Origin of the sequence: Nonomuraea sp. NPDC050536 (genome assembly GCF_044457685.1) — a bacterium.
Taxonomy (GTDB): Bacteria; Actinomycetota; Actinomycetes; order Streptosporangiales; family Streptosporangiaceae; genus Nonomuraea.
This window is the reverse complement of the sequence record NZ_JBITHD010000001.1, coordinates 386,122-495,657: the sequence shown is the minus strand read 5'-3', so window position 1 is coordinate 495,657 and position 109,536 is coordinate 386,122. Positions and strand designations below refer to the sequence as shown.

Here is a 109,536-nt window from a genome sequence, read left to right as displayed (position 1 = left end):
CCGAGCCCGAGCGCGAACACGATGACCAGCGCCACCCCGATCACGAACGGCGGCACGGCCAGGAACGCCGACGACAGGCCGTTCACCATGGCCTCCACGCGTCCCCTGCGCAGCCCGGCCAGCAGCCCCATGGACACGCCGCCCAGCACGATCAGCAGCGTGGCGTAGGCCACGAGCAGGACGGTGGTCGGGATGCGGGCGGCCATCAGCGCCGACACGTCCTGCCGGTAGACCAGCGAGCTGCCGAAGTCGCCGGTGACGGCGCCCCGGAGCCAGGTGGCGTACCGGACGAGGAAGGGGTCGTCGAGGTGATACTGCGCCCGGATGGCGGCGATCTGCTCGGGGGTGCCGCTGCGGTTGCCGAGCAGGAACGCCATCGGACCGCCCGGCACCAGGTACAGCAGGCCGTACACCAGGAAGGATGCGACGAGCAGGACGACTGCCAGGCCCGCCAGCCGCTTGAGCAGAAAGCTCACCTGGCCCCCAGCCCCGAGGCCCACGGGTAGTACAGGTAGGGGAACGACGGGACGGCGCCGGTCACCCGGTTGTTCATGTAGAGGATGACGGGCAGGTTGTTCAGCGGCATCCAGGGCACGTCGGCGGTGACCTTCTCCTGGATCCCGGTGACCAGCGCGGCCCTGGCGGCCGGGTCGTAGGCGGCGCGGGCCTTCTTGATGTCGGCGTCCACGGCCGGGTAGCCGTTGAAGTTGGTGCGCCCGCCGGCCAGGAAGACCGTGTAGATGTCGAGCGGGTCGGGCACGTTGCCGTACCAGGTGGAGAAGAACGCGTCGATGCCCTGGCGGGCCTTGGGGTCGCTGTAGAGGTTGCCGTACTGCTCGACCGGGATGACCTTGATGTCGATCTTGAGGCCGAGCGCCTCTCCGGTGGCCTTGATCAGGTTCGCGGTCTGCTCGTGGACGGCGGCGCTGCCCTGGATGCCGATCGTGATCGTCTGGGTGGGGTTGCCCGCCTCGGCCACCAGTTGCTTGGCCTTGGCCAGGTCTGGGGTGGCGGCGGGCAGCGCGTCGTAGGCCTTCTTGAAGGTGTCGGTGGCGTATCCCCAGTACTCGGCGCCTGCCAGGGTCTTCTGCGGGGCGGCGGTGCCCTGGAAGACGACCTTGGAGATGGCCGCCCGGTCGAGCGCGAGCGAGAGCGCCTGCCTGACCTTGGGGTCGGCGTACGGCCCTGACTGGGCCGCGCCGAGCAGGGTCCAGAACGTCAGCGACCTGCCCAGCGTCACCGAGCCGGTGGTGGACTTCTGCAGCTGGGCCAGCCCGGCGGGCGGCAGATAGAAGTACTGCCCGTCGACCTCGCCCGAGCGCAGCGCGTTGACGGCGGTGGTCTCGTCGGCGATGAAGCGGAACACCAGGCTCTCCGACTTGGCCTTCAGCGCCGGATCCCAGTAGGAGTCGTTGCGCTTGAGCGTGAGCGCGTCGCCGGACTTCCAGCCCTCCAACTGGAACGGTCCCGTACACATCAGCCCGCCGGTGGGCGAGCCCAGGTCCTTCTTCTTGGCGTAGTCGGCCGACACCACGGCCCCGGCGGCGGTGGCCATGGCCTGGTTGAACAGCACGTCGGGCTGCTTGAGCGTGACCGTGACCTGCATCGGCCCGGTCGCCTTGATCGACTCGACGGTGTGGAAGTAGTCGCCCCACCAGGTGCCGAGCGCCGGGTCCAGATGCCTGTTGAGGCTGGCGGCCACGTCGGCGGCGGTGAGCGGCTTGCCGTTCCAGAACTTCACGCCGTCGCGGATCGTGTAGACCCACGTGGTGGGGGTGGGGTTGTCCGTCTTCACGGCGAGCCCGGGCTCGATCTTGAAGTCGGGCGTGAGCCGCAGCAGGCTCTCACACATGTTGGCCAGCGCGGTGTTCTCCGCGTAGTTGAAGGACCTGATCGGGTCGAGCGTCTGCGGCTCGTACGGCAGGTTCCAGGTGATCTTGTCCAGGCCCTTGGCGGCGGGCGCGGTGGCGGTCTTCAGATCGAGCTGCTGGGGTACGGCGGGCTGCTGCTTGGCGGGGGCGTTGGCGCCGCAGGCGGCCACGGCGAGAGCCAGGCCGAGAACGGGCAGGGCGCGACGGATCATCGGGGGACCTTTCAGACGAGCCGGCCGTCGCGGGCGATCACACGGCCCGCCCGGACGACGAGATGGGGGATCGGGCGCTCCACCACGGCCTGCGCCACGGAGTCGCTCCCGACCAGGACGAAGTCGGCGGGATCGCCCGGCTTCAGTTCGACCCGCGCCAGACCGATCAGCTCGGCGCCCCCGTGCGCCACGACCGCGTAGCACGCGGCCAGCTCCTCGTCGGTGCGGGCGTCGGTGCGGTAGGCCAGCAGGTGCGCCCGGGCGATCATGTCGCCGTCGCCGAACGGGGTCCACGGATCGCGCACCCCGTCCGACCCGGCCGCCAGCAGCACGCCGGTGCCCGCGAACGACTCCGGCGCGATGACCGGATCGCCGCCCAGCGCGCAGGTGGTCAGCGCCACCCCGGCCTCGGCCAGCAGCTTCACGGTCTCCGGCGCGACGTCCCCGGCCAGGCAGAACGCGTGGCTGATGGTGACCTTCAGGCCGGAGCCGGCGGTACGGCGGGCGATCTCGTGAACCGTCTCGACCCCCGCCGCTCCCCCGTCGTGCAGGTGGATGTCCAGCGGCACGCCGTGCCGTCGCGCCAGGCCGAACAGCACGTCGAGGTGGCCGTGCAGGTCGCCGTCCACGCCGATCGGGTCCAGGCCGCCGAGTACGTCGGCGCCCTCCTCCAGCGCCCGCCCGAGCAGTTCGGCGGTGCCCGGCGCGGTCAGCAGGCCGAGCTGGGGGAACGCCACGGTCTGGACGTCGAGCAGGTGGGCGCGTGCCGCCGCGGCCTGCCGTACGCCGTGGAGGTTGTCCAGGCCGTAGACGGGGGCGACGTCGACGTGGGCGCGCCAGGCGCGGGCGCCGCGGGCGATCGCGTGGTCCATCAGAGCGCCGGCGCGCTCGGCCACCGTGGCGGTCATGCCCTGGCGGGCGGCGACGTCGCCGTCGATCAGCTCGCGCAGGTCATGCGCGGGCTCGCGGCTCAGCCACGGCTGACCCCAGGTGGTCTTGTCCGGATGGATGTGGGCGTCGACCGGCGCCGGCAGGGCCAGCAGGCCGCCGCAGTCGACGACCTCGTCCGGCGTGCCGCCTGCGACGATGCGCCCGTCCTCGACCAGGAGGTCGTGCGGGCGGAGATTTGTGAACTGAACCAAAGCCACGAGGTTGATCGCCTTTAATCTGGGGGGAACTTCGCGATAGATTTATCAGACATCAGATGTTTAGAGAAGAGGATGAATGCGAAACGTGGCGCGGACGTCCCTAGTGGACGCCGCGATCGAGGAGCTGCGCGGCGAGATCACCAGCGGCGCGTGGCCGGTCGGGACGAAGATCCCGTCCGAAAGCCAGCTCGCCGAGACACTGGGCATGAGCAGGCTGTCGGTGCGCGAGGCGGTGCGGGTGCTCGTGCACGCGGGGCTGCTGACGACGCGGCAGGGTGACGGCACCTACGTGACGGCGACCGACGAGTCGCAGGTCGCGCTGCGGCGGCGGCTGGACAGGGCGGCCGCGATGGACATCATCGACGTGCGGCGCGGCCTGGACATGGTGGCGGCGCGGCTGGCGGCCACCAGGCGCACGCCCGAGGACCTGGCGCTGATGCGCGAGGCCCTGGAACGCAGGGACGCCGCGGCCCGCACGGGCGACCTGGACGCCTTCGCCGACGCGGACGTGGCCTTCCACCTGTACGTCGCGGACGCGGCGCACAACCCGCTGCTGACCGACCTGTACCGCAGCATGAGCGAGGCGCTGCGGGACAGCGTGCGGAACATGGAGCAGGCGGTGCTCGACTACGACGACTCGCACGCCGAGCTGCTGAAAGCGGTCGAGGACGGCGACGCCGCGCGCGCGATCGGCGCCGGCGTCACCATCCTCGACCAGCAGGAGCGTGACCTCTAGCGCTAGTCGCCGTTGATCAGGTGCATGGCCAGGCCGGGGTCGAAGGTTCCGGCCGGGATCCCGGCACCGGTGTTGCATGAGCCGTCGGAGTCGCCCGGCACCTTGACCCAGAGCAGGTACTCGGCGCCGGTCTGCTGCTGCTTCGGCGGCGTGCCGAGCTTGCGTCCCGGTGGGTTGCACCACGAGTCGTCGATGGGCGGGCCGGTGTACGGGCCGTTGCCGTTGCGGCTGGTGTCGATCACGTACGGCTTGGTGTAGCCGTACGTGCTCAGCTCGGCGTTGACCGCGCCGGCGCGGGTATCGGTGTCGGCGATGGTGAAGAAGTTGGAGACGTTCAGCGAGAAGCCGCGCGCCTTCCGCAGGCCCGCCTGGTCCGACCAGCGGGCGATGTCGGTGGCCGCGCCCCAGGTGGCGTTGCCCGCGTCCAGGTAGGTCCAGGCGTTCGGCGCCTTGGCGCGGAGCGTGTCGAGCGCGTAGTTCAGCTCGCGCAGCCGCAGCGCCTGCTGGTTGGTGTCCAGGCAGCTCATGCCGGGGATCGCGTCGGGCTCGAGCACCACGATCGCCGGGCGCGCGCCGATCGCGTTCGCGAAAGCGGTGATCCAGGCCTGGTAGGTCGGCTCGTCGGGGGCGCCGCCGGTGGACTGGGTGGCGCACGAGTCACGCTTGGTGACGTCGTAGGCGACCAGCATGGGCAGCTTGTTCTGGGCCTGCGCGTTGTTCACGTAGGTCGTGACGGCGCTGGTGGGGTTGGGGAACCAGTCGCCGAACCACTCGAAGATCGGCTTGGTGGCGATGCCCGCGTCGATGGCCGCGGCCCTGGTGGGGTCGCTCTGGCGGTTGCGGACAAGCGTCTCACTGCTGCACCTTTCCTTGGGTGTCGGCGAAGCCGGTCAGCCACGCCAGGGCGGAGTTCCAGTTCACGGCGACCTCGTTGGTCGAGTAGGAGCCGATGTCGTCGATGTAGCACTTGGCGGGGGCACAGCCCTGCAGCACGCGCTGGGCCACCGGGTCCTGCAGGCCGGAGTTGGGGCCGCCCGCCAGGGATCCGGGCGCCGGGTGCGGCAGCGCCGGGTCGAGCTGGTGGGCCCAGAACCGGTGGTGCTGGTTCTGGCTGGACCGCTCGCCGTACCCGGTGACGTAGGACTGGTTGAGCGCGTTGCGGCCGAGCAGGTAGTCCAGCGACTCCAGCGCCCCGTCGCGGTACTTCGGCAGGCGCGTGAGGTCGTAGGCGTAGGCCAGGACCATCGCCTCGTTGGCGGTCGCGCTGTTGGAGCCCCACACGTACTTGCCGTCGGCGGGCAGGAACGGGTTGGCGTACCCCTGCGCGCGCAGGTCCGCCAGGTGCCGGTCCGCGACGCCGGCGACGCGCACGACCAGCCTTCCGGCCGTGACCGGGTCCAGCTTTGTGATGACCCTGGCCAGCGCCAGATCGGCCAGGCCGCCGGTGTCCCTCCAGGAGAAGTTGCCGGTGGTCAGGACCGTGGTGACCTTGCCAAGGTACAGGTCGATGAGCTGCCAGGCGGCCAGCGCGCCGTTGACGACGTACTTGCCGTGGTCGCCCGCGTCGTACCAGCCGCCGCGCACGTCCATCCGGTAGTCGCAGGCGCCCGGCTGACAGGGGACGTCGGTGTCGCCCTGGTTGGGGGCCACGCCGAGGTGGCCTGCGGGCCTGGCGTAGGCCTCGCCCGCGTACTTCGCCTCGATCGGGATGCCGCTACGGTTGTGGTAGAAGTACGCGAGCGCGTCCCTGCGCAGCTTGCCGTACAGGTCCCGACTTATCGCGAAAGGCTCGCTCTTGTCGTCGCCGACCTGGAGGCGGTAGGTGCCAGGCGTCCGAAATTTCGTGAAATCGGCGGTTTGGACGGTGTCCCCGGACATGGCGTCCGGGCCGTGCGGCTTGGTGGTTCCCGTGGCGGCAGCCGTACCGTCGTCCTTGAGCAGGCGCCAGGTCAGCGCCGCGCCGGCGTCGGTGACGATCGTGGCGCGCTTGGGGCCGCCGACTAGGTAGCCGAGCTGGTTGACACGCACGGGCGAGCCGAGGTCGCGGACGCCGCCGGGCGGGACGACGCCGCCGACGAAGGAGATCTCGTCCAGGCACAGCGTGTAGGGCTCTGTCGCGCCGCCCATCTGGAAGGCGACCTGGCTCTTGGGCTCGTCCACCGTGGATGTGCCGGTGATCTCGAAGCGCTGCGGGGTGGCGGTCAGCTTCGCCTGCCCGGCCACCGGCGTGGTGTACGGCGGGCCGCTCATCTGGGCGATCGCCGTGATCGCGACGTCCCTGGTGGCGCTGGCCGTGAACGACAGCGTGTACGGCCGGCCGTTCTCCAGCGGGATGTCGTTCTGGCCGATCATCGAGTCCCAAGGGTTCACGGTGCCCGCGGGGACGTCGGCGCACAGCCTGCCGTCCTGGACCCTGGAGGGCGTGTTCTCGCTGCTCCACCAGGGTTCCTTGGAGCCGGAGTCGAAGGTGCCGTTGAGCACGCGCTCGTAGCCGGCCGCGTGCGCCGCCTGCGCATGCGCAAGAGGAAGCGCGAGCGCCGTCAGCGCGCAGGCCACTCGCCATCGAAAAGACATGCCGGACCTCTCGTGAAGCGGTCCGGCGGCGTCGGCGTGATCATCACCTCACACCAGGCATGACGTCAAGGGGCTCATCCTTGTAAATTTCCTTTGTGTGTCGGGCCTTTCGCCGGTCCGAATCTTGGTCTACTCTCCGTGGGAGCGCTCCCAAAATAGCGGAGCCACACCGGTACCGGCGGCGTCAACGCAGGTGAAAGTGGTGCATTCCTAGAGAGGTTCCCCTATGAAGGGTCAGCTTCGCCGTGGCCTCGTGGCCGCGGTCGCCCTGGCGGGCATCGTGGCCACGGCGGCCGCGTGCGGCGGCTCCGGCACCTCGTCGGACCAGGCGAAGGCGGGAGGCAAGACCGAGCTCGTCGTCAAGACCTTCGGTGACTTCGGCTACCAGGATCTCTACAAGCAGTACGAAGCCTCGCACCCGAACGTCACCCTCAAGGAGGAGAACATCGCCCAGCTCGGCGACTACCTCCCCAAGCTGCAGCAGTGGATGGCCACCGGCAGCGGCGCGGGCGACGTGGTCGCGCTGGAGGAGGGCATCCTCGTCCAGTTCATGGCCAAGCCGGCGAACTTCGTCAACCTCCTGGACCACGGCGCGGGCTCGCTGCAGGACAAGTTCCTGGAGTGGAAGTGGAAGCAGGCCCTCACCCCCGACGGCAAGACGCTGGTCGGCCTCGGCACCGACGTCGGCGCGCAGGGCATGTGCTACCGGCGCGACCTGTTCGAGAAGGCCGGCCTGCCCACCGACCGCGAGGAGGTGAGCAAGCTCTGGCCCACCTGGGACGCCTACCTCGAGACCGGCAAGAAGTTCGTGGCCTCATCGAAGGAAGCAAAGTTCTTCGACTCCGCCGGCAACATCTTCCAGAACGTGCTGATCCAGCAGGGTGACCACACCTACTTCGACACCTCCAACAAGCTGGTCATCGACTCCAACCCGGCCGTCAAGACCGCCTGGGACATCACCACGAACATGGTGGCGGCCGGTCTGTCGGCCAAGCTGCAGATGTGGGGCCCGCAGTGGAACGCCGGGTTCAAGCAGGGCTCGTTCGCCACGATCGCCTGCCCCGCCTGGATGCTCGGCCTGATCAAGGAGCAGGCCGGCGACGGGCTGGCCGGCAAGTGGGACGTGGCCAGGGTGCCCGGCTCGGGCGCGGTCCGCGGCGGTTCGTTCCTGGCGGTGCCCGCGCAGAGCAAGCACCAGAAGGAGGCGGCCGAGCTGGTCAAGTTCCTGACCAGCCCCGAGGGCCAGCTGGGCGCCTTCAAGGCGGCCAACAACTTCCCGTCCTCGCCGCAGGCCATCGACGACCCGGCGGTGCAGGGCTTCTCCAACGCCTTCTTCAACAACGCCCCCGTCGGCAAGATCTTCAGCGAGTCGGCCAAGTCGCTCAAGCCCGTCTACCTGGGCCCGGACAACCAGGCCGTGCAGGACAAGGTGGGTGACGCGCTGCTGGCCCTGGAGCAGGGCAAGCTCGACGCCAACGCCGCCTGGGCCAAGGCCCTCGACGACGCCAAGCGCGCGGCCAAGTGATCCCGGCCTCCCCGTGCGGCGCCCTTCCGCCGCACGGGGTTTCTCATGGCGCTTTCCGTACGGCCCGCCGTACCGGATCCCCAGGAACGGCGAGGGGGCGAGAGGGTGGCTGTTGACGTGAAGGCGCGGTCCGGTGCCGCGCACGCCAGGCGGGCTCCCAAGGCGAAGTGGACGTCGCGGTTCGACCGGGCCGGCTCGCCGTACCTCTACATCGCGCCCTTCTTCGTGCTCTTCGCGATCTTCGGGCTGTTCCCGCTGGTCTACACGGCCTGGGTGTCGCTGCACGACTGGCAGCTGGCCGGGGACAGCACCTTCGTCGGGCTGGACAACTACGCGGCGCTGTTCGCCGACCCCGACTTCTGGAACTCGGTGGTCAACACCGTCGGGATGCTCGTCCTGGCCGGTGTGCCGCAGCTGCTGATCGCGCTGGTGCTGGCGAGCCTGCTCAACCGGCCGCTGCGCGGGCTGACGTTCCTGCGGATGGGCGTCCTGGCGCCGATGATCACCTCGATCGCGGCCGTGGCCATCGTGTTCTCGCAGCTGTTCTCGCGCGATGCAGGGCTGGCCAACTGGGTGGTCGGCCTGTTCGGGGTCGGCCCCATCGACTGGCAGGCCGACAAGTGGTCGTCGTGGACCGCGATCGCCACCATGGTCGACTGGCGGTGGACCGGCTACAACGCGCTGATCTACCTGGCGGCGATGCAGTCGATCCCGCGCGACGTCTACGAGGCGGCCGAGCTGGACGGGGCGTCGAAGGCCCGGCAGTTCTGGCAGATCACGATCCCGATGATCAAACCGGCCGTGATCTTCACGGTGATCATGTCGACGATCGGCGGCATGCAGCTGTTCACCGAACCGCTGCTGTTCGGGCAGGGCAAGCTGTCGGGCGGCAGCCTCGGCCAGTTCCAGACGACCGCGATGTACATGTTCAAGAAGGCCTTCGAGGACTTCGACTACGGCTACGGCTCCGCGGTCGCCTGGATGATCTTCGTTCTGATCGTGCTGATCGCGCTGGTGAACTTCCTGATCTCCCGGCGGATGAACGGGGTGGACAAGTGATCAAGCAGAACCGGCTCGTCTACCTGACGCTGCTCGCCTCGATCGTGATCTCGGTCTTCCCGCTCTACTGGATGTTCGTCATCGCCACGCGCACCAACGACGTCGTCGGGCAGTACCCGCCGCCGATGACGCCGGGAGGCGAGCTGGGCGCCAACGTCAGGCGGCTCTTCGAGGCCGAGCAGGCCAACTTCGCGCTCGGCATGGTCAACTCGGCGATCGCCTCGGTCGCGGTGACCGTGTCGGTGGTGTTCTTCTGCTCGCTGGCCGGGTTCGCCTTCGCCAAACTGCGCTTCCGCGGCAGGAACGCGCTGCTGGTGATCATCCTGGCGACGATGATGATCCCGGTCCAGATGGGCATCATCCCGCTCTACATGATCATGGTGAAGCTGGGCTGGCAGAACACCCTGCAGGCGGTGATCGTGCCGTTCATGGTCTCGGCCTTCGGCGTGTTCATGATGCGCCAGTACGCGGTCAGGGCGGTGCCCGACGAGCTGATCGAGGCCGCCACGGTCGACGGCGGCTCCAGCTTCCGCATCTACTGGAGCGTCGTGCTGCCCGCGCTGCGGCCCGGCATCGCCGTCCTGGCCCTGTTCACCTTCATGGGGACCTGGAACGAGTTCATCTGGCCGCGGGCCGTGCTTGAGGCGGACAACCCGACCGTGCAGTTCTCGCTGAGCCAGCTGGCCACCCAGTACTACACCGACTACACGCTGATGTTCGCGGGGACGCTGGTGGCCACGCTGCCGCTGCTGGCCGTCTTCGTGGTCTTCGGCCGCCAGATCATCGGCGGCATCATGGAAGGAGCCGTCAAGGCATGAGTTTCCTCTGGGGTGCAGCCACCTCGAGCTACCAGATCGAGGGCGCGTTCGCGGATGACGGCAGGGGGCCGTCCATCTGGGACACCTTCAGCCGCACGCCGGGCAAGGTCGTCAACGGCGAGACCGGGGACGTGGCCTGCGACCACTACCACCGCTATCTGGACGACGCGCAGCTGATGGCGGGGCTCGGGTTGCAGGCCTACCGCTTCTCGATCTCCTGGCCGCGCATCGTGCCGGAGCCGGGGGTCGTCAACCGGAAGGGGCTGGACTTCTACGACCGGCTCGTCGACGCCCTGCTGGCACGTGAGATCCTGCCGTGGCCGACGCTCTACCACTGGGACCTGCCGCAGCACCTGGAGGACGCGGGCGGCTGGCCCGCCAGGGACACGGCCTACCGCTTCGCCGAGTACGCCGGGATCGTGCACGAGGCGCTGCGGGATCGGGTGAGCCACTGGACGACGTTGAACGAGCCGTGGTGCTCGGCGCTGCTGGGCTACGCCAACGGCGAGCACGCCCCTGGGCGCGAGGAGCCGTCCGCGGCCGTCGCGGCCGTACACCACCTGCTGCTGGGCCACGGCCTGGCCGTCCCCCTTTTGTCCGGAAATATCGGCATCACGTTGAACATGTCGCATGTGACCGCGGCGACGGAGGCGCCGGAGGACGTGGACGCGGCCCGGCGCATCGACGGGATCCAGAACCGGCTGTTCGTCGACCCGGTGCTGCGCGGCGCCTACCCGGCGGACGTCATGGCGGATCTGGCCGGTTTGAGCGACTTCTCCCACGTCCATGACGGCGACCTGGAGATCATCTCCAGACCGGTGGACTTCCTGGGCGTCAACTACTACTCCCCCGCCCTGGTCGCCGCCGGGGAGCCGGTCCCGCAGGGCAGCACGCCGTGGATCGGCGCCGAGTCGGCCCACTGGGTGGACGGCGGGCGCGAGCGCACCTCGATGGGCTGGGAGATCGACGAGAGCGGCCTCCACGACCTGCTCGTCCGCCTCCGCAAGGACTACCCGGCGGTCGACCTCTACATCACCGAGAACGGCGCCGCCTTCGCCGACGTGGTGAGCTCCGACGGCGCGGTCCACGACCCGGACAGGATCGACTATCTGCGGCGGCACCTGAACGCCTGCGCCGACGCCATCCGCGACGGCGTGCCGCTGAAGGGGTACTTCGCCTGGTCCCTGCTGGACAACTTCGAGTGGGCCCACGGGTACGGCCGGCGGTTCGGCATCGTGCACGTCGACTTCGACACCCAGAAGCGCACCCCGAAGGACTCGGCCCTGTGGTACGCGGCCCGCATCCGCAAGGGCGACCTGTGAACCGCAGGCGGGTCACCCTGGACGAGGTCGCCGCGCACGCCGGGGTGGGCCGGGGCACGGTCTCCCGGGTGGTCAACGGGGCCGACAAGGTGTCCCCGGAGACCCGGGAGGCCGTCGAGCGGGCCATCGCGGAGCTCAACTACGTGCCCAACCACGCGGCCAGGTCGCTGGCGGCCAGCCGTACCGACAGCATCGCCCTGGTGATCGCGGAGCCGGAGGAGCGGCTGTTCTCCGACCCGTTCTTCGCCGGGATCATCAGGGGGATCACCTCAGAGCTGACGGCGACCGGCAGGCAGCTGCTGCTGACGATGGCGGGCACGCCTGAGGAGCGGGCCAACCTGGAGGGCTACCTGTCGGGCGGGCACGTCGACGGGGTGCTGCTGTTGTCGCAGCACCGCGACGACCCGCTGCCGGGGTTCCTGGTCGACATCGGCGTGCCGACTGTGCAGGGCGGGCGCTCGATCGGGCCGCAGATCGTCTCGCAGGTCGTGGACGTCGACAACCACAGCGGCGCGCACATGGCCGTGGACCACCTGGTCGAGCGCGGGCGGCGCAGGATCGCCACGATCTCGGGGCCGATGGACATGATCGCCGGGCTGCACCGGCTCGGCGGCTACCGCGAGGCGCTGATGCTCGCCGGGCTGCCCGAGTTCATCGTGCACGGCGACTTCACCGAGCTGAGCGGCGCGCGCGGGATGCGCGAGCTGCTGGCGCACGACGTGGACGCGGTGTTCGCCGCCTCCGACCTGATGGCCGTGGGCGCGCTGCGGGTGCTGGCCGAGGCGGGTCGCCGGGTGCCGCAGGACGTCGCGGTGGTCGGGTTCGACGACTCCAGCCACGCCCAGTTCACCGGGCTCAGCTCGGTCCACCAGCCCATCGAGGACATGGGCAGGGAGATGGTCAGGCTGCTGACCTCCCTCATCTCGGGCGAGCGCCAGTCGCGCGCCGCCCTGGTCCTCACTCCCCATCTCGTCATCCGCGAATCGAGTTAGACAGTGCACTTCCGACACCTGGGCCGCAGCGGCCTCATGGTCAGCGAGATCGCCTACGGCAACTGGATCACCCACGGCGCCCAGATCGACGAGGAGCGGGCCCGTGCCTGCGTCCGGTCGTGTCGAACCAGCCGCAGTACAACATGATCCGCCGGGTGATCGAGCCCGAGATCGTGCCCGTGTCGGAGCGGCACGGCATCGGCCAAGACGGCATCATCGAGCGCGACCTCGACGGCCCGCTCAGCCCGCAGTCACGCCCGTAACCCCCCGGGGCGCGGTGCGGCCTGCTCATCCGGAGGGGTGCGGAGCCGGCTCGGCGAGATGGTGACGGACCTGCTCGGCCTCGGGCCTGCCGAGCCGGTCGTAGACGGCCAGGGCCTGCTCCAGGCAGGCCCTGCCGCGCTCCGGCTGCCCGGCGAGGACGAGCGCGCGGCCCAGCACCGCCAGCATGTCGGCGCGCCGGTCGTCGGCGTCGTGCACCGGCACCATCGCCAGCGCCGCCTCCGCCTGGGCCAACGCCTCGAGCGCGTGCCCGTCCGCCAGCTCGACCTCGGCCAGCCGGGTCATGGCCATCGCCTGCATCGCATGGTCCCCGTCGGCGGCGCCGATCTCCACACTCTCGCGCAGCGCCGTGCGGGCCTCGGCGCGGTCGCCGAGCCGGTGCAGCGCGGTGCCGCGCACGATGAGCGCGTGCCCCAGGGTGGGCGGGTGCCCCAGCTCGCGGGCCAGGGCGATGCTGCCGTCGGCCTCCTGGAGCGCCTGCGTCGGCTCGCCCAGGTCGAGCAGGACCATGCCAAGGTTCACCTGGTCCCAGGCGGCGCCGAGCCCGTCTCCGAGCCCGAGCCGCTCCTGGATCAGCTCGCGCAGGTGCCCGGCCGCCTCGGCCCGCTCGCCGCGCCGCCTGAGCATGATCGCCATGCCCTGCCGGGTGCCGACCCGCACCACCACGTCGTCCTGGCCGTCGCGCATGGCCGCGGTCATCTCGGTGGCGCAGTCGTCTGCCCTGCCGAGATACCAGTAGGCGTAGCCGAGCAGGTAGCGGCGGCGCGGCGTAGGCGGCAGCGCGTTCAGCGCCGCCGCCACCTCCGGCCCGTACACCGTCATGTCCAGCACGATCGCCAGGACGAGCAGCAGGTCCACGGCCTGCGTGACGTCCTCGGCGCCTGCGGTGGCGCCGAGCAGCCCGGGCAGCTCGCCGGTGGCCCAGCTCCGCGCCTGCTCGCCGGTGGCCAGCGGCAGCCCGCTCGCCCGGGTCGGCGCCAGGTGGTCGTTGACGAGGTAGCCGGGCCACAGCAGGCGCAGCGCCGCCGCCGCGCCGGCCAGGTGGAAGTCGAGCAGCCGCCGCCGCGCCTGCCGCGCCTCCTCCTCGCCCGCCCGGCCGCGCGCGAAGGCCCGCAGCAGGTCGTGGTAGCGGTAGCGGCGCGGCGCCGGCGACTCCAGCAGGCTCAGGTCGACCAGCGCCTCGCACAGCTCCTCCGCCTCCTGCTCGCCGACGTCCAGCACGGCCCCGGCCGTCGCGGCCGACAGGTCGGGAGCATCGGGTACGGCCAGCAGCCGCAGCGCCCTGGCCTGCTCCGCCGTGAGCTGGTCGAACCCGAGCGAGAACGTCGCCTCCACGGCCAGCTCCCCCACGCGCAGCTCGGCCAGGCGGCGCCGCTCGTCGGTGAGCCGGTCGCGCAGCCGTCCGACGGTCCAGCCGGGCCGCGCGGCCAGCCTCGAGCCCGCGATCCGCACCGCCAGCGGCAGGAACCCGCAGGCGGCCACCACGTCCATGGCGGCGGCCCGCTCGGCGGCGACCCGCTCCTCCCCGGCGATCCTGGCCAGCAGGGTGAGCGCCTCGCCGGGCTCCAGCACGTCCAGGTCGAGCCGGTGCGCCGACTCCAGCGCCACCAGCCTGGCCCGGGACGTCACGATCACCGCGCAGCCGGGTGATCCGGGCAGCAGCGCCTTGACCTGCCGCACGTCGGCGGCGTTGTCGAGCAGCACGAGCACCCGGCGTTCCGCCAGCGCGGAGCGGTAGAGCACGGCCCGCTCCGCCGGCTCGTCGGGCACGTCGGCGACGCCGAGCGCGCGCAGGAACGAGCCGAGCACGTGGGCGGGATCCAGTGGCCTGGCGTGCATGCCCATCAGGTCGACGTACAGCTGCCCGTCGGGGAACTCCTGCCTGACCAGGTGCGCGGCCCGTACGCCCAGCCGGGTCTTGCCCACCCCGCCGATGCCGGCGATCGCGCTGATCACAACCGTGCGGCCGGGCCGCAGGACGCCGGTCAGCTCGGCGACCTCGGCGGCCCGGCCGGTGAAGTCGCCGATGTCGGCGGGCAACTGCGCCGGCCGCAGCAGCTTGCCGATCGGGGCGGGCGCGGGCGCGTCGTCGGTCAGCAGCCGCCGGTGCAGCGCGGCCAGCTCGGCGGACGGCTCGACGCCGAGCTCGGCGGCCAGGAGGCGGCGGGTGTCGGCGTAGACGGCCAGCGCCTCGGCCTTCCTGCCGGAGGTGGCCAGTGCCCGCATGAGCAGCCCGCGCGCCTGCTCGCGCAGCGGGTGAGCGGCGCCCAGCGCGCTCAGCTCGCCCACGGCCTCGCCGCCGCGGCCCTGCTCGATCGCCCGCTCGGCGGCGCGCTCCACGGCGCCCAGCCGCAGCTCCTCCAGCCGGTCCCGGTGGGCCTGCGCGTAGCCGCCGGTGAGCCCGGCCAGGGCCTGGCCCTGCCAGAGCCGCAGCGCCTCGGCGTGCTGTCCCGCCTCGCACAGCCGGGTGAACTCGTCCAGGTCCAGCCGGGCCGCGGTCAGCGCCCACCCGTCGCCGGCGGACACGATCACCCCGTCGCCGAGCCGCGACCGCAGCCGCGACACGTAGGTGCGCACGGCGCCGAGCGCGCTGGGCGGAGGGTCTTCGCCCCAGATCGTGTCGATCAGCCGGTCCCTGCCGACCACCCGGCCACCGGCCAGCAGCAGGATCGCCAGCGTGAGCCTGGCCTGGGGCGAGCCCAGGTCCAGTTCGTCCTCGCCGCGCCAGGCCCGCATCGGCCCGAGCACGGAGTAACGCAGGTCACTCATTGACGCGGCGGACAGCAGGTCGGTGGATCTGGTGGTGTCCTGCGCCGGACAGGGTCCAGCCGTGGTGCAGAGGTCGCAAGCGGGCTCCATCAGTGCGCGTCCTGGCGGGAGCCATTGTTTCAGGATCATTCGCCCGGGCGTCACGGAAACGGCAGGATCCTGGCGGGCAGCGTGACCAGCGGTCCTGACTTTCCTTACCGATATGCGACAAGGGTCGCTATCGAGGAGAGACTCAGGCAGTAGGCTGCTGACCATGGTCAGGGCCGACGCAGAACGCAACATCGCCTCGATCCTGGACGCGGGCCGGCGGCTGCTCAGCGTCGACCACGCGGCCAGCGTCGCGGAGATCGCCAAGGCCGCCGGGGTGGGCCGCGTGACGCTCTACGGCCACTTCCCCACGCGGGAGCAGCTGGTGGAGGCCATCCTCGACCACGCGGTGGAGCAGGCCGACCACCTGCTCGACGATCCCGAGCTCGCCCGGCTGCCCGCCGCCCAGGCGCTGACCCGGCTCGTGGGCACCTCGTGGGAGGTGCTCGAGCAGCACGGCAGCCTGTTCGTGGTGGCCGACAGGATGCTGCCGACCGAGCGCATCCGCGCCTCCCACGCCAAGCCGCTGCGCCGGGTCGAGCAGATCATCCAGCGCGGCCGCGACGACGGCGACTTCCGCACGGACCTGCCGCTGACGTGGCTGGTCAGCACGTTCTTCGCGATCCTCCACACGGCGGCAGGAGAGGTGGAGGCGGGCCGCCTGGACCGCGCCGCCGCCGGCGGGACCCTCCAGCGCACCCTCGCCTCCCTCCTCGCAGCCCCGGCTGTCTGAGAAGGCCGGGTAACCCCCTACCGCATGAGCAGCAGCGCGCCGCTGGCCATGCCGAGCGCCACCGAGCCCGCGGCGGCCACCAGCGCGGGCCAGCCCCGGGCCTTCGGCGCCGCCCCCTCTCCCGCGAAGACGGGCCTGATCCAGCGCAGGTAGTAGAAGACGCTGGCCACGGTGTTGACGGCGGCCAGTACGGCCAGCCACGCGTACCCGCCGTCCCAGGCGGCGGCGAACACGAGCAGCTTGCCCACGAAGACCGCGGTCGGCGGAGTCCCGACGAGCCCGAGCAGGCACACCACCAGCGCGGCGGCCGGCCAGGGCGAGCGCCGCGCCAGCCCCGCGTAGTCGGACAGCCGGTCCGTGCCCGCCGCCTGCACCACGGCGAACGCGCCCAGGTTGGTGATGGCGTAGGCGGCCACGTAGAACAGCAGCGCCGGCTCGGCCAGGTCGCTGCGCCCGGCCACGGCGACCGGCACCAGCAGGTACCCCGCCTGGCTGATGGAGGAGTAGGCGAGCAGCCGCCGCACGTTGTCCTGGTAGAAGGCGGCCAGGTTGCCCAGCGTCATGGTGGCCGTGGCGATCAGCGCGAGCAGCAGCGGCTCGCGGAAGACGTCCTCGGCCAGCCGGAAGAGCGCCACGAAGGCCCCGATCTTCGGCACCGTGGTGACGAACGCGGCCACCGGCCTGGAGGCGCCCTCGGCGGCGTCGGGCAGCCAGAAGTGCGCGGGCACTCCCCCGGCCTTGAACAGCAGCCCCGCCAGCAGCAGGATCACGGCCACGACCGGGGCGCCGGGACGGTAGGCGGTGGTGCCTGCCGCGCCGTACACCAGGGTGACTCCGGCGAGCATGAGGACGCCCATGAAGGCGCCCATCAGGTAGTACTTGAGCGCCGCCTCGGTGCCCTGGGCGTCCTTGGCGAAGGCGACGAGCGTGTAGGCGGGGATGCTGGCCAGCAGGTAGGCGGCCACCAGCACGAGCAGGTCGTCCGCGCCGGCGAGCACGACCGTGCCGAGCGCGGAGAGCATGATCAGGACGTAGACCTCGGCCTCGCGGGCGGCGCCCCTGGCCCAGCCGGCGGCCAGCCAGAGCGCGAGCAGGGTGGCGACGGCCACGGTGGCGCGGGCGACGGTGGTGAGCGGGTCGACGGCGTACGCCTCGTAGGCCATCAGGTCGCGTCCTGCCGCCGCGACGGTGGCGGCCAGCGAACCGGCCAGGGCGAGCGCGCAGATCCAGGCCACGATCCGCTGCCTGTCGCGGGGCAGGAACATCCCGGCGAGCAGCCCGATCACGGCGCCCGCCAGGATAAGCAGCTCGGGCAGCAGGTCGAGGGGATTGTCGTTCATCGGCCGACCAGGTTCACCAGGGCCGCCGAGGCGGGCTCGATCATGTCGAGGAGCCAGCGGGGCGCGATGCCGATGACCAGCGACAGGGCCAGCAGCGGCGCGACGGCGGCCAGCTCGCGCGGCCGCACGTCGGTGACGCGTGGCGTCAGCTCCCCCGGGCTGCCGAGGAAGGCCCGGTGCAGCAGCCTGAGCAGCAGCGCGGCGGTGATCAGGATGCCCGCGATGCCCAGCGCGCCCGCCCAGACGGCCCCGGCCCCGATCACCCCGGTGAAGATCTGGAACTCCGCGATGAACCCCGACAGGCCGGGCAACCCCAGCGAGGCGAAGGCCGCAACGGCCATCAGCCCCGTAAATATCGGCGCTCTTCCCGCTATGCCCCCAAATTTCGTGATCTGGTAGCTCTTGGCGCGGTCCCACAGCACGCCGGTCAGCAGGAACAGCGCCCCGGTGATCAGGCCGTGGCTCACCATCTGCGTGACGGCCCCGTCGACGGCCACCTGGCGCGCCTGCGTCCCGCCGGTGGCGAGCCCGGCCGCGCCCAGCGCCAGCACGATGTAGCCCATGTGGTTGACCGAGGTGTAGGCGACCAGCCGCTTCATGTCCTCCTGCGCCAGCGCCACCAGCGCGCCGTAGAGCACGCTGATCACGCCGATCACGATGATCACCCACGCGTACGACCGCCACGCCCCGGGCAGCATCGGCATCGCGATCCTGGCCATGCCGTACGTGCCCATCTTGAGCAGCACGCCTGCCAGGATCGCGGAGCCGGCGGCGGGCGCGTCGGTGTGGGCCGGGGGCAGCCAGGTGTGCACGGGCACGGTCGGGGTCTTGACCGCGAGCCCGGCCCCGATCGCCAGCAGCACCACGGCCGGGGCGGCCGGCGGGTGGCGGATCAGCTCGACCATGTCGAAGGTGCCCCCGGCCAGGTACAGGCCGATGAAGCCGAGCAGCAGCGCCAGCGAGCCGAGGAAGGTGTAGAGGAAGAACTTCAACGCCGAGCGGGCCCGGTCGCCGTGTCCCCATCCGGCGATCACGAAGTACATACCCACGATCGACAGGTCGAAGAAGACGAAGAACAGCAGCAGGTCCAGCGCCGCGAACAGTCCGATCGACACGGTCTGCAGGAACAGGAACAGCGCGGCGTAGGCGCGCGGCCGGATCGGCTCGCGCAGCGAGTAGACGGCGCAGAGCAGGAACAGCACCGCGCTCATCGCGATGAGCGGCAGCGACAGCCCGTCCACGCCGACGTGGTATCCGGCGCCCACCGAGGGGATCCAGCGCAGCCGCTCCTCGTAGCCGATGCCACCCCGGTAGCCCGCCCACAGGACCACGACCAGCGCCAGGTCCAGCGCGGAGGCGGCGATCCAGACCCGGATGGCGGCCCTGGCGCCGATCCCCGGCAGTGCCGGCACGACGGCCGCCATCAGCGGGAGGAAGATCACCAGTGAGAGCACGCGTTACCTCGTCAGCACCGCGAAGACGACCGCCAGCACGATCAACGCCACGGCGGCCTGGGCGAAGTAGGTGTGCACCTGCCCGGTCTGCGGCCTGCGCGCCACTCGTCCGAGCCGCCCCGCCGTCCGCGCCAGCCCCTGGACGACCCCGTCGACCCCCACCTCGAACGGCCTGCGCGCCACCCGGGCCGCCGCCATCCCCGCCCTCGGCACCGCCCGCACGACCCCGTCGACGACGTGGTCGTCGAGCCACGCCGCCCCACGGGCCAGCGCCAGCATCGGCCGCCACACCACGGCCACCGCGCCCCGCTCCAGATACAGCCACTCCTCAGCAGCCCGCCCCAGCCCGTTCACACGGCTCGCCCCCACCTCGCTCGTACCGCCGAGCGTCACTTCGCGCGTACGGCCGGCCGTCACGGGAGCCGCCTCCATGGGGACCCAGGACCGCCGGGCCACGAGCACGACCGTGGCGACCACGGCCAGGGCCAGGGCGCCGGACAGCACCAGCTCGCTCCCGGTGGGACCGGGCGCGCCTGGGTCCCCCACCAGGCGTGACCAGGCATCGAAGACGGGCGGCAGCCCGACCGCGCCCAGCGCTGCGGCCCCGAGCGCGAGCACGGGCAGCGGGATCCCCTCAAGCACTCCCACCCGACCGGTCACCGGCTCGGGACCGGCTTCGAGGACGGCAGGCGCGCCGGAGGCGGGGCGCCAGACGGCGACCAGGGCCTTGGCGGAGTAGGCGGCGGAGAGCAGGGAGGCGACCAGGGCCGCGCCGTAGAGGGAGGGCTGCGAGACCGAGCCCAGGATGGCGCCCTTGGTCACCCACAGCGACAGCGGCGGGACCCCGGCCAGCGCCAGCGCGCCGACCGTGAACGTGATCCCCACCAGCGGGTACCGCCGAGCCGCCGAGCCGAGCGAGCCCAGGTCCTTGGTGCCCAGCGCCGTCAGCCAGGCGCCCGCCCCGAGGAACAGCAGGCTCTTGACCGCCGCGTGCGCCACCAGCTGCGCGGTGCCCCCGGCGACGGCCCCCACTCCTGCGCCCAGCACCATGAAGCCGAGCTGGGCGCAGGTCGAGGCCGCGAGCAGCTGCTTGAGGTCCCGCTGGGCCAGCGCCACCGCCCCGAGCAGCAGCGCGGTCACCACCCCCGCCCAGGACACCACGGTCGCCGCCCAGCCTGTCGCGGCCAGCAGCGGCTCCACCCGGAGCAGCAGGTACGCGCCCGCGGCCACCATCGTGGCCGAGTGCAGCAGCGCCGAGACAGGGCTCGGACCCGCCATGGCCCGCGACAGCCAGAACGAGAACGGCACCTGCGCCGACTTCCCGAGCGCGGCGAGCACGATCCCACCGGCCACCAGGTCCCGATGGATCCCGTCCAGCCCCGGCAGCCCGCCCAGCGCCAGCATCCCGTCGAGCCGGGATTCCGAGGCGGCGAGGGCTCCCGCGAGGGCGGCGCCGGCCGCGAGGTAGAGGCCCAGGTCGCCGGCCCGCGTGGTGACGAAGGAGATCGTGCCCGCCCGGACCCGGGAGCCGTCGCGCCACCAGTAGCCGATGAGCGCGTACGACATCGCCCCCATGACCTCCCAGCCCATGAGCAGCAGCACCAGGTCGGCGGCCGTCACCGTGACCAGCATCGCGGCCACGAAGATCAGCATGAGCCCGAAGAAGCGCGCCTCCCGCAGCTCTCCGGCGGCGAAGACGAGCACGGCCAGCGCCACGGCGGCCACGGTCACCACCATGACGGCCGACAGCCCGTCCACGGCCAGCCCGGACCGGAACACCAGCCGCGCCGAGACCGAGGGCCGCGCCACGGCCGCCCATCCGGCCAGCGCCAGCGTCACGGCGGCGGCCGAGATCGCCACGGTCCGCGGGGCACGCCGTACCAGCAGCAGGGAGCCGCCTGTCAGGGCGGGCAGGCCGGGCAGCAGCCAGAGCAGGGCGTTCATCCGCGCAGGTCCCCTGCGTCGTCGGTCATGTCGACGTCGCGCGCGCGGAAGATCGCGGTGGCGACGGCGAAGCCCATGGCCATCTCCAGCGCCATCACCGTGACCGCGACCAGCACCAGCACCTGGCCGTCGGCGGTCTCGGGCGCCACGTAGTACCAGAAGGCGCCGCCCGCCACGATCAGCCCGTTGATCATGAGTTCCAGGCCCATCATCAGCATGACGATCGACTGCTGCGACAGCGCGCCGTACAGGCCGACCGCGAACAGGGCCGCGGCCAGCAGCAGGAAGGCCTCAAGCGTCATAGCGCCCCCTGCGTGTGGCGAGCACCACGGTCGCGATCATCGTGGCCAGGATCGCCACCCCGATGACCATCATCACCAGCATCTTGGGCCCCATGATCGACAGGCCCAGTGCGCGCGTCGGATCCCGGGGCGGCACGCCCTTGCGCGCCGGCCAGTCGGTCAGGAACACCCCGGCGGCCAGCAGGGCGAACACCACGGCCGAGATGATCACGGCGCCGCCCCTGTTGTGGACCATCTTCATCGGCATGAGCCCGGCCGGGTTCATCATGTACATGATCATGAAGACCACCATGACGAGCATCTCCATGATCATCATCAGGACGATCAGCAGGCCGAGGTAGTGCAGGTCGATCAGCAGGAACGTGCCGCCCACCGCCAGCAGCGACGCCAGCAGCGCGAACGTCGCGCGCGCCATCGAGTCGACCACGAACACCGCGATCCCGCTCGCCACCGCGACGACCGCCAGAATCCAGAACATCACTTGACACCGACAGGCTGGAGGTCCCGTCTTTCAGGGTGGGTAGGGAAGCCGGAACGGTCGGACATGGTGGTCTCCCGGTTTTGTCGGTGGCGGTCGATAGCTTGGTCGGCGTGTCCCGTTACCGGCTCCGGCCGACGCCTGCCCAAGAGCGGGTGCTGGCCGATCACTGCGGGCACGCCCGGTTCGTGTGGAACCTCGCGCTCGAGCAGCATTCCCACTGGAAGCCGGGACGAATGGCCGCGCCTGGGTTCGTCGAGCAGTGCCGTCAGCTGACTGAGGCGCGGGCGGCGTTCGCGTGGCTGCGGGCGGGGTCGATCGTCGTGCAGCAGCAGGCGTTGAAGGACTTCGCGCAGGCCATGGCGAACTTCTTCGGCAAGACCCACCGCAAGCCGACGTGGCGCAGGCGCGGGCAGGGCGAGGGGTTCCGCATCGTCGCGGTCAAGGCCGGTGATGTGCGGCGGCTGTCGCGCAAGGTGGGCGAGGTGAAGGTACCGAAGGTGGGGTGGGTGCGGTTCCGCTGGTCCCGCAGCGTGCCCGAGGGGGTGAAGTCCTACCGGGTGACCCGCGATGCGGCTGGGCGCTGGCATGTGGCGTTCGCGGCCATCCCCGAACCGATCCCCGCTCCCGGTACGGGCGCAAGGGTGGGCGTGGACCGAGGTGTCGCGGTGTCGGCGGCGCTGTCCACGGGCGAGATGCTGTCCGTGCCCGGCTTGCGGGAGACCGAGGGGGCCCGCCTGCTGAGGCTGCTGCGGAAGCTGGCCCGGGCCAAGCGCGGTTCGAATCGTCGTGGCAGGGTCAAGGCCGCGATTGCCAGGCTGAAGGCGCGCGAGGTGGACAGGCGCAAGGACTGGGTGGAGAAGACCTCCACGGGTCTGGCCCGCCGGTTCGACGTGATCGCCGTCGAAGACCTCAAGATCTCCAACATGACCCGGTCGGCCAAGGGCACCATCGACGCGCCGGGCGTAAACGTCCGCGCCAAGGCTGGGCTGAACCGTTCGATTCTTGTGGCGGGCTGGGGCCGGCTCGTCGAACGGCTGGAGCACAAGGCTCCCGGCAGGGTGGTCAAGGTCAGCCCCGCGTACACGAGTCAGCGCTGCTCGGCGTGCGGGATCGTGGATGGCAAGTCGCGTGAGAGCCAAGCCGACTTCGCCTGCCGGTCCTGCGGATACGCCTGCAATGCCGACGTGAACGCGGCCACAAATATCAAACACGCGGCAGGGCATGCCGTGTCTGCACGGGGAGGCCCGCCGTCGGGCGAGCCTGTGAACCGTGAACCTCAACCTGTCCTCCTCTCAGCGTAGAGACTGGTTGGAATCCCCCGCCTTCAGCGAAGTCAGGCGGGGGAGGATGTCAAAGCACCACGATCCCCACGACGAGCAGTTGCACCAGCGTGAGCGGTATCAGCACGACCCAGGCGAAGGTCATGAACCTGTCCATCCGTACAGCGGGCAGCCGGTGCTTGGCCACGACCAGTCCGGCCAGCACGGCGGCAGCCTTGACCGGCGACCAGGGCCCGCCCCCGAGGAAGAGCGGCACGGCGGCCGCCACGGCCACCGCGAGCAGGGCGTACCGCCCGGCCATGAAGACCAGCCGGTCCGGCCCCGACAGCTCCGCCACCACTCCCCCGGCCGCGTCACGCCCGAGCGGCTCCCCCATCGGCCCCCAGAACGCGAAGGCCAGCGCCGAGATCAGGTACACCGCGAACGCCGCCGGCATCCAGACGACGAACCACAGCCCCTGCTGCGCCGCCACCACGTCGGACATCCGCAGCGACCCGGCGCCGAGCGCCACCGTGATCAGCGCGAACATGTGCGGCAGCTCGTAGGCCAGCCCCTGCGCGACGAACCGGTAGCCGCCGACCAGCGGGTAGAACGAGTTCGCCCCCCACCCGGTCAGCCACAGCGCGCCCCAGACGGCGACCTCCATGGCGTTGAACCAGACGATCCCGACGCCCAGGTCCAGCGGCGGCGGCCCGCCCAGCGGCAGTACCACGGCCGCCAGCACCGCGGCCACCAGCAGGCTGATCACGCCGATGCGGGTGAGCAGCAGGTCGGGCATCAACGTCACCCGCCGCTGCTGGACCAGCAGCCGCGCGACCTCGCGGAACGGCACGTCGGCGTGCCCGCTCGCCAGCCTCCCGTCCAGCGCCGCCGCCGCGACCGCGAGCACGCCCAGCACGACCAGCTCACCCATGGACCGTCTCCAGGTCCGGGTCAAGGCTCGCGACGACCAGCTCACCCATGGGCCAGCTCCACGTCCGGGTCGAGGCTCGCGACGATCAACCGCGCCGCCGCCAGCTCGGCGCCTTCGAGCAGCTCGGGCAGTACGGCGGGCAGCGGGCTCGTGGGCCCTTCGCCTCCCTCCAGCGGGGCGGGATCGTCCATCGCGGCGACCGCCCGGCCCGCCCTGGCCAGCCACCAGCGGGCCCTGTCCAATGCGTCCCTGCCGCGCTCGTGGTCGTCGATCACGCCGATGTCCTTGAGCATCCAGGCGAGGATCGTCGATCGGCCCACCCTCCTGGCGAAGCGGGCGTAGGGCCTCTGTACGGAGGCTCCGGCCAGGGTCCTGTCGCGCAGCCGGGCGGCCTCGCGGGCGGCGCCCGGCCAGCCTGCCACGCCGAGCAGGCGGGTGAGGCTGTCGAGGTGGGCGGCGGCCGTCCTTCTCTCCGCCTCGCCCCTGGTCACCCTGGCCGGGGACAGCCAGGGTTCGTGCCAGAAGGGCGTGCCGTGGCCGTGGGCCGGGGACACCTGGGCGTGCTGGATCACGTCGCCCTGCATGACGGTGTGGATCACCAGGCCGGTGGGCCAGTCGGTCAGGATCGGGCCGAGGGGGATGTGGAGGCGGTCGAGCTTCAGGCCGTCACGATCGTCCCCGCGGTCGGCCATCTTCAGTCCGCTGGGGCTCCCCATCATGTGGTGCTCGTGGCCGCCCATCCCGCCGTGGTCCATCCCGCCGTGGTCCATCCCACCGTGGTCCATCCCACCGTGGTCCATCCCGCCGTGGTCGGGGATGCCGTGGTCGGGGATGCCGTGGTCGGGGATGCCGTGGTCGGGGATGCCGTGGTCGGGGATGCCGTGGTCGGGGATGCCGTGGTCGGGAATGTCGGGGCGCCAGGGGTGGCGGGTTTCGGCGTCGTGGCGCTGGGCGGGTTCGTCGGACAGCGTGGCCGTCGCGCGGTCGAAGGCCGCCTCGGTCTCCGCCGGGTCCTCGAGGTGGACGAGGGCACGGGGCACGGGCAGTTCGGACCACACCACGTCGATCGCCTCCGCCAGGGTGGCGTCCGGGGAGCCGCACACCACCACGACCGACGCCTCGGCGGGCGAGCGGGCCTGGAGCCAGCCACGGCGGGCCGCCTCCGCCTCGACGGCCAGCCGTACCCTCGTGCCGTACAGCGCGGTGACGACCAGCACCCGGGGGCGCACGGCGGCCGCCCGCAGCAGCCACCCGCTCAGGCCCATCGGAAGGCCCCCTCCCGCCAGGCGTAGAGCACCCCGACCAGCAGCAACCCGAGGAAGGCGAACATCTCGACCACCGCCGCGGCGCCGACCTCGGCCACCACCAGCGCCCACGGGTACATGAAGATCATTTCCATGTCGAAGGCCAGGAAGACCAGCGTGACCGCGTACCAGCGCACGTGGAAGCGCGACAGCGCGTGCTCGGCCGGCCGCGCTCCCGACAGGAACGGGCCGACGCTGATCGGGCGGGGCGCGAGGACCAGCGAGACGCCGTACACCCCGGCCACGCCGCCGGCGAGCAGGATCAGCGGCAGCACCAGGCCGATCCCCATCCGATTCCTCCAGATTTCGCCTACTAAGGTGCGTAGTGATCTCTACCGTAGCAACTTCCGTCACGCGGGCCGCCCGCGACACCCTGGCTGGAGGGCTGCTTACTATCGCCTCCCGTAGAGGGGGCGCCCTCCATGGGACGTAGACTGGCGGTATGTTCGACGTCTTCGCGGCACTGGTGCCCCCGGCTTTGGTCGCAGCGGCCTTCATCTTCGGCGTGCGCGCCGTCGTGCGCAGGGAGCGCGGCGACCGCGAACGGGAGGACGCCGCCACGCGGGACCTCACCTGACAGGCATTTCCCAGCCGTCCACCGAGGTGGACAATGGAGGCGTAACCGACGACAAACGGCGAGGAGCGAGGAGGCTTCCGCCGTGGCTGGTCGTGAGTACCTCGCCGCCATGCTCGACGTCCTGGTGTACGAGAACGTCCTGGTCGCCTGGCGGCGCGTGACACTGGGCGGATACGAGATCGTCACGCACGAGGGCGAGGAGATCAAACTGTCGTCCGGCCAGGTGGAGCAGTGGACGCAGGGCGCCTTCGCCGTCTACCTCGCCCTGGTCGACCAGGGCCGCATCTCTCCCCGCCTGCCAAAGGCCTAGCCCGGGTCGCGCGCCGCGCCCCGGATGCTTCAGCCCGGGTCGCACGCCGTGCCCAGGATGCTTCAGGCCGGGTCGCTCGCCGTGCCCAGGATGCTTCAGCTCGGGTTGCGTGCCGTGCCGAGGATGTGGAGCAGGTTCGGCGCGAGCTTCGCCGGGCGGAACGCGAAACTGTCGAGTCCTTCGACGACCAGCCCGCTGGCCGCGATCGCCGCCGCCGTGTCGCGGTCGAGATGGCAGCCGCCCCCCGCTCGGCTCCACACGGGCGTCACCACTCGCTGAACGAGCGCGGCCACCGGATGGTGTGACCGCACGTGCTCGAAGAAGCGCAGCTCCCCGCCCGGCCGCAGCACCCGGCGCGCCTCGGCGAGCGTGACGGCCTGATCGTCCACCGAGCACAGCACGAGCGACAGCACCGCCGCGTCGAAGCTCCCATCCTCGTACGGCAGCGCGTCGGCGTGCCCCGCCACGACCTCCACCGGCACGGCGGACCCGGCGGCGGTCTTGAGTGCGGCGGCCCTGAGCAGGCCTTCCGGCTCGACGGCCACGACCTGGGTGACCTCGCGCGGATAGTGGGCGAAGTTCATCCCGTTGCCCGCGCCGATCTCGATCACCCGGCCCGACAACCCGGCCAGCAGCCGATCGCGATATCCGGACATGGCGCCCTGCTCGGCGACGGCGCTCATCCGCTCGTACATCCGGGCGAAGCGCGGATGCTGGAACCTCGACAGATCTTGCATACCGTCCAGGCTAATCACGAGCGCACAAGCCGCGCGATCGCCTCCGCCGCCTCCTTCACCTTGGCCTGCGCCTCGGCTCCGCCCTTCTGGGTGGCCTCGGCGACGCAGTGCGCCATGTGCTCCTCGAGCAGGCTCAGCGCGAACGACTGCAACGCGCTGGTGGTGGCCGACACCTGGGTCAGGATGTCGATGCAGTACTTGTCGTCGTCCACCATCCGCTGCAGGCCGCGCACCTGGCCCTCGGCGCGGCGCAACCGCCTGAGGTGTTCCTGCTTGTTGTCGGTGTAACCGTGCATACTCGGGGTCCTCTCCATTCGCTACACCGGCGACAACACCATACCCCCGTATCCTATTTCGCGCGGCCACGTTCACGCCGCGCCGTAGCGGCGGGCGACCGTCACCGACTCGCCGGAAGCGCCGCTCACGGGCCCTCAGCCGGAGTACGGTGGGCGGCCGGTGGCGCGGCCTTGCCGTACGAGAGAGATCTTCATGAACGGCGCGTACAAGATCCTCATCGACATCTAGTCTGTGGGCAAAGATCCCCTCCGACCGGGAGCGCTGCGATGGCCGAAGACCCCAGCCCCGAACTGCTCTCCAAGATCGACTTCCAGACGCCGCACGCCGCGCGGATCTGGAACTACTGGATGGGCGGCAAGGACAACTACGAGGTCGACCGGGCCGCCGGTGACGCCGTGGCCTCGGTGTATCCGGACATCGTGAAGATGGCCGCCGAGTCCAGGAAGTTCCTGATCCGCGTCGTCCGCTACCTGGCGGGCGAGGCCGGGATCAACCAGTTCCTCGACATCGGCACCGGACTGCCCACGATGCAGAACACCCACGAGGTCGCCCAGAGCATCAGACCCGAGTCGCGAGTGGTGTACGTCGACAACGACCCGCTGGTGCTGGCGCACGCCCGGGCGCTGCTGGTGAACACCACGCCCGCGGGCGTGACCACGTACGTGAACGCCGACCTGCACGACCCCGAGCTGATCGTCTCCGACGCGCGCAACGTGCTGGACTTCACCAGGCCGGTCGCGGTGATGTTCATGGGCGTGCTCGGCTACGTGGCCGACTACGGCGAGCTGCGCTCGATCGTGAGCCGGGTGATGGACGCCGTGCCGTCCGGCAGCCACCTGGTCATCTGGGACGGCACCGACACCGGCGAGGCGATCAACAAGGGCGGCGCCAAGCTCGCCGAGACCGGGGCCATCCCCTACAACCTGCGTACCCTCGGCCAGCTGGCCGACTGCTTCGAGGGCCTGGAGCTCGTCGAGCCGGGCCTGAGCCCGATCACCGACTGGCGTCCCGACGCCATCCAGGCCCCGCCGATCGACGCGCACGGCGCCGTGGGCCGCAAGCCCTAACGCTTGCGCCCGATCCCGCAGACGGCGTTGACCACGTCCACGGCAGGGCGCGGGCCGGGCGGCGGGCGCCAGTCCGGCGTGGCGACCACGCCGGGCTCCACCAGCTCGAGCCCGTCGAAGAACCGGGCCAACCGTTCGGGGCTGCGCAGCGTGTAGGGGAAGGCGGCGCGCTCGTTGTAGGCCGTGACCGCCGCCACCAGGTTGGGGTTGATGTTCACGCCGTCGGACAGCGCCAGGTAGCTGCCCTGCGGCAGCGCCTCGACGTAGCGGCGGACCAGGTCGCCGATCAGGTCGTCGTCGGGCACCTGCCCGGCGATGCTGAGCATCATCAGCGCGATCGGCCGGGAGAAGTCCAGCGTGTCGGCCGCCCGCGACAGGATCGTGTCCGGGTCGCGCACGTCGGCGTCGATGTAGTCGGTGGCGCCCGCGGGCGCGCTGGTCAGCAGCGCCCTGGCGTGCACCAGCACCAGCGGGTCGTTGTCGACGTAGACGATGCGCGACTCGGGCGCGATGCGCTGGGCCACCTCGTGGGTGTTGTTCGCGGTGGGCAGCCCGGTGCCGATGTCCAGGAACTGCCGGACGCCCGCCTCGGCCACGAGGAAGGTGACGGCCCGCTTGAGGAACTCCCGCTGCAGCAGCGCCACCTGCGCGAAGTCGGGGAACACGCGCAGCAGGTTCTCCCCCGCCTCCTGGTCGGCGGTGTAGTTGTCCTTGCCGCCGAGCAGGTAGTCCCATACGCGCGCGGAATGCGGCTTGCTGGTGTCGATCCTGGCCATCGGGTCGTCCGCGGACATCGGCCCTCCTTACGATCAAGACAACCCTATGCCGCCCGCCGTACCTCCTGGAAGGCGCGGCGGGCGGCGTCCGCTCAGGACGTGGTGATGATCAGGGAGCTGAGGAAGACGTCCTGGGTGCCGTTGTTCTTGGCGCAGGCGGTGTAGTCGCCGGCGCCCTGCCAGTTGTACCAGCCGGTCTGGGTCTGGGCGGCCCACGCGGTGACCGGGCCGGGCGAGCTGGTGCCCGGCACCACGAGGCCGCTCTGCGCCAGGAGCTTGAACTTCAGTCCGGGGCTGTTGGCGTTGCCGCTGGCGTAGACGGAGGTGTCGGCGTGCGCGGCGACGCAGACCTCGCCGCCGGGGTGGACGGTCCTGTTGTAGACGCTGATGCCGCCGGCGAAGGCGGGGCCGGAGATCGTCAGCAGGCCGAGACCTGCGGCGGTGGCGAGGGCGGCACCGGCGGCGAAACGGCGGATGGTCATCGGAGTGCTCCTTCCGTGGTGGTGGATGCCAGGAAGGTAGGCCGCCGGGATAGCCGCTCTTGAGCCCGTTCCGCGCCCACTTCGCGTCCGATCCGCGTCCGCTCACCGGGTGAGCCGCTCCACCAGGCCCGTCAGGCCTCGGGTACGGCCAGCCGTTGCGAGATCCGTAGGTTGGTCACGCATTGAGGAACCGCACCTTCCACAAGGCCGGTTAGCGTGGCCCATATGACGTACCTGAGCTTCGACGACGCGGTGCAGTGGGAGTCCTGGCTGGCCGAGCACCATGAGGAGGCCGGCGACGCCTGGCTCCTCATCGCCAAGAAGGGTTCCGGCAGGACCTCCCCCACCTCGGCCGAGGCGATCGAGGTCGCCCTGTGCTACGGCTGGATCGACAGCCACCGCAGGGGACACGACGAGTCATACTTCCTGCAGCGCTACTCCCGGCGGCGGACCGGCAGCCCGTGGTCGCGGATCAACGTCGACCGAGCCGAGGCGCTGATCGCCGAGGGGAGGATGCGGGCGCCGGGCGAGGCCGAGATCCGGGCGGCCAGGAGCGACGGCCGGTGGGAGTCGGCCTACGCCTCGCAGGCCACGGCCACCGTCCCGGAGGATCTGGCGGCCGCGCTGGCCACCGCGCCCGGGGCCACCGCCGCGTTCGACGCGCTCGACAGGACCGGTCGGTACGCGGTCATCCTGCCGCTGCTCAAGGCCAGGACCCCGGAACGGCGAGCCGTCCTGGTGGCCAGGGCGGTCGAGGCGCTGTCATGAGGTCATGAAGTCCTGCACGTTCTCCTTCGTGGCGACCTTCACCGGCACGTGCACGACCTTCTGCACGTTCCCGCCCTTCGCGACGGACACCGCGCTGACCACGGACTCCTGACCCAGGAGCTTGGGCTGCTGGGCGACCGTGGCCGACATCGTGCCCGCCTGGACCGCCTTGAGCCCGTCGGGCGTGCCGTCGAAGCCGACGACCTTGACCTGGTTGCCCGCCTTCGAACCGAGCGCCTTGATCGCGCCCAGCGCCATCTCGTCGTTCTGGGCGAAGACGCCGGTGATGCCGGGGTTCGACTGCATGATGTTGGTCATCACGTCCAGGCCCTTGGTCCGGTCGAAGTCGGCCGGCTGCTGGGCCACCACCTTGATGTTCGGGTACTTCTTGATCCCGGCGGCGAACCCGGCGCCCCTGTCGCGGGCCGCCGACGTGCCGGGGACACCCTGCAGCACCGCCACCTGGCCCTTCCCGCCGAGCTGCTTGGCCAGCTCGTCGGCCGCCAGCGCGCCGCCCGCCACGTTGTCGGAGGTGATGGTCTGCGCGACCGGGGCCCCGTTGACCCCGCGGTCCACCGCGATCACCGGGATGCTCGACCGGTTGGCCAGCTTCACGGCCGGCGCGGCGGCGTCGGAGTCCACCGGGTTGATGAGGATCGCCTTCATGCCCTGGCTGGTGAAGTTCTGCACCTGGTTCACCTGCTGGGAGGCGTCGTTCTGGGCGTCCGTCGTCGTCAGCGACACACCCAGCTCCTTGGCCTTGGCCTCGGCGCCCGCGCGCAGCTGCACGAAGTACGGGTTGTTCAGCGTGCTGATCGACAGGCCCACCTTGACGTTCCCGCCGCCCGCCACTCCCCCGCCGGCGCCGCCGCCCGATTGGGACGGCGACGAGCAGGCGGCCAGGCCGCCTATCGCGAGCACGGCCGTCGCGACGATCAAGAGCCTCATATCCTGTTCCTTCCTCGCACTGTGTCGAGCAGGACGGCCAGCGCGATCACCGCGCCGATCACGACCTGCTGCCAGAAGGCGGACACCGACAGCAGGTTCAGGCCGTTGCGCAGCACCGCGAGGATGAGCGCGCCGACGAACGTGCCGAACGCCCGCCCCTTGCCGCCCGCCAGGCTCGCCCCGCCGATCACGACGGCCGCGATGGCGTCCAGCTCGTAGCCTGCGGCGGCCTGCGGCTGCGCCGAGGCCAGGCGGCTGGCCAGGACGATCCCGGCCACCGCGGCGAACACGCCGGACAGGGCGTAGGTGATGAGCTTCTGGCCGTTGACGTTGATCCCGGACAGCCGGGCCGCCTCCTCGTTGCCGCCGATCGCGTACATGGCCCGGCCCGAGTACGTGCGGGCCAGCACGACCGCGGTGATGACGCCCATCACGACCATGATCACGACCGGGATGGGGAGGAACGCGCCGATGTTGCCGCCCATGTTGGCGATGGCGTCCGGCATGGGCAGCGGGCTGCCCTGGGAGATCACCAGAGCCAGGCCGCGGGCCACGCTGAGCATCGCCAGGGTCGCGATGAACGGGGGCAGCCTGCCGTACGCGATCAGAACGCCGCTGACCAAGCCGCAGGCCAGCCCCACGGCCAGGGCGAGCAGCGTCGCCGGCGGCCAGGCCAGGCCCGCGGTGCCGGCGGCCCAGCCCAGGCAGATCGCCGACAGCGCGGCCACAGAGCCCACTGACAAGTCGATGCCCGCGGTGATGATCACGAAGGTGACACCGAAGGCCAGGATCGCGGTGACCGCGCCCTGCACGCCCACGTTCAGCAGGTTCGTCAGAGTCAGGAAGTCGGACGACAGCAGCGACAGCAGCACGCACAGGACGACCAGCGCGATCAGGGCGCCGTTCTCCGACAGCCAGGCTCCCGCCCTACTTCTCGACACGGGCGTCCTCCACATCGGCGACGGCCAGCGCCATCACCGAGTCCTGGGTGGCCTCCCGCGCGGGCAGCTCGCCGACCAGACGGCCCCTGGCCATCACGAGGATCCGGTCGCTCATGCCGATCACCTCGGGCAGATCACTCGAGATGATCAGTACGGCGTGGCCGGAGGCGGTCAGCGAGTTGATCAGCTGGTAGATCTCGACCTTGGCGCCCACGTCGATGCCGCGCGTGGGCTCGTCGAGGATGAGCACGCCCGCCTCGGCCAGCAGCCACTTGCCGATCACGACCTTCTGCTGGTTACCGCCCGACAGCGTGCGGACCTCCTGGCCCAGGCCGCTCATCCGGACGCCGAGCTGCCTGGCCATCTCCCCCGCCGCCTTGCGCTGTCCCGCGCGGTCGACGAATCCCACGCGGGTGAAGCGGCCGAGCGTGACCAGGCCCAGGTTCTCGGCCACGTCCGCGCCCAGCACCAGGCCCTGACCCTTGCGGTCCTCGGGTACCAGGCCGAGCCCCGCCTCCATGGCGGCGTGCACGTCGCCGCGCGGCAGCCGCTCGCCGTTCACGGCCACCTCGCCGGAGTCGTAGTGGTCGGCGCCGAACACCGCGCGGACCACCTCGGTGCGCCCGGCGCCGATCAGCCCCGCCAGGCCCACGACCTCGCCCGCGCGCACCTCGAAGGAGACATCGGCGAAGCCGCCTTTTTGGGTCAGGCCGCTCACCTTCAGCAGCGGCTCGCCCGGCGGCTGGGGCTTGCGCGGGTAGTACTGGTCGATCGGGCGCCCCACCATGAGCCTGACCAGCTCGTTCTGGTCCGCCGACGCGGGCACCTCACCCACCGAGCGGCCGTCGCGCAGCACCGTCACCCGGTCGCCGACCTGCGGGATCTCCTCCAGCTTGTGGGTGATGAAGATGATCGCCACGCCCTGCTCGCGTAGCTGCCTGACGATCGCGAACAGCCGCTCCACCTCGTCCGTGGTGAGCACCGCGGTCGGCTCGTCCATGATCAGGATGCGTGCGTTCACGCAGAGCGCCTTGGCGATCTCCACCATCTGCATCCTGGCGATGCCCAGCGTGCCGACCTTGGCCTGCGGGTCGATCGGCAGCCCCACCCGCTCCAGCAACTCCCTGGCCCTGGCGCGCATCCGCCTGACGTCGACCAGCCCGAGCCTGCGCGGCGGGCGGCCGAGGAGCAGGTTCTCGGCCACGCTGAGCTGCGGGACCAGGTTGAACTCCTGGTAGATCGTGGCGATCCCGAGATGCTGCGCGTCGGTCGTGCCCCTGATCTGCACGGTCTTGCCGTCGACGTGGACCACGCCCGCGTCCGGGTGGTACGCGCCCGAGAGGATCTTGACGAGCGTGCTCTTGCCCGCGCCGTTCTCGCCCAGCAGGACGTGCACCTCGCCCTGGTTCAGCGCGAAGTCAACCCCGTCCAGCGCGACCACACCGGGGAACTCCTTGCGGAGGCCCTCGACACGGAGGATCTCGCCGGGCATTGCTCCCTCCGGGCTTGATCGCTGGCAGTGCTGCGGTCATGCCCCGAGGCGTCTCTTGAGACCCTTATGCGGTAGTAAAGGGCGGATAGACGTGCTCGCCCAGATGCCCTGGGGGCAGCACGCAACGGCGTCCGTTCTCCTCGCTCGCGCAGCGCTCGGCTTCTTCACGCTGCGGCAAGGGTTCACGTTCAGTGCTCAGGATCGCCTCCAGGCCCGGTACGGCAGGCCGACGTTACCCCCCACAACCGGGCATACGGTCGCAACCAGGCAACAATCACACCTCTGACCGATCACGCAAACCCAAGTGAACCGTAACCGTGAGTAACACACCTGATGATCTCGCCCGGAGCCGGCGCGGAAACGTCGGGCTGCACAGCGAGGACACGCGGGCCACGGTCGCACGAAGTCATCGAACTGCTTTCCGAATAACCTGCGGGCTCGTCTTCGTTCAGATACTCTCAGTGACGTCATCATCACGTTGCGACTACCCCCCTCGGAGGAGATGATGCGGGTATGGTCCATGTCATGGCGCCGCCACTGGTCGAAATATCGTCCGACGATCAAGACGACCTCGAGCCCAGGTTTCTGGAGCTGTGCGCCCGATGGCCTGATCTCCGGGTCGAGATCATCGACTCGCGGATCGTGGTGAAGAAGGTGCCTACTGGTGTGCACAACACGATCACGTATCACGTGCTGGTCCAGCTGATCCCCCGGCTGACCGAGCTCGGCTGGCTGGCCTGGAACGACATCACAATCTTCCTCGGCCCGCAACAGGACCGCTATCGGCCGGATCTGACCGTTGTCCCTGCGGAGCCTCGCATGTGGGGCAACGATCACGTGTACGCCAACGAGACGAAGCTCGTGGTCGAGGTCGTCTCCGACAGCAGTCGCAGTGACGACAACACCCACAAACCCAGCAGCTACGCCCAGGGAGGCGTACCACTGGTCCTGGTGATCGACACCGTCACCGGCAAGGCACGCCTGCTGAGCGAACCCTCGCCCTCGGGCTACGTTCACCAGCTCGAGGTGGCTCTCGGCGGCAAACTGGACCTTCCCGACCCCTGGAATCTCACCATCGACACGTCCCCGTTCACTCCGTCGCCACAGCCCGATCCACCGCCTCCGGCCTGACGATGCCCATGCTCTGACGCACGTGGCCACTGGCCGTCTTGTGTCCCTGACCAGGCACGTCGCGGTTCAGCTGTATGGCTGGGCCGCGGCGTGCCCGCAGGGTGTACGGCGAGGTGGGGGCGGGCCGGGAGGGGTGGGGAAGTATGATCGGCCAATGACCGAAAAGACCGAAACCGTGCCCGGGTGGCTTGCTCCGGATGAGCTGGAGTCGGTCCGGGGCCGCATGCCGATCCTGTACGTCGACGCCGTGCCCGTGCGCGTCGACGAGACCGGCATCGTGACCCACGTCGGACTCCTGCTGCGCATCGGTTCGGACGGTACGGTCAGCCGCGCCCTCGTCTCCGGTCGCGTCCTGCACCACGAGCGGATCCGCGACGCCCTCCTCCGCCACCTGGAGAAGGACCTGGGCCCCGTGGCGTTGCCGCAGGTGCCGGCGTCACCGCAGCCGTTCACGGTCGCCGAGTACTTCCCGACGCAGGGCGTCACGCCCTACCACGACCCGCGGCAGCACGCCGTGTCGCTGGCCTACATCGTGCCTGTCGCCGGCGACTGCCGTCCCCGCCAGGACGCGCTCGACCTCGTGTGGTTCACGCCGGAGGAGGCCGCCTCGGCCGCCGTACAGCAGGAGATGGCCGGCGGCCAGGGCACCCTCCTCAAGCAGGCCCTCGCCCACGTCGGCTGCCTCACCTGACACCTCTCCAAGCCCATCTCGTACGGCCCGCGCGAAGCACCGCACCGGGCACGTGACGCACCCCATTCACCGTGCGCATGCCACTCACCCCGCATGAAGCACGTCATTCAGCGCGCACGTGACTCACCGCGCGTGAAGCGCCCCATTCACCGGGCAATGCGACCCACCGTGCCTGAAGCGCCCCATTCACTGGGCACATGCCACCCACCGTGCCTGAAGCACATCATTCAGCGTGCGTAAGAGATGCGCGCGAAGCGCCCCGTGAACGGGTGCTGAGCGCCGGGAGGGTGGGGTGGGGCGATCTACGCTGGGCGCTATGTGGTGGGTCGCGCTGGTTGTGATGGGTGGGGTGCTGTACGGGCTACGTCCGCGGCGCGGGCCACTCGATCGCCAACGGACGGCCCGACCTCTACCGCAGCCTGCTGACGGACTTCCTCACGAAAGCCTGGCCGCGGCGTCGGGGACGCTGTTCTCCACCCGCGGCGGCCGCCGGTAGCCCGTGCTCGGCGGCCGTTCCGGCACCGTCAGCCTGGCCCGCCGTACCTTGGTGTAAGGGATCGTCGAGAGCAGGTGGGTGATCATGTTGATCCTGGCGCTGCGCTTGTCCTCGCTCTCGACGTCGTACCAGGGAGCCTCGGGGATGTGGGTGTGGATGAGCATCTCGTCCTTGGCGCGGGAGTACTCCTCCCACCGGGTGATCGACTCCAGGTCCATCCCCGACAGCTTCCAGCGCCGCATGGGGTCATCGAGCCGGGCGTGGAAACGCCGCTCCTGCTCCTCGTCGCTCACCGAGAACCAGTACTTGCGCAGCAGGATCCCGTCCTCCACCAGCAGCCGCTCGAAGATCGGGCACTGGTGCAGGAACCGGGTGTACTCCTCCTGGGTGCAGAAGCCCATGACCCGCTCGACCCCGGCCCGGTTGTACCAGCTGCGGTCGAACAGCACGATCTCTCCCGCCGCCGGGAGGTGGGCGATGTAGCGCTGGAAGTACCACTGCGTCCGCTCGCGCTCGGTGGGCGCGGGCAGCGCGACGATGCGGGCGACGCGCGGGTTGAGGTACTCGGCCACCCGCTTGATCGTGCCGCCCTTGCCCGCCGCGTCACGCCCCTCGAAGATGATGACCAGCCGCTGCTCCTCGGCCTTCACCCACTCCTGCAGCTTGACCAGCTCCCCCTGCAGGCGGAAGAGCTCCTTCTCGTACGGCTTGCGCGGCAGTCGCCCGTTGCCCATACCGCATCATAGGACGAGCGCCGGATGGGCCATCGTCGTGCCGAGCCCGGTGGGCTTGAAGGAGAACCCGCGGGCGCGGCGCAGCTCGGTCTCGGTGTAGCGGGTGCAGGTGCGGTGCCACCGCAGGATGCCGGACATCCAGTCCTTGAGCAGGCCCACGTGCCGGGTGAGCACCTCGTGCGCGTCCGTGTCCAGGCCGTCGAGGAATCCGGGCAGGTCGCGGGCCAGGATGTGCTCGAACTGCGCCATCCGCGCGTTCGCCAGGTCGGCCACGACCTGCGCCGCGCGCCAGCGGTCCACGTCGAGGAAGTGCTGCACGACAAGCACCATGTTGTGCAGGTCGCCGTCGAACTCGACCTCCTTCTGGTAGGAGTACAGGTCGTTGACCAGCGCCGCGTAGTCCTCGGCGGCGGTCTCCAGCTCGTGCAGCACCCGCGTCTCGCGCAGCGCGGGATCAACGGCCTGCCAGCAGGTCAGCCGGGCCAGCGCCATCGTCAGCTCGGAGCCGAACGTGCGCCGGCGCGTCTCGATGTAGTCGATCGGGTCGGGGATGCGGTGCTGCGCCCGGTTGGCCAGCTCCCACAGCCAGCTCTCCAGCATGTCCTCGACGGTCGCGCGGAAGGCCCCGCGCGCCTGGGGCTCCAGCGGCCCGGCGGTACGTGGCCACAGCTCGGCCAGGCCGCGCTCGACCGCGTTGAGCGGCTCGGGCACCGGCTCGCCGTGCAGCGGCATGAACGCGGCCAGCCGCTCGTTGAGCAGCCGGGCGCCTGCCAGGTCGCGGGTGGCGCCGAACGCGGCCGGGTAGTAGTCGTCGGCGTAGGTGCCCCAGGTCAGCCAGTCGGCGGCCAGTCCGAGCCCTTCTGGCGTGGCGTCGGCGTGGATCATCGCGGCGCAGTACGCCAGGTCGTACCCGGCGATCCGCCGCTCGTCCCAGAGCGCGCCGGCGTCCAGGAACCCCGTCCGCCGCGCCCACGCCAGTGCGTCGGCACGGGCGGCGTCCAGGTGCGGGCTGACCCGGAAGTCGTAGGGCATGCGCAGGCCGGGCACGGGCAGCGGGCCGACCGGCTCGAGGGGCAGGTAACGGTACTGGCGGGCCCGGCGGGCGGTGCCGAACACCAGGCCCGACGGGCCCCCGCCGAGCACGGCGGCCTCGTTCATGTACCGGCTCGACCTGATATGCCACTCGTGCCCGCCCGCCTGCCAGTCCTGCAGCCCCTTGGCGTACAGCCCCACTGCGGCCTGCTCGTGCGGCGGCACCCGCCGGTCGGCGAACAGGGCGGGGATCTCGGTCATGGCGGTGTTCTCGAACTGCTGCAGCCGGGAGGTCAGCAGGTCGTTGACCAGGTCGGCCGCCTCCTGCGTGGGCAGGTCGAAGAAGCGCTCGAAGACCAGCACGGCGTTGGAGTTCTCGCCCTCCTCGCGCACCTCCCGCTGGTAGGAGAACAGGTCGTTGCGCAGGTGCACGGCGTCGGCGAAGGTGTCGCACAGAACCCGCACCGGCCTGGTCGCCGCCAGCGCGTCGGGCACCTCGGCCCCCACGGCGTACTCGACGAGGTTGGCCGACCAAGGCGCGCCGCCGACCCGCCGGCGCATCTGGATGTACTCGATCGGGTTGGCGACGCGGCCCCTGTCGATGTTCTCCAGCTCCCACATCGACTCGACCATCAGGTTGTGCGTGCTGGTGACGAAGCGCCGCCGCCAGGCGGCGGACATCGAGGGCACCGTGCGTGCCCACACATCGGCCAGCCCCGCCTCGGCCGGGTTGTCCGGCTCGGGCGGGTCGTCGGACATGAACAGCTCAAGCCGGTCCAGGTGGGCCCTGGCGCCCGCCAGGTCGCGGGAGTGCTTGAACAGTTCGAGGAAGTGGTCGTCGAAGAAGAACACCCACACGTACCAGTCGGTGATCAGGTCGAGGGTGGGCCCGTCGCAGTCGGGATGGGTGTAGCCGCACATCAGCGCGTAGTCCATCGCCTCCAGCGCCGCCTCGTCCCAGACCAGCCCGCCGTCGGGCTTACGCGACGACAGCATGCCCATCCGCTCGGCCCAGGCCATCGTGTGCCGTCTGGCACTGTCCACGTTCGGATTGAGCCGCGCCGGATACGGCGTGTAGAACTCGGGAAGCCGGAACGCCTGCGCCATCATGCCGCCGCTCACGCGACCTCGACGCTTTCCAGGATGCCCAGCGCGTCCGGGACCAGCACGGCGCAGGAGTAGTACGTGGACACCAGGTAGGAGATGATCGCCTTCTCGTCGATGCCCATGAACCGGACCGAGACGCCGGGCCTGTACTCGTCGGTCAGGCCCACCCGGTGCAGGCCGACCACGCCCTGGTCGCTCTCGCCCACCCGCATCACCATCATCGAGGTCAGCCCCTGCGGCGAGACCGGGATCTTGTCGCACGGGAACATCGGCACCCCGCGCCAGGACGTCACCTGGTGCCCGCCGGCGTCCACGGCGGCCGGATACAGGCCGCGGCTGTTGCACTCGTGGCCGAAGGCGGCCAGCGCCTTCGGGTGGGCCAGGATGAACGCCGGGTCCTTCCACACCGTGGCTAGCAGCTCGTCCAGGTCGTCGGGCGTGGGCGGGCCGCTCCTGGTGTGGATGCGCTGACTCAGGTCGGCGTTGTGCAGCAGGCCGAAGTCGCGGTTGTTGACCAGCTCGTGCTCCTTGCGCTCGAGCAGGGCCTCGATCGTGAGCCGCAACTGCTGCTCGGTCTGGTTGATCGGCTCGTTGTACAGGTCGGCCACCCGGGTATGGATGCGCAGCACGGTCTGCGCCAGGCTCAGCTCGTACTCCCGCGGCGCCTGCTGGTAGTCGACGAACGTGCCCGGCAGCGCCACCTCGCCCAGGTGCCCCGCCGACATCGCGATCTCGGCCTCGCCGTCGCCCGGCGGGTCCGTGCGTGCCTCCAGGTGCGCCCGCAGCTCCGGGCTGGCCTCGTGCAGCTCCAGGAAGGCCTGCCTGGACAGGGTCAGCACGGTGCACGAGGTGGCCGCCACGGCCGTGAACCCCCACGCGTGCGCGTCGCCAGTGAGCATCTCGTGGCCCAGGTGGTCGCCGTCGGCCACCAGGCCCGAGGTGGCGGTGTGGCCGTAGGCGCCCTCGGTCTCCTTGGTGATCTTGCCGTGCGCGATCAGCACCACGTCCTGGACCGGCGTGCCCGCCGCCACCAGCGTGTCGCCCGGCTCCAGCTCCCGCTGCACGAAGCGCTCCGCCAGGGCCGCCAGCACGTCGGCGTCGTCCAGGCCGCGCAGCGGCGGCAGCTCGCACAGCTCGGCGGGGATCACCCGGACCTCGGCCCCGGTGTTGGTGAACGTCACCCTGCCGTCGCCCACCGCGTACGTCAGGCGCCGGTTGACCCGGTAGGCGCCGCCCGTGGCCTGCACCCACGGCAGCAGGCGCAGCAGGTGCCTGGAGGTGATCTCCTGCATCTGCGGGACGGTCTTGGTGGTCGTGGCCAGGTTGCGGGCGGCAGCGGTACCGAGGCTGAGCTGTACGGTCTCTGTCATCTACGAGAACACCACCTATCTCTGGATTTCCCTGGGAAGGGCGAAGGTCAGGGTCTCCTGCGTGCGCGTGACGGTCTCCACGTCGGCGTAGCCGCGGGCCGCCAGCCACTCCAGCAGCTCGGCGACCAGGTATTCGGGCACGGACGCGCCGGCGCTGACGCCCACGGTGGCCACGTCCTCCAGCCACGCCTCGTCGGCCTCGGCCACGGTGTCGATCAGGTGCCCGGCGGGCGCGCCCGCCGACAGGGCGACCTCGACCAGGCGCCGCGAGTTGGAGGAGTTGGGCGAGCCCACCACGAGCACCAGGTCGCAGCTGGGCGCCAGCCCGGCGATGGCCTCCTGCCGGTTCTGGCTGGCGTAGCAGACGTCGTCGCTGGGCGGGTCGGCCAGGCCGGGATAGCGCTCGCGCAGCCGGGCGACCGCGGCCAGCGTCTCGTCCACCGACAGCGTGGTCTGCGACAGCCACCCGGCCTTGGCGTGGCGAGGCAGGACGAGCTCGTCCGGTCTGGCCGGGTCGACCACGTGGGTGCGGTCGGGGGCCTCGCCCACGGTGCCCTCGACCTCCTCGTGCTCGGCGTGGCCGATGAGGATCACCTCGTGTCCCGACTCGGCCAGCCGTACGGCCTCCCTGTGGACCTTGGTCACCAGGGGGCAGGTGGCGTCGATCGACCTCAGCCCGCGCTCGGCCGCCTCGCGCTTGACCGAAGGGGCGACGCCGTGGGCGGAGAAGACGACCAGCGCCCCCTCGGGCACCTCGGCCAGCTCCTCCACGAAGATCGCGCCGCGGCGGGTGAGATCGGCGACGACGGAGGTGTTGTGGACGATCTGCTTGCGTACGTAGACGGGTGGGCCATGGCGGCGCAGCGCCTCCTCCACGGTGGCGATGGCGCGTTCGACCCCGGCGCAGTATCCGCGGGGTGCGGCGAGCAGGACGCGTCCCATGAGGTCTCCTCAGCGAGTCCGGTGCGCGATACGGTCTGCCAGTTCGGTGAGCGCGGCCTGCGCCTCGGCGGTGATGCGGGCGTCGGCGAGCGCGGATAAGGCGGTGCCGGCCCGCTCGTCGATCATCTGCTCGACCCGGGCCAGAGCGCCCGTGTCGACGACGATCTGGCGCATCTCGTCGGCGCCCGCGTCGGTGAGCTTGGGGTCGCCGAGCCAGGCCCGCAGGTGCTCGGCCTCGGCGCGCGAGCCGTAGCGCACGGCGTGCGCGATCAGCACGGTCTGCTTGCCCTCGCGCAGGTCGTCCAGGGCCGACTTGCCGGTGACCGCGGGGTCGCCGAACATGCCCAGGATGTCGTCGCGAAGCTGGAAGGCCTCGCCCAGCGGCACGCCGAAGCGGGAGTAGGCCTGGAGCAGTTCCTCGTCGCCCCCGGCCAGGGCGCCGCCGATCTGCAGGGGGCGCTCGACCGTGTACTTGGCCGTCTTGTAGCGGATGACGGTGCAGGCCCGGTCGATGGTGGTGTCGGCGCCGGTCTGCGACATCACGTCCAGGTACTGGCCGGCGATCACCTCGGTGCGCATGGCGGTGAACAGCTCGTGGCCCCTGCTCAGCCGGTGCGGCTCGACGCCGCTGGTGGCGAACAGCTCGTCGGACCAGCCGAGCGCGAGCACGCCCATGAGGATGGCGGCGGCACTGCCGAAGGCGTTGGCGGCCGGGCCGGTGTGCATGCTCGCCAGCGCGCGGTGCACGGTGGGGCGGCCGCGCCGTACCTCGCTGGCGTCCATGATGTCGTCGTGGATGAGCAGCCCCGCGTGGCACAGCTCGAGCGAGGCCGCGGCGCTGATCAGCTCGGCGCAGTCGGCGCCGCCCGCGCCCACCCAGCCCCAGTAGCACAGCAGCGGCCGGATCCGCTTGCCGTCGCCGAGGATGAACTCGCGCAGTACCTGGTGCGCGGCCATCACCTCCGGATCGGTCACCGGAGCGGGATGCGCGTCCAGGAACTGCGCCAGTCTTCGGTCGACCCGGTCGCGGACCGTGCTCATCGACGTCCTCCCCACGTTCCCCACCGCCGACAAACGAGAAGTTATTGATCGACCACACAAAGTTAAAGGGGCATCCTACAGAGTGGAACGGATGATTTGTTCGCGTAACGATTCGGCGGACATTTCGTCAATGAGCGCCGTCAACCCGGGGATCCCTGTCCGCCGACGTCAACGCCATCCTGCAGCAGATCGACCGCGGCGGGATGTCGGCCCCTGCGGATGCGTTGCCGCGAATCGCGAAAAATTCTCAAATTCCGGCGCCGGCGGATATTCGCGTTATGTGGTCACGGCCATGGAGGCCGGGTGCGTCAATCCAGGAAATTTGACGATATAGCGCGGAAATCGCCAAGTACGGCAGGGGCCAAGCTCGACCGTCACTAAGTGTAATATTTACGTGCAGTGGGTAACCACCACACCACCATGGACACGTCGCAGCGGCTGCCGGGCAGTCTCGAAAAGGGGATCATGCTCCTGGCTGCGCTGGGCGAGGCCGGGAGGCCGGCGGGCCTGGTCGAGCTGACCGGCATGACGGGGCTGCCCAAGTCGACCATCCACCGCCTGCTCGCGGTGCTGTGCACGCGGGGGCTGGCCAAGCGGGTGGGCACCAACTACGTGCTGGCGGGCGCCGACCGCGGGCGGATCCCCGGCAGCCGCCTGGCCGTCCTGCCGTACCTGCTGCGGCTGTACGAATCCACCCACGAGACGGTGAACCTGGCGATCCCCCACGGGCTGGAGACCAGGTATGTCGAGCGGCTGTACGGCCTCAACCGGGTCAGGTCGCGCTCCGACGGGGTGGACCGGGCCCCGCTGTACTGCACGGCGATGGGCAAGGTGCTGCTGGCCTTCGACCGGCGCCTGCACGACGACCTGCGGCGCGACGGCACACTCTTACCGCTCACGCCGCGCACGGTCACCCGGCGGGCGCTGCTCGAGCACGAGCTGCGGCTGATCGGGCGGCAGGGCGTGGCCTACGCGCTGGAGGAGTTCACCGAGGGCGTGTCGTGCGTGGCCGCACCGGTGTTCGGGCCCGACGGCCGGGTGTGCATGGCGGTGAGCGTGGCCGGTCGGGCGGCGTCGATCTCGCTACCGCTGGTCACCGACGGCGTGCGCTCGGCCGCCCGGGCCATCACGACCGCACTCTCCGGGTGAACGCGGCGACGGCGCGAAGCGCCGATGGCGAAACGTCCCGAGATGGCCGGTGCGCGGGTAGATGATCAGCCGCCCGCCGGGGATGCGGCCGGCGGTCTGCCTGAACAGTTCCGGACTGTAGGCCAGGTCCCGCTCCCCGCCGATCACCAGCGTCGGCGCGCGGAGGCCGGCCAGCCTGTCGCCCACGTCGAAGGGGTCCTCCGCCTGGGCGAAGCGCAGCATGTCGGTGGGGTTCGCGGGTCGCATCAGCGGGTCGGCCAGCCACATCACGGCGCCCTGCAGGGCCTGACCGAGCGGGGTCCGCCCGGTCAGCGGCGCCTGCAGGTGCGCGCCGCGCCGTCCCGCGGCCACCGCCTCGGTGTAGCGCCGCTGCACCAGCCTGGTCCGCTCGGGCAGCGTGTAGGCGGCCCCGGCGACCACCAGGCTCCTGACCGCGTCCGGGTGGTCGGCCGCCAGCTGCAGCGCCAGCGACCCGCCCGACGACATCCCGAGCACGTCGACCGGCCCGCCGAAGCGCTCTTTCAGCGCCTGCGCGTGGTCGGCCGCGATCTGCGCCATGGTCGTGCCCATCGCCATCCCGGGCGCCCTGGTGACGGCGCACACGCGGAAGTGCCCGGCCAGCGGCCGCATCACCGACAGCTCGACGCGCCGCTCCATCCCCCGCGGATTGGCGTGATGCGGCCCGAACCACCGCAGCACGACCAGCGGATCCCCCTGGCCCAGCTCGTAACAGGGCAGCCCGCGCCCCAGCTCGCCCTCATGGATCTCGTACGGCATGCCGCCCCCGTTCCCTCTGGGCTCCTTCCTCGATTCTGCGCATCGCGAGGCAGAATGGCGGGGCGAGCACCTTGCGATCTCGACGGGAGCCGGCCATGGGATGGACCGCGGCGGACATACCAGATCTGACGGGCAAGACGGCGATCGTGACCGGAGCCTCCAGCGGCATCGGGATGATCGCGGCGGGTGAGCTGGCCCGCCGGGGCGCGGCGACGGTGCTGGCCGTCCGCGACACCGGCAAGGGAGCCGCCGTACGCGACCTGATGGTCAAGGCGGCGCCGCACGCCTCGATCGAGGTGACGCGGCTCGATCTGGCCGACCTGTCCTCGGTCAGGCAGTTCGCCGAGGGCGTGAAGGACGACGTCGACATCCTGGTCAACAACGCCGGCGTGATGGCGCTGCCGTACCAGAAGACCGCGGACGGCTTCGAGATGCAGTTCGGCACGAACCACCTCGGGCACTTCGCGCTGACCGGGCTGCTGCTGCCGCGGCTGCGCGGCGGGCGGGTGGTGACCGTCAGCAGCACCATGCACAAGCGCGGCAGGATGCGCTTCGACGACCTCAACTCCGAGCTCTCCTACCGCAGGTGGGACGCCTACTCGCAGTCGAAGCTGGCCAACCTGCTGTTCGCCTACGAGCTGCAGCGGCGCGCCGGCGAGGCGTTGACGAGCGTGGCGGCGCACCCCGGGTACGCGGCCACGAACCTGCAGGGCGCCGGGCCGCGCCTGTCGGGCAACCGGCTCGAGCAGGCCGGGATGTGGCTGGCCAACCTGCTGTTCGCGCAGAGCGCCGAACGCGGGGCGCTGCCCCTGCTGTACGCGGCCACCGTGCCTGACCTGCCCGGCGGGTCGTACGTGGGGCCCGACGGGCCCGGCGAGGGGCGCGGATACCCGACGATCGTCTCCTCGACGGCGGCCTCCCACGACGAGGAGGCGGCCGCCCGGCTGTGGTCGGTCTCGGAGGAGCTGACCGGAGTGCGCTACTCCTTCGATTGAACTCCTCCCCGACCTGAAGGCCGGAGCACTACGGACGAACCTGGTAGATCAAAACTGTCGGCCGCGTTCGCTACAGTCCTGCCACATTGATCTTCCTCTCGACTGGAGGCCGTGGCTTGGACGTGCGTGAACGCAGCGTGACACGGGTGGTGCCGCCGGTGCAGCCGCGGAAGCTGGCGAAGGTTCCCTTCGTCGAGCTGGCCGACGGGCGGCTGCAGGGAGTCGTGTCGAGCGGGTCCGACATCGAGCGGGTCTACGTCTCCTCGATCGCGGCCGGCACCCACGGCTACACGTGCAGCACCAACAACAACCGGCCCTGCGGCGGGCTGCGCGGCTCGCCCTGCAAGCACCTGACGGCGCTGGCCAACGAGGCGGTCGTGCAGTACGGCCTGGCGCGCGTGGCCCGTTACCTGCGGGTCGAGGTCGCCGAGGACGGCGACCTCATGCGGGCGCTGAGCGGATCCCACGAGCCGGCGCCCGCGGCCGTCGTCTTCAGCCGTTTCCTGCGCCACCTGGCCTACCTCGAGGTGCCTTCGAGTACGGCGCCGCTGCCGGAGATGCAGTGGTTCCCCGCCTCAGGAGGGGTGCGCTGATGATGGGTGTACAGCTCTCCTCGCTGACCGGCGAGATGCCCGCGGGGGTCGGCGAGGCGCTCGAGGTCGTCTCCGGGTTCGACGGGGCGCTGGTGCACGGGCTCGCGCGGCTCGGCGAGGAGCAGGCGGCGGCCTTGACTTCGCTGGCCTCCGCAGTCGCGGGCACGCCCCTGGGGTCGCGCGCGCTCGAGGCGGCGGAGAAGATCGTCGCCGGGTCCGTCGCCGACGAGCACCTGGTCACGCTGGCCGGTGCCCGGTCGGCGCTGCTCGGCGCGGTCCACGACGCCCTCCTGGACCAGCTCGACACGTCCCTCGCCCGCACCCGCTCCTCTTGGGAAGCCGTCGGCTCATCCCCTGCTGTCGCACAGAGCACCCCTGACTCCGCCCCGGTCCCCACCGGGGATACGGGGTCCGCCACGCAGCCGGGTCTCGGCGCGCAGGCGAGCTCTGCCGCGCAGGCGAGCTCCGGCGGGCAGGCGAGCTCCAGCGCGCAGGCCGGTTCCGGCGCGCAGGCCGGTTCCGGCGCGCAGGCCGGTTCCGGCGCGCAGGCCGGTTCCGGCGCGCAGGCCGGTTTTGGCGGGCGGGCTGGGGCGGCGGCATGGCTTCGGGAGGTCGCCATCGCCGGGTGGCGGGGGGTCGACCACGATCTGGTGAGCGCGGCGGATCAGACGATCGAAGCGCTGCTGGGCGATCCTGGGGCGCGGCGGCTGGCCGTACTGCTCGACGGGCTGGCGGCGGAGCTGCGGGCCTCGGCGCCGGTGGCGACGATGGCCGCGATCCCCGAGCGGCGCTGGGGCGACCTGTGGGCACGAGCCGTGCTGCTGACCCACGCACCCGCAGGCGCCTCCGTAGACGCTTCCGGGGGCGCCTCCGCGGGCACTTCCGCAGGCGCCTCCTTGGACGCCTCCGCAGGCACTTCCGGGGGCACTTCCGCGGACGCCTCCGGGGGCACTTCCGGGGGCACTTCCGCGGACGCCTCCGGGGGCGCTTTCGGGGGCGCTTTCGGGGGCGCTTTCGGCGACGGCGAGGTTGTGTCGGGGCGGCTGCTGGTGCTGGGTGTCGATGTCCACGAGCACGCGACGGCCGTTCAGATGCAGGTGCACGGGATCCTGGAGTCCGGCGGCCGGGTGGTGCGGGCGAGCGTGACGGCCGCCAAGGTCGACACGATCGCGGGGCCCGCCGTGTGGTCGCTGCTCGGCGCGTATCCGGTGCTGCTCGGGGCGCTGGCAGGGCACCTGTCGATCGAGATCGACGGGATGGCGCTGCTTCCTGGCGGCGACCTGGTGTGGGACGAGGCGGGGGCGAAGGCGGGCGAGGCCGCCGACCCGTTCGCCACGGCCAGGGTACGGCTGGCGGAGGCGGCCGCCCCGGCGGTGGCGCCGCTGGAGCGGCATCCGGTGCGGATCGCCGAGCCGGTCCTGGTCGAGGGATACAAGGTCAAGGACGGCGTACTCCACCTGGACGGGCACGAGCTGGCGCTCGACCTCGACCGGCTGCCCGCGGCGGGGCCGCTGACGCCCAAGCTGGTGACGGCCTCGACCGCGTGCATCGGGCTGCTGCGCTGGGACGCCGGGTGGCGGCTGCAGCCGCTGGCCGTCCAGGGCAAGTCCAAGGCCGCCCACAATGGTGACCTCGCCCTCCAGGCGGCCAAGGGCGACGCGGTAGCCGTACTCAAGGAACGAGCGGGACGGCTCCTCAGACGATGAACCCCACACCCCACGCACAGACCACCCCCAACACCCCAGGAGAGACCACGCACCCCGAACCCGCCACTACACCCGACCCGAGCCTCGGCGAGCAACCGACAACGACAGCCCCGCACTCCAACGAGGCCAGAGCAGCAGGCGAGAGCTCCGGCGGAGATGTCGAGGCGGCGGGTGGGAGCTCTGGCGGGGATGGCGCGGGGGCCAATCGGCGGCAGGTGTTGTACTGGCGGTTGTTGGCGCGGTTGTTCGGGGCCGAGGAGCAGGCCGCGTTGGAGAGCGCGAGCCTGGCCGTGGTCGAGGACATCGGGCTGCCGGCGGCCGTGCTCGACCCGGGGATCTCGGTCGACAATCTGGTGCAGCGCTTCCCCGAGCTGGCCGCGGAGCTGCGCACGCTGGACGGCCCCGACCAGGTGCGCAACGCCGCGCTGGTGTCCAAGCTGCTGCTGAACGTCTTCGGCACCGGCTCGGGCACCGTCACCGCGACCCAGCTGGCCGGGTGGAAGAGCGACGCCGGCTGGCTGGAGCAGGCCGTCGGCGCCGACTCGGGGCAGCTGGCCGAGATGGAGGGCGACCTGGTCAGGCGGATGCACCTGCGCGAGGTGCTCGCCGACCCGTCCCTGGCCAAGCAGCTCACGCCGAGCATGTCGCTGGTCGAGCAGCTGCTGCGGGACAAGGCGAACCTGTCGGGCGTGGCGCTGGCCAACGCCAAGGCGTTGATCCGCCGCTACGTCGACGAGGTCGCCCAGGTGCTGCGCACGCAGGTGGAGAAGGCCACCGCGGGTGAGATCGACAGGTCCATCCCGCCCAAGCGGGTTTTCAGCAACCTCGACCTCGACCGGACCATCTGGAAGAACCTCACCAACTGGTCACCCGACGACCAGAAGCTGTATGTGGACCGGCTCTTCTACAAGCAGACCGCCCGCCGCACCACCCCCGCGCGGCTGATCGTGGTGGTCGACCAGTCGGGCTCGATGGTCGACTCGATGGTCAACTGCACGATCCTGGCCTCGATCTTCGCCGGGCTGCCCCGGGTGGACGTGCACCTGATCGCCTACGACACCCGCGCGATCGACCTGACGCCGTGGGTGCACGACCCGTTCGAGGTGCTGCTGCGCACGAAGCTGGGCGGCGGCAATGACGGCCCGGTCGCGATGGCGATGGCCCAGCCCAAGATCGCCGATCCGCGCAACACCGTGATGGTGTGGATCTCCGACTTCTACGAGTTCGACCGGTCACAGCCGCTGTTCGACGGCATCACCGCCGTGCACAGGTCGGGCGTCCGGTTCATCCCGGTCGGCTCGGTCAACAGCTCCGGCCAGGCCGAGGTGAACCCCTGGTTCCGCCAGCGGTTCAAGGACCTCGGCACCCCGGTCATTTCCGGACACATCAACAAGCTCGTCCACGAGCTCAAGAACTTCCTCACCTAGGAGACGCCAGTGCTGCGCGCCCCCGCAGAAGTCAAGTACGCCGAAGAGCTCGACTACCTGGAGTCGATCGACGACGGCCCCAAACCGTTCTCGTGGCGGCTGAGCCCGCGCATGGTGCGGATCTTCGTGCTCGGCTCCGAGCGCGCCGACGGCCTGGAGCGGGAGATCCCGCAGAAGTGGTTCGGCGACCGCAGCTTCGTCGAGCGCTCCATCGTCACGCTGGCCTCCGACCGCGGCCTACTGCTGATCGGCGATCCCGGCACCGGCAAGAGCTGGCTGGCCGAGCTGCTCGCCGCCGCCATCTGCCGCAACTCGACGCTGGTGGTGCAGGGTACGGCCGGCACCACGGAAGACCACATCAAGTACTCGTGGAACGTGTCGATGGTCATCGCCAAGGGCCAGTCGCGCGAGTCGATGATCCCCTCGCCCATCATGACCGCGATGGAGGGGGGCGTGATCGGCCGCTTCGAGGAGCTGACCCGCTCGACCAGCGACGTGCAGGACGCGCTGATCTCGATCCTGTCGGAGAAGTACGTCTCGATACCCGAGCTCGATGACGACAACATCGTGTTCGCCGAGCCCGGTTTCTCCATCATCGCCACGGCCAACAGCCGCGACCGCGGCGTCAACGACCTGTCGTCGGCGTTGAAGCGGCGCTTCAACTTCGTGCGCATCCCGGTCGTCACGAACAAGAAGAGCGAGGCGGAGATCGTCCGATTCCGCACGTCCGAGCTGCTCAGGCGGCACCAGATCGACCTGGACCTGCCGCCCACGCTGCTGGACATCCTGCTGCAGAGCTTCGCCGACCTGCGGGCCGCGGCCGACTCGGCCACCAGCGACGACGAGCGGTTGGAGTCGGCGCTGTCGACCGCCGAGCAGATCGGCGTGCTGGAGGACGCGATCCTGCACAGCCACTTCTTCGGCGACCGGACGCTGCGGGCGCAGACCCTGGCGGGTTCGCTGGTCGGGTCGCTGGCCCGCCGTACTCCTGAAGACCTGGCGATACTCAACAAGTACTGGCACGGAGTGGTCGAGCCGCGCAGCAAGAAGGACGGCGGCGAGTGGCCGGCCTTCCTCGAGGGCGGCCGTCAGGCGATCTCGACGCTCTCATGAGCCCCTTCGAACCCCTGCGCGAGCAGCTGCGCGACGCTGCGGCGGCGTTCGGCGCCGGCCTGGTCGACGACGTCGAGCAGGCGCTGGACGCCGAGCTGGAGATCTTCCCCGTCTGCCACCACTCCCCCGCCTCGGCGCTGGCCATGGTGCGCAGGCTCAGGGAGAAGCAGCCCAAGGTCATCTACCTGGAGCTCTGCGAGGACCTGCGGCCGCTGCTCGAGGAGCTGCGCACCTGCAAGCTGCCGGTGGCGCTGCAGGCCTTCGCGACCGAGGTGGACGGCTTCCCGCAGGAGTGGGCGCCGCTGAGCGTGATCGCGCCGATCACCGAGTCCTCGGCCGAGTACCAGGCCATCGCCTACGCCCTGGACACGCCCGGTGTGGAGATCGTGCTGGTCGACCGCTCGGTAGACCACGTCTTCCAGTGGGAGCCGCGCGACGGCGACGTCGCCATCGAGATCGGCGACCTGCGTCCCGGCTTCGCCGCGCTGGAGGAGCACCTGCTCCACCACGGCAAGGTCAGGCACTGGTCGGAGTGGTGGGACCAGTACGTCGAGCAGCCGCTGTCCGGCGCGGACTACGAGACCTACCGCCAGGTCATGGTGATGGTCGGCAGCCTCTTCCGCCGCCTGCGGCCCGAGGGCAACCAGGTCGACGAGGACCGCGAGCGGTACATGTGGACGCGGATGCGCGAGCACCTGGCCGCGACCGGCGCCGACCCCGACACCTGCCTGTACGTGTGCGGCGCCTTCCACGCCGCCAGCCCGGTCATGCGCGAGCACCTGGACATCAGCCCGCGCAGCGCCACGAAGTGGCTCTACGGGCTCATCCCCTCCAGCCACTCGGCGATCGAGGCCCAGTTCGGGCTGGCGCCTGGCTCGGTCTCGATCGCCGCGGCCACCTGGGACAAGGCGGTCAAGCGCACCGGGCTGGCGCCGTTCCGCCTGGGCGGCAAGGGCAAGCCGCTGGGCCTGCCCGCGCCCGACGCCGAGGTCGAGGACCGGCTCTCCGGCTTCCTTGCCCAGCCGCCCGCGCTGGACGGCTTCGACGAGGCCGAGCTGCTCGGCTGGTGCGTCGACCTGGTACGGCTGGCGCGGCGCAACGGCTACCTGGCCTCCACGGCCGACGCCATCGCCGTCTACGAGACCTCGATCCTGCTGGCAGGGATGCGCGGCAGGAAGCGGCCCACGCCGTACGACTTCCAGGACGCGGCGGTCACCTGCATCGAGAAGGACGTCGTGCCGGGGCGGCGCGACGTGCGGCGGCTGTGCGAGATCCTGCTGGGCGGCGACCGGTACGGCGAGGTCGGCTACGAGTCGCTGCCGCCGCTGGCCCGCGACGTGTTCGACCGGCTCGAGCCGCTCGGGCTCGACCTGACCAAGCGGACGATCCACCGGGCGCTGCTCGACCTGGCCGCCGAGCCGGAGCTGGAGCCGTGCTCGCGGGTGCTGTGGATGCTGCGCTACCTGCTGCCCGACGAGGCGGTCCGGCCGATCATGGGGTCGCGGCGGCTGGGCGAGCGCTCGATCCAGGAGAGCTGGGACCTGGCGCTCGGCAGGCACCAGCGCTCGATCATCGAGCTCGGCTATGAGGGTGTCACCCTGGAGCAGGTGCTCGAGCAGCGGCTGCGCAAGGCCGTCTGGTCGCCCAAGGCCACGGCCGCGACCGCGCTCGAGGCGGTCGAGGACTCGATCCTGTACCTGGGCGGCTCGCGCTTCACCGACGAGCTGGGCGCGCGGGCGGTCGAGCTGCTTGCCGCCGAGCGGACCGTGGACGAGGCGCCCGAGGTGCTGCGGCGGATCCGGCGGCTGCTGGCCTACTACTCCTCCGGGCTGCCCGGGTGGTGCGAGGACTTCGTCACCGCCGGATATGCGCACTACTGCACGCTGCTGCCCAGCGCGTTCGTGTCGGAGGACACCGGGGTGCGGCAGGTCGCGGCCATGCTGGGGTTCCTGTTCAGCATGGAGAGCCTGGCGCTGACGCTCGGCTGCGATCGGACGCAGCTGGAGCTGGCGGTCAAGCAGTCGCATCCCCAGGCGCCCGCCAAGGTGGCGCTGCTGTGGGGCGCCCAGTCGCAGCTCGGGCTGCTGCCACTGGCGGAGCTGCGTGACCGGTGCGCCGAGCTGCTGGCCAATCCGCTGGTGGTGCCGTCGTTCCCGCTGTACATCACCGGGTTCGTGCAGGCGCTCGAGCCGGTGCCTTCGCTGGCGCCGTTCGTGGTGGAGGTGCTGTCGCGGGCGTTCGCGGAGCTGCCGGATCCCGTGCTGCTGCCGTGGCTGCCCAGGCTCCTGGGGACGCTGCGGGATCAGGCCGGGGAGCTGGTGCCGGTGCTGGTGCGGGAGGCGGGGCGGACGTTCCCCGCGGGCCTGGGCGCGCTGGATGCCTGGGTTCCGCCCTGGGAGCGGCCCGCCGCCGGGAACGCCGCGGGGGCACCTGCCATCGCATCTGCCCGGGCGGTGTCCGGGCCGATTGCCGACCTTCTCACGACATTTCCGGCGGCCACGGAGGCGATCGCGTCGCTCCTGGGCTGCGACCCCACCGCGTGGGCCGCGCCAGGGACGAGCGAGGAGGTGGGTGCCGAGATCGGTGCGGCCAGGGCGCTGGTCTCCCGGCATCCCGAGGCCGCCGAGGCGATCGCCCACCTGCTCGCCCCGGGGCTCGCGCGTCAGAAGGTGGAGTAGGCCTGGAGGAGACGGCACCTGCCGAGGCGGGGCGCCGGGTGAGGGTGGTGACGGCGACCTCGCGCAGGTGGGCGAGGTCGCCGCGTCGCCGTTGACCGGCCGGTGGATCGTCCCCGGCGTGAAGGTCACCACGCCGGGCGCGAGCGGCGTTGCGGCGAAAGACATGTGCCTGTTCTCACGCGGTCCAGCGCGACGGGCCGGAGGAGGCAGCGCTGCCGCTGGCCGCAGGCCGCCAGGGTCGGCAGGGCCGTGTCGCCGGTCAGCAGACCGCGCCGGGAGATCATGCGTCGATTTCCGCGCGGCCGTGCCGCCAGTAGCCCATGAAGGCCACGCTGCGCCGGTCCATGCCGCGCTCGGCGACCAGGTGCCGCCGCAGCGTCTTGATCATCGCCGCCTCTCCCGCCAGCCAGGCATACAGCGGCCCGTACGGCGCGGCCGTCTCGTCGGGCACCTCCCACAGCACCTCGGCGTCCACGTCGACCTCCGGCAGCGAGCCCGGCTCGGTCTGCGGCGGCAGCAGTCGGCCGGCGGCGGCCCGCACGGCCGGGATCAGCGTCTCGCCGTGCGGCGCGTCCCCGCGGGCCAGCCAGGTGACCTTGACGGCGCCGCGGCTGCGGATCTCGAGGGCGTCGTCGGCGTGCGGCACCTCGAGCAGGACCTCGCCCTCGGTCCCGCTGGGCAGGCGCTCGAGGATGCCGCAGACGGCGGGCACCGCGGTCTCGTCCCCGGCGATCAGCACCGCGCCGGTGTCGGCGGGCGGCCGGAACTCCTGGCCGCCGTGCCGCTCGCCGTACCGGGCGTCGGGGCCGAAGACCACGATGGCGTCGCCCTCGCGGGCCGTCTCCGCCCAGTGCGCGGCGGGGCCACCGTCGGCGTGGACGACCATGTCCACGTCGATGGCGCGCTCGGCGTGCCGTACCTCGCGGATCGTGTAGGTGCGGATGGGGTTGCGGCGATCGTCCGGCAGCGACCGCCACCGCGTGAACCAGTCGGGGCCGGTGGGCACGTGCGCCAGGCCGTGTCCCGGCACCGGCAGGATGAGTTTGATGCGCTGGTCGAACCCGTTGTCGGCGAACAGGTGCAGGTCCTCACCCGTGAAGGTCACCCGCAGGAACGTCGGGCTCAGCCGCCGCAGCCTGTCCACCCGCACGCTGAACATGCGGAAGGGCTCGATCATCGCCACTCCTCACTTCAAGAAACTTAGGTGAGGCTAACCTAATGCGGGATGGCCGGAAAGGCCACCCCTCGCCGCTCACGCGCGTGCGGCTCCAGGACGGCCCCGGGGCGGCCGGGGTGTGGAAGGCGACGAGGGGCACGGACGCGATTTGGACGTCCGCACGAAAGCTTTCCGCTGCCAGGCGTGATTGGCTCACCTGCATGGAACTCCTACGCGAACACCCGCTGATCGACGGCCACAACGACCTGCCCTGGACGATGCGCGAGCTGGCCGGGTACGACTTCGACAAGATCGACATCGCCGGTGACACCTCCGAGCACACCCACACCGACCTGCCCAGGCTGGCGGCCGGGCAGGTGGGCGGCCAGTTCTGGTCGGTGTTCGTGCCCTCGACGCTGTCGGGCGGCGCGGCGGTGACAGCCACTCTCGAGCAGATCGACTGCGTGTTGACCATGGTGCGCCGCTACCCCGACCGGCTGGCGCTGGCCACCACGGCCGACGAGGTGGAGAGCGTCTTCGCCTCCGGCAGGGTCGCCTCGCTGATGGGCGCCGAGGGCGGCCACTCGATCGACTGCTCGCTGGCCGTGCTGCGGATGCTGTACACGCTGGGCGTGCGGTACATGACGCTGACGCACAACGACAACACACCGTGGGCCGACTCGGCCACCGACGAGCCGGTGCACAACGGGCTGTCGGAGTTCGGCGAGCAAGTCGTGCTGGAGATGAACCGGCTGGGCATGCTGGTCGACCTGTCGCACGTCTCGGCCGACACGATGCGCCACGCGCTGCGCGTCACCAGGGCGCCGGTGATCTTCTCGCACTCCTCGGCGCGGGCGGTGTGCCCGGCGCCGCGCAACGTGCCCGACGACGTGCTGGAGACCCTCGCCGCCAACGACGGCGTGTGCATGGCGGTCTTCGCGCCCGACTTCGTCTCCCAGGAGCGCTGGAACTGGCGCGAAGAGGCCGCCGAGGCCGCCCGCGCCGCCGGGCTTCGGCCGTCGGACCTGTCGGTCTTCCGGCCGTTCCTGACCGAGTGGGCCAAGGAACACCCCACGCCCAAGGCCACGCTGGAGCAGGTGGTCGCGCATGTGGAGCACCTGCGCGAGGTGGCAGGCGTCGACCACGTGGGCATCGGCGGGGACTACGACGGCTGCTCCGGCCTTCCCACCGGGCTGGAGGACGTGAGCGGGTATCCGCGCCTGTTCGAGGCACTGTCCGAGCGCGGCTGGTCGGACAAGGAGCTGGCCAAGCTGGCCGGGCGCAACGTGCTCCGCGTCATGCGCGCGGCGGAGGCGGTCGCCGATCAGGGGAAGTAGATCAACTGCAGGCGCTCGCGCGAACCATTTCGAGGAGGTCGGGGGTCGAGCGGACGTCGCCGAAGGACCGGTAGATGGTGTGCAGCGTGGCGTTGTGTTCCTGGTCGCGTGGTGCCGCGTTGGCGTCCGCGACCATGATGACCCGGAGCCCGAGTGTGGCGGCATCGCGAGCGGAGGACTCGCAACACACATTGGTGACGGTCCCGGTGATCAGCACGGTGTCGACTCCGCGCTCCTCCAGCAGGTCGGGAAGCAGGCAGCGGCCGGGGAAGAAGGCACTGGCCGCGTGCTTCTCCACCAGCACGTCACCGGGATGGATCACCAGCTCCGGCCAGAGGCGTTCGGTGAGGGGACCTGTCCCACCGGACGTGCGGTAGGTCTCGGCCGTTTCCGGGCCGTAGAACTCATCGAGTACCGGCGTCCGTTCGCCGACCGCGGGCAGGACCCAGGCGACCGTACCGCCCGCCGCTCGCAGGGCGTCGGCGAGGCTGCTGATGTTGGGCACGATGCCGCGGCAGTAGGGGCTGTCGGACACGAAGAACGGCACCATGTCGATCACCACCAGGGCGGTCCTAGCCGGGACGAGGTCCATGAACGCGAACCGGCGGCCCCGGCGAGCCTCGTGCCGGGCGTACTCCCGAGGGTCGATCCGCCACTCGTGCTGCCGCACCTCGACATCCGGCCGCATGGTTCCACCATCCCTGTGACAACTCATCCGCAGACGATCATGGCAGAGGCCGAGTCTCGCCGCGGCTGCCGAGGCCTGCCTCGCGGGCGCGCGCCGCCGCCTGCGTGCGGTCGGCGACCCGCAGTTTGGCGAAGATGTTGGAGACGTGGTTGCGGATGGTTTTGTCGCTCACGAACAGCCGCCGGGCGATCGTCGTCGTACATGGTCAGCACCAGCATCGCCACGTCGGGGGCGGCGGCGGTCAGCTCGCGGGTGGCCTCGACGCCGTGCAGGCCCGGCATGTGCAGATCCATGAGGACGACGTCCCGTCTCGAGAGCGTCCGACACCATGGAACGGCCGTCGGCGGTCTCGCCGACGATGGTGATGTCGTCGAGATCGGCCAGGCCCGCACGCACGCCGTAACGGAACATGGGGTGGTCGTCGGCGATCAGCACACGGATCGTCATGGCAGCCTCGCCAGGGGCAGGGTCACCGACACCAGCGTGCCTCCGGCGTCCGCGTCGCTGATTCCCGATCACGCTGGGAAACGGCCGAGCCCCGCGGCGGGCATGCCGCGGGGCTGGGGCCGTGAGGCCGGGCTAGATGCGGTGGGTGGTCCAGAAGGACGTCAGGTCGATCGTGGTGGCGGCTTGGGCGGCGGCCTTGAAGTCGGCCGGCGTGGAGATGCCGTACCAGTGGGAGGCCGCGTAGTCATGCAGGAGCGTCTGCATGGTCGTGGACCCGATCAGGCGGCGCAGGTCGTGCAGGGCGCACTTGCCGTAGGTGTAGACGACCGTGCCGTACCTGCTCGAATGGGCGTCCCAGTAGGCCATCGAGTTGCTGATCCGCTCGGCTGACGACGACCAGGTGACGCTGTTCCAGCAGTTCGTGCCGCTGATGCCCCGGTACAGGTCGGTGGAGTAGTCGGCGAAGGACTCGTCGAGCCAGGGGGAGTTGTACTCGTCGTCGCCGACGATGCCGTACCACCACTGGTGGGCCAGCTCATGCGCCAGCGCGGTGGAGCTGACCAGGTCGAGTATGAACCCCGGGTACTCCATCCCGCCGAACCAGAAGTTGTTGTCCAGCACGACGTCCACCTCGCCATAGGGGTACGCGCCGAAGCGGCCGGCGTGGGCGACGAGCGCGTTCTTGGCGGTGTTCATCATCGAGTTGGCGCTGCCGGAGCCGATGCCGCTGACGCGGTAGACGTTCACCGTGACGCCCGTGGTGGTCGTGCCGGTGGTCTTGGTGAACGGCCCGGCCGCCCAGGCGAACTCGCGCACGTGCGAGGCGGTCGCGGTCGTGATCGTGCGGCCGGCGCCGCCCGGGGTGTCCACGGAGGTACCGGTCGCGGGCACGAGCAGCGAGCTCGGGTGGTCCAGGGTGACGCTGTAGTCGCTGGCGAGCTGGTAGAAGGACTCGCCGTTGTTGGTGTACGGGTCCAGATGCCACCCGGCACCATCCCGTACGGCCAGCACGGGCAGCGCGTTGCCGATGAAGCTGTAGGAGCCGTCGTGGCCGAACCGGTCGGCGCCGCTGGGCACGACGATGCCGAGGTCGAAGCCGACCGAGCCGCTCTGTCCCTGGGCGAGCGGGGCGGGGAGCGTGATCTTGAGCGCCGTGCAGGAGACGCTCAGCGGGCTCGGGGTGCCGCCGGTGACGTTGGTGACCGTGATCGGCGTGGACGGGCAGCTGCCGTGGTAGTTGTCCCACAGGCGCAGGTAGACCTCGTTGAGGGGATCGGCCGACAGGTTGGTGAAGGCGATGCTCTCGTGGCCGGTCCAGGTGGTGCCGGAGGAGTTGCTGGTGAGGCTGACGGTGTACGACGACGAGCCCGGTGTACGGGTCGCGTCGGCCGCGTGGGCGGCGGCGGGGAGTCCGGCGAGTAATAACGCGGCGATCGTGAGGAACATCAGTGTTCTTCGGATCATGGGCTCGCTCCTTGTGTGACGCTGGGGCCCCCGATCTGCCGACGAAACGTAACTTCCTTGGTCATCCGGGTCAATATCACTGTCAGGAAGTGTTATGAGCCCCGCCCGCCACCAGGTCCAGGACCTCGGCCCGGGACAGCGAGCGGCCCCGCTGGAACGTCGCCCTCGTCGTCCAGGCCGGCCAGCATGGCCACGCCACGATCCACCGTGCTGTGGTGGTCGCCCGACTCCAGGTCGATCTTCATGATCATCCAGTCGACCGAGGCGCGGACGAATCCGTGCCCGCATTCCTGGGCGGCCGCCCCCGCCTGGGCGAGCCGCTGCCGCGCCGTACCCGCGCTCTGATCAGGACCTTGGCCGGACGCTCGCGCTCCAGGGCCTTACGCAACGTCGACACGTAGGCGTGCAGCGTCCCCGTCGACACGGCGGCGTCCGGCCCCCACACCTCGTGCAGGATCCTGTCCTCGGACACGGCGCTGCCGCGAGCCGCGACCAGTACGGCGAGCACCGCCCGCTGGCGCGGCCCGCCAAGCGTGACGGGCCGACCCGCGACCGTCGCGGTCATCGGCCCGAGCACTCCAACGCTGACCTCGGCCATCCCCACCCCTTGCTACACGCCGCAAGGATGGTAGCCGGAGGTGGGTTCAGCGCAGCAACCCCGCCGGGTCCCAGGCGTCCTTGATCTCGGCGAGCCTGGCCGCGGCCTCGGGCGTCCTGGCCGCGGGGGCTACGCCACGCATGGTGGGCAGCCCCGCCCCGAGCGTCCACGGCGCCATGGTCGTGAACAGGCCGGACCCGGACGGCGGGGCCACCGCGAACAGGGTGTAGGCGGCGTGCCGTACGTCGAGCGCGTTCGCGTGCCGGGGCGCGCGGGCGAGCGCCCCGCCCAGCCGGCGCAGCTCCGCCAGGAAGGGGGCGTCGGCCGCCTCGGGGCCCGCGGCCGACAGCAGCGCCTCGATCGCCTCGTCAGGCAGCGCGGGCAGCAGGTCGCCGCGCTCCCAGACGGGCATCGGCGCGGTCGGGTCGTTGTGGATCGCACCGAACGCGGTCAGCGGCAGCTCCCCTACCGTGTCGAGGATGACCTCGGCGGCCGCCCGCATCGGCGCGAGCAGCCTGGCCCCCTCGGCCGGATCACCCGGGTAGGCGTAGCGCAGCGCCACGACGAACCGGCCCCGCAGCGGCTCGGGCAGCTGCGGCACGTCGGGGAGCCGCTGCAGCGCCAGCGAGCCGCACGCCGCGTCGGGCAGCCGGTCGTCGTTCCAGTCGCGGAAGGCCCGCAGCACCTCGGCAGCGCGCTCACCGGGGTAGAAGACGGTCCCGCCGTACAGGCTGGAGACGGGCGACAGGCCGATCTCCACGGCGGTCACGACGCCGAGCCCGCCTCCGCCGCCGCGCAGCGCCCAGAACAGGTCCTCGTGATGGTCGGCGTCCACCCGCCGGTGCGTCCCGTCGGCGGTCACCAGCTCCAGGGCGCGCACGTGGTCGGCGGCGAAGCCCAAGGCGCGGCCCAGCGGGCTGAGCCCGCCGCCCAGCAGGTAGCCCACGACGCCCACGTGGGGCGCCGCCCCCGCGGGAGGCATCAGCCCGAACGGCGCGCACGCCTCGACCACCTCGCCCCAGCGGTTGCCCGCGCCGACCCGCACGGTCCTGGCCTGCGGGTCGACGGAGATCTCCGTGATACGGGAGGTGTTGATCACCAGGGCGCCGTCCATGCCGCCGGGAACCGCGCCGTGCCCGGTGGACGTGACGGCCACGGCGAAGCCCTGCTCGGCGGCGAAACTCACCGCGGCGGCCACGTCCTGCCGGTCCAGCGCGCCCACGACGAGCGCGGGCCGCGCGTTCACAGTCGTGTTGAACGTGACCGTCTCGGCCTCGAAGCCGGGATCGCTCGGCCCGAACACCGGGCCGGCGACCAGTTCCCGCAACTGTTTCACTGTTAGTTCGATGTCACTCACGTGACTATTTATGCCAGATGCCGCTTGAAGTCGGATTCAAAGCGGCTAGGACCTCCTCAAGGAGAGCGGCGGGATGCGGTCCTTCCAGGGCATGGCCTGCTCCAGGTGGGAGGCGATCTGAAGGAGCAGGTCCTCGCGGGCGTACGGCGCGACGATCTGGACCCCGATCGGCAGCCCACCGGTGCTGTGACCCAGCGGGAGACTGATCGCGGGGTGCCCGGTGACGTTGAAGAGCGTCGTGAAGGGCCCGTAGGCGGCCAGGGACTCCAGCCAGCTCGTCACCGTGTGTGCGGGATCGTCGTACCGGAGCGTCCCGTGCGGTGCCGGGAGTTGGCCGAGCGTGGGCGTGACGAGCAGGTCGTACTCGGTCAGGAAGGCGCCCACCGAGCGCGTCACCCGGTTCTGCGCGTCGAAGGCCACCAGCAGGTCCAGCGCGCTGAACTCCTTGGCCAGCTCGACGAAGCGCCGCGAGACCGCCTCCAGCCGGGACGGGTCCGGCTGGCGTGGCGCCAGCAGGAGGTTGGAGGTGATGGCGACGCCCTCGGCGACCAAGGACAGGGTGACCGCGTCCCAGTCGACGGCGGGGCTCGCCTCGCTGACGTGGTGCCCGAGGTCCTCGAGCACCCGGCCCACCTGCAGGGTGGCCGCGGCGACCTCGGCGTCGACCGCCGTACCCGACCAGGCCGAGGCGGTGACCGCCACCCGCAGCCGCCCGGGGTCGACGCCGAGCTCGGCCGCATAGGCTCGGCGCGGAGGCGGCGCCGTGTACTTGTCGCCGACGCCTGGGCCGTGCACGGCGTCCAGGAGGTGGGCGGTGTCGCGCACCGTGCGGGTCAGGACGAACTCGTAGGACATGCCGAGCATCGCCTCGCCCGCGTCAGGACCAGGCGTGATCCGGCCCCTGCTGGGCTTGAGCCCGACCAGCCCGCAGCACGAGGCCGGGATCCTGGTGGACCCCGAGCCGTCGCTGGCGTGCGCCACCGGCACGGCCCCGGCGGCGACCAGGGCGGCGGCGCCACCGCTCGAGCCCCCGGCGCCCCGGGTCAGGTCCCACGGGTTGCGGGTCGGCCCGTGCTTGACCGGCTCGGTGGAGAAGCTGAGACACAGCTCCGGCACCGTGGTGAGGCCCAGCGTGACCAGCCCTGCGGCACGGAAGCGGGCCATCAGCTCGGTGTCGTGCCGCGGGACCACGCCGGGGATGGCGCGGCTGCCGAGGAAGAACGGCACGCCCGCGGCTACCGGCCCGTGGTCCTTGATCAGGAACGGCACCCCGGCCAGGGGCCCGTCCTCCGCGTGCTCGAGCGCCGGTGAGAACACCGGCATGGCCAGGCCGTTCACCTGCTCGTTGACCGCGGCAAGAGCCTGCCGGGCGGCGGCCTCGACCTCGCCGGCGGTCACCTCGCCCGAGCCGATGAGCTCGCGGATGCCGATGGCGTCATGACTTGCGTATTCGTGGATGTCCATAGCTCTCTTCGATCAGGGGATGGGCAGCGTTCAGCGCCGCCAGGGGTATCTGCCGGTGATCGAAGGACTTCTAAGCTCGGTACATCACCGCCCATGGTCGCAGCCTGAGCCTCGGCCGTCGACCGAATTTCAGGGCAGCGGGATCCCCAGGGCTTCGAGCTCCGTGTGGGCCTCGTCGGCCCGGTCGGGGAGCAGCAGCAGCGTGCAGGCGCGTTCTGCGCGGGCGTCGAGGCGTTCCCAGGCCTCGATCGACGCGGTGAGCGCGCCGGTGTCGGCGTGGAGGCGGCCGGTGGCGCGGGCCAGGCAGGCGGCCGCCCACTCGTTCTGCTCGGCTGCCCGCGCGGCGCTCGACAGGCGCTCGGCAGCGTCGGGCAGCCCGGAGACGACGGCCAGTTCCGCCGCCGCCGCTTGGGCGTACGCCGTGTACGGGTCACCGGGAACGACAGCAGGGTCGGCAGGGACTGGCTGACTGGTGTGGATGGCCAGCCGTACGTCGGCGAACAAGGCGACCGCCGGCCTGGCCGCACCGGCGACCTGCGCGGTTCTGGCCCGCCACAGCGCCAGCGACCCGTGATCCCCGAGCAGGCCGTACGCGAGCGCGGTCATGGCCACCGCCGGAGCCATCCAGGACGGGTTCGGCCGGCCCGCGCGTTCCCACTCCTCCCACATCCTGGCGGCGTGCTCGAGCCCCTCGTGCAGCCGCCCGGTCAGCACGAGCGGCGGGACCAGCCGGCTGACGGTGACGTACGACTGGCTCATCAGGTCGTCGTTCAGCCCGGCCAGGGCCGCGGACCTCGCGCCGGGCAGGTCCCCGGCCGTGATCGCGTACAGGCAGGCCCGGCCGTAGGTGTTGCAGATCTCCGGGGCGTAGTAGGGGTCGTCGCGGTCCATCAGCGCCAGCGCGGACAGCCGCTGCTGTGTGACGCGATGCGCCTCCCGCGGCCGCCCCGCGTGCAGCGCGGCCGTGCCGACCGCGCACAGCGCCGCGCTCACCGCCGCCGGGTCCCCCGTGGGCTCCGCCACCTCGAGCGCGGCCCGGGCGAGCCGCGCGTCAGGGGCGTCGCCAGGTCCTGCCATCCACGCCGCCGCGATGGCCAGGCTCGCGGCCACGGAGAGGTCTGTACGGTCCCCCACCCGCTCGGCCTCGCCGAAGAGCGCGACCAGGCGTTCACGTGGCGCGGGAACGTGGTAGCGGCACGCCGTCTCCACCGCCCTGGCCAGGTCGATCGCCCGGCCGTCGCCGGCCTGCGAGGCCGCGGCCACGAGCAGGTCGAAGACCTGCTGGGTCGACATGGTGCCGACGTGCGCGCATCCGGCTGCCGCCCGCAGATCGCGGGCCGCGTCCGCGGGGGTGGTCGCGTGCGTGGCGGCCAGCCGGTAGTGCCCGAGGGACTCCATCAGGTGCCGCCGCGCGTACGTGAGGTGCGCCAGCGCGCGGGCGAGCCGATGGGCCGTCGGATCGGGCCCTGGCGGCGCGGCGGCCAGTGCCGCGCGCAGGTCGGCCACGGTGGCGTCGAAGTCGTCGCGCCACGCACCGTCGAGCCGATCCTCCAGCGCCGTCGCGGTCGCGGCGGCCCAGCGGAGGTGACGCGCCCGGGTCTCCTCCTGCTCTCCGGCGAGTTCCAGCCGCTCGACGGCGTAGGCGCGCACCACCTCCAGCAGCCGCCAGCGGCTGGGAGTGCCTCTCAGGTGGACGACTAGGCTCTTGTCCACGAGGCGGCCGAGCACGTCGGCCCGCTCCCCCGTGATCTCGATGGCGGCGGCCAGGTCGAAGGCCCCCACGAACACGCCGAGCCGGCGGAACAGCCGCTGCTCCTCCTCGTCGAGCAGGTCGTGACTCCACCCGATCACGCCGCGCAGCGACCGGTGCCGCTCGTCACCGCCCCGCCGGCCCGACAGCAGGCGCAGCGCGTCCTCCAGCGCGGCGAGCAGCCCGCTCCCGCCGAGCGAGGCACTGCGGGCGGCGGCGAGCTCGATGGCGAGCGGGACGCCGTCGAGCCGGGCGCACAGCTCCGCGACCACCGCCGCGTCGGCCACGAAGCCCGGGTCGGCGGCCAGCGCGCGGTCGTGGAACAGCCGCTCGGCGTCCGGGACGACCAGCGGCTCCACCGGCACGGTGCGTTCGCCGGGGACGCCCAGGCGCTCGCGGCTGGTCACCAGGATCCGCGTGCCCGGGCAGGCTGCGAGGATCTGTTCGGCCAAGCCGGCCGCCTCGTCGATCACGTGCTCGCAGTTGTCCAGCACGAGCAGCGACCTGCCGTCGCCCAGATGCGCCGCGACGGCCTCCGCCAGCGGCTGGTGCGATCCCTCCGTCACGCCGAGCACGGTCGCCACGGCCCGCGCGACGAACCCGTCACGGACCGGCACCAGGTCCACGAACGCTCCCCCGGACGGGAAGGCAGGGCCGGCCGCCTCGGCGACCTCCACCGCCAGCCGGGTCTTGCCCACGCCACCGGGGCCGAGCAGCGTCACCAGCCGCCCGCCGTCGAGGGCCGCGAGCACCGACGCCCGGTCCTCGTCACGGCCGACGAAGCTGGTACGGCCGGCCGGCAGCCCGGCGAGGCGGCCGGGATCGGGTCCGCCCGGCCGGATCTGGCGGCCGAGCTCGGCCAGCGCGGACCGGTCGGCGACACCGTACTTGCGCAGCAGAGCCGAGACGTGGCTCTCGACCGTGCGGACGGAAATGTGCAGGCGGTGGGCGATCTGGGCGTTGGTCAGACGCGCTCCCAGCGCGGCGAGCACGTCCGCCTCGCGCTCCGATATCGGACCCACTCGCGTCCCCGTTCCGTGCCGAATCAGTGGTCGGCCCGTGGTGCCGCCGTGCCGGACACGGATCACCGCGGATGCCCGCGCGCCGGAAGCTGGCCAGGACGCCAACCACTCGATGAGGAGATGTCATGACCATCGAACCACTCATCTCCGCCGTCCGAGACGCGGTCGGCAAAGGGACCGACTGGCACGACACCGCCCACTACGTGGCCGAGGAGCTCCGCCGCCACCTTCCCTTCCCCGACATGCTCACCACGGAACAGCGCGCCCAAGGCAGCCATCTGCTCCACGTCGAGCCCGACGGGACGTTCTCGATGGTGGCGATCGTCTGGCGCCCGGGGCAGGAGACGCGCATCCACGACCACGTCACGTGGTGCGTGTTCGGGGTGCTCCAGGGCGTGGAGCACGAGGACCTGTTCACCCTCGCCGAGGACGGATCGTCCCTGGTCGAGGCCGGGGTGAACGCCAACCTCACCCGCGAAGTCAGCGGGTTCGCGCCGCCCGGGGACATCCACCGGCTCCGCAACACGAGCGAGGAGACAACGATCTCGCTGCACATCTACGGGACCGATCTGTCGAGGATCGGCTCCAGCGTCCGCCGCTACTACGACCTTCCCGTGACCACCTGACAGGAGACCACGCCATGCACACCACGACGTCCGCCGACGGCACCACCATCGCCTACGACCGCCACGGCCAGGGGCCCGCCCTCGTCATCATCGGGGCAGGCCCGGTCGACCGGTCGGCCAACAGCGCCCTGGCCGAGCTGCTCGGCGCGCACTTCACCGTCTACAACTACGACCGCCGTGGCCGCGGCGACAGCGGGGACACCCAGCCGTACTCCGAGCAGCGGGAGTTCGAGGACCTCCGGGCCGTGATCGACGCGGCCGGCGGGTCGGCCGCCGTGTTCGGCTCGTCCGGCGGCGCCGTCATCGCGCTGGAGGCCGTCGCCCGCGGGTTGAACATCACGAAGCTGGTCGTGTGGGAGCCGCCGTACATCCTGCCCGGCACCCGCCCGCCCGTGCCCGCCGACTACCGGCAGCGGCTGGTGGCCCTGCTCGCCGAGGGCCGGCGCGGCGACATGGTCGAGCTGTTCTTCGTCAGCGCCGTCGAGCTTCCCGGCGAGTTCGTCGCTCAGCTGCGGCAGTCGCCGTTCTGGGCGGACATGGAGAAGATCGCGCACGCGCTGGTGTACGACGCCACGCTGATCGGGGACTCCTCGATGCCCACCGACCGGCTGGCCACGGTGACGGTGCCGACTCTGGTCGTGGACGGCGGCACGATCCCGTGGATGAGCGCCGCGGCCGACGCGCTGGCCACCGTACTGCCCGACGCGCGGCGGCGGACGCTGGCCGGCCAGCCGCACAACTTCGACCCCGCGACCATGGCCGGACTGCTCGCAGAGAGTTCGTCATGAGAAAGCTGGTCGTGGTCGAGTTCGTGACGCTCGACGGCGTCGTCCAGGCGCCCGGCGGCTCGCGCGAGGATCTCGACGGCGGGTTCGAGCACGGCGGCTGGTCGGGCCCGTTCATGGCCGAGCACGACACGTACGCCACTCCCCTCTACGCCGGCGCGGGCGCGTTCCTGTTCGGGCGGCGCACCTACGACATCTGGGCCGCCGTCTGGCCCAAACTGGACGATCCGATCGCCGCCGCGCTGAACGGCCGGCCGAAGTACGTGGTGTCCACCACGCTGGCGGAGGCCGCCTGGAGCGGCACCACGGTGATCCGGACCGACGTGGCCGAGACCGTGGCAGGGCTCAAGGAGCAGCCGGGCGAATACCTCCTCGTGCCCGGCAGCTCGGAACTCGCGTGGACGCTGATGGAGCACGGCCTGGTCGACCAGTATCAGCTGTGGCTGCACCCCGTCGTCGTCGGACGCGGCAAGCGGTTGTTCGCCGACGGCGGCCCTCCGCTCGGCCTGAGCCTCGTCGACGCAAGGATCACCGCGGGCGGCCTGGTGATCACCACCTACGAGCCCCGCCGGCCCTGAAGACCCGGCTAACAATCGAATAACCGCAGTTTAGAGAGGGTCTGCTGGGGGACACCCGCCTAAGCGTGTCAAAAATCCGATATGCCGCAAAGCGGGTGTTGCCCCATGCCTGTGAGCCTGCCGTTTCTCGGCCGCGACATGGCGGTCGATCTGGGAACCGCGAACACTCTGGTCTGTGTACGCGACCGCGGGATCGTCCTCGACGAGCCGTCGGTCGTGGCGATCAATACGCGTAACGACCGGATCGTGGCCGTGGGATCCGAAGCGAAACGGATGATCGGGCGAACACCCGGCTACATCACCGCCATCCGGCCGCTCAAGGATGGCGTGATCACCGATCTCGAGGTGGCGGAGCGGATGCTGCGCTACTTCATCCTCAAGGTGCACCACCGCCGCTATCTGGTGCAGCCGCGGGTCGTGGTGGCGGTGCCCAGCGGCACCACCGGCGTGGAGCAGCGCGCGGTCAAGGAGGCCGCGCTGCAGGCGGGCGCCAGACGCGTGTACCTCATCGAGGAGCCGATGGCCGCGGCGATCGGCTCAGGGCTGCCGGTGCACGAGCCCGCGGGCAGCATGGTGGTCGACGTGGGAGGCGGCACCACCGAGGTCGCGGTGGTCTCGATGGGCGGCATCGTCACCGCCTGCTCGATCCGGGTCGGCGGCGACGAGCTCGACCAGGCGATCATCTCGCACATCAAGAAGGAGCACGCGCTGCTGCTCGGCGAGCGGACCGCCGAGCAGCTCAAGATGAGGATCGGCTCGGCCAGCCCCGCCTGCGACGAGCCCGACACGGAGATCAGGGGCCGCGACCTGGTCACCGGGCTGCCCAAGAACGTGCGCATCACCTCCCAGGAGGTGCGTGAGGCGATGAGCGAGCCGCTCAACGCCATCGTCGACGCCGTGCAGACCACGCTGGACCAATGCCCGCCGGAGCTGGCCGGCGACCTGATGGACACCGGGATCGCGCTCACCGGTGGTGGAGGGTTACTGCGCGGCCTGGACGTACGGCTAGCCGAGGCCACCGGCATGCCGATCAAGCTGGTGGCCGACCCGCTTCGCTCGGTGGTGCTCGGCGCCGGGCAGTGCATCGAGCAGTTCGGCCGGCTCCAAGAGGTGTTCGTGCCGGCGCCACGTCACTGACCAGCTCGGGAGGAAGTGGAAGTCATGCGGGGGCGCCTGGTGGCCGGCGCGCTGGTGGCGGCCGCCGTGGTACTGATCGCCTCGGACGCGTTAATCGGCCTGGATCCGCTGACCTCGGCGGGCGCGACCCTGGCCGGGCCGGTTGAGCGGCTGCTCGGCCGCTCCCCTACCGACGCCCAGGTAAGGGCGCTGGAGCAGGACAACACCCGGCTCAGGGCCGCGCTGTGGACGGGTTCGCCGCCGCGGCAGGTCCGCGAGGGGACGGTCACCGCTCAGGTCGTCGCGTACGGCGGGCGGCAGGCATACGCCGACACCGTCACCATCGACGCGGGCACCCGCCAGGGGGTACGCCGGGACCTGACCGTGCTCGACCGCGACGGGCTGATCGGCCGGGTGATCGCCGTCGGACCCGATACGGCCACGGTCCTGCTGGCCATCGACGCGACCGCGACGATCGGCGCCCGGCTGGCCGGCAGCGGCGAGATCGGCACGGTCACCGGCACGGGACTTCGCGGTACCGGGCTGCTGCGACTCCGCGTGCTCAACTCCCGCGCCGACGTGCGCCCAGGCCAGCAGGTGCTGACCTACGGCTCCCGCAAGGCCCTGCCGTACGCGCCGGGCGTGCCGATCGGCACCGTGACCGAGGTCGAGTCCACCTCCGACCCGCTGACCCGCACCGCGCTGGTACGGCCCGCGGCCCGCTTCACCGCGCTCGACGTGGTGGGCGTGGTGGTGCCGCCATGAGGATCGCCCTGGTGGTCGTGCTGGTGCCCCTGCTGCAGGTCATGCTGGCCAATCGGCTGCCGTGGCCCGGCGGGGTGACGCCCGATCTGAGCATGCCGGTGGCGCTGGCGCTGGGACGCATTCGCGGACCGGTCACCGGCGCGGTGGCCGGGTTCGCGCTCGGCCTGGCGCTGGACGTCATCCCTCCGGCGGTGCCCCCGGTCGGCCACAGCGCCCTCGTGCTGTGCCTGCTCGGCTACGTGGGCGGCCGGCTGGAACCGGCGCACGCGCTCGCGGCCGGGGTGTTGGGCGGTTACGTGCTGCTCTTCGGGCTGCACGCGCTGCTGTACGGGGCCGATGTGGTGTGGCCGCAGGCCAGGCAGGTGCTGCCGCTGGCCGTGCCGTACACCATCCTCGCCGCCCTCCCTGTCTGGATTCTCCTGAACAGGATCTTCCATGCGTCCTCGGTTGCTGGTCCTGCACATCCTGTTCGCCTCGCTGATGCTCATCGTCCTCGGGCGGCTGTGGGACGTGCAGATCCGCTCAGGCGACCGCTACGCCAAAGCCGCCACCGAGTCGCATATCCGGCACGTCGTCGTCCCGCCCGTGCGTGGGGAGATCGTCGATAGCCGGGGCAGGCCGCTGGTGCGCAACCGGACCGCGATGGTGGTGTCGGTCGACTACATCGCGCTCACCCACCAGCGTGACGGGGGCCGGGCCGTACTCGGGCGGCTGGCCGAGGTGCTGGGCCTGCCGTACCAGGAGGTCGCCTCGCGGGTACGGCTGTGCGAGACGGGGGTGCGGCGGCCGTGCTGGCCCGGCTCGCCGTACCAGTCGATTCCCGTCGCCGAGCAGGTGAGCCGGCGCTCGGCGCTGCAGATCGCCGAGCGGCCCGAGCTCTTCCCCGGGGTGAGCGCCGAGCTGCTGCCCGTGCGGCAGTACCCCTACGGGAGCCTGGCCGCGCATCTGCTGGGGTACATCGCGCCCGGTGGCGAGCCCGATCCCGCCACCGGCGTGCGGCTGGAGGGACGCGACGGGCTGGAGGCCGTCTACGACGCCGACCTGCGAGGGCGTGCCGGCAGCCGCCAGGTCGTGGTCGACACGACGGGACAGGTGGTGCGCACGGTCTCCGAGGTGGGCGCCGTCGCCGGAAACACGCTGGTCACCAGCATCGACGCCGGGATACAGCAGATCGTGGAGCGGTCGCTGCGGGCGGCGGTGACCAAGGCCCGCGGCGCCGACTCCGGCGCGGCCGTGGTGATGGACGTCCGCACCGGGCGCATCGTCGCCATGGCGGGATATCCCACCTACTCCCCCAGTGTCTGGACCGGCGGGATCTCGACGGCCGAATACCGGAAGCTGCGCGGCAGGCTGACCTTCCGCGCGATCCAGGGGCAGTGGCCTCCCGGCTCCACCTGGAAGATCACCTCGACGGCCGCGGCCGTGCGCGCCGGCTACGACCTGAACGGCACCTACTCCTGTCCCGGCTCCTACCTGGTGGGCGACAGGTCGTTCCGCAACTTCGACGGGATCGCGCTGGGCACGATGAACCTGCACAGGGCGCTGTCGGCCTCCTGCGACACCATCTTCTACCGCTTCGCGTACGAGCTGTGGCTGAAGGGCCGCGGGGACCTGATGCCGCGCAACGCCAAGGCGTTCGGTTTCGGCAGGACGACGGGCGTCGACCTGCCGGGCGAGGCCGCGGGACGGGTGCCCGACCGCAGCTGGAAGCGGGCGACCTGGCTCGCGACCAGGGCCGTCAACTGCAAGAAGGACAAGCGGCGCTCGGCCTACGTGGCCGCCATCGCCAAGGAGCAGTGCCTGGAGGGCTACCGCTGGCGCGCGGGCGACGCGGCCAACTTCGCGATCGGCCAGGGCGACGTGCTGGTCACGCCGCTGCAGCTGGTGCGGGCGTACGCGGCGGTGGCCAACGGCGGCAAGCTGTTCAGCCCGCGCGTAGCCAAGGCGGAGATCGCGCCGGACGGTCGCACGGTCCGCACGATCACCCCGCCGGTGGTGGGCAGGCTTCCGGTCTCCGGGAAGGTGCTGGCCTACATCCGGCGGGCGCTGGCCGACGTGCCGCGCAACGGCACCGCGGCCGGCGCGTTCCACGGCTTTGATCTGGACAAGCACCCCATCGCGGGCAAGACAGGCACTGCCGAGTCGTACGGCAAGCACGACACCTCGTGGTTCGCGTCCTTCGCCCCGGCCGCCAAACCGCGGCTGGCCGTCGTGGTGATGATCTCCCAGGGCGGGACGGGAGCCTCGGCCGCCGCCCCCGCCGTCAGGCGCATCTGGGAGGGGATCTACCGGTGACCAGGCCGCGCTTCGACTGGGTGCTCTGCACCGCGTCCATCGTGCTGTGCCTGGTGGGCATGGTGCTGGTGGGGGCGGCCGCCAGGGAACCGCGGGAGTACCTGATCCGGCAGGGCCTGAGCATCGGGCTCGGGCTGGCGCTGATGGTGGCGCTGACGTTCGTCGACCATCGGATGTTGCGCGCCTACACCCCCGTCGCCTACCTGCTGGTGTGCGTGGGCCTCCTGCTCGTGCTCACGCCCCTGGGCAGGACCGTCAACGGGGCGCGATCCTGGATCCCCATGCTCGGCCTGCAACTGCAGCCGTCGGAGGCGGCCAAGCTCGCCCTGGTGCTGGGACTGGCCACGGTCCTGAGCGAGCTTGCCGACGGCGAGCATCGGCCGCGCGGCGCGCAGCTGCTGATGGCGCTGGGGGTGGCGGCGGTGCCGGGCGGGCTGATCGCGTTGCAGCCCGATATGGGCACCGTGCTGATCCTGGCGGCGACCGCGATGGGCGCGATCTTCCTGTCGCGGGTGTCGCTGGGATGGATCTTCGCGTTCGTCGCCGCGGGGGTCGCGGCGGCGCTGCTGGCCTGGCAGGCCGGACTGCTGCGGCCGCACCAGGTGCAGCGGCTGATGGCCTTCGCCGAGCCCTCCAACGATCAGCTCGGCGCCGGGTACACGGCACACCAGGCGCTGGTGACGATCGGCTCCGGCGGGGCGTTCGGCCGCGGCCTGTTCAACGGGGACCAGACCGGCGGCGGGTTCGTACCCGAGCAGCACACCGACTTCGTCTTCACCGTGGCAGGCGAGGAACTCGGCTTCGCCGGCGCCGCCGCGATCCTGGCGCTGCTGGCCGTGGTGCTCTGGCGCGGCCTGCGGATCGCCGGCCGCGCCGAGACGGCGTTCGGCACGGTGGCGGCGGCCGGGATCGTGTGCTGGCTGGGCGTGCAGGCGTTCGTCAATCTGGGGATGACGCTGGGGCTGGTGCCGATCGTCGGGGTCCCGCTGCCGTTCGTGTCCTACGGCGGCTCGGCCACCACCGCGGTCCTCATCGCCACGGGCGTGCTGCAGTCGATCCATCGCGGCAGCACGACGCTGGCCCTGCGCTGACCATTTCTGTTGCAGAATTTTGTAGATCAGGTTAGATGGAAGTGGAAAGTGCTCCGACGGAAAGGACGGGGCCCGTTGACGCTGATTCTCGAGGACATCTGCGTACGGCGACGCGGTGAGATCTGGCTCGACGATATCGACCTGGAATTATCCGATGGAATGACCACGCTCATCGGCCCGATGGGCGCGGGAAAAACCACGCTGATGCGTGTGGCCGCCGGGCTCGATTCGCCCACCAGCGGCCGCGTCGTGGTCAATGGAAAAGACGTCACCTCGATTTCCGCGCGCACCCGGTCGGTCGCGTTCGTCTACCAGCAATTCATCAACTATCCGTCGCTGTCGGTCTACGAGAACATCGCCTCCCCGCTGCGCCAGGCCCGTACCCACACCAAAGGCGAGATCGACCGGCGGGTCCGCGAGGTCGCCGAGCTGATGGGCATCGGCGAACTGCTCGGCCGCAAGCCCGCGGAGCTGTCGGGCGGCCAGCAGCAGCGGACCGCGATCGCCAGGGCGCTGGCCAGACCGGTCGACGTGCTGCTCCTGGACGAGCCGCTGGCCAACCTCGACTACAAGCTGCGCGAGCGGTTGCGGGCTGATCTGAAGGACCTGTTCCGCGACTCGCCCGGCGTGGTGCTCTACTCCACGGCCGACCCGGCCGAGGCGCTGACGTTCGCGGCGCCGACGGTGGTGTTGAGCCAGGGCAGGATCGAGCGCGTAGGCGAGGTCGCGGACATGTATCACCATCCGCCGACGCTGCGGGTCGCGGCGACCCTCAGCGACCCGCCGCTCAACCTGCTGCCCGGCGTCGTGCGCGAGGGCAGGATCGAGTGTCTGGGCGCCTGGCTCCCCGCTCCGCGCGCGCAGGTCTCCGGTCGGCAGGTGGTGCTCGCCGTACGCCCGCACCAGGTGAGCATCGTGCCGGGCCGTCCCGGCGCGCTGGAGTTCCCCGCGGAGATACGGCTGGCCGAGGTGACGGGCGGCGTCACTTTCCTGCACCTGCTGGTCGCCGGTGAACGGCACCTGGTCGCCCAGTTACCCGGCCCCCGGCTGTTCGAGCCCGGGGAGCCGGCGCTCGCCTACGTCGACCCGGCGCACGTCTTCGTGTTCGACGAGAGCGGGGGACGCCTGCTCGCCGAGTCCGCGCCGGAGGTCGACCTGCATGGCTGACATCCGCCTCGAAGGCGTCGGGCACAGCTACGACGCCGGCCGTACCTGGGCCATCGAGCAGCTGACCTGGACGTGGCGCAGCGGCCGGGCCTATGCGCTGCTCGGCCCGAGTGGCTGCGGCAAGACGACCCTGCTGAACATCATCTCGGGCCTGCTCACCCCCACGACCGGCCGGATCTGGCTGGACGACCGCGAGGTGACGAAGGTGCCGACCGCGGCCCGCAACATCGCGCAGGTGTTCCAGTTCCCCGTGCTGTACGAGGAGATGTCGGTGTACGACAACCTCGCCTTCCCGCTGCGGAACCGGAGGTTCCCCAAGGCCGCGGTCGATCAGCGGGTCCGCGCGGTGTCGCGGCTGCTGGGACTGCACGATCATCTCGATCGCAGGTCGCGCCGGTTGGACCCGGGCCTGCAGCAGATCGTCTGCCTGGGCCGCGGGCTGGTCCGTTCCGACGTGGCGGCGGTGCTGCTCGACGAGCCGCTCACCGTCGTCGACCCCGCGCTGAAGTGGACGCTGCGCAGCAAGCTGAAGGAGATCCACCGCGACACCGGGCACACGCTGATCTACGTCACGCACGACCAGACGGAGGCGCTGACCTTCGCCGACGAAGTGATCGTCCTCAACGACGGGGTGATCGTGCAGGCCGGGGAGCCCAGCGAGCTGTTCCTGTCGCCCGCGCACGAGTTCGTCGGCCACTTCATCGGCTCGCCGGGGATGAACGTGCTGCCCGCCGAGATCGCCGACGGCGTGGTGAGCGTCGGGCGGGCGGCCGTCGGAAGGACGGTGGACCGGCTCCCGCCGGGGCCCGTCAACGTCGGCGTCCGCCCGGAGTTCGTGCGGATCGGTGCTGCCGCTCCTGGTCTGGAGGCTCAGGTGACGGGGACGGACCGGATGGGGTCCTACGACCTCGTGCACGCCAGGGTGGGCGACCACGCGCTCGTCGCCAAGGTCGACGCGGACTCGTCCCATCCGCCGGGCACCGTGGAGTTCTTCGGCTTCGCCCCGGATCGGACGTTCCTGTTCAGGGACGCCGTCAGGTGCGGCTCGGTCGCGGCTCTGGACCCGGCGTGACCACCGAACGGCAGAAGAACAACCGGGCCTGGCTGCTCGTGCTGCCGGTGGTGGTGTCCGTCGCGTTCACGGCGGTGATCCCGCTGATGACGGTCGTGAACTTCTCCGTGCAGGACATCTTCTCCCCGAGCGACCGGATCTTCGTGGGGCTGGAGTGGTTCCGCTCGGTCTCCCGTGATCCCGAGGTCAGGGCCGCCTTCGTGCGGACCCTGCTGTTCTCGGCCCAGGTGCTGCTGGTGGAGATCCCGCTGGGCGTGGCGATCGCGGTGGCGATGCCGCGCCGCGGCGTGTGGGTGTCCGTGGCCCTGGTCGTCGTCGCACTGCCGCTGCTCATCCCGTGGAACGTGGTGGGGACGATCTGGCAGATCTTCGCCCGCCCCGACATCGGGCTGGGCGGCTGGTCGATCAACAACGTGCTGGGGATCGACTTCAACTACACCCTCGACTCCACCGACGCCTGGATCACGGTCCTGGTGATGGACGTCTGGCACTGGACCCCGCTGGTGGCGCTGCTGACCTACGCGGGCCTGCGGTCGATCCCGGAACCGTACTTCCAGGCCGCCCAGATCGACGGCGCGTCCGGGTGGGCGACGTTCCGTCACATCCAGCTCCCGCGACTGCGCGGGGTGCTGACGATCGCGATCCTGCTGCGGTTCATGGACAGCTTCATGATCTACACAGAACCGTTCGTGGTGACCGGGGGCGGGCCGGGCAACGCCACCTCGTTCCTGAGCATCCTGCTGTCGAAGATCGCCGTCGGGCAGTTCGACCTGGGGCCGGCCGGCGCGTTCTCGCTGCTGTACTTCCTCATCGTGCAGATCGTTTCCTACGTCTTCTTCACCGTGCTGACCAGGAGCGGGCGATGAGAGCGAGACTGCCCTGGGCCCGTGCGGTGTTCTGGCTGTACGCGGCCACGCTCATGCTTCCCGTGCTGTGGATGGTGAGCATGTCCATCAGGCCCAACGAGGACATACTCGGGAGTTTCTCGCTGATCCCGCAGCGGACGACGCTGGCTAATTACCGTACGTTCTTCACGGATTCCGCCTGGTATTCGAGCTATCTCAACTCCATCGTCTACACGTCCATCAACGCGGTCATCTCGCTCGTGGTGGCGCTGCCCGCGGCATACGCGTTCTCGCGTTTCCGTTTCGCCGGCGACAAACACCTCTTCTTCTGGCTGCTGACCAATCGCATGGCGCCGCCCGCGGTATTCCTGCTGCCGTTCTTCCAGATTTATCAGAGCGTCGGGTTGTTCGACACCCATCTGGGCGTCGCCATCGCACACATGCTGTTCAACGTGCCGCTGGCCGTGTGGATCCTGGAAGGATTCATGTCCGGGATACCGCGCGAGATCGACGAGACCGCGGCGATCGACGGCTATTCCCTGCCGCGATTCTTCATCCGCGTCTTCCTGCCGATGATCCGCTCCGCCATCGGGGTCACCGCGTTCTTCTGCTTCATGTTCAGCTGGGTCGAGCTGCTGATCGCCAGAACCATCACCTCGGTCAACGCCAAGCCCATCGCGGCCACCATGACGCGGACCGTGAGCGCGGCGGGCGTCGACTGGGGGCTGCTCGCGACGGCCGGGGTGCTGACCATCATTCCCGGCGCGATCGTCATCTGGTTCGTCCGCAATTACATCGCCAAAGGCTTCGCGCTGGGGAGGGTCTGACCATGCTCGAGTGGATGGTGTGGACCCCGCCCACCGCGCTGGTGTTCGCCGGGCTGGCGCTCCTGCTGGGCGCGATGGCGGTGTGGGCCAAGCTCTCGCCGCCGGTGGCGCGGCGTGGATTCCTCCGCATCGAGACCGATCGCGGAGACCGGCTGTACATCGGCCTGATCGGCGCCGCCGTCGTGCTGGCCGGATGGATCGCCCTCACCGACCTGTCGATGTGGCTCGCGCTGGCGTGCGCGCTGCTCGTCGTGCTGGTGATCGGGAGATGGGGATGACACAGAAGGGATAGGCCATGCCGTCAACGAGGTCCACGGCGATCGGCCTCGCCGTACTGGTCCTGCTGGTGCCCGGATGCACGGGGAACAGCGACGACAGCCGTAAGACGAACTGGACCGAGGCCGCCGGGAAAGCGGCGGCACAGAAATGGGTGTCCAGCGAGTTCACACCCAGCACCCTGTCCAAGGACCAGCAACTCGCCGAGATGGACTGGTTCATGAAGGCGGCCGCGCCGTACCGCGGCATGCAGATCAACGTCGTGTCGGAGACGATCACGACGCACGAGTACGAGTCGCAGCAACTCGCCAAGGCGTTCACCGAGATCACCGGGATCAGGATCAAGCACGACCTGATCCAGGAGGGCGACGTCATCGAGAAACTGCAGACCCAGATCCAGGGGAACCAGAACATCTACGACGCCTACGTCAACGACTCGGATCTGATCGGCACCCACTCGCGCGGCGACTACGTGTTCCCGCTGTCCGACTACATGGCGGGGGAAGGCAAGGCGGTCACCTCGCCCACGCTCGATCTCGGCGACTTCATCGGCACCAGCTTCACCACGGGCCCGGACAAGAAGCTGTACCAGCTGCCCGACCAGCAGTTCGCGAACCTCTACTGGTTCCGCTACGACTGGTTCACCGACCCGGAGATCAAGAAGCAGTTCAAGAGCCTGTACGGCTACGACCTGGGCGTCCCGGTGAACTGGGCCGCCTACGAGGACATCGCCGACTTCTTCACCAACAAGGTGAACGGCAACGGGACCATCGACGGCAAGAAGGTCTACGGCCACATGGATTACGGCCGCAAGGACCCCTCGCTCGGCTGGCGGTTCACCGACGCGTGGCTGTCCATGGCCGGCAACGGCGACCCCGGCCTGCCCAACGGCCTGCCCGTCGACGACTGGGGAATCCGGGTGGAGAACTGCCGCCCGGTCGGCTCGTCGGTGACCCGCGGCGGCGACACCAACGGCCCGGCGGCCGTCTACGCGCTGACCAAATACGTGGACTGGTTGAAGAAGTACGCCCCCAAGGAAGCCGCCGGAATGAACTTCAGCGAATCCGGCCCGGTCCCGGCGCAGGGCAACATCGCCCAGCAGATCTTCTGGTACACCGCGTTCACCGCCGACATGACCAAACCAGGGCTGCCGGTGGTGAACGCCGACGGCACCCCCAAGTGGCGGATGGCGCCGAGCCCGCACGGCGTCTACTGGAAGACCGGCAACAAGCTCGGCTACCAGGACGCGGGCTCCTGGACCCTGCTGAAGAACACTCCCAAGGACCGCAGGGCCGCCGCCTGGCTGTACGCGCAGTTCGTCACGTCCAAGACGGTCTCGCTGAAGAAGTCGATCAAGGGGTTGACCTTCATCCGCGACTCCGACATCAGAAGCGACTACTTCGCCAAGAACTCCGGCAAGTACGGCGGGCTGATCGAGTTCTACCGATCACCCGCGCGCAAGCAGTGGACCCCGACGGGCACCAACGTCCCCGACTATCCCAAGCTGGCCCAGCTGTGGTGGCAGAACGTGGCCACCGCGGTCACCGGCGAGACGACCGCCCAGCAGTCCATGGACAACCTCGCCAAGCAGCAGGACGACATCCTCGCCCGCCTGGAACGCCGAGGCTACGGCGGCAACTGCGCCCCCAAGCTGAACCCGGAACGGGACCCTCAGTACTGGCTCGACCAGCCAGGCGCCCCCGCCCCCAAACTCGCCGACGAACGCGGCAAGCCCGAAACCCTCGCCTACGACAAACTCCTCGCCCAATGGGGCTGACGTGCCATCGGAACCCGGCAAAGGTCCGCCGCATTGCCCGTCATGTGATCAACACATGACCTTCGGCGGCTTCTACCTGATGCTCCGCGAAGAAGACGACAGGCGCACCTGCCGCGTGCAATGGACCTGCCCAAGCGACCACCACTGGTGGAAGTGGGCCGACCAACCCGCCCAACCCCCAGAACCGTTCCCCCGGGAGTACCTGTAGATCACCCACACCAAACGAACACCACGTCGGACTGCGGCGCGAAGCTCCGGCACCTCATGGCACGGTGATGGCACGAAGCCCCGTTTCCTTGATCAGGAAGCGGGGCTTTTTCGCTGGTGGACGGTACTGGGTTCGAACCAGTGACCCCTCGCTTGTAAGGCGTCGGAGGGTTAGCGCTGTACTAACCTGCGTCTTTGCAGAAGCCAGCGAAGCGAAAACCGTCAAGGCGACGGCTCACTAAGCGATCTCCATCAGGTAGTCGAACTCTCCGTCCTTCACCCCGAGGATGAACGCCGCGATCTCCCCTGGGGTGCCGGCCACTACTGGTCCCAGTGGATCCCGGGAGTTGCGAACCGCGGCCCCTCCATCAGGAAGCTTTGCCCACTCGAAGCAGTTCGCCCCTTGTGCGGAGCTGCGTGAACTCTTGCGCCAGCTAAGCTCACGATCCACGTCGTCTCCCCCTCGTCTACCTGTCGACACGTTCCGCCATTTCACTAATGAGCTCCGCAGATTGTGCGGGAGTTAGTGCGGACGCTCCGAGCCGATTGTAAATCCTCATGTACTGGTCGACCTCATGCGGCTGGTCCAAACAGAAGGATTCGGTTGCGGTATCCAAATACACCACGCTGTGATCCTCTTCAATTTCAAGGATCACGAAAGATCCCGCTAGCGCCGCGTGAGCACCCGCCGAATCAGGCACGACACGAACAGTGATGTTCGGGCGGGAGCCCATCTCAACGAGATGCCGCAACTGGTCCCGCATCACATCCGGGCCACCGATCTGCTTGCGGACCGCGGCCTCATCTATCACCGCGCACAGCGCGACACGGTCCAGGATCTCCTGGCGGCGCAACCTTCCTGCAACCCTGCGCGCAACATACTTTTCGTCGTCGAACCATCCTCGATGGATGGCCTCAATGTAGTCCAGCGTTTGGAGCAGGCCCGGCACCACGAGCGATTCGTACGTTCTGATCGTGGTGGCTTCAGCCTCCAAGTCGGGCAGGATGCTCCCGCGGAACACGTCGCTGTAGGCGGCCCACCATCCGCGCGCCCGAGACTGCTCGGCGAGAGCGAGCATGGCCTTGCGCTTCGACTCAGCTACCACGCCGTTTGGGCTGTAGACCTTCAGGAGCGCCTCGACGTCTTCATCCTTCGGTCGTTTCCACTCGTTCCGCTCGATGCGGCTGAGCTTCGCGCCGTCCCAGCCCAAGCGTCTGGCGACTTCAGTTGCGTCAAGGCCAGCGTCTCGCCGCATCTGGAGCAGGGCCGCCGACAAGCGCCGTCGCCTCACGGTCGGGCTGAAGGTCGTCATCGTCGAAAGCTCCATCGTTACTGACTGCAACACTCTCGATTCGCGTCGCTCTGGTGTAAACGCGGAGATCCTAGTGCGAATCGCGCCGCGGGATTGCCATCATCTACTCTCTGGCAGCAACGAAATTCCCGAGGTTCCTTCGCGTATAAACAAAGCCCTCCTCGCGAAGGCGGTGCACTGCCTTCCGAACAGTCTTCTTCGCGACGCCAAGCTCCTGCTCAAGGTACGTTTCTGACGGAATCGGCAGGTCCGGCCGATAGGTGCCGTCCTCGATCCGCTGCTTCAGCAACTCGTACACCTGCACCCAAAGAAACTCGTTCGCGCGCCATTCAATCACGACAGGAGCATGCCGAGGCATGCCCGAGCATGCTCCGGAGGGCAGCGGCACGCCCCGGCGTACCCCGGCATGCCCCACTGATGTAACGTCGAAATATTCGCCTCCCTGGGAGGGGTGCGCCGTACGGGCGCCAGGTCAGCGGACGATCTTCACGCTACGCCGAGGTGCCCGACTCGCCTACAGGCGATGCGGTTAGAGAAGCGAATCCGGGTTAAGGATGTGAGTAGGCCCGGTTCCGGCATTCGCGTAGTTCGGCCGGAACCGGGCCTTCCCTCGCTACCGTTGGTCCCGTGAAGCGCTACGCCGGCCGCCGCGCCAAGCCGAAGCTGTCCCGCTGGTGCGCGAGCCGCGGCGGATACGGATGGGTCACGACAACCGACTCGCGTAAGTGGAAGCGGATCTACATCAGCGGTCACGCCGAGTGCCGTTTCCAGCGCTGGCATGATCCCGACCATCTCGAGTGCTGCGCCGGCGCTGAGGAGATGGAGTCCCACGCCTGCCAGTGCACGTGCCATCAAGACCAGTGATAGGTCTTCCTACACCTCAGGCCGCACCGCGAAGCGCACTGTCGCAACCTCTTCTCCGCCGACCTCAAGGATCCATTCATACGCATGCCCGGGAGTGAGCGGCAGCGGCGGGAGAGAGATTGAGAAACTGACATTCATCGGTACGCGCGCATTCGATGTCCCGTCTTGCTCGCCATCTTGAAGTGCTAGGTTGCCCTGGAATCCCACGGCACGCGTCTCGCCATCGGCAATGGGAATCCGGACGTCCTCGCGGCCTTCATCAGCCAGACGCAAGGCGAACTGGATCTGCTCCTTCGCCTCATCCCATGGGACGCGAAGGAACCCTGCGATTGCGCCTGGAGGGACTGCAGGCCCTGTTAGTGACCACCCAGCTCCCAGCATGTTCACTTTTCCCGACGCCACGTCGGTGGTCGCAGCGTCGGCCAGGAGCAGGAATCCTTCGATCACAAGGTTGCTCGCTTCATGTCCACGCTAGCTGCTCCGTATGTGGCGGACTGCTCATCAGGCAGCCCGTAGCCATGGACCTCTATGCGTGCCGGAGTCGAGGTCGTACTTGAGGTCCCTCCCGGCGCCGTGACGGTATGGATCACGTCAACGCCGATAGCCAAGGCGTACCGGCGGATGGTGGACAGATGCGGGTCGCCGCCGAGGCGTTCGAAGTCTGAGACTGCCGGTTGGGTACGGCCCATCCGTTCCGCTACCTCGGCCTGAGTGAGGTGTCGCTGCTTTCGTATAGTGACGAGTGTCTCGATCAGGCGCATGTCGCGGTCGATGGCCGCGTTCTCTCGCTGAACCTCAGGGTCGTCCAGGTCGATGCCCAGAAGCTCTGCGATGTGAGGGTCCATCACAGTCCTCGGCCTCCTCGTATCGGGTTCACCTTATATTCTGCCCCGCCAGTCGGCCAGCCGGTCTCGCGCAACGGCAATAGTTCGGTCTTGAGCCCCTCTGCTCCCCTTCTGAGCGAATGCCAGCGAGAGGAGCACACAGTCACCAGTTGTGTCGTGCGTGTAGTAGAGCCGGTACTCGTTCCCCGCATCGGTCAGCCTCGCCTCGATCAACCCGCCCCCGAGTGCCTTCGTGTCGCGGGGCAGCGTCCTGCCATACGCAATCCGGGCCATCAGGGCACCGAGCTCCTTCTTGGGAGGGCCATCTCCGAGCACGTCGTTGATCTCCCGGCGTACGACTTCGCCACCAGCAGGCGTGGAGTAGAACAGCCATGTGAAGTCAGGCTTCTCCTTCACACCCACCTCCGTCCAAGCCCCATCGAAGTCCACGAATTTACAGGCCCAGGACGGCTTGCGTCCTTGGAGAGCCGAACCGATGCGTGTTCTATCCCTAGCCTCGGCGATTCACGCTGGCTGATGAGAGTTCGGGCTGGATGATCGGTTAGACAGCAAAGAGTGCCCCTGATCTGGAAGATTACGGATTGTCGAGATCAACAACCTTCCAGAGCGAGGAGCACTCTTCGCGTGCAGACTATCCCGAAGTGGATGCAAGGGCTGGCGGTCACGGTCGGGGGTCACGGCGTGGTCTCTCACGTCGGTACGGCGGGGCTGCGGATGCTGGCGTTCAAGTCCGGCCTGACCGGCGAACTGAGCGCCGCGTTACGGGTGCGGGGCCGTCAGGTGAGGCACGATCGGGGCCAGGTGCTGTCCGATCTCGGTGTGATGATCGCTGATGGCGGGACGGCGATCCGGCACATCCGTACCCTGCGGGATCAGGGCGAGTTATTCGGGCCGGTGGCCTCGGCATCGACGGCGTGGCGGGCGTTGGCGGAGGTGACCGCCCGGCAGCGGGACAGAATCGCGACTGCGCGGGCGAGGGCCCGGCGGCGGGTGTGGAATTTGGTTGTCGCGCGGCACGGGAGCATCCCGGCCTCGCGGACCTGTTACGGCGACCTGGGAGAGTGGGTCGTGATCCGGCTGGATGCCACGATCCAGGTTTGTCACAGCGACAAGGAGGCGGCGGCCGGGACGTTCAAGGGCAGCTTCGGGTTGTATCCGCTGACCGCGTGGTGCGACAACACCGGCGAGTGCCTGGCCGTCAAACTACGTCCCGGCAACGCGGGCGCCAACACCGTGACCGATCACCTCGAGGTGCTGTCCACGGCGATCGCGCAGATCCCGCCGAAGTACCGCAGGCGGATCCTCATCACCTGCGACGGGGCCGGTGCCACGATCGAGTTGCTGCAGTTCATCACCATGTTGAACACCCGCAGTCGCCGAGTCCACTACTCGGTCGGCTTCGACCTCGACCAGCGCGCCCGGACCGCGATCGCCGCGCTGCCGGAGGAAGTGTGGGCGTGTGTCCTGAACGACGAAGGACAGGCCCGCGATCTGGAGGAGGCGGGCACGGCTGAGATCACCGGCCTGCTGCGGCAATCGGCCGGTGGCGACAAGCTGGCCAACTGGCCGGCGGGCATGCGCATCCTGGTCCGCCGGGAGAAACCCGCTTCCGGCGCCAAGCTGACCGACTTCGAAAAGGCGCGCGGCTGGCGTTATCAGCTGATCGCGACCAACACGCCAGTTCCCATGCTGGCGCTGCAACAGGGCGAGGCACGCCACCGTGTCCATGCCCGGGTGGAGGACTTCATCCGGTGCGGCAAGAACACCGGGCTGGCCAGCCTCCCGTCCTGGTCGATGGCCATCAACCAGCTCTGGTGCATCGCCGCCGCGATCGGCTGCGACCTGCTGTCCTGGTTTCGGCTGCTGTGCTGCGAGGCCGACCTGACGATCGCCGAACCCTCCACCCTGCGCTACACGCTGCTGCACACCAGTGCCCGCCTGGTCCGCGGCCAGCGACGCCGCACCATTAAGATCCCCCACACCTGGCCCTGGGCCCACCAGCTGCAACGCGCCATCGCATCCGTCCTGGCGCTGCCCGCTCCCACCTGAGCACCAGCCCCGCCCCAACCATTCCGACCGGCAAGACCCCCACCGGCCCGTGGAACCGGCACCACCGGCGTGACCGCCGGCCCAGCACCCTGCCCAGAAGCCCAATCGAAGATCCACAAATCACGCAGCCGTCACGCTGGGCGAAGCCACCCAAACCCGTGAATCATCGAGGCTAGGACTGTTGACGGCTCGCGCTACCCGGTGAAACATCGAGGCGACCGCGCGCTATCACGCGCAATCCTTCATCGGCCAGGAGGCAGCGATGCGACTCGAGTTCCTGGGCAAGACCGGTAACAGCAACGAGGGCTCCTGCCCTGCTCTGTACAGGACGGACCGCGGGACGTTCGTCGTCCAGGGCAAGCGGGTCACCGACCCGGACGCGATCCTCGACGTGCGTGACCTGGCCGACGACGAGTTGATCGTCGAGGTTCCGGCCGATGTGCTGGACCTGGCCCGATGAGCCTTGCCGCTGGCGAGGATTTCCTCAACTTCTTCCGGCACATGCGCGAGGGCGCCTTCCGACTCGAACTGCGCGACCGGTACAACGTGGCCGCAGAGCAGGACCGATGGAACGCATTCGTCGCTCGCGACTGGGAACGCCTCGAGGAGCTCAACCGCCGCGACCGGGCCGTATGGATGCAGCTGATCGGCGAGGCGACCGCCGCTGGGAAGGCGGTCGAACGCGTGCGGGTGGTGTCCGAGCCCCCACCGTCCTACATCCAGTTCGAGATGCTCCTGAATGCAGGCAACGCCCAGGTGGGCGAAGACATCCGCTATCTGCCGCGCCAGCAGGCGGCCGGGCTCGACCTGCCGGCCCTCGACTACTGGATGTTCGACCAGCACACCGCCGTCGTGCTCCATTTCGACGACGATGACGTTCTCACCCGCATGGAGCTCGTCGACGACCCGACCTCCATGGCGGCCTTCCGTGCAGGGCAGCAAACCGCCTGGGCTGCGGCCGTCACCTACGAGGAGTACGTAAAGAAGTGGGCTGATCTTGCCGAACCCTCGCCAGGCACGTGAGGCGCTAGGGGCTCGGCTGCGCGAGCTGCGCCAAGCCGCCGGCAAGGACGGCAAGCAGCTCGCGCAGGTCCTCGGCTGGCATGTCACCAAGGTCAGCCGGATCCAGCTCGGCAAGCAAACCCCGACCGCGGACGAGGTGCGGGCCTGGCTGCGCGCGTGCGGCGCGGAGGCCGAGGAAGCCTCCGTGCTGATGCAGCTGCACAACCTCGAGCTGGCCTACGCCGACTGGCGCCGGCAACTGCGGTCAGGCACCCGGGACCGGCAGCGGCAGATCGCCTCGATCGAGGCAGAGACGGAGCTGCTGCGAGGATTCGAGCCGGCCACGGTGCCAGGCTTGTTCCAGACACGCGAGTACGCCCGCCACATCATGGCCCAGGGCATCCGCCTGCACGAGATCCCCGACGACCTGGAGGAGGGCTTGCAGGCCCGCATGGATCGCCAGCAGATCTTGTACACGCCCGGCCACCGTTTCCACTTCGTCCTCTCCGAGGCCGCCCTGCGCAACCTGTTGTGCCCGCCCGAGGTCCTGATGGGCCAGATCGAGCGGCTGATCGCCACTGCCACGCTTCCCAACGTCGCACTCGGGGTGATCCCGTTCACGGCCCGCCTGCCGAAGAGCCCTGTTCACGGGTTCTGGCTGTACGGCGAGCGGCTGGTCACGGTCGAGACGTTCGCCGCGGAGTTGTCGTTGACGCAGCCGGAGGAGATCGCCCTCTACGGCAAGATCTTCGACCTGATGCGTGAGGTCGCCGTGTACGGCAAGGCCGCCCGTGCCGTGATGACTCGGGTCCTCGACGACTTGGCCGACGAGTTCTTTCCGTCCGACGACGCCACCTAGCTATCGCATGCAATCTCGGCGCTATCGCGCGCTATCGCATGCAATCTCATTGAAGGCGTGCCCGACCGGTTCCTACCGTCCAGGTCATGGCCCTCCAAGCCCCCGACGTCTTCCAATGCACGGTTCGGCCTCTGCCTGACGGCCGGTTCGAGATCACGCACAACCGGACTCGGGAAGTCGAGATCGCCCGCGACGAGCGAGACGCACAAGTCAGGGGCGTCATCCTCCGGTTCGGAGCACAACTCGAGCGGGCTGCCTGATGACGCCCGACGAGGTGGCTGCCTACTACGACGAGCCCGACAACGCCAACAAGGGCGCTCGCATGCGCATCATCGCCCGGTACGCCCGACTGCAGCGGAACGGCGACGTGTTGTTCTGCACCCCGTCAAAGGCCGAGCTCGCCGGCGACATGCCGCGCCAAGAGACATCCGGCAGTGATGGGAAGGTCGCCTACCCCGACCTGGAGACCGCAGAGGCGGCAGCACGCGAGTTGGAGGCCCTCGGCGGCGGGCCGCAGCACGCCTATGTCTGCAGACGATCGCGGCACGGTCACGCTCACTTGACGAGCGCGCCGTGGGGAGCGAGGCCGGGGTGGTCTCCATGACTCCCGAGGAGGTATCGGCCTACTACGACGAGCCCGACAACACCGCGGCGATGTGCGATCTGCTGATGCGGACATACCCAGGTTGGGAGGTGTGGCGGCAAACCGACACCCGCATCTGGACGGCCCGCAGCAAGTCATGGCCCGAGGACCGGCCTGCGCTGACATACGTCAATGCCGGGCTACTCAACGAGGCGATTCACGCCCTCGAGGCGGGCGACCCAGGATGAGCGTCTGGCGGCCAGCCCGCGAATATCCCGCAGAACTCCTCGAGGAAGCGGTCGAAAGGGTCGTGTACAGCGGGCAGAGCGTCGGATCTGTCGCCCGCGATCTCGACATCGCCGAGATGATGCTGCGCCGGCGGGTTGACGCACACTACGGCGACCGGCGGCAGAAGGAAGCCGTAGCTCGGGTGCGGGCCGGCGAGACACCCGCCGCGGTTGCCAAGGCACTGCACACGTCCACGATGAAAGTCGACGCGTGGCTCGAAGACTTCTACGACCGCAACCCCGAGGCGTACCACGTCGATCATCCACCTGAGCCGGACCCGCCAATCGAGGAAGACGTGGCCATCGAGCTGGCGCCCCCTCAACTGTCCAAGGTTGACCGGGTGCTCCTCGGGTGGCTCGGGTCGGCGGCCGACGACGATGCCGCCTGCCCCGGTCTTTCGCCGCATCCCCTGTCGGTGCGGCCGAACGCTGTGCGACTCCGCTGGCTGCACTCACCGCCCAGCCGGTTCCGTGTCATGCTCTACACCTGCCCGGATCACCCCGTCTCTTTCGAGCTGGGCTCGCTCGGCGGCCGGTACCAGTTCCGGCGGACCCGGTTCGTGGTGGAGGACGGCATGTCTGTGATCGAGTGCGAGTACAGCGCGGAGATCTACTCACGGGCCGAGGCTGACGCTGTGTGGTGGAAACTGCTGATCGGCCTGGCTAGATGAAGCCACCCGGCTCCCGCGTAGCGGCCACCCCGCGGGAGCCGGGCTGAAAGACCCCCGCCCAACGACTGGAGGGTCTCCGGGCGGGGATTGGGCGGCCCCGCACCTCAGCTTGGAGGGGGTGGGGGCGGGGCCGCCACACAACCGCCGATGTAGGAGCACACTGGAGTACCTGCCGCCCTCGGGCTACAGCAGACACGCCTGGGTCAGCACCCCGCCTCGTGTGAGCAGTAGAGGGATCCCGAGGGCGGCAACGCCACCCTCTTCGTGTCGGGTTAGATACTTGATCCTTACCTAAAGATACAAGTAACTTGTATTGATCTTGGCCGAGTGCTACACAAGGGAGGTGCCGGAGAATCTGGAGGAGTTGAGCGACGAGATGCTTGCCAACAGGCTCCGCGACACCGCCAGACGACTGCGGGACGCAACGGCCGAACGAGACCGCCTCATCCAGGAGGCAGGCCGCCGCAGGCGAGAAGGCAACGAGACCTGGACCCAGGTGAGGGTCGCCACCCTCGCCAGCATCAGCCAGCAAGCAGTCTCACTGAAGTGGAAAGACCAGAGCGCCAACTCTGGCGACACAACCGAATAACCCAATGCCCCCGGGCCGAGCGCGCCAACGCCCGACCCGGAGGACTTGCCACAGACCCGCCTACTAAGCCAAGAGGTCTGCAGCCACCATGGACATTAACGTCCTATCGCTGGTCAGCGGTACCCCCGTTGATCATTTCTCCTCAACTTCGCCCGCCGACTGGTTGGCGTGGATATGGGCGCGTATCGCGCCATATCTCCCGCCTCCATGGTTTTGGTGGATCGTCCTCGGACTGATCGCCCTGCTAGCAATCCGACGCATCGGCCGCATCCTCCGGCGTGCTGCGAGCACCGGCTGGTCCACGCTGAAGGCCCGCCCGGTCGAGGACGTCCTGACGGTCGTTGCCGCATCGATCGCCACCGCGGTGTCCGCGCAGGGCATGTGGCGCTTCTCCGGCGACGTCCTCGGTTTGGACGGGCCGCTGCGGCTGCTGCTGTTCGCCTTCATCGAGGTCGCCATCATCACCAGCGCCGTACGGGCCCGCCGCAACATGCGGGAGAACTACACGGCCGGCATCGACGGCATCGCCGTGTGGGCACTCACCTGCCTGACCGCGGTCTTGTCGAGCATGGACGCGCACAGCCTGCCCGAGGCCGTGTTCCGGCTCGCCGCTCCCCTCGTAGCCGCGTGGCTGTGGGAACGCGGCATGAAGCTGGAGCGGCTCAGGCTGACCGGGTTCCGCGGCATCCACTGGAGGGTCACGCCCGAGCGGATCCTGGTACGGCTCGGACTCGCGGAGGCCACCGACCGCACAGCAGGCGACGTGGACGCCCACCGACGGCTGACGCGGGTGGCGCTCGCCATCAAGGACGCCAAGGCCCTGCAGCAGCGAGGAGCGTCCGACCGGAAGCAGCGCGCCGCGCTGGCCAAGCTCGACAAGGTGATGGACAAGGCGGTCGAGCACACCGGCCTGGCGGTGAACCCGGAGCGACAGAAGGCGCTGCTCGCACAGATCGATGCGCTGTACAGCACGGGTGCTCTCGTCAAGCGCGAGAAGGTCGCCAAGTGGGCCGACACGACCACACAAGAGGATCGGGAGCGCGCCAACGCGGCGCTGGAGGAGATGCTGCGATTCGACACCGCCGAGGCGACCCAGCGCGCTCTCGATAAGGCCGCGCTGACGCTGATGGCGTTGACCGAACGCGTGACCTCCGATGTGACCTCCCAGCGGGTCAACGGCGAGGTCAACAACCAGGTCAACGGAGGAGCCATCCCGGCCCCTCGAGCGGCCGACAAGTTGACCTTGCCTGTGAGTCCCAACGTGACCCCGGTGTTGACCATCGAGCAGGTCAATCCGCCGCTCAACTTCGATATCAACAACCCGGACCTGTACGACCTCGAACGGCTGCTGTCGGGCGACCCTCATGTGACCGGCGAGTTGATCCCGGCGTTGACCTCCCCCGGGCTCAACGAGAAGGTCAACGACGACGCCGACGACGGCTCGAAAACGCAGGCCATGCAGGACTTTTGGCGAGCGGAGGTCGCCGAGGACCGCTACCCGACCGTCAAGGAACTCGCCGACCATGCCGGCGTCCATCCCTCCCACGCCTCTCGCAAACGCAAGGAGTGGGTGGCGGAGCTGCCGTATTGGAAGAGGCGCAAGGCTGACCCTCGCCGTGACCGCAGCGTTTCCTGACGCCAATCACCAGCCCCGTCTATCCCTCGATTCCGGAGGAGGAGTCATGTCTTCGTCCACTGTGCAGGGCGTGCTCGCCTGCATGTTCCTTGTGATCGCCGTCTGCACGTTTCTGCTTCAGGGAAAGCAGTGGCCCACCTTCATCTCGGCCATGTTGTTCGGGATGTTCTTCGGCGGCACCGAGTGGGGCATCGGCCTCATGAAGTGGGTGGCCGCCCTCGGGCTGAACGTCTTCAAGGCCATGTCATGAGGCCGCCGCTGCGGCAGATCACCGCTCGCGCCTGGGAGATCGCCGCCCCGTCCTGGTGGGACGCGGCCTGGGTTGCGGTGCTCGGCTTCGCGGCCATCGTCGTCGTGGGCCTGCCCTGGTGGGCGTTCCCGCCGCTGCTGGCCGTGTGCTGCTCTCTGGGCTACGGGCTGATCGCCTACCTTGAGCTGGCCAACGAGACGGCCTCGCGGCCCAACGAGCCCGACCAGGACGCGTGATGGATCCGCTAATCGGCGCGGCCGTCACCGGGATCGCAGTCGCCGTCACCTACAAGCTGGCCCGACGGCACTCCTCCCCAGCCAAGAGCAAGCCGCGGCCTGCGAAGAAGGCGTGGCTGGTCCACTTCGTCGGCTCCGCCGGCGTCCCCACCGAGAGCACCGACCTGAAGAGCGCCACCGCCGAATGGTCAGGCCGCGCTGCCGGGAAGCTCGCCCGAGGCGGCAGGAAGCGCAGCCAGCGAGCATGGACCGCAGTGAAGACCGCGGCCGAGCGCAGCCGGACCACGCGCGAGACGCGCTGGCAGGACCAAGGCCGCCAGCCGCTGCTGTTCAAGCGGCAGCCCAAGGCCGGCAAGCAGGACAGCAAGCCCGCAGCGACCAAGCCTGTCGAGCCCACCGCGGTCCTCGCTCCGCCGCAGGGCACACCCGGGCCCGAACCGCCGAAGGAACGGCACCTCAAGGCTGTCCCCGACCCCAAACCTGCTCCTGGAGGAGCCGTGACCACCACCAACGATGCCGTCTCGACAACCCTGGCCGCCCCGGACGCGCCGCCGGACTGGGCTCTGATGATCGACCGGGTGAGCCACTTCCACCCGGAGGACGACGCCGCGCTGGTCGCCTTCATGCACGGCGAGGCCGCCGCCATGGTGCGCTACGCGGAGGCCCTCGAGCAGGCCCGCGAAACGTGCACCAACGACGTCGGCTTGGACCCGACCGCTGTTGCCGGGTTCACCGACTACAGCGAGCACGTCAGCGACGCGGCCGAACGCATGTCGGAGGCGTGGAAGACGTTCATTGCCGTCTACGGCGAGGTGCAGAGGCTGGCCGCCGACGGCGTCACGCTGCCGTACAACGGCCGGTTCTTCACCGGCAGCACCGCCTGACCTCCCCGAAAGGCCCCCGAACCATGACCCTCAGCCCGGAATCTGAGCAGGACATCCCGGAGCTTCCCGCCCCGTCCCGTCGCGGGTTGCTGGGGCGGGCGGTCGGCTGGGTGCAGCGCGACCACCTGCGGCGCGGTCCCATCCCGGTGATCGCGGGCGCGGTCACGCTCGCCGAAGCAGCTCACCTTGCCGCAGTTCCCGCGTGGTTCGGCCTGCCCGTCACGGTCGTCGGCGTCATCGGCATGTACGCCCGCGAAATGAACCTGCCGGGTCAGCGCACGCCTGTCCGCTCCGCTGTGGCGACTCTGGCCGCTGGCTCATGGGTGAGTGCCGCGACGGCGTGGGGCGTGACGGCGGGAACCGAGAGCGTGCCGGGGCTGATGGCGATGCTCGGGCTGGCCACAGCAGGGCTCGCCTACTGGGCTTACCGTAAGGACCCGGCCATCGTGCAGGCGCTGGCCTGGCAGCAGGCGCGCACCGACTGGCATATGCGGGCCGCCCGCTACGGACTGACCGGCTCCCACCTGCTCGACTGGCGCGAGACCAGGCTGGGCGAACAGTTCGAGCTGGACACCGTGGGTACGGGGCGCAGGGCGTCCACGCTGGCTGGGCCTGACCTGGACGAGCGGATCGCCGAGCAGGAAGGGCTACCCACCTCCCGGGTGAAGACACGGCCGGGTGTCATCGCGGGGCGGTTGACGGTGTCGATCCGCTACAAGGATCCGTGGGCAGAGGACCTGCCGCACCCGCTGCTGGACCCGACGCCAGAGATCATCCTGCCGGACGTGGCCGATGCCCGGGAGCCGATCATCATCGGCATGGACCCGGAGACCGGACGTCCGCTCGCGCTGGTGCTGTGGGACGAGGACGGCGCCAAGCGGGTCGTGATCGTGGCGTTGCCCGGCGCAGGCAAGTCGGTCACCCTGAACAACATCTATGAGCGGCTGACCGCAGCAGACAACGCCTGGCCGATCGGCATCAACGTGTCCAAGGCCAAGGAGCTTAGGCGCTGGAGGCGTTCCCTGGGAGCGTCCGCCTGCGGGCCGGGCGAGCGCGTCAAGGCGCTCCATCTGCTGGAGTTGGCCGGGCACCTCATCGACTACCGCGGCTCCCTCGATGACGCCGACGAGGCCACTGTGGAGCCCACAGCGGAGACCAAGCTCGTCCCGGTGGTCGTCGACGAGATGGACGAGCTGCTCGCCCACACCGACGGGCTGGGCATGGCTACCCGTAAAGCCTGGTCCTACGTCATGTCGAAGGGCCGTTCCGAGGCCGTCGCCGCCGTCTTGGTGGGCACCCGCGGCACCGCCACCTACATGGGCGGCGGCAACTCGCGGACCATGGTCGACCAGGTGGTCCTCGGCAAGGTCAACCGCAAGTCGGAGATGCAGCACGCCGCAGGCGAGTTCGGCGTGACCCTGCCGAACATGGCGCAGTACGGCGAAGGCAAAGCAGGCGTCCTCCTGGTCGCTGACATCGGCGGCCAGTACGCGACCGGCCGCGGGTGGCGGTTGGACAAGCTGACCGACATCGACAAACTCACCACCCGCCGCTCCGCCGGCGAGCTCGCGCCCGCCGAGATGGCCTACCTGCGCGAGCAGATGGGCGCCGACCTGGTAGCAGCACTGCTGAGCAACGAGCCATGGGCGCCGCCCGCCAAGACCGGCCGCCGCTCCACACCCCAACCCTCGACCGCTCCGGAGACTGCCATGCCTACTTCTGACAACCGCGGCGCCGCGGCGCGCGCCAACGCCGTGGCGGTCCTCACCGAGCAGCGCCTGCTGGATGTCACCCTCACGCCGGGGCAGCGCCGCCTGGTCGCCATCGAACGCCGCAAGCAGGCCGCCGCTCAGACCGACCTGGACCCGCGGATCCGGTCCATGATCCTCGCCATGGCGTCAGCCCCCGAAGGCACCTCCACGCGCCGGATCGAAGAGGCGCTGGAGAAGGAACTCGGCCAAGAACGCGGGCTGAGCCGCAACGGAGCATGGCGCTACCTGGATGTGCTGCGCTTCGAGGGCGCTGTCGAGCTGCGCGGCAAAGGCCGCTCACAGAGTTGGCACGCGGTCACCCCGGACCTGCCCGAGATCGATGTGGACGCGCTCATCGACGAGGCCGAAGACGACGCCATCGACAACGCCCACGACTACGAGGAGTGACCGTAAATGTCCCAGCGAGCCCCTCTCCGTAAATGTCCTGGACCCCTCCCCCACCGGACCCTTATGAGAGATCTGACAGGACACAAAGACATTTCTGCCCGTCGCCTCCTCCCCTCACTTTCCGTCACGATGAGAGGCGGGTACGCGTGAGCTGGACAGCACAGGCCGAGGTGCTGGCGGACACCACCGAGTTAGGCGCCGACATCGCGCTGATGGCCGGCCGTTGCCGAGCGACTGGCCTTGATCCACGATCTTTCGCGCCGATCATGGGCGCCGCCATGGCGCTCGGCTCCCGCCCCTGGCACGTCATGGACAGCCCGTACGGCAGCGACCAAGAACTGATCTCCGATCTACTCGACAAGATCGACGACCTGTATGGCCGCTTCATGACCTACATCAAGCTCCGCTCAGCCATCACCAGAGCCTGGGCCTGGGCCAACGCGTCGTTCGCCACCGCGGCATGCCAGAAGCCTCCCAACCAGGCCGCCATGGAGCATTGGGCCCGGGTCCGCGGTGACTGCGAGGCCGCCCTTGAAACCCTGCACTCTCTACCTAGAAAGGTGACTTCTGCTCGAACCTCGCTCACGATGGCACCCGCCGAGATGGGCGAGACCTACCAGGCCGTCTACGACCTGCTCAGCCAGGGCCGCGTCATGCCGCACGACGGCCGGTGGCTCACCGGAGAGGAACTCCCATGCTGATCGACCTGCTCACCGACCTCCAGGACGCAGCAACAGAGAACGCGTGGATGGCGGACGGACTGTGTGGCCAGACCGACCCGGAGGCATTCTTCCCTCCCGTTGGCGCCGGTCCAGGCTGGGCTGATGCGGCAAAGCAGATCTGCCGGACCTGCCTGGCCCGCGAAAGGTGTCTGGCCTACGCCCTCGACGCCGGCGAGGAGTGGGGAGTCTGGGGCGGCCTCACTGGACCAGAGCGCGGCGTCCTCGCGCAAGGCGGCCTCGCCGCGTAGACGACCAACCACAGTCTCCGGGCGATCCCCGGAACGGCGCCCGGCTCTCATCCCTGAAGAGCCGGGCGCCCTAACAACCAGACATGGAGACGACCATGGGCATCTTCAAGACGCCGCACCCCGACTGCAAGGGCAGCGTGTACGGCGTGTACACCAACCGCAAGGGACGTCTGGAGGTCGCGATCGGCGGCTGCGACCGGATCCCCGACACGCTCAAGATGTCCAACCGCAACCTCACGCCTGCCGAGGCGATCGAGGTCGCGCAAGGGATGCTCGACGAGCACAGGACCAAGGGATTGCGCGGGTGCTGAGACAGATACCCCACTCCGCTCGGCGCCCGGCTCTCACCTCGAGGGCCGGGCGTCATGCTGTCTCGGACGTGCGCGACACCCTGACCCCTTGTCCGATTTGCACTGTTTCGCATAGTTTCGTCGCATGTCGGTCTGGCACGGTCACGGCGGAATCATCATCGAGGTGATCAGCCTGAACGGCCGGCCGACCTTCCGAGTCACACGCCGCACCGGCGAACACGTCTACCTCGTGGGGTACTGCGCCAGAGTCGAAGAGCTCCGCGCCCGTTTCGAGATCGACCTCGCCGACCTCCTCGAAGAGGTCTAGCGCCTTCGGTGAACTCCGCCCCGTCCGCGGGCATCACATCAGTAGCGGGAGCCCGTCAGTGTGCGGCTGACGTCCTCTCGTCTCCGTGTGGGCCGCCGCCTCGCTGTTGCGGGGCGGCGCCGTACGAGCCAGCTCAGCCAGCGTAGATCCCGTTCAGCGCCTCAAAGGGTTGCCTCTGCGGCGGCGTTCTCCGACTTGGCCCGTTGGTACCCGTAGTCGAGGTAATGCCGCCAGTGCGCGCGGGCGTTGCCGGAGATCCGGTCGAGCGCCACCATGCCGGCCATGATGGCCGCGCAAAGCTCGTCCTGGACCTCCGGCAGGGTGGCCGTGGCAGGCCCGTCAGTCCCCCAGCCCTTCATTCGCCGGTACAGTTCGGCGGCCTCGTTCGCTTCCTCGGAGACCTTCGTCATGAGCAGGAGTTCCTTGGCCGGGTCGGGAGCGCCGCTGCGCCGCTCGTCCCGGCTGCGTACTTCCCGGATCATCGTCCACATGTCGTCCATGCCTGTCTCCGATCTGTAGCCCAACGAGGCGCTGGGAGTTGTCGTGACTACCGGACTTGCGTGCGCTGCGGCGGGCGGCCGAGCTGCCAGACTTCCCACCCGGCGATGAGCCATGGGCCGGACTGGAGGGCGTTGCGGACGTCTACGACGACCTTGCGGTGCACGAGGTCGGCCGCATCTAGGGGAAGGTCTGGATCTGCGGTGAATTCCGGCCACTCCGTGCCGAGCACGACGAGGTCGGCGCCTGTCACGGCATGGATAGCGGTATCGGCGTAGGCAAACTCCGGGTGGAACTCGCGTGCAGCCTCCAGCGCTTCGGGATCGTAGATGACCGGTACCGCACCTCGTTCGACCAGCCCTGCGGCCAGCCGCAGGGCTGGGGAGTCACGCACGTCGCTGGTGCCGGCCTTGAAGGCCGCGCCGAGGACGGCGATGGTGCGGCCGGCGATTGGGCCGCCGTGCGCCTTCTCCACCAGCTCGACGGCCGCCCGCGCCCGGCTGGCGTTGACCGATTCGACCGCCGAGAGCAGCCTGTGTGCCTCGTGCGCCCCCAGCTCGTCGATGCGGTGGGTGAAGGCGGCGACGTCTTTGGGGAGGCAGCCGCCGCCGTAGCCGATGCCCGGACGCATGCCGCCGTGACCGATCCGCTTGTCGATGCCGATCCCGTAGGCGACGGTGTTCACGTCGGCGCCGACGATCTCGCACACCTCGGCCATCGCGTTGATGAAGGAGATCTTGGTGGTGAGGAATGCGTTGGCGGCCGACTTCAGCACTTCGGCAGTGGCCGGGTCGGTGACGATGAGCTCCACGTCCCCGCGGGCGAGGATGGGCGCGTACACCTCTTCGATTGCCGCGCGGGCCTGGGTGGAGCTCAGGCCGGCCACAATCCGGTCGGGGTACAGGGTGTCCTCGACGGCGTGGCCTTCGCGCAGGAACTCAGGGTTCCACACCAACTCCACATCGGCGATCGGCGCGAGATCGTTGATGATCTGCTGGAGCCGTGCCACGGTGCCCACCGTCACCGTGCTCTTACCGACGATCGTGGCGGGCCGGGACAGCAGCGGAATCAGTGCGCTAAACGCGCCGAGCACCTGGGCCACGTCGTAGCCGCGCCCATCCTCGCGCAGCGGAGTGCCGACCGCGAGGAAGTGCAGGTCCGCGAATTCGGCCGCCTCGGCCAGGTCCGTGGTGAACCGGAGACGGCCCGTGGAGGTGTGCTTCGCCAGCAGGTCAGCGAAGCCCGCCTCGTAGAAGGGCGGCACGCCGGCGGCTAGCGTCTTACACTTCTCGGGGTCGAGCTCGACGCCGATCACCTCGTGGCCGAGTTCGGCCATCGCGGCGGCATGGGGAGCGCCGAGGTGGCCGCAGCCGATCACGGAAACGCGCATCATGGATCCTGTTCGGTTGGGTTCCTTGTGGGGCGCACGGTCGGGTGCGCCCCACGAAGTTATCCCGATCTAGTGCCGCGAACCGGCGCTTCACACGGTCGAGCCGACCTTGACGTTCAGCAGCTCGCACAGCCGGGTCAGCGCCGGGATGGCGGCCTGGTGGACGATGATGTCGCCTTCGCGGGCGCCCTCGATCGGGTAGGTCTTAAAGTGGCCGTTTTCCATCAGCCCTTCGGGATCCACGTAGAAGATCCGCATCCCTTTCTCGCGGGCGCGGGCTTGGACCTCGCGTCGGTCGGCGTGCAGGCCGACGACGAGCAGCGCCTTGGCCTCAGGCAGGAGGGGCACGGGCGGGATCTTCTGGTCGTAGCGGCGCACGAACACCTCCGACAGGCCGGCCCGCGCCGCCAACACGTCGAAGTTGTGCGTGATCACCGGACCGACCATGTGGCCCGCGTCATGCAGCGCCCTGAGGGCGTGGTGGGCGGGCGTCGGCTCGGCCAGGAAGGACGCCTTGAACATGCGCGTCAGATCGGCCGCCTTGTCCTGCGCGCCCAGCAGCATCTCCTGCACCAGTGTGTCGGTCTGCGGCGACATGGTGAACGGGTGCGACTGGGTGAGCGCGTTGTCCTTGCGCGCCGTCACCCGGTACACCTCGTGCAGGTAGTGCAGTGGCGGGATACCCGCCTCGATGCTGGTGCCGCACCCCATTTCGACCTGGAACGGCAGGTAGTCCAGCAGCTCGGACAGGTCTAGGGCGATCGTGGGCTCGCCGCGGGCCTCCTTGATGCGGATCCCGCCGGCGAGCACATCCCAAGGCAGGTTACGGACGGCGCGCGACACCTCGTAGCCGTCTGAGGTGAAGCAGACGTCGACCGAGCGGAACCCAGGCGGTGTCTCGCGGCCCGCCCGCTCATCCTGCGGGTGGTCGTCGTACTCGCTGATGGTGAAGCGCAGGTCGCCCTTGCTCCAGTAGCCGTCCTTCTCGCGCCAGCGGCCCTCCGCGAGCCAGGAGTGCAGGTCCTTGAGGTAGACATCGATCTCAGCGGCCGGCCCGGTGAAGGAGTGGAACAGGTACAGCTCCGACAGCACCAGGCGCGGCACCGGGAACGTGTAGTCGAGGCCGTACTGGTAGCGGTAGTGCACGATCCGGCGGCGGCCCTGGTGATCCTCGGACCAGCCGGACTGCTGCGCGTTGGCGGGGTCCTGGGTGCGACGCCAGATGCCCTCCTCGATGCTGCGTGCCCGCTCGTGGCCGGTGCCAGCGAAATGCTGCTCCCAGGTCGCCACCTGCTGCGGGGTGAGCTGTTCGATCACTGCATAGGGCAGAAACACGGTAATGCCTCCTTGCGGTGTGGGGGTGCGGGGACGTTAGATCGTCGCGGGCAGGCCGACGAGGAGTTCCTTGGTGGAGCCGTTGTGCAGCGCGTCCAGGCATTGCAGGATGCGGGCCAGTTCGTGGTCGACGACCGTCTCGCGGACCGTCTCCCGGTTGACCCATCGGGCTTCGACGTAGCCGCAGCCGTCGGTCACGGTGAGGTCCACGAGGCTCGGCAGCGGCACGTGGTAGACGAAGTTGATGCCTTCGCGGAAGCGGCCTGGCCATTCCGGCGAGTGGTCGATGGCCAGCAGCGCCCTGGCGGTGACACGCAACCCCAGCTTTTCGGCGATGAGCCGGCTGAAGGCCCGTCTCGGGAGCTCGTTCGCATCCGCAGTGCCACCCGGAAGGCCCCAACGCGACACCTCGGTCCAGTACGAGCGGCTGATGATGACGAACTGGCCGTCGTGCTCCAGCAGGGCGAGGGTTCCGATGCGGCGTGGCGGCGGGTTCTGGAAGTAGTCAGGTTTCGAGGTGTCTGCCATGCGGGCCCCTCCTCAACTCAGACGGATAACGCTTCGTGCTATTGACGGTGCTCTGAGTGGGGCGGACAGTCGAGGGATCCACGATGTGAAGCGATGTGAAGATGGCCCCGCAACGCACACGTCCCGTCGCCAACCGGGCCCTGGCCGCACTGATTGAGCAGGCCGGTTGGACACACGCAGCTGCCGCCGAGCACGTCAACGCGGTCGCCTCCGAGTACGGTGACCCGCTGTACTACGACCGGTCAGCGATCGGCCACTGGCTGACCGGCACCATCCCGCGGCCCGAGGCCGCCGCCGCGGCGGTCGAAGCGTTCCGCCGCGCCCTGCACCGGCCAGACCTGACCCTCGCCGACCTCGGATGGGGGACGGTGAACCTGCCTCAGGTTGGGAACGATCCTTGGAAGGGTGATCCAGTAGCCCGGCTGGCCACCCTCGGAGAGGACGACATGCTCAACCGCAGGACGCTGCTCGCCGCCGGCGCGTTCACCGTGGCAGGGCTCACCCCCGCGAGGAACGCTGACGTCTTACCGGAGCGCCGCGCCGGCGCCGGGGACGTCCAACGGCTCAGGGACACGACGAAGGTGTTCGCCGATCTCGACGACCAGTACGGCGGCGGCCACGCCCGCGCCGCGGTAGCCGCGTATCTCACCCGCGACGTCGCGCCGCTGCTGCGTGGCACCGGCGGGCGGACCCGCCCTGACCTGTTCTGCGCGGCGGCGGAACTTACCTACCTTGCCGCGTACATGGCCATGGATGCTGGCGCCCACGACCTGGCCACCCGCTACTACATCAGCACGATCCGCCTGGCAGACGAAGCAGGCGACATGGTGCTACGCGCTACTGGGCTCCGCAGCATGGCCGTGCAAGCCGTCGAGCTCGGCCATGGCCGTGAGGCACTAGCCCTAGCCGAGGCTGCCGCGTCGTCCCTTCGCGGGCGAGGCCCGCTCCGCACCGTCGCCTGGGTTACCGGCATGCAGGCCGAAACCCACGCAGCGGCCGGCGATAGGTGGGGCGCGCTAAATCTCTTGCGACGCACCGAGACGCACCTCGAACACGCCGACTCTCTCCCGGAAGCGGACTGGACGGGCAATTACAGGCGCGAGTCGTTCGAGCATCAGACGGGGTTGGCTCTCACGCAGCTTGGGGACCATGCGACCGCAGCGCGGCACTACACCGCCTCCATGTCTACGCGGCGGCCTATCGAACGCCGTACGCGGGCGCTGATTGGCCTGCGAGCGGCTCACGCCCAACTGCTCTCTGGGGACGTTGACCAGGCCGCCGCCACGGTCGTCGATCTCGGCGCTGATGTGCGTTCGATCTCTTCGGCGCGGGTTCGTAACGAGGTACGCCAGATCCGCACTGGCTGGCAGCCGTACCGGAGCAACGCGCACATTGCCGCAGCTGATCGCGTCCTCGCCAGTAATTAGCTGCCCGCACACGCGAAACGGCGCCCGCCCTCCCATCCGGGAGAGCGGGCGCCTTCGTGTGTCAGGAGCGGGCGTCAAGCCTGGTTTTGGGACGCTGCCAGCGCTTCCTTCGCGAGTTTGTTCAGGTGCATCCACGCGTCATACCTGTGCTCACACGTCGCCCAGTACGGGTGCGCGTTGATCTCGTCCGTGATCCTCAGGCGCTCGCTTCGTGCTTCGGCGAGCTCGGCCAGGCCCTCTTCGTCTCGCTCCGCCTCGAGCGCGACCACGTCGATGTTGGACGGCAGCCGGTCGGAGATCTCCTGGCACAGAGCGTCGGCCTGCAGCCACGCCACCTTGAGCTCGATCAGGTCTTTCGGCAGGTCAGCATAGTCAGCCATGATGATCATCCCCCAGGTAGAGCGCCGTTCGAGAGGATCCTACGACCGAACGGATGTGCGACATAACGATGAGTACGCCGAGTTCTGCCAGCGCGTCGCCGGCCGGTTCATCCACCACCGCCCCGACGAACCCGACGAGCAGATCGGCGAGGCTACCCCTCCCGCGGCGGCCATCGGCGCTACCGTCGAGGCCATCCGCTCGGCCGGCCTGCACGTCGACGCCGAGCTGTGGATCCCCGCCAGCGAGTGCAGCCAGTGCTACGCCGGCTGCGCCGACGACCCCAGGACGGAGATCTGACATGGACAGGCCCCAGTGGGAGCAACTGCCCGCCGCGGTACGCAACGAGGTCCAGGACGCCGTCGGTCTCGTGCTGAAGGCGGAGGCAGCGCATCAGGGCCTGATGCCGGGCATCGCTGCGACTCTGCACACCGAGAGCGGAGGCCGTGCGTTCCTCAAAGCGATCTCCGTCGACAGCCCGGCCGCCCGCCTGTACGAGCGGGAGCGCTGGGCCGGCACGATCCTGCCCGCCGACGCGCCGACCCCACGCATGACGTGGAGCAGCGACGCGCACGGGTGGATCGTCATGCTGTTTGAGCACATCGACGGCTGCCGCGTGGACCTGTCTCCGGGCTCTTCCGACGTGCCCGAGGTCCTCAACACGGTGCGCGAACTCGGCGCCCTGGCTGCTCCCGGCAACGGCTCGCCGCTCGTCGCCGACAATGTCGAGTTCCTGCTCGCCAAAGGCCGGCACCTGATGGCCAAGCCCGCCAGCGAGGTCCCCTCACAGGCGCTGTACGCCGCCGCCATCGACGGGTTCGACATCGACGAACTGGCCGGCGACACGCTCCTGCACTACGACCTGCACGCCGGGAACCTCATGGTCACCGGGCAGGGTGTGCGGGTCATCGACTGGGGTTTCGCCGCGGACGGCGCGCCCTGGGTGGACGCGGCCATGCTCGCCCCGCGCCTCATCGAGGCCGGGCACACGCCCGGCCAGGCCGAGGAGCTCCTGTCGGAGGTGCCCGCCTGGGCGTCAGCGCCCGAGCGCGCCGCGACCGGCTTGGCCGCGCTGTGGACGCTGTTCCGCCTCTACAAGGCCATGTACGGCCCCGAGGACGGGCGAGAGTTCCGTACCCGAGCAGCTGAGGCTGGCCGCGCCTGGGTGGAGTACCGGACCACCTGACCGTGCCCGATGAACGACGAACGCCCCTGCTTTCCAGTGGGGGCGTTCTCTTGTATCGGCGTGTGGCCGGATGCGGACAGCTTGATCGGCAACCTCGCTGCCGCGGCAGGCGTCTCACCCTTGTCACGTTCCATCCCCCTACGCACAGGAGCTCGCGTTGCTCAAACGTCTGCTCGTTGCAACTGCCCTCGCTGGTGCCGCTCTCGCGGTTCCGGCCGCGGCGCTGCCCGCCTCCGCAGCCACACTGGCGCACGCCAGCACGGCTGCGTCCTGCTACAAGCAGTCCGGCACGCACTGGGTGTGCATCACGCCCGGGGCGTTCTGCCCGAAGGCCGCCCACGCCCACTACGGATACGCGACGGTCACCAAGGTGCGCTACAAGTGCACGTACAAGTCGAGCGACCCGTACTGGCGGTGGCGTCGGGCCTGATCCCGAACAGCACGAAACGGCCCGCCACTCCAACAGGAGCGGCGGGCTTTCTCATGAAGAGGCACGTCCAAGTTATTGTGTACACAATGCAAACTGTGTACTCTCTAGGTGTGAGCGAGAACGAGATCGGCCTCCGCGAAGGACGCGCCAAGTTCGGGGACCTGGTGAACCGCGCGGAGTACGCCGGAGAGATCACCTACATCACCCGGCACGGGCGGCAGGTCGCCGCCATCGTCCCCATCAACCGGATTGCCAAGGAGCCCGTCGTGCGCACCATCCAGTCCACCATCGACCGCGTAGACCCGACCGTCACTCGCGACATCGCCAACGCGGTGCGCGAGGCCATCGACGCGGGATACGTCGAGCGGGAGTCCTACAGCCTCGACGAGATCGGGCAGAAGGAGTACCACATCCGCGTGGTCGCCTTCGAGATGGAAGGGCAGCAGCGATGGGCGCTCGTCCACGACGACCCGGCCGAGTCCGAGCTGATCGACAGCGCCGACCTCGCCGAGATCGCGGCGCTGTACGAGAAGCAGGTCCACGACCTCACCACCATCAGCGGGTGGGAGTTCGACGAGACTGACGTGGACGTCACCCCCAGCCAGGACGATGAGGAAGCTGAGTGATTCCCGCTCAGGCCAACGCAGGGTTACCTGGGACCTCCCGCCTCGGTCACTACGTTTACGTCGTCCAATTCAACTCCGGGACTATCAAGATCGGACGAACCGGAAACCCTGCCTCGCGGCTGAAGTCACACGCCACCGCGGCGCGTCCGCACGGAATCTTCGTTGCTGCGCAGTGGCTATCGCAGCCGCATCCCCTCGCGCGGCGCAACGAGATACAGCTGGTCGAGTTCTGCCACACCCACTTCAAGTCGACCAACGACGGCGAATACTTCATGGACGCGCGAGTAGACGACGTCATAGCGTTCGCCGAGACACTTCCGGTCTCGCAGCACATGACAGATCGGCTCCAGTTCACCCGTTTCGGCCGTGTGGCAGGCAGAGGCGGAAGCTGGCCGGACGCCGAACCCGTCATTGTCCTTCCGCTCTCTCTCGACATCCTGTCTGAGGTAGACGCCGTTCGCGGGACCATGTCTCGCGCTCACTGGATCCAAGAAGCCGTCAGTGAACGCCTAGCGTGTCAGTCGCGCCTCGACTAGCCGTACAACGCGAAGAAGGCCCCGCCCACCCGAAGGTGGACGGGGCCGTTGTCGAGTCATCCCGACAGGGACCTCGGTGCGTTGGTCGCGCTCTACGAGCGTATCGAGGCGGGGTGACAGGTTCTCTCGACGTCGTAGGCGTTCAGGAGGCGCCCTGGGTGGCAGGTGTACCCGCACTCATGCGGTCCGCCGTACAGGAGGCATTCGCCGACCCGTACGAGGAGTCCCGGCCCGGGAGAGATCTCCGAGGCCGGGTCCTCAGCGTGAGACATCCGGACTCGGGCGTTGCCCGTCCCCGGCGTCGGGGCAGTCCCGTCACCCGGCGTTCCGGGGCGAGACCACGATCTGAGGCTAGCGGACCGCTCTGACATTCCGGGCGCGCACGAACGCCGGGTCCGGGTCCGCTGCCGGGGTGATGCCGAGCGGCAGCAGCAGCATCAGGATCACGTTCAGCGCGGCCACTAGAGCGCCCGAAGACTGCTCCGACAGCGGCAGCCCGAACGCGATGGCGCCAGTCAGGATCGTCTGAACGGCCCCGGTCAGAGCCGACACGACCACAGGGCGGGTAGCGATAGCCACGAACAGAGCGACCACGCCAGCGGCGATCGTCATGACCCAGTTGGAGACTTCCTCCGTGAACCCCAGCCCGTTGAGGACGGGCAGGGTGACGAGGAAGGCAAGCACTGCCTGCAGCGCGTGCAGCCATGCCGCGGGCTCGCGGCCGAATACCTTCATATGCCCCTCCTCAGGGACGCCCGCCGGCGAGATGGCGGGAAGCTTGGATGCGGTGCGGGCCACGTACAGCCCGATCAGGGAGTGCAAGCCGTCCACAGAGTCATGCGACCTTCAGCAGGGCCGCCCACGTGTCCGGGGTGGTCGTACCGCTCTGCGGCAGTCCGGCGCCGTCCTGGAGATGTTTGAGCGCGTCCGTGTGGTGTCGGGTGAACTGGGTGTCGTCCACGCCCGGCAGCACCGCGTAGCCGCGGGCGGCCAGCAGGTAGTGCATGGTCTTCACGTGCCAGCCCTCGTCGCCCTGCTTGAGGAGAGGGAGCTTCTTCACGATGGCCTCCGTCCAGTTCGCGGGCTCATGCTTGGCAGGCTTGGCGGGAGTCGGTTTCGGATCGGCCTTGGGGTAGTCGGGCCGGCCGTAGCCGTAGATGCGGGGGCTGTCCCGGTCGACGGTCTTGCGGTAGACGCCGTCGCCGTTGAAGTACCTGCCGTCCAGCGAGCCCGACGTGTTGCCGCCGATGGTCGTGATGGATGCCTTCGACACGAAGACGACCAACTCGACGTGCGTGCCGCCGCCGGGCCCGTAGTAGACGAAGTCGCCCACCTCGGGAGTCTTGAAGAAGCGCTTGTGGGCCTTGAACCAGGCCACGCCCGTCTCACACCCGGCGGTCTTGGGGCCCGCGCCGGCGTTGCCGGACGCGTTCAGGCACCAGGACAGGAAGCTCGAGCACCACGGGTAGCCGTACCCATCGTGCGGGTAGCCGGGCAGCTTGCCGAGCCAGCGGTTGAACTTGGTGTTGTTGGTGCCGGACTCGCGGTACCCGATCTCGTCCGCCGCCGTTTTGATCATCGCGTCTATGCCGGGCATAGATCAGCCTCCTGGCGCGCACGTGTACTTGGTGGATCCGGGCTCTGTCGGCGTGCAGGTGTACGGGATCCCGGCGAGGGTGAACGACCAGCTGGACGGCGGCGAGCCGGGCTCGCCGCGCGGTCCGGGGTCGCCTTGAGGACCAGCAGGGCCGCGCTCGCCCTTCTCTCCGGGCTCGCCGCGGGCTCCGTCCTTGCCGACTTTCCCGTCCTCGCCCTGAGGGCCAGGAGGACCAGTCGGCCCTGGCGGACCCGGAGAACCCGCCACACCCGCAGGGCCAGCCGTACCGGGCTTGCCCGGCGCGCCAGCGCGGCCGGGAAGTCCTTGCGGTCCTGGAGGACCGGAGGATCCAGTCTCGCCTCGTTCTCCTCGAGGCCCCGCCGATGGCGTGACCACAGGAACACCGCCGAGTTGCCGCACCTGGTCGGCCAGTGCCGAACTGTTGTCCTCGGCAGCCCTCAGATCGTCCTTCACGCTCTGGACCTGCATCATCAAAGCCGCGAGCAGCGCCGCGAACACCACGGCGCCCGCCAGAGGCAGCGGCCAGGTCCGAGGCCGCCGCGGCTGCTCGTTCGGGTCGTCATGGTCTAGCCCGTCGTCTTTATGGCGGCCCATCACGACCCCTTGCTGTTCAGCCACAACTGGATCAAAAGGAGCACCAAAGGTGCGATGAACGCGGTGAAGACGGCCGTGATAATCAGCTTGCGGTCGTTGGTGCGCTGGCTCTTGTCGGCGTCGCGCTCCGCTTTCAGTGCGGCTATTTCACGTTCGTGGTCGTCGAACTGCCTCTGAACGCTCGCCTGATAGGCCTGGAACAGGTCGTTAGTGACGACTCGATCGAGCCGGGAGTTCAGGGAGTTGAACCCCGCCTCGACTGTTCGTCGGAGGGCTTCCACGGTCCGGTGGAGTTCCCAAGGTGTGGGCTCATCGGCCACGTCGCTCCTCGCTGGTGTTGGTTGGGGGTGGCCGCTCGCGCTCCCTCAGGGCGACAGCACAAGCCCGCGCGCGCGGCCACGTATCAGGGGCCGAACATGTGGCCGGCGTTCTTCAATGCGAGAAGGATCGCGTTGAGCTTCGCGACGACGTCACGGAAGTTGTCGTTGATCGTGTTCTGGCTGTAGCTGATCCCGACATCCACGACAGCGTCGTTCGCCGTCCCGGACGTGGCCGTCATCGAGGACACGTTCGAGGCCTTGTCGAATGGCTTGAGGCTGTAGACGGTGCCGTCGCTGTCTTTCCAGAAGGGTTCTTTCGAGTTGGCGAACAGATGCCCGCCGCTCGCCGGCGTAGGTGGTGCGGACCGGTTCGGCATCTGCCAGCCCGCCGACGCGGTCGTGAGCGCGGGCTGCTGCCGGAGCAACGCTTTCAGCTCCTCGACGTCATTGCGGAGCTGGCGGAGTTCTGCCAGCGCGTTGGCGGGGAATCGGTCAGCCACCGGGCACCTCCAGCCCTTCGAAGATGAGTTGTGCTTCTTCCTTGCCGGACTGGCGGGAGGTCGGGGTGATGCCGACGCCGATGATGCGCCGCACTCTGCTGTGGGGTAGGTGCCACTGGTTGTTGAAGAACAGCCGGGCTTTGTCGCCGAGCGAGTTCGGGGTGAACGTCGGTTGGCTGCCAAGCGCGACCGTGACCGAGTCGACGCGCAAAGCACCTGGCGCGGTGGCCGCCCAGTAGGCGGCGTAGTCCTCCAGCGTGGCCGGGACGATCACCGAGCTGTAGGTGAGCGTCCGGTCCAGGCGCGGCCACCCGGCCGCCAGGTGTGCATCTGCTTCGTGCGGGGTGGACATGAGCGGCACGTTCTCGGTCGAGGCGTCAGCCGCGGTGGACGGCAGTACGCCGCCGCGGGCCCGCCACCGGGTGGCGCCGCGCAGCGCGTCGGTTTCCTCCGACCATTCGAGGATGTCGCCGCCGCCCGGACTGTCGGAGAACACATGCTGCACCGTCGAGGCGCCCAAGGTCGGGTATCCCCACACCCAGTGGCGTTCCAGCCCGAGCGCTCCGGCGACGACGTTGATCGTCCACTCGAACCCGTTCTCCAGCTCACCCAACTCGGTGAGGCGCTGCCCATAGGTAGCCTCATCCGCCTTGTAGGAGTGGTCGCGCACCTGCCCCGACGTGCCGGATTGCAGGATCAGGTTGAGGCTGGCGTGCGGCTGGTCCTGCATGTGGGAGATGAGTGCGCGGGCGATGTCGATCTGGTCCTCGCCCACATAGTCCAGGTCTTCCTGGAGTTCGACGTGCAGCATGAAGGCGTCCATCGTCGACCCACGCAGCTGGATCTGCGGCACGGCTCGGCGCGACCTTTGGATCTGGGTGGCGGTGATCCAGTACTCACCCCATGGGACGCCGTCCCGGTAGATCTCGCACGTGACCACGCCAGGCCCGATGGTCAGGTCGGTGATGCCGCCCGTCCCCACCTGGTCACGCGGAATGACGCGGGCGACGCGTTTGGCGATGGTCGCGTTCGGGATCGGGATCGACGCGCTGAACGTGCCCGGCTGGCCGATCCTCTTGTCGAACCGCACCCCGGACAGTTCCACGTCGTCCAGGTAGGTGCCGTCCCAACGCCTCAGCACGTACCGGTACAGGCTGGTGCCGCGGCCGGGCGTGAGCGGCGGCGGAGGCTCCACACTGCCGCCCGTCGCGGACGCGATCGAGATGGTGACGCCAAGCCCGAACCTGGTAGCGGACGGGACGAACCCGAACCCTTTCTCCCCGGTCGCCGTCGAACTGGTGATGGTGCGGGAGGCCGCCGCGGACGTCATGAACCCGGACGGGGCGGTCGTCTGCCCGCGCAGCGCATACCCAGCAGGAGCCGACAGAGTCAACGTCCCGGGGAACGGGGACAGGCCCGCGGCGCGGATCTCCAGCGTCGACTCCGACGCCGGGATCAGCGACGGCGTCACCACCGTCTCGCCGGACCCGATCAGGAACGCCGCTTTCGGCGCCGTGGCGGTGTCGGCGTCCTTGACCGCGATCAGGTGCAGGGTGCCGTCGGAGTTGACCGGCTGGCCGAAGGTGTAGGTGGTGGGTTCGCCGCCGGTCGCTGTCTTGCGCAGCACCCGGCAGTTCAGATCTTCGGAGGTCTTGGAGCCGACGACGGACCAGCCGGACGCTGTCACCCCCGTGACGCCGATGTCGCCGAAGTAGACGGCTACCAGCACATCGCCGGATTGGACGCCGACCGGGCGGGCGATAACGATCGGATCGCTGTGGGCGGAGGCGACGGTGAAAGACCTGACCTGGGCGCCCACCGATCACCTCCAAGGTGTGTCAGCAGGCCGAAAGGGTCAGATCCACGCGTCGCGATAGAGGATCGTCGCGTTGTTTCCGCCGCCCGATGTGGCCGTGTAAGTGACCGGGTTCGAGCCCGGTTGCAGCGTGAAGTCGAACACCGGCGAACTGGTGCCGGTCAGGGTGGACATGACGCTGTCCCCGTCGACGGTGGCGTTGCCGTTGAACGCGTCGATCACCAGTTGCTGGCCTGTCGTCAGGGTCAACGCGAACGACAATGACCTGCCTGTGGCCGCGTTGGCGACCGTCGGGTTAGTGGCCGGGCCGTCCACACGGATCGTCGGATGCGTCGAGGCGTTCCCGGCGTTGCCGAGCGCCACCTGCACCCCGACCGGCAAAACCACACCCGTGCGCTGCACGTTGTAACGCCGCGGATCCGCGCAAGCGATCAACACCGTCACCGTGGGCAGGCCCACGTTGTAGTCGCCATCCATCGGCGGTGTCCGCCCGATCACCTGCCCGTAGGCGAGGTGCGGATCTCCGTAGCCGCGGATCACCAGCGGCAGCGGCGTGTCATCGTCAGGCAAGCCGGTAACCGCGTCGATCTGCGCCAGCAGGTCATCGATCAACGTCGGATCGGACGCCGAGTTCGGCTGCAACCTCAACGTCACGATCCGCTGCTGAGCGAGCTTCCTGCCGTCCCACGCGCCGTGCTGCGCCGGACGAGGGACGTTCAGGTTGTCGACCTGCGGCAGGTCCCGCCATCCCTCAACTGGGATCAGCACGTCAACATCGGTGCCTTCACCCCACAGGGTGAAGTTCCACTCCACCTGCCCCGGCTTGGTGATCTGCGCCCCGGGCACGACCGGCGTGGTGACCGTCAGGTCCGGCCATTCCGAGACGGTCTCGAAGACTGGCAGCGTGAGGTTCTGATCGAAGGCCAGCGTCAGCGCAGGCCATTCGGACGTCGTCTCGAAGATCGGCAGGAAGATGTTGGCGTTCGGCGTGGTGACCGTGATCGTCGGCCACTCGCTGATCGTTTCGAACGGGGCGAGCGTCTGATTCACCTGAAGGGTGAACCGGCCCTTCAGGACTCTCGGCCGGTTCGGGATGCCGCGGCCTGCACGAGCCACCCGCCACCTCCTCTACCAGTTGGCGGCGCGGTGGACGGCAGTCGTGCCGTAGACAGGGCGATGCACAACAGGCACCAGGATGGACGCGACCGCGACAGTGAACCCTTGCCGGAACTGCAGCGAGATCGTGGCCGTGAAGTTGAGGCTGCCGGTGGCCGCGTTCGACGTGAGCTGCTTGTAGGCGAGGCTGCCCGTCTGGTTTCCGCCCGTCACGTCGGCCACTTCCGTGTACCCCGCCGGGGACGTCCACGACGTCGCGGTGGCGTCCGGGTTACCCGACGCCCACCTCAACTCCAGGTCATCACTGCGGGTCGGTGTGATGCCCGGCGTCGGCACCGTCGTAGAGGCCGTGTCGTTGCCGGTCTGCGCCACCACCGGCGTCACCGCTGTGTCCGCGTCCATCACGCAGGCGATCGCGATACAGCCGTCACCGGAGGAGTTCTGCGTGAACGTGTAAGTGCTGGGTTCGGACGCTCCGGCGACCTTCCACCACACCTTGGTTTTGTTGTCGTAGCCGGTGCCGGCCTGGCGTGTGGCCAGCGACAGCCAGGTGGCGCCGCCCGTCGGAGTGCCCATGTCGGTCAGGGCGCCGTCGTCCACGCTGTGGAACGCGAGCAGAATGTCGCCCTGCAGCGTCCCAGACGGCTTGTTCGCGCTCGACGAGCCTGTCGACGGGGTAGCAGTCGAGACAGCCCGGACGGAAGCGGGCATCTAAAGCCGCTCCCACCACATCGTGGCCCGCACGCTCACAGACGCGGCAGCGGTGAACCGGAGGACGAACCCCTCGTTCGGGGCCGAATCAGGGGTGTCCCCGAGCGGCGAGTCATACAGCAGCGTGCCGCCGTTAGGCGTGAGCGGGACCTCGCCCAGCACCGTGATCGTGGTCGGCTCCGTCGTCCACGTCTTCGCCGCCGTCACGCCATGGCTGATCACCCTGCCGTACACCTGGGCGGGCGTCACCGAGGAACTATTAGTGCCGGGGGCGTTCGCGCCGAACGTGCAATAGCACAGCTCGCACACCACGGGCGCCTCGGTCGCGGCCACGCCGGTGAAGCCCCACCAGATCTTCTTCAGGTCGATGCCGAAGTCGCTTGCCCCGCGCACTCCGAGCACGCTCTTTGCCGTCGATGCAGTGAGAGCGACCGCGCCGCCCGTCACAATCGTGTATCCAGCCTTGGCCACTATCGGCCTCCTCACGTGCGAAAACCCCGCGCGCTGGCGGGGTCGAAGGTCGAAAAGTGGTCAGGCAGCAGCGCGGTTCAGATTGCGCCAGATGCCGTCCGTGTGGAAGGCGATCGAAAAGTCGCCGTCCTGTGCTTGGTACGTCTGGGTGAACCAGCGCAGCAGGACGGCCTTGTTCGACATGCCGGGGATGTAGACGAGCAGCCCGGCAGCCGAGATGGTGGCCGACGTCCACAGCAGGGTGGAGAACTTCCATCCGATCTTGTTGGCTGCGGTGCCGAGTTCGCCGAACCCGGTCACGGTCATGTTCAGGCCGCCCGAGCTGTAGCCCGGCCCGGATGCCTCGTTGGCGTTGTAGGGCGCGCTGCCGTAGGCGGGGTTGGTGGCGGAGAAGTCCGGCGTCAGCGCTGACTGGAAGAGTGCGCCCTTGTAGGTGCCAGACGTCGTGTTCGACAGGTCCAAAGCGATGGTGTTCGACAACGCCTTCACCATCGTGTCGTTGAACCACCCATCCTGGGTGATAGCCATGCGAGCGGCTCCTATCTGAGGTTGATGCGTACGTGCTGCCGCTCACGGCCATCCGACGTGGTCTCCTGGGAGACCTGGTGGCCCGCCTGGTCAGTGGTCGTCTTGTATCGGCCGCCTTCACGCGTGTGGCCCTCGTCGACCTGGTCGCGGGTGGCCCAGGTCCGCTCGCCGACCACCACGTCTGCCGTACGGCCCTGGCCTAGCGGTTCGCCGCCGCGCATCCACTCGCCGAACGTCTGATCGCTATTCGGATCCCATGGCATGGCGAAGCCCGCCTCCCATCCGTGTGTTGAAAGGCGGGCTCAGCCGCGACTGTTGAGGAACATGCCGGCCTGCGCGAACATCACCTGCGCGTCGGCGGTTTCCCGGACCGTTGTCCCGTTGAAGTTGACCGACTTGTTGATCACCGTGGGTGCCGCAGCCCCACCGCCGCCACTCCCGCCGCCCGGCGACCCGCCCGACATGCCCGGGTAGCTGCTG

Annotated in this window: 117 protein-coding genes and 2 pseudogenes (2 of these 119 cut by a window edge); 61 read left to right on the top strand and 58 right to left on the bottom strand. The window is 69.7% G+C overall.

What is annotated here, in order from left to right; genetic code table 11:
• The 3 genes in view from ACIBHX_RS02660 to ACIBHX_RS02650 are tightly spaced (at most 11 nt apart) and all read right to left on the bottom strand, a layout consistent with a single transcriptional unit that may run on beyond the window.
• A protein-coding gene (locus ACIBHX_RS02660) for an ABC transporter permease (protein WP_397063536.1) crosses the window boundary here: on the bottom strand, positions 1–476 show its 5' portion. Its footprint begins 448 nt before the window's first position; 476 of the gene's 924 nt are visible here — the first part of the coding sequence; it begins with the start codon at positions 474–476; its stop codon lies off the left edge, out of view.
• Entirely contained in the window at positions 473–2,083 is a 1,611-nt protein-coding gene (locus ACIBHX_RS02655) for an ABC transporter substrate-binding protein (protein ID WP_397063534.1), read from the bottom strand. The genes ACIBHX_RS02660 and ACIBHX_RS02655 overlap by 4 nt, the downstream gene beginning before the upstream one ends.
• Before the next feature lie 11 nt (positions 2,084–2,094).
• Positions 2,095–3,231 carry an amidohydrolase gene (locus tag ACIBHX_RS02650; RefSeq protein ID WP_397063532.1) on the bottom strand — a complete coding sequence of 379 codons (1,137 nt, stop codon included), beginning with the start codon at positions 3,229–3,231 and terminating at the stop codon, positions 2,095–2,097.
• 76 nt (positions 3,232–3,307) lie between these two features.
• On the opposite strand from ACIBHX_RS02650, the gene ACIBHX_RS02645 reads away from it, so the two are divergent.
• Entirely contained in the window at positions 3,308–3,967 is a 660-nt protein-coding gene (locus tag ACIBHX_RS02645; RefSeq protein WP_397063530.1) for a FadR/GntR family transcriptional regulator, read from the top strand.
• A 2-nt stretch (positions 3,968–3,969) separates the two neighbouring features.
• Here the strand turns inward: ACIBHX_RS02645 and ACIBHX_RS02640 are convergent.
• A pseudogene (locus ACIBHX_RS02640) lies at positions 3,970–4,782 on the bottom strand (glycoside hydrolase family 6 protein); the annotation flags it as partial.
• A gap of 37 nt (positions 4,783–4,819) precedes the next feature.
• Positions 4,820–6,541: a glycoside hydrolase family 9 protein gene (locus tag ACIBHX_RS02635; RefSeq protein WP_397063528.1), complete on the bottom strand. Its 1,722-nt coding sequence runs from the start codon at positions 6,539–6,541 to the stop codon at positions 4,820–4,822.
• Between the two features lie 226 nt (positions 6,542–6,767).
• Here ACIBHX_RS02635 and ACIBHX_RS02630 point away from each other — a divergent pair, with 226 nt between their 5' ends.
• From ACIBHX_RS02630 to ACIBHX_RS02600, 7 genes and pseudogenes are all read left to right on the top strand, one after another.
• Complete coding sequence (locus ACIBHX_RS02630; protein WP_397063526.1) at positions 6,768–8,066, top strand: extracellular solute-binding protein; 1,299 nt, start codon at positions 6,768–6,770, stop codon at positions 8,064–8,066.
• A 105-nt stretch (positions 8,067–8,171) separates the two neighbouring features.
• Positions 8,172–9,125, top strand: a complete 954-nt coding sequence (locus ACIBHX_RS02625; RefSeq protein ID WP_397063524.1) for a carbohydrate ABC transporter permease — start codon at positions 8,172–8,174, stop codon at positions 9,123–9,125.
• Complete coding sequence (locus ACIBHX_RS02620) at positions 9,122–9,943, top strand: carbohydrate ABC transporter permease (RefSeq protein WP_397063522.1); 822 nt, start codon at positions 9,122–9,124, stop codon at positions 9,941–9,943. The genes ACIBHX_RS02625 and ACIBHX_RS02620 overlap by 4 nt, the downstream gene beginning before the upstream one ends.
• On the top strand, positions 9,940–11,265 hold the full coding sequence (locus ACIBHX_RS02615; protein WP_397063521.1) for a GH1 family beta-glucosidase: 1,326 nt from the start codon (positions 9,940–9,942) through the stop codon (positions 11,263–11,265). The genes ACIBHX_RS02620 and ACIBHX_RS02615 overlap by 4 nt, the downstream gene beginning before the upstream one ends.
• Positions 11,262–12,257: a LacI family DNA-binding transcriptional regulator gene (locus ACIBHX_RS02610; RefSeq protein ID WP_397063520.1), complete on the top strand. Its 996-nt coding sequence runs from the start codon at positions 11,262–11,264 to the stop codon at positions 12,255–12,257. The genes ACIBHX_RS02615 and ACIBHX_RS02610 overlap by 4 nt, the downstream gene beginning before the upstream one ends.
• Before the next feature lie 3 nt (positions 12,258–12,260).
• Positions 12,261–12,401 (top strand): annotated as a pseudogene (locus ACIBHX_RS02605) (aldo/keto reductase); the annotation flags it as partial.
• A complete protein-coding gene (locus tag ACIBHX_RS02600; protein WP_397065036.1) occupies positions 12,377–12,520 on the top strand; it encodes a hypothetical protein in 144 nt (47 codons plus the stop codon). The pseudogene ACIBHX_RS02605 and the gene ACIBHX_RS02600, both read left to right, overlap by 25 nt.
• A gap of 25 nt (positions 12,521–12,545) precedes the next feature.
• On the opposite strand, the gene ACIBHX_RS02595 is transcribed toward ACIBHX_RS02600, so the two are convergent.
• Complete coding sequence (locus ACIBHX_RS02595; RefSeq protein WP_397063519.1) at positions 12,546–15,308, bottom strand: BTAD domain-containing putative transcriptional regulator; 2,763 nt, start codon at positions 15,306–15,308, stop codon at positions 12,546–12,548.
• 253 nt (positions 15,309–15,561) lie between these two features.
• Here ACIBHX_RS02595 and ACIBHX_RS02590 point away from each other — a divergent pair, with 253 nt between their 5' ends.
• On the top strand, positions 15,562–16,128 hold the full coding sequence (locus ACIBHX_RS02590; RefSeq protein WP_397063517.1) for a TetR/AcrR family transcriptional regulator: 567 nt from the start codon (positions 15,562–15,564) through the stop codon (positions 16,126–16,128).
• A 17-nt stretch (positions 16,129–16,145) separates the two neighbouring features.
• Here ACIBHX_RS02590 and ACIBHX_RS02585 read toward each other — a convergent pair whose 3' ends face one another.
• From ACIBHX_RS02585 to ACIBHX_RS02565, 5 genes are read right to left on the bottom strand one after another with little or no spacing between them, the layout of a single operon-like run.
• On the bottom strand, positions 16,146–17,468 hold the full coding sequence (locus ACIBHX_RS02585) for an NADH-quinone oxidoreductase subunit N (protein WP_397063515.1): 1,323 nt from the start codon (positions 17,466–17,468) through the stop codon (positions 16,146–16,148).
• Positions 17,465–18,922 carry a NuoM family protein gene (locus tag ACIBHX_RS02580; protein WP_397063513.1) on the bottom strand — a complete coding sequence of 486 codons (1,458 nt, stop codon included), beginning with the start codon at positions 18,920–18,922 and terminating at the stop codon, positions 17,465–17,467. The genes ACIBHX_RS02585 and ACIBHX_RS02580 overlap by 4 nt, the downstream gene beginning before the upstream one ends.
• A gap of 3 nt (positions 18,923–18,925) precedes the next feature.
• Positions 18,926–20,866 carry an NADH-quinone oxidoreductase subunit L gene (locus ACIBHX_RS02575; protein WP_397063511.1) on the bottom strand — a complete coding sequence of 647 codons (1,941 nt, stop codon included), beginning with the start codon at positions 20,864–20,866 and terminating at the stop codon, positions 18,926–18,928.
• A complete protein-coding gene (nuoK, locus tag ACIBHX_RS02570) occupies positions 20,863–21,168 on the bottom strand; it encodes an NADH-quinone oxidoreductase subunit NuoK (protein WP_397063509.1) in 306 nt (101 codons plus the stop codon). Before nuoK ends, ACIBHX_RS02575 begins: the two co-directional genes overlap by 4 nt.
• Positions 21,158–21,646 (bottom strand): NADH-quinone oxidoreductase subunit J, encoded by a 489-nt coding sequence (locus ACIBHX_RS02565; RefSeq protein WP_397063507.1) that lies wholly within the window; start codon positions 21,644–21,646, stop codon positions 21,158–21,160. Before ACIBHX_RS02565 ends, nuoK begins: the two co-directional genes overlap by 11 nt.
• 113 nt (positions 21,647–21,759) lie before the next feature.
• Between ACIBHX_RS02565 and ACIBHX_RS02560 the strand changes: the two genes are divergently transcribed.
• A complete protein-coding gene (locus ACIBHX_RS02560; protein WP_397063505.1) occupies positions 21,760–22,950 on the top strand; it encodes an RNA-guided endonuclease InsQ/TnpB family protein in 1,191 nt (396 codons plus the stop codon).
• A 49-nt stretch (positions 22,951–22,999) separates the two neighbouring features.
• On the opposite strand, the gene ACIBHX_RS02555 is transcribed toward ACIBHX_RS02560, so the two are convergent.
• The 3 genes from ACIBHX_RS02555 to ACIBHX_RS02545 are packed head-to-tail and all read right to left on the bottom strand — an operon-like array spanning position 23,000 to position 25,436.
• Entirely contained in the window at positions 23,000–23,842 is an 843-nt protein-coding gene (locus tag ACIBHX_RS02555; protein WP_397063504.1) for an NADH-quinone oxidoreductase subunit H, read from the bottom strand.
• A 41-nt stretch (positions 23,843–23,883) separates the two neighbouring features.
• Positions 23,884–25,107: a hypothetical protein gene (locus tag ACIBHX_RS02550; RefSeq protein WP_397063502.1), complete on the bottom strand. Its 1,224-nt coding sequence runs from the start codon at positions 25,105–25,107 to the stop codon at positions 23,884–23,886.
• The gene (locus tag ACIBHX_RS02545; protein ID WP_397063500.1) at positions 25,098–25,436 is read right to left on the bottom strand and encodes an NADH-quinone oxidoreductase subunit A; all 339 of its coding nucleotides are present in this window, start codon (positions 25,434–25,436) and stop codon (positions 25,098–25,100) included. The genes ACIBHX_RS02550 and ACIBHX_RS02545 overlap by 10 nt, the downstream gene beginning before the upstream one ends.
• 152 nt (positions 25,437–25,588) lie before the next feature.
• Between ACIBHX_RS02545 and ACIBHX_RS02540 the strand changes: the two genes are divergently transcribed.
• Positions 25,589–25,723 (top strand): hypothetical protein, encoded by a 135-nt coding sequence (locus tag ACIBHX_RS02540; RefSeq protein ID WP_397063499.1) that lies wholly within the window; start codon positions 25,589–25,591, stop codon positions 25,721–25,723.
• Between the two features lie 82 nt (positions 25,724–25,805).
• A complete protein-coding gene (locus tag ACIBHX_RS02535) occupies positions 25,806–26,033 on the top strand; it encodes a hypothetical protein (protein ID WP_397063497.1) in 228 nt (75 codons plus the stop codon).
• A gap of 95 nt (positions 26,034–26,128) precedes the next feature.
• Here the strand turns inward: ACIBHX_RS02535 and ACIBHX_RS02530 are convergent, their stop codons facing one another.
• Both ACIBHX_RS02530 and ACIBHX_RS02525 read right to left on the bottom strand, forming a co-directional pair.
• Positions 26,129–26,770 (bottom strand): class I SAM-dependent methyltransferase, encoded by a 642-nt coding sequence (locus ACIBHX_RS02530; RefSeq protein WP_397063495.1) that lies wholly within the window; start codon positions 26,768–26,770, stop codon positions 26,129–26,131.
• 14 nt (positions 26,771–26,784) lie between these two features.
• Complete coding sequence (locus ACIBHX_RS02525) at positions 26,785–27,066, bottom strand: metal-sensitive transcriptional regulator (protein WP_397063493.1); 282 nt, start codon at positions 27,064–27,066, stop codon at positions 26,785–26,787.
• 267 nt (positions 27,067–27,333) lie between these two features.
• Between ACIBHX_RS02525 and ACIBHX_RS02520 the strand changes: the two genes are divergently transcribed.
• The gene (locus ACIBHX_RS02520; RefSeq protein ID WP_397063491.1) at positions 27,334–28,134 is read left to right on the top strand and encodes an SAM-dependent methyltransferase; all 801 of its coding nucleotides are present in this window, start codon (positions 27,334–27,336) and stop codon (positions 28,132–28,134) included.
• Here ACIBHX_RS02520 and ACIBHX_RS02515 read toward each other — a convergent pair.
• Both ACIBHX_RS02515 and ACIBHX_RS02510 read right to left on the bottom strand, forming a co-directional pair.
• Complete coding sequence (locus ACIBHX_RS02515) at positions 28,131–28,928, bottom strand: SAM-dependent methyltransferase (RefSeq protein WP_397063490.1); 798 nt, start codon at positions 28,926–28,928, stop codon at positions 28,131–28,133. The genes ACIBHX_RS02520 and ACIBHX_RS02515 overlap by 4 nt on opposite strands.
• 74 nt (positions 28,929–29,002) lie before the next feature.
• Positions 29,003–29,392, bottom strand: coding sequence for a hypothetical protein (locus tag ACIBHX_RS02510; RefSeq protein ID WP_397063489.1), 390 nt, complete (start codon positions 29,390–29,392; stop codon positions 29,003–29,005).
• 225 nt (positions 29,393–29,617) lie between these two features.
• Here ACIBHX_RS02510 and ACIBHX_RS02505 point away from each other — a divergent pair, with 225 nt between their 5' ends.
• Positions 29,618–30,160 carry a YdeI family protein gene (locus ACIBHX_RS02505; RefSeq protein WP_397063488.1) on the top strand — a complete coding sequence of 181 codons (543 nt, stop codon included), beginning with the start codon at positions 29,618–29,620 and terminating at the stop codon, positions 30,158–30,160.
• Here ACIBHX_RS02505 and ACIBHX_RS02500 read toward each other — a convergent pair.
• Genes ACIBHX_RS02500 through ACIBHX_RS02490 form a run of 3 tightly spaced genes read right to left on the bottom strand, consistent with a single transcriptional unit; the run spans position 30,155 to position 33,541 of the window.
• Positions 30,155–31,108, bottom strand: a complete 954-nt coding sequence (locus ACIBHX_RS02500; RefSeq protein WP_397063487.1) for a D-ribose ABC transporter substrate-binding protein — start codon at positions 31,106–31,108, stop codon at positions 30,155–30,157. The two genes, ACIBHX_RS02505 and ACIBHX_RS02500, sit on opposite strands and share 6 nt — an antisense overlap.
• Positions 31,105–32,049, bottom strand: a complete 945-nt coding sequence (locus tag ACIBHX_RS02495; protein ID WP_397063485.1) for an ABC transporter permease — start codon at positions 32,047–32,049, stop codon at positions 31,105–31,107. Before ACIBHX_RS02495 ends, ACIBHX_RS02500 begins: the two co-directional genes overlap by 4 nt.
• Positions 32,036–33,541, bottom strand: coding sequence for a sugar ABC transporter ATP-binding protein (locus tag ACIBHX_RS02490; RefSeq protein ID WP_397063484.1), 1,506 nt, complete (start codon positions 33,539–33,541; stop codon positions 32,036–32,038). Before ACIBHX_RS02490 ends, ACIBHX_RS02495 begins: the two co-directional genes overlap by 14 nt.
• Positions 33,542–34,066: 525 nt before the next feature.
• Between ACIBHX_RS02490 and ACIBHX_RS02485 the strand changes: the two genes are divergently transcribed.
• Together ACIBHX_RS02485 and ACIBHX_RS02480 are read left to right on the top strand one after the other, a co-directional pair.
• Positions 34,067–34,672, top strand: coding sequence for a Uma2 family endonuclease (locus ACIBHX_RS02485; RefSeq protein WP_397063482.1), 606 nt, complete (start codon positions 34,067–34,069; stop codon positions 34,670–34,672).
• Between the two features lie 154 nt (positions 34,673–34,826).
• Positions 34,827–35,363, top strand: a complete 537-nt coding sequence (locus ACIBHX_RS02480) for an NUDIX hydrolase family protein (protein WP_397063480.1) — start codon at positions 34,827–34,829, stop codon at positions 35,361–35,363.
• Positions 35,364–35,798: 435 nt separating this feature from the next.
• On the opposite strand, the gene ppk2 is transcribed toward ACIBHX_RS02480, so the two are convergent.
• The 5 genes from ppk2 to ACIBHX_RS02455 are packed head-to-tail and all read right to left on the bottom strand — an operon-like array spanning position 35,799 to position 42,085.
• Complete coding sequence (ppk2, locus tag ACIBHX_RS02475) at positions 35,799–36,593, bottom strand: polyphosphate kinase 2 (RefSeq protein ID WP_397063479.1); 795 nt, start codon at positions 36,591–36,593, stop codon at positions 35,799–35,801.
• Positions 36,594–36,599: 6 nt separating this feature from the next.
• Positions 36,600–38,747, bottom strand: a complete 2,148-nt coding sequence (locus ACIBHX_RS02470; protein ID WP_397063477.1) for a germacradienol/geosmin synthase — start codon at positions 38,745–38,747, stop codon at positions 36,600–36,602.
• On the bottom strand, positions 38,744–40,102 hold the full coding sequence (locus ACIBHX_RS02465) for a family 2B encapsulin nanocompartment shell protein (protein ID WP_397063475.1): 1,359 nt from the start codon (positions 40,100–40,102) through the stop codon (positions 38,744–38,746). Before ACIBHX_RS02465 ends, ACIBHX_RS02470 begins: the two co-directional genes overlap by 4 nt.
• A 15-nt stretch (positions 40,103–40,117) precedes the next feature.
• Positions 40,118–41,044 (bottom strand): 4-hydroxy-3-methylbut-2-enyl diphosphate reductase, encoded by a 927-nt coding sequence (locus ACIBHX_RS02460; protein ID WP_397063474.1) that lies wholly within the window; start codon positions 41,042–41,044, stop codon positions 40,118–40,120.
• 9 nt (positions 41,045–41,053) lie between these two features.
• Positions 41,054–42,085: a polyprenyl synthetase family protein gene (locus ACIBHX_RS02455; RefSeq protein WP_397063472.1), complete on the bottom strand. Its 1,032-nt coding sequence runs from the start codon at positions 42,083–42,085 to the stop codon at positions 41,054–41,056.
• Positions 42,086–42,505: 420 nt separating this feature from the next.
• On the opposite strand from ACIBHX_RS02455, the gene ACIBHX_RS02450 reads away from it, so the two are divergent.
• Entirely contained in the window at positions 42,506–43,234 is a 729-nt protein-coding gene (locus ACIBHX_RS02450; RefSeq protein ID WP_397063470.1) for an IclR family transcriptional regulator, read from the top strand.
• Here ACIBHX_RS02450 and ACIBHX_RS02445 read toward each other — a convergent pair.
• Positions 43,169–44,011, bottom strand: a complete 843-nt coding sequence (locus tag ACIBHX_RS02445; protein ID WP_397063468.1) for an alpha/beta fold hydrolase — start codon at positions 44,009–44,011, stop codon at positions 43,169–43,171. The two genes, ACIBHX_RS02450 and ACIBHX_RS02445, sit on opposite strands and share 66 nt — an antisense overlap.
• Before the next feature lie 95 nt (positions 44,012–44,106).
• On the opposite strand from ACIBHX_RS02445, the gene ACIBHX_RS02440 reads away from it, so the two are divergent.
• The 6 genes from ACIBHX_RS02440 to ACIBHX_RS02415 all read left to right on the top strand — a co-directional run bounded on the left by ACIBHX_RS02440 (position 44,107) and on the right by ACIBHX_RS02415 (position 52,523).
• A complete protein-coding gene (locus ACIBHX_RS02440; protein WP_397063466.1) occupies positions 44,107–45,006 on the top strand; it encodes an oxidoreductase in 900 nt (299 codons plus the stop codon).
• A gap of 122 nt (positions 45,007–45,128) precedes the next feature.
• A complete protein-coding gene (locus ACIBHX_RS02435) occupies positions 45,129–45,599 on the top strand; it encodes a hypothetical protein (protein WP_397065002.1) in 471 nt (156 codons plus the stop codon).
• Positions 45,599–47,305 carry a hypothetical protein gene (locus tag ACIBHX_RS02430; protein WP_397063465.1) on the top strand — a complete coding sequence of 569 codons (1,707 nt, stop codon included), beginning with the start codon at positions 45,599–45,601 and terminating at the stop codon, positions 47,303–47,305. Before ACIBHX_RS02435 ends, ACIBHX_RS02430 begins: the two co-directional genes overlap by 1 nt.
• A gap of 233 nt (positions 47,306–47,538) precedes the next feature.
• Positions 47,539–48,732, top strand: coding sequence for a VWA domain-containing protein (locus ACIBHX_RS02425; protein WP_397063463.1), 1,194 nt, complete (start codon positions 47,539–47,541; stop codon positions 48,730–48,732).
• Positions 48,733–48,741: 9 nt separating this feature from the next.
• Positions 48,742–49,845: an AAA family ATPase gene (locus ACIBHX_RS02420; RefSeq protein ID WP_397063462.1), complete on the top strand. Its 1,104-nt coding sequence runs from the start codon at positions 48,742–48,744 to the stop codon at positions 49,843–49,845.
• Positions 49,842–52,523, top strand: coding sequence for a DUF5682 family protein (locus tag ACIBHX_RS02415; protein ID WP_397063460.1), 2,682 nt, complete (start codon positions 49,842–49,844; stop codon positions 52,521–52,523). The genes ACIBHX_RS02420 and ACIBHX_RS02415 overlap by 4 nt, the downstream gene beginning before the upstream one ends.
• A gap of 280 nt (positions 52,524–52,803) precedes the next feature.
• Here ACIBHX_RS02415 and ACIBHX_RS02410 read toward each other — a convergent pair whose 3' ends face one another.
• Positions 52,804–53,700 carry a siderophore-interacting protein gene (locus tag ACIBHX_RS02410; protein ID WP_397063458.1) on the bottom strand — a complete coding sequence of 299 codons (897 nt, stop codon included), beginning with the start codon at positions 53,698–53,700 and terminating at the stop codon, positions 52,804–52,806.
• Positions 53,701–53,900: 200 nt separating this feature from the next.
• On the opposite strand from ACIBHX_RS02410, the gene ACIBHX_RS02405 reads away from it, so the two are divergent.
• On the top strand, positions 53,901–55,016 hold the full coding sequence (locus ACIBHX_RS02405) for a dipeptidase (protein WP_397063457.1): 1,116 nt from the start codon (positions 53,901–53,903) through the stop codon (positions 55,014–55,016).
• 1 nt (position 55,017) lies between these two features.
• On the opposite strand, the gene ACIBHX_RS02400 is transcribed toward ACIBHX_RS02405, so the two are convergent.
• The 8 genes from ACIBHX_RS02400 to ACIBHX_RS02365 form a co-directional block, all read right to left on the bottom strand.
• Complete coding sequence (locus ACIBHX_RS02400) at positions 55,018–55,704, bottom strand: isochorismatase family protein (protein WP_397063455.1); 687 nt, start codon at positions 55,702–55,704, stop codon at positions 55,018–55,020.
• Positions 55,705–55,741: 37 nt separating this feature from the next.
• Complete coding sequence (locus ACIBHX_RS02395; protein ID WP_397063453.1) at positions 55,742–55,876, bottom strand: LuxR C-terminal-related transcriptional regulator; 135 nt, start codon at positions 55,874–55,876, stop codon at positions 55,742–55,744.
• 407 nt (positions 55,877–56,283) lie between these two features.
• Entirely contained in the window at positions 56,284–57,615 is a 1,332-nt protein-coding gene (locus tag ACIBHX_RS02390; RefSeq protein ID WP_397063452.1) for a M1 family metallopeptidase, read from the bottom strand.
• 92 nt (positions 57,616–57,707) lie between these two features.
• Entirely contained in the window at positions 57,708–57,866 is a 159-nt protein-coding gene (locus ACIBHX_RS02385; protein WP_397063450.1) for a hypothetical protein, read from the bottom strand.
• Positions 57,863–58,213, bottom strand: coding sequence for a winged helix-turn-helix domain-containing protein (locus ACIBHX_RS02380; protein ID WP_397063448.1), 351 nt, complete (start codon positions 58,211–58,213; stop codon positions 57,863–57,865). The genes ACIBHX_RS02385 and ACIBHX_RS02380 overlap by 4 nt, the downstream gene beginning before the upstream one ends.
• Positions 58,214–58,259: 46 nt before the next feature.
• Positions 58,260–59,570 (bottom strand): FAD-binding oxidoreductase, encoded by a 1,311-nt coding sequence (locus ACIBHX_RS02375; RefSeq protein ID WP_397063446.1) that lies wholly within the window; start codon positions 59,568–59,570, stop codon positions 58,260–58,262.
• A 45-nt stretch (positions 59,571–59,615) separates the two neighbouring features.
• Positions 59,616–61,034 carry an amidase gene (locus tag ACIBHX_RS02370; protein WP_397063444.1) on the bottom strand — a complete coding sequence of 473 codons (1,419 nt, stop codon included), beginning with the start codon at positions 61,032–61,034 and terminating at the stop codon, positions 59,616–59,618.
• 129 nt (positions 61,035–61,163) lie between these two features.
• Positions 61,164–63,806, bottom strand: coding sequence for an ATP-binding protein (locus tag ACIBHX_RS02365; RefSeq protein ID WP_397063442.1), 2,643 nt, complete (start codon positions 63,804–63,806; stop codon positions 61,164–61,166).
• Positions 63,807–63,931: 125 nt separating this feature from the next.
• Between ACIBHX_RS02365 and ACIBHX_RS02360 the strand changes: the two genes are divergently transcribed.
• The 13 genes from ACIBHX_RS02360 (at position 63,932) to ACIBHX_RS02300 (ending at position 77,026) form a co-directional block, all read left to right on the top strand.
• Entirely contained in the window at positions 63,932–64,432 is a 501-nt protein-coding gene (locus tag ACIBHX_RS02360; protein ID WP_397063440.1) for a cysteine dioxygenase, read from the top strand.
• Positions 64,433–64,446: 14 nt separating this feature from the next.
• Positions 64,447–65,220: an alpha/beta fold hydrolase gene (locus tag ACIBHX_RS02355; protein ID WP_397063438.1), complete on the top strand. Its 774-nt coding sequence runs from the start codon at positions 64,447–64,449 to the stop codon at positions 65,218–65,220.
• Positions 65,217–65,795 carry a dihydrofolate reductase family protein gene (locus ACIBHX_RS02350; protein ID WP_397063436.1) on the top strand — a complete coding sequence of 193 codons (579 nt, stop codon included), beginning with the start codon at positions 65,217–65,219 and terminating at the stop codon, positions 65,793–65,795. Before ACIBHX_RS02355 ends, ACIBHX_RS02350 begins: the two co-directional genes overlap by 4 nt.
• 105 nt (positions 65,796–65,900) lie before the next feature.
• The gene (locus ACIBHX_RS02345; protein WP_397063434.1) at positions 65,901–66,932 is read left to right on the top strand and encodes a rod shape-determining protein; all 1,032 of its coding nucleotides are present in this window, start codon (positions 65,901–65,903) and stop codon (positions 66,930–66,932) included.
• A 24-nt stretch (positions 66,933–66,956) separates the two neighbouring features.
• Entirely contained in the window at positions 66,957–67,676 is a 720-nt protein-coding gene (mreC, locus tag ACIBHX_RS02340) for a rod shape-determining protein MreC (RefSeq protein WP_397063432.1), read from the top strand.
• Positions 67,677–68,111: 435 nt separating this feature from the next.
• Positions 68,112–69,971, top strand: a complete 1,860-nt coding sequence (mrdA, locus tag ACIBHX_RS02335; protein ID WP_397063430.1) for a penicillin-binding protein 2 — start codon at positions 68,112–68,114, stop codon at positions 69,969–69,971.
• Positions 69,968–71,062, top strand: a complete 1,095-nt coding sequence (gene rodA / locus ACIBHX_RS02330; protein WP_397063429.1) for a rod shape-determining protein RodA — start codon at positions 69,968–69,970, stop codon at positions 71,060–71,062. Before mrdA ends, rodA begins: the two co-directional genes overlap by 4 nt.
• Before the next feature lie 75 nt (positions 71,063–71,137).
• Complete coding sequence (locus tag ACIBHX_RS02325) at positions 71,138–72,229, top strand: ABC transporter ATP-binding protein (protein WP_397063427.1); 1,092 nt, start codon at positions 71,138–71,140, stop codon at positions 72,227–72,229.
• Positions 72,222–73,301: an ABC transporter ATP-binding protein gene (locus ACIBHX_RS02320; protein WP_397063425.1), complete on the top strand. Its 1,080-nt coding sequence runs from the start codon at positions 72,222–72,224 to the stop codon at positions 73,299–73,301. The genes ACIBHX_RS02325 and ACIBHX_RS02320 overlap by 8 nt, the downstream gene beginning before the upstream one ends.
• Complete coding sequence (locus ACIBHX_RS02315) at positions 73,298–74,167, top strand: carbohydrate ABC transporter permease (protein ID WP_397063424.1); 870 nt, start codon at positions 73,298–73,300, stop codon at positions 74,165–74,167. Before ACIBHX_RS02320 ends, ACIBHX_RS02315 begins: the two co-directional genes overlap by 4 nt.
• Before the next feature lie 53 nt (positions 74,168–74,220).
• Positions 74,221–74,973 carry a carbohydrate ABC transporter permease gene (locus ACIBHX_RS02310; protein ID WP_397065001.1) on the top strand — a complete coding sequence of 251 codons (753 nt, stop codon included), beginning with the start codon at positions 74,221–74,223 and terminating at the stop codon, positions 74,971–74,973.
• Between the two features lie 2 nt (positions 74,974–74,975).
• A complete protein-coding gene (locus ACIBHX_RS02305) occupies positions 74,976–75,251 on the top strand; it encodes a DUF2160 domain-containing protein (RefSeq protein ID WP_397063422.1) in 276 nt (91 codons plus the stop codon).
• Positions 75,252–75,268: 17 nt separating this feature from the next.
• The gene (locus ACIBHX_RS02300; RefSeq protein WP_397063420.1) at positions 75,269–77,026 is read left to right on the top strand and encodes an ABC transporter substrate-binding protein; all 1,758 of its coding nucleotides are present in this window, start codon (positions 75,269–75,271) and stop codon (positions 77,024–77,026) included.
• Between the two features lie 445 nt (positions 77,027–77,471).
• Here the strand turns inward: ACIBHX_RS02300 and ACIBHX_RS02295 are convergent, their stop codons facing one another.
• From ACIBHX_RS02295 to ACIBHX_RS02285, 3 genes are all read right to left on the bottom strand, one after another.
• Positions 77,472–77,684: a DUF397 domain-containing protein gene (locus tag ACIBHX_RS02295; RefSeq protein WP_397063418.1), complete on the bottom strand. Its 213-nt coding sequence runs from the start codon at positions 77,682–77,684 to the stop codon at positions 77,472–77,474.
• Positions 77,685–77,700: 16 nt separating this feature from the next.
• On the bottom strand, positions 77,701–78,546 hold the full coding sequence (locus ACIBHX_RS02290) for a helix-turn-helix domain-containing protein (RefSeq protein ID WP_397063417.1): 846 nt from the start codon (positions 78,544–78,546) through the stop codon (positions 77,701–77,703).
• Between the two features lie 103 nt (positions 78,547–78,649).
• On the bottom strand, positions 78,650–78,883 hold the full coding sequence (locus ACIBHX_RS02285; RefSeq protein WP_397063415.1) for a winged helix-turn-helix domain-containing protein: 234 nt from the start codon (positions 78,881–78,883) through the stop codon (positions 78,650–78,652).
• Positions 78,884–79,173: 290 nt separating this feature from the next.
• Between ACIBHX_RS02285 and ACIBHX_RS02280 the strand changes: the two genes are divergently transcribed.
• A complete protein-coding gene (locus ACIBHX_RS02280; protein ID WP_397063413.1) occupies positions 79,174–79,410 on the top strand; it encodes a hypothetical protein in 237 nt (78 codons plus the stop codon).
• 9 nt (positions 79,411–79,419) lie between these two features.
• Here the strand turns inward: ACIBHX_RS02280 and ACIBHX_RS02275 are convergent, their stop codons facing one another.
• From ACIBHX_RS02275 to ACIBHX_RS02265, 3 genes are read right to left on the bottom strand one after another with little or no spacing between them, the layout of a single operon-like run.
• Positions 79,420–79,857, bottom strand: a complete 438-nt coding sequence (locus tag ACIBHX_RS02275) for a DUF6941 family protein (protein WP_397063412.1) — start codon at positions 79,855–79,857, stop codon at positions 79,420–79,422.
• A complete protein-coding gene (locus ACIBHX_RS02270) occupies positions 79,854–80,255 on the bottom strand; it encodes a helix-turn-helix domain-containing protein (protein ID WP_397063411.1) in 402 nt (133 codons plus the stop codon). The genes ACIBHX_RS02275 and ACIBHX_RS02270 overlap by 4 nt, the downstream gene beginning before the upstream one ends.
• A 33-nt stretch (positions 80,256–80,288) precedes the next feature.
• Positions 80,289–80,651, bottom strand: coding sequence for a type II toxin-antitoxin system RelE/ParE family toxin (locus ACIBHX_RS02265; protein ID WP_397063409.1), 363 nt, complete (start codon positions 80,649–80,651; stop codon positions 80,289–80,291).
• Positions 80,652–80,810: 159 nt separating this feature from the next.
• On the opposite strand from ACIBHX_RS02265, the gene ACIBHX_RS02260 reads away from it, so the two are divergent.
• From ACIBHX_RS02260 to ACIBHX_RS02180, 17 genes are all read left to right on the top strand, one after another.
• Positions 80,811–82,304 (top strand): IS1380 family transposase, encoded by a 1,494-nt coding sequence (locus ACIBHX_RS02260; protein WP_397063407.1) that lies wholly within the window; start codon positions 80,811–80,813, stop codon positions 82,302–82,304.
• Positions 82,305–82,566: 262 nt separating this feature from the next.
• The gene (locus ACIBHX_RS02255) at positions 82,567–82,764 is read left to right on the top strand and encodes a hypothetical protein (protein ID WP_397063406.1); all 198 of its coding nucleotides are present in this window, start codon (positions 82,567–82,569) and stop codon (positions 82,762–82,764) included.
• Positions 82,761–83,327, top strand: a complete 567-nt coding sequence (locus tag ACIBHX_RS02250; protein ID WP_397063405.1) for a DUF6879 family protein — start codon at positions 82,761–82,763, stop codon at positions 83,325–83,327. Before ACIBHX_RS02255 ends, ACIBHX_RS02250 begins: the two co-directional genes overlap by 4 nt.
• On the top strand, positions 83,302–84,165 hold the full coding sequence (locus tag ACIBHX_RS02245; RefSeq protein ID WP_397063403.1) for a helix-turn-helix domain-containing protein: 864 nt from the start codon (positions 83,302–83,304) through the stop codon (positions 84,163–84,165). The genes ACIBHX_RS02250 and ACIBHX_RS02245 overlap by 26 nt, the downstream gene beginning before the upstream one ends.
• Positions 84,166–84,424: 259 nt before the next feature.
• Positions 84,425–84,769, top strand: coding sequence for a hypothetical protein (locus ACIBHX_RS02240; RefSeq protein WP_397063401.1), 345 nt, complete (start codon positions 84,425–84,427; stop codon positions 84,767–84,769).
• Entirely contained in the window at positions 84,766–84,996 is a 231-nt protein-coding gene (locus ACIBHX_RS02235; protein WP_397063399.1) for a hypothetical protein, read from the top strand. The genes ACIBHX_RS02240 and ACIBHX_RS02235 overlap by 4 nt, the downstream gene beginning before the upstream one ends.
• A complete protein-coding gene (locus ACIBHX_RS02230) occupies positions 84,993–85,706 on the top strand; it encodes a hypothetical protein (RefSeq protein ID WP_397063397.1) in 714 nt (237 codons plus the stop codon). The genes ACIBHX_RS02235 and ACIBHX_RS02230 overlap by 4 nt, the downstream gene beginning before the upstream one ends.
• Positions 85,707–86,049: 343 nt before the next feature.
• A complete protein-coding gene (locus tag ACIBHX_RS02225) occupies positions 86,050–86,295 on the top strand; it encodes a hypothetical protein (RefSeq protein ID WP_397063395.1) in 246 nt (81 codons plus the stop codon).
• An 88-nt stretch (positions 86,296–86,383) separates the two neighbouring features.
• Positions 86,384–87,931, top strand: coding sequence for a hypothetical protein (locus ACIBHX_RS02220; RefSeq protein WP_397063393.1), 1,548 nt, complete (start codon positions 86,384–86,386; stop codon positions 87,929–87,931).
• A 46-nt stretch (positions 87,932–87,977) separates the two neighbouring features.
• Positions 87,978–88,181: a hypothetical protein gene (locus ACIBHX_RS02215; protein ID WP_397063392.1), complete on the top strand. Its 204-nt coding sequence runs from the start codon at positions 87,978–87,980 to the stop codon at positions 88,179–88,181.
• The gene (locus tag ACIBHX_RS02210; RefSeq protein WP_397063391.1) at positions 88,178–88,417 is read left to right on the top strand and encodes a hypothetical protein; all 240 of its coding nucleotides are present in this window, start codon (positions 88,178–88,180) and stop codon (positions 88,415–88,417) included. Before ACIBHX_RS02215 ends, ACIBHX_RS02210 begins: the two co-directional genes overlap by 4 nt.
• Complete coding sequence (locus ACIBHX_RS02205) at positions 88,417–89,301, top strand: hypothetical protein (RefSeq protein ID WP_397063389.1); 885 nt, start codon at positions 88,417–88,419, stop codon at positions 89,299–89,301. Before ACIBHX_RS02210 ends, ACIBHX_RS02205 begins: the two co-directional genes overlap by 1 nt.
• Before the next feature lie 23 nt (positions 89,302–89,324).
• Positions 89,325–91,460, top strand: coding sequence for a hypothetical protein (locus ACIBHX_RS02200; RefSeq protein WP_397063388.1), 2,136 nt, complete (start codon positions 89,325–89,327; stop codon positions 91,458–91,460).
• A 146-nt stretch (positions 91,461–91,606) separates the two neighbouring features.
• On the top strand, positions 91,607–92,161 hold the full coding sequence (locus tag ACIBHX_RS02195; RefSeq protein WP_397063387.1) for a hypothetical protein: 555 nt from the start codon (positions 91,607–91,609) through the stop codon (positions 92,159–92,161).
• Positions 92,155–92,430 carry a WhiB family transcriptional regulator gene (locus ACIBHX_RS02190; protein ID WP_397063385.1) on the top strand — a complete coding sequence of 92 codons (276 nt, stop codon included), beginning with the start codon at positions 92,155–92,157 and terminating at the stop codon, positions 92,428–92,430. Before ACIBHX_RS02195 ends, ACIBHX_RS02190 begins: the two co-directional genes overlap by 7 nt.
• An 83-nt stretch (positions 92,431–92,513) precedes the next feature.
• Positions 92,514–92,741 (top strand): hypothetical protein, encoded by a 228-nt coding sequence (locus ACIBHX_RS02185; protein WP_397063383.1) that lies wholly within the window; start codon positions 92,514–92,516, stop codon positions 92,739–92,741.
• Between the two features lie 124 nt (positions 92,742–92,865).
• Positions 92,866–93,048, top strand: a complete 183-nt coding sequence (locus ACIBHX_RS02180; RefSeq protein WP_397063382.1) for a hypothetical protein — start codon at positions 92,866–92,868, stop codon at positions 93,046–93,048.
• A gap of 161 nt (positions 93,049–93,209) precedes the next feature.
• Here ACIBHX_RS02180 and ACIBHX_RS02175 read toward each other — a convergent pair whose 3' ends face one another.
• From ACIBHX_RS02175 to ACIBHX_RS02160, 4 genes are all read right to left on the bottom strand, one after another.
• Entirely contained in the window at positions 93,210–93,548 is a 339-nt protein-coding gene (locus ACIBHX_RS02175) for a hypothetical protein (RefSeq protein ID WP_397063380.1), read from the bottom strand.
• Between the two features lie 47 nt (positions 93,549–93,595).
• Positions 93,596–94,939: a UDP-glucose dehydrogenase family protein gene (locus tag ACIBHX_RS02170; protein WP_397063379.1), complete on the bottom strand. Its 1,344-nt coding sequence runs from the start codon at positions 94,937–94,939 to the stop codon at positions 93,596–93,598.
• An 87-nt stretch (positions 94,940–95,026) separates the two neighbouring features.
• Positions 95,027–96,271, bottom strand: a complete 1,245-nt coding sequence (locus ACIBHX_RS02165) for a hypothetical protein (RefSeq protein WP_397063377.1) — start codon at positions 96,269–96,271, stop codon at positions 95,027–95,029.
• A 36-nt stretch (positions 96,272–96,307) separates the two neighbouring features.
• Positions 96,308–96,799, bottom strand: coding sequence for an NUDIX domain-containing protein (locus ACIBHX_RS02160; protein WP_397063376.1), 492 nt, complete (start codon positions 96,797–96,799; stop codon positions 96,308–96,310).
• 101 nt (positions 96,800–96,900) lie between these two features.
• Between ACIBHX_RS02160 and ACIBHX_RS02155 the strand changes: the two genes are divergently transcribed.
• Positions 96,901–98,226, top strand: a complete 1,326-nt coding sequence (locus ACIBHX_RS02155) for a hypothetical protein (RefSeq protein ID WP_397065000.1) — start codon at positions 96,901–96,903, stop codon at positions 98,224–98,226.
• Positions 98,227–98,300: 74 nt separating this feature from the next.
• On the opposite strand, the gene ACIBHX_RS02150 is transcribed toward ACIBHX_RS02155, so the two are convergent.
• Complete coding sequence (locus tag ACIBHX_RS02150) at positions 98,301–98,606, bottom strand: hypothetical protein (protein ID WP_397063375.1); 306 nt, start codon at positions 98,604–98,606, stop codon at positions 98,301–98,303.
• A gap of 55 nt (positions 98,607–98,661) precedes the next feature.
• Here ACIBHX_RS02150 and ACIBHX_RS02145 point away from each other — a divergent pair, with 55 nt between their 5' ends.
• The 5 genes from ACIBHX_RS02145 (at position 98,662) to ACIBHX_RS02125 (ending at position 101,382) form a co-directional block, all read left to right on the top strand.
• The gene (locus ACIBHX_RS02145) at positions 98,662–98,904 is read left to right on the top strand and encodes a hypothetical protein (RefSeq protein ID WP_397063374.1); all 243 of its coding nucleotides are present in this window, start codon (positions 98,662–98,664) and stop codon (positions 98,902–98,904) included.
• A 1-nt stretch (position 98,905) separates the two neighbouring features.
• A complete protein-coding gene (locus ACIBHX_RS02140; RefSeq protein WP_397063373.1) occupies positions 98,906–99,790 on the top strand; it encodes a phosphotransferase family protein in 885 nt (294 codons plus the stop codon).
• Between the two features lie 157 nt (positions 99,791–99,947).
• Positions 99,948–100,220, top strand: coding sequence for a hypothetical protein (locus ACIBHX_RS02135; protein WP_397063372.1), 273 nt, complete (start codon positions 99,948–99,950; stop codon positions 100,218–100,220).
• 110 nt (positions 100,221–100,330) lie between these two features.
• Positions 100,331–100,846: a type II toxin-antitoxin system Phd/YefM family antitoxin gene (locus ACIBHX_RS02130; protein WP_397063370.1), complete on the top strand. Its 516-nt coding sequence runs from the start codon at positions 100,331–100,333 to the stop codon at positions 100,844–100,846.
• Entirely contained in the window at positions 100,843–101,382 is a 540-nt protein-coding gene (locus ACIBHX_RS02125; protein ID WP_397063368.1) for a GIY-YIG nuclease family protein, read from the top strand. Before ACIBHX_RS02130 ends, ACIBHX_RS02125 begins: the two co-directional genes overlap by 4 nt.
• Before the next feature lie 351 nt (positions 101,383–101,733).
• On the opposite strand, the gene ACIBHX_RS02120 is transcribed toward ACIBHX_RS02125, so the two are convergent.
• The 11 genes from ACIBHX_RS02120 to ACIBHX_RS02070 all read right to left on the bottom strand — a co-directional run.
• A complete protein-coding gene (locus ACIBHX_RS02120) occupies positions 101,734–102,213 on the bottom strand; it encodes a hypothetical protein (RefSeq protein ID WP_397063366.1) in 480 nt (159 codons plus the stop codon).
• Between the two features lie 4 nt (positions 102,214–102,217).
• Positions 102,218–102,979 (bottom strand): CHAP domain-containing protein, encoded by a 762-nt coding sequence (locus ACIBHX_RS02115; protein WP_397063364.1) that lies wholly within the window; start codon positions 102,977–102,979, stop codon positions 102,218–102,220.
• 614 nt (positions 102,980–103,593) lie between these two features.
• Complete coding sequence (locus ACIBHX_RS02110; RefSeq protein ID WP_397063363.1) at positions 103,594–103,914, bottom strand: hypothetical protein; 321 nt, start codon at positions 103,912–103,914, stop codon at positions 103,594–103,596.
• Between the two features lie 83 nt (positions 103,915–103,997).
• Positions 103,998–104,414 (bottom strand): hypothetical protein, encoded by a 417-nt coding sequence (locus ACIBHX_RS02105; protein WP_397063361.1) that lies wholly within the window; start codon positions 104,412–104,414, stop codon positions 103,998–104,000.
• The gene (locus tag ACIBHX_RS02100; RefSeq protein ID WP_397063359.1) at positions 104,407–106,233 is read right to left on the bottom strand and encodes a hypothetical protein; all 1,827 of its coding nucleotides are present in this window, start codon (positions 106,231–106,233) and stop codon (positions 104,407–104,409) included. Before ACIBHX_RS02100 ends, ACIBHX_RS02105 begins: the two co-directional genes overlap by 8 nt.
• 36 nt (positions 106,234–106,269) lie before the next feature.
• A complete protein-coding gene (locus ACIBHX_RS02095; RefSeq protein WP_397063357.1) occupies positions 106,270–107,346 on the bottom strand; it encodes a phage distal tail protein in 1,077 nt (358 codons plus the stop codon).
• Between the two features lie 12 nt (positions 107,347–107,358).
• Positions 107,359–108,057, bottom strand: a complete 699-nt coding sequence (locus ACIBHX_RS02090) for a hypothetical protein (RefSeq protein WP_397063355.1) — start codon at positions 108,055–108,057, stop codon at positions 107,359–107,361.
• A complete protein-coding gene (locus ACIBHX_RS02085; RefSeq protein ID WP_397063354.1) occupies positions 108,058–108,450 on the bottom strand; it encodes a hypothetical protein in 393 nt (130 codons plus the stop codon).
• Positions 108,451–108,588: 138 nt separating this feature from the next.
• Positions 108,589–109,056 (bottom strand): hypothetical protein, encoded by a 468-nt coding sequence (locus ACIBHX_RS02080; protein WP_397063352.1) that lies wholly within the window; start codon positions 109,054–109,056, stop codon positions 108,589–108,591.
• A gap of 11 nt (positions 109,057–109,067) precedes the next feature.
• On the bottom strand, positions 109,068–109,319 hold the full coding sequence (locus tag ACIBHX_RS02075; RefSeq protein WP_397063351.1) for a hypothetical protein: 252 nt from the start codon (positions 109,317–109,319) through the stop codon (positions 109,068–109,070).
• A 39-nt stretch (positions 109,320–109,358) separates the two neighbouring features.
• Positions 109,359–109,536, bottom strand: partial view of a coiled-coil domain-containing protein gene (locus ACIBHX_RS02070; RefSeq protein WP_397063350.1) — the final stretch only. It continues 2,669 nt past the right edge of the window; the window shows 178 of its 2,847 coding nt (coding positions 2,670–2,847); its start codon lies beyond the right edge, outside the window — the gene reads right to left on this strand; the stop codon is at positions 109,359–109,361.

Bases quoted from the DNA above. Each gene is read 5' to 3' on its own strand.
- ACIBHX_RS02205 (WP_397063389.1), top strand. From the start codon at position 88,417: ATGGATCCGCTAATCGGCGCGGCCGTCACCGGGATCGCAGTCGCCGTC.
- ACIBHX_RS02450 (WP_397063470.1), top strand. From the start codon at position 42,506: ATGGACACGTCGCAGCGGCTGCCGGGCAGTCTCGAAAAGGGGATCATG.
- ACIBHX_RS02455 (WP_397063472.1), bottom strand. From the start codon at position 42,085: ATGAGCACGGTCCGCGACCGGGTCGACCGAAGACTGGCGCAGTTCCTG.
- ACIBHX_RS02655 (WP_397063534.1), bottom strand. From the start codon at position 2,083: ATGATCCGTCGCGCCCTGCCCGTTCTCGGCCTGGCTCTCGCCGTGGCC.
- ACIBHX_RS02410 (WP_397063458.1), bottom strand. From the start codon at position 53,700: ATGATCGAGCCCTTCCGCATGTTCAGCGTGCGGGTGGACAGGCTGCGG.
- ACIBHX_RS02530 (WP_397063495.1), bottom strand. From the start codon at position 26,770: ATGCAAGATCTGTCGAGGTTCCAGCATCCGCGCTTCGCCCGGATGTAC.
- ACIBHX_RS02550 (WP_397063502.1), bottom strand. From the start codon at position 25,107: ATGGGCCTGAGCGGGTGGCTGCTGCGGGCGGCCGCCGTGCGCCCCCGG.
- ACIBHX_RS02160 (WP_397063376.1), bottom strand. From the start codon at position 96,799: ATGGCAGACACCTCGAAACCTGACTACTTCCAGAACCCGCCGCCACGC.
- ACIBHX_RS02590 (WP_397063517.1), top strand. From the start codon at position 15,562: ATGGTCAGGGCCGACGCAGAACGCAACATCGCCTCGATCCTGGACGCG.
- ACIBHX_RS02490 (WP_397063484.1), bottom strand. From the start codon at position 33,541: ATGCCCGGCGAGATCCTCCGTGTCGAGGGCCTCCGCAAGGAGTTCCCC.
- ACIBHX_RS02555 (WP_397063504.1), bottom strand. From the start codon at position 23,842: ATGGGTGAGCTGGTCGTGCTGGGCGTGCTCGCGGTCGCGGCGGCGGCG.
- ACIBHX_RS02355 (WP_397063438.1), top strand. From the start codon at position 64,447: ATGCACACCACGACGTCCGCCGACGGCACCACCATCGCCTACGACCGC.
- ACIBHX_RS02270 (WP_397063411.1), bottom strand. From the start codon at position 80,255: ATGGACCCTCACATCGCAGAGCTTCTGGGCATCGACCTGGACGACCCT.
- ACIBHX_RS02615 (WP_397063521.1), top strand. From the start codon at position 9,940: ATGAGTTTCCTCTGGGGTGCAGCCACCTCGAGCTACCAGATCGAGGGC.
- ACIBHX_RS02635 (WP_397063528.1), bottom strand. From the start codon at position 6,541: ATGTCTTTTCGATGGCGAGTGGCCTGCGCGCTGACGGCGCTCGCGCTT.
- ACIBHX_RS02320 (WP_397063425.1), top strand. From the start codon at position 72,222: ATGGCTGACATCCGCCTCGAAGGCGTCGGGCACAGCTACGACGCCGGC.
- ACIBHX_RS02460 (WP_397063474.1), bottom strand. From the start codon at position 41,044: ATGGGACGCGTCCTGCTCGCCGCACCCCGCGGATACTGCGCCGGGGTC.
- mrdA (WP_397063430.1), top strand. From the start codon at position 68,112: ATGCGTCCTCGGTTGCTGGTCCTGCACATCCTGTTCGCCTCGCTGATG.
- ACIBHX_RS02405 (WP_397063457.1), top strand. From the start codon at position 53,901: ATGGAACTCCTACGCGAACACCCGCTGATCGACGGCCACAACGACCTG.
- ACIBHX_RS02445 (WP_397063468.1), bottom strand. From the start codon at position 44,011: ATGCCGTACGAGATCCATGAGGGCGAGCTGGGGCGCGGGCTGCCCTGT.
- ACIBHX_RS02515 (WP_397063490.1), bottom strand. From the start codon at position 28,928: ATGTCCGCGGACGACCCGATGGCCAGGATCGACACCAGCAAGCCGCAT.
- nuoK (WP_397063509.1), bottom strand. From the start codon at position 21,168: ATGACGCTTGAGGCCTTCCTGCTGCTGGCCGCGGCCCTGTTCGCGGTC.
- ACIBHX_RS02190 (WP_397063385.1), top strand. From the start codon at position 92,155: ATGCTGATCGACCTGCTCACCGACCTCCAGGACGCAGCAACAGAGAAC.
- ACIBHX_RS02210 (WP_397063391.1), top strand. From the start codon at position 88,178: ATGAGGCCGCCGCTGCGGCAGATCACCGCTCGCGCCTGGGAGATCGCC.
- ppk2 (WP_397063479.1), bottom strand. From the start codon at position 36,593: ATGGGCAACGGGCGACTGCCGCGCAAGCCGTACGAGAAGGAGCTCTTC.
- ACIBHX_RS02390 (WP_397063452.1), bottom strand. From the start codon at position 57,615: ATGATCCGAAGAACACTGATGTTCCTCACGATCGCCGCGTTATTACTC.
- ACIBHX_RS02465 (WP_397063475.1), bottom strand. From the start codon at position 40,102: ATGACAGAGACCGTACAGCTCAGCCTCGGTACCGCTGCCGCCCGCAAC.
- ACIBHX_RS02565 (WP_397063507.1), bottom strand. From the start codon at position 21,646: ATGTTCTGGATTCTGGCGGTCGTCGCGGTGGCGAGCGGGATCGCGGTG.
- ACIBHX_RS02220 (WP_397063393.1), top strand. From the start codon at position 86,384: ATGGACATTAACGTCCTATCGCTGGTCAGCGGTACCCCCGTTGATCAT.
- ACIBHX_RS02115 (WP_397063364.1), bottom strand. From the start codon at position 102,979: ATGCCCGGCATAGACGCGATGATCAAAACGGCGGCGGACGAGATCGGG.
- ACIBHX_RS02400 (WP_397063455.1), bottom strand. From the start codon at position 55,704: ATGCGGCCGGATGTCGAGGTGCGGCAGCACGAGTGGCGGATCGACCCT.
- ACIBHX_RS02310 (WP_397065001.1), top strand. From the start codon at position 74,221: ATGCTTCCCGTGCTGTGGATGGTGAGCATGTCCATCAGGCCCAACGAG.
- ACIBHX_RS02520 (WP_397063491.1), top strand. From the start codon at position 27,334: ATGGCCGAAGACCCCAGCCCCGAACTGCTCTCCAAGATCGACTTCCAG.
- ACIBHX_RS02545 (WP_397063500.1), bottom strand. From the start codon at position 25,436: ATGGGGATCGGCCTGGTGCTGCCGCTGATCCTGCTCGCCGGCGGCGTG.
- ACIBHX_RS02140 (WP_397063373.1), top strand. From the start codon at position 98,906: ATGGACAGGCCCCAGTGGGAGCAACTGCCCGCCGCGGTACGCAACGAG.
- ACIBHX_RS02500 (WP_397063487.1), bottom strand. From the start codon at position 31,108: ATGAGGCTCTTGATCGTCGCGACGGCCGTGCTCGCGATAGGCGGCCTG.
- ACIBHX_RS02150 (WP_397063375.1), bottom strand. From the start codon at position 98,606: ATGGCTGACTATGCTGACCTGCCGAAAGACCTGATCGAGCTCAAGGTG.
- ACIBHX_RS02230 (WP_397063397.1), top strand. From the start codon at position 84,993: ATGAGCGTCTGGCGGCCAGCCCGCGAATATCCCGCAGAACTCCTCGAG.
- ACIBHX_RS02080 (WP_397063352.1), bottom strand. From the start codon at position 109,056: ATGGCTATCACCCAGGATGGGTGGTTCAACGACACGATGGTGAAGGCG.
- ACIBHX_RS02175 (WP_397063380.1), bottom strand. From the start codon at position 93,548: ATGGACGACATGTGGACGATGATCCGGGAAGTACGCAGCCGGGACGAG.
- ACIBHX_RS02345 (WP_397063434.1), top strand. From the start codon at position 65,901: ATGCCTGTGAGCCTGCCGTTTCTCGGCCGCGACATGGCGGTCGATCTG.
- ACIBHX_RS02215 (WP_397063392.1), top strand. From the start codon at position 87,978: ATGTCTTCGTCCACTGTGCAGGGCGTGCTCGCCTGCATGTTCCTTGTG.
- ACIBHX_RS02505 (WP_397063488.1), top strand. From the start codon at position 29,618: ATGACGTACCTGAGCTTCGACGACGCGGTGCAGTGGGAGTCCTGGCTG.
- ACIBHX_RS02300 (WP_397063420.1), top strand. From the start codon at position 75,269: ATGCCGTCAACGAGGTCCACGGCGATCGGCCTCGCCGTACTGGTCCTG.
- ACIBHX_RS02240 (WP_397063401.1), top strand. From the start codon at position 84,425: ATGACGCCCGACGAGGTGGCTGCCTACTACGACGAGCCCGACAACGCC.
- ACIBHX_RS02185 (WP_397063383.1), top strand. From the start codon at position 92,514: ATGGAGACGACCATGGGCATCTTCAAGACGCCGCACCCCGACTGCAAG.
- ACIBHX_RS02170 (WP_397063379.1), bottom strand. From the start codon at position 94,939: ATGATGCGCGTTTCCGTGATCGGCTGCGGCCACCTCGGCGCTCCCCAT.
- ACIBHX_RS02430 (WP_397063465.1), top strand. From the start codon at position 45,599: ATGATGGGTGTACAGCTCTCCTCGCTGACCGGCGAGATGCCCGCGGGG.
- ACIBHX_RS02510 (WP_397063489.1), bottom strand. From the start codon at position 29,392: ATGACCATCCGCCGTTTCGCCGCCGGTGCCGCCCTCGCCACCGCCGCA.
- ACIBHX_RS02075 (WP_397063351.1), bottom strand. From the start codon at position 109,319: ATGCCATGGGATCCGAATAGCGATCAGACGTTCGGCGAGTGGATGCGC.
- ACIBHX_RS02090 (WP_397063355.1), bottom strand. From the start codon at position 108,057: ATGCCCGCTTCCGTCCGGGCTGTCTCGACTGCTACCCCGTCGACAGGC.
- ACIBHX_RS02595 (WP_397063519.1), bottom strand. From the start codon at position 15,308: ATGAGTGACCTGCGTTACTCCGTGCTCGGGCCGATGCGGGCCTGGCGC.
- ACIBHX_RS02630 (WP_397063526.1), top strand. From the start codon at position 6,768: ATGAAGGGTCAGCTTCGCCGTGGCCTCGTGGCCGCGGTCGCCCTGGCG.
- ACIBHX_RS02485 (WP_397063482.1), top strand. From the start codon at position 34,067: ATGGCGCCGCCACTGGTCGAAATATCGTCCGACGATCAAGACGACCTC.
- ACIBHX_RS02385 (WP_397063450.1), bottom strand. From the start codon at position 57,866: ATGATCATGAAGATCGACCTGGAGTCGGGCGACCACCACAGCACGGTG.
- ACIBHX_RS02290 (WP_397063417.1), bottom strand. From the start codon at position 78,546: ATGACGACCTTCAGCCCGACCGTGAGGCGACGGCGCTTGTCGGCGGCC.
- ACIBHX_RS02200 (WP_397063388.1), top strand. From the start codon at position 89,325: ATGACCCTCAGCCCGGAATCTGAGCAGGACATCCCGGAGCTTCCCGCC.
- ACIBHX_RS02380 (WP_397063448.1), bottom strand. From the start codon at position 58,213: ATGGCCGAGGTCAGCGTTGGAGTGCTCGGGCCGATGACCGCGACGGTC.
- ACIBHX_RS02525 (WP_397063493.1), bottom strand. From the start codon at position 27,066: ATGCACGGTTACACCGACAACAAGCAGGAACACCTCAGGCGGTTGCGC.
- ACIBHX_RS02585 (WP_397063515.1), bottom strand. From the start codon at position 17,468: ATGAACGACAATCCCCTCGACCTGCTGCCCGAGCTGCTTATCCTGGCG.
- ACIBHX_RS02480 (WP_397063480.1), top strand. From the start codon at position 34,827: ATGACCGAAAAGACCGAAACCGTGCCCGGGTGGCTTGCTCCGGATGAG.
- ACIBHX_RS02155 (WP_397065000.1), top strand. From the start codon at position 96,901: ATGGCCCCGCAACGCACACGTCCCGTCGCCAACCGGGCCCTGGCCGCA.
- ACIBHX_RS02415 (WP_397063460.1), top strand. From the start codon at position 49,842: ATGAGCCCCTTCGAACCCCTGCGCGAGCAGCTGCGCGACGCTGCGGCG.
- ACIBHX_RS02575 (WP_397063511.1), bottom strand. From the start codon at position 20,866: ATGAACGCCCTGCTCTGGCTGCTGCCCGGCCTGCCCGCCCTGACAGGC.
- mreC (WP_397063432.1), top strand. From the start codon at position 66,957: ATGCGGGGGCGCCTGGTGGCCGGCGCGCTGGTGGCGGCCGCCGTGGTA.
- ACIBHX_RS02235 (WP_397063399.1), top strand. From the start codon at position 84,766: ATGACTCCCGAGGAGGTATCGGCCTACTACGACGAGCCCGACAACACC.
- ACIBHX_RS02250 (WP_397063405.1), top strand. From the start codon at position 82,761: ATGAGCCTTGCCGCTGGCGAGGATTTCCTCAACTTCTTCCGGCACATG.
- ACIBHX_RS02255 (WP_397063406.1), top strand. From the start codon at position 82,567: ATGCGACTCGAGTTCCTGGGCAAGACCGGTAACAGCAACGAGGGCTCC.
- ACIBHX_RS02350 (WP_397063436.1), top strand. From the start codon at position 65,217: ATGAGAAAGCTGGTCGTGGTCGAGTTCGTGACGCTCGACGGCGTCGTC.
- ACIBHX_RS02180 (WP_397063382.1), top strand. From the start codon at position 92,866: ATGTCGGTCTGGCACGGTCACGGCGGAATCATCATCGAGGTGATCAGC.
- ACIBHX_RS02305 (WP_397063422.1), top strand. From the start codon at position 74,976: ATGCTCGAGTGGATGGTGTGGACCCCGCCCACCGCGCTGGTGTTCGCC.
- ACIBHX_RS02440 (WP_397063466.1), top strand. From the start codon at position 44,107: ATGGGATGGACCGCGGCGGACATACCAGATCTGACGGGCAAGACGGCG.
- ACIBHX_RS02645 (WP_397063530.1), top strand. From the start codon at position 3,308: ATGCGAAACGTGGCGCGGACGTCCCTAGTGGACGCCGCGATCGAGGAG.
- ACIBHX_RS02360 (WP_397063440.1), top strand. From the start codon at position 63,932: ATGACCATCGAACCACTCATCTCCGCCGTCCGAGACGCGGTCGGCAAA.
- ACIBHX_RS02540 (WP_397063499.1), top strand. From the start codon at position 25,589: ATGTTCGACGTCTTCGCGGCACTGGTGCCCCCGGCTTTGGTCGCAGCG.
- ACIBHX_RS02370 (WP_397063444.1), bottom strand. From the start codon at position 61,034: ATGGACATCCACGAATACGCAAGTCATGACGCCATCGGCATCCGCGAG.